This window comes from Rhizobium indicum, assembly GCF_005862305.2.
GTDB classification, from domain to species: Bacteria; Pseudomonadota; Alphaproteobacteria; order Rhizobiales; family Rhizobiaceae; genus Rhizobium; species Rhizobium indicum.
In genome coordinates, this window is sequence record NZ_CP054021.1 from 1,186,136 (window position 1) to 1,295,785 (window position 109,650).

Below are 109,650 nucleotides of genomic sequence, written 5' to 3' on the forward strand. Positions count from 1 at the left end.
GAAGACACCCGGCTGCACCGACGCGACGTTGCCGGCGAGAATATCGCCCGAGGGACCGGCAATGATGTAGAGGTTGGCGCCCGGCTGGCGGGCACGCCGCTCCATCGTGCGCAGGAGAAGGTTCATGCCGCCGGAGTCATAGGCGCGTTGCACCTGCTCCACCTCCTGCCTGACGGCGTCGCGGATCTGGCCCGTCAGCAGCCGCTCCGACATTGCCGTCACATAGAAGACGAGCGTCGCGGCGCAGATGGCGAAAAGCAGGATATAGAGTGCCGAAAGGCGGACTGCGGTGGACTTGAAGAGAACCTTGAAACGGCTCATCCCTCATCCTTGATCATATACCCCGCGCCGCGAATGGTCTTCAGGAGCGGCTGGCTGTAGTCCTTCTCGATCTTCGAGCGCAGGCGCGAGACATGGACGTCGATGACGTTGGTCTGCGGGTCGAAGTGATAGTCCCAGACGTTTTCGAGCAGCATGGTGCGGGTCACCACCTGCCCGGCATTCTTCATCAGATATTCGAGCAGGCGGAATTCGCGCGGCTGCAGCGGGATCTCCTTGCCGCCGCGGCGCACCTCATGGGAGAGCCGGTCGAGTTCGAGATCGCCGACGCGATAGACGACGTCCTGATCCGGCGTGCCCTTGCGGCGGCCGAGCACCTCGACGCGCGCCAGCAACTCGCTGAAGGCATAAGGCTTCGGCAGGTAATCATCGCCGCCGGCACGAAGACCGGTCACGCGGTCGTCGACCTGGCCGAGCGCGGAGAGGATGAGGACCGGCGTATGGATGGCCTTGCGGCGCAGCTCGCTGATGACGGAAAGCCCATCGCGTCGCGGCAGCATGCGGTCGATGACGATGACGTCGTAGGCATTTTCCGACCCCATGAACAGGCCGCTCTCGCCGTCGCTGGCGTGATCGGCGACGATGCCCGCCTCGCGAAAGGCTTTCGTGAGGTAGACCGCGGCTTCGAGATCATCTTCGATGATGAGAATCTTCATGCGGCCGACATTACCCGCCGGCTGCGTTTCGGCAAGGCTCAAAGCATCTTCCTGCGGGGTGGCGCTCATGGCGATCATCCTTCAAAGGTCAGAAGAATAGAGCCGTGCGGAGTTTCGTCCGCACGGCTCTCGTTTTCTTAAGGATCAGCCCTGGCCGTTGATCGGAAGCGCTACGAAACGGCTCCCCTCACTGGACTGGATCTGGAAGAGCGCGCGGGTGCGCCCGTCCTTCTTCGCCTGGTTCAGCACCTTGACGATATCGTCGGCGCTGGAGACTTCCTGGTTGTTGACCGAGGTGATCGTCTCGCCTTCCTTGATGCCCTTGTCGGCGGCATCGGAGTTCGGGTCGATGCCTGTTATCGCCAGACCCTTGCCGTCATCGGAGGGTCCGACCGTCAGGCCGAGATCGGCAAGCGCCTTCTCGGAAGCCGGTGCCTCAGGCTGCTGCGGCTGGTTGTTGTCATCGGCGGACGCATCCTTCTGGTCGATCGGCAGCGTGCCGAGTTCGACGGTGAGAGGCTGGGCCTTGCCGGCGCGCCAGACCGAAAGCTCGACCTTGCTGCCCGGCTGCATCGCGCCGATGCGGCGGCTGAGATCACGGGCATCCTTGATCGTCTCACCGTTCAGCGCGGTGACGACGTCGCCGGCCTTCATGCCGGCCTTGTCACCCGGCGATCCGGCCTGCGGGGCGACGACGAGGGCGCCGCTCGGCTCGGAAAGGCCGATGGATTCGGCGATGTCCTTGGTCACCGGCTGGATCTGGACACCCAGCCAGCCGCGCGAGACCTGGCCGTCCTTCATCAGATCGGCGACGACGTCCTTGGCAGTCGAGGCGGGAATGGCGAAGGCGATGCCGACGCTGCCGCCCGACGGCGAGAAGATCGCGGTATTGATGCCGACGACTTCGCCGCTGAGGTTGAAGGTCGGGCCGCCGGAGTTGCCGCGGTTCACGGCGGCATCCACCTGCAGGTAATCGTCATAGGGACCGGAGCCGATATCGCGGCCGCGAGCCGAGACGATGCCGGCCGTGACCGTGCCGCCGAGGCCGAAGGGATTGCCGACGGCAACGACCCAGTCGCCGACGCGGACGTTATTGTCGTCGGCCCAGTTGACGTAGGTGAACTTCTTGCCCTTGCCGTCGACCTTCAGCACGGCGAGGTCGGTGCGCGGATCCTTGCCGATCAGCTTGGCATCGAGCTCGGTGCCGTCATTCATGACCGCGACGAAGGCCTGGCCATCGGAAACGACGTGATTGTTGGTTACGATGTAACCATCCTCGGAGATGAAGAAGCCGGAGCCCTGAGCGACGGGGCGGAGGCGACCCTTGCCGCCCGGACCATTCGGGCCGCCATTCGGCCCGTTCTGGCCGAAGCGCCGGGAATGGCCCTGCTGATCGTTCGGATCCTGGCCGAACTGCTTGAAGAACCGCTTCAGCGGATGATCGTCGGGAAGGTCGTCGAAGCCGCGGCCGTTGAAATCGAAGGAGAAGCCGTCATTGTTGTTGTCGGAGACGGGATTGACGCGGTTTTCGACCCGGACGGAAACGACAGCCGGTGAAACGGCGTCGACGACGTTGGCGAAGCTCGGAACGGCAGGCGCCTGAACCTTGACAGCTTCGGCATAAGACCGGGTGATTTCGAGCGGAACGCCGGTTGCAAGCACAGCGGCTGCGATACCGGCGACGGTAGAAGCCTTGAGCACAGTGGCGAGGGACGGACGTCCGTTGAAATTCTTCAGCATTGGAGCACCTTCTCTTGTTCTTAAATCTTCATACCGGCGGCGCCGGATCAGTCGATGAGTAAAGATATAGGACGCCGCACCTTACTGCGAACTGTCCGGCCAATGAAAAGTTGGTAATGTTTGCAAGGTTTGCTTTCGGCCAAACGTGCCGACGGCTTCTCTGGCGGCCAGAAATGCCCGCTGCCGGCTGCCTGGGTCGATTATTTCTTCAGAAGCTCGCTCAGCTTCGCCTGCTCGTCTGCCGTCAGCTTGCTGCCGGTCGGCTTGCCGGCCCTCTTGCGCGCAAAGACCAGCAGTGACAGCCCGCCGGCCAGCACCAGCAGCACCGGCGCACCCCAGAGCAGCACCGTCTTCATGCTGACACGCGGCTTCAAGAGCACGAACTCGCCGTAGCGCGAGACGATATAGTTCAGCACCGCCTCGTCGCTGTCGCCATCGGTGATGCGCTCGCGCACCAGCAGGCGCAGGTCCTTGGCCAGATCGGCGTTGGAATCGTCGATCGACTGGTTCTGGCAGACCATGCAGCGCAGTTCCGCCGAAAGGGCGCGGGCGCGCGCCTCGAGCGCCGGATCGGCCAGCACCTCGTCCGGATTGACGGCGAAGGCGGGGGCCGCCATCAGCAGCAAAGCAAGAGCCAGGAGCAGACGCCGCATCATTCCGCCGGCTCCATTGCGGGAGCTGCCGGCCTTGCCGGCTTCGCCTTGCGGCGCGGGGCGCCGACACGCAGGCGCCGGTCGCTGAGCGAGACGAGGCCGCCGAAGGCCATGAATACCGCTCCGCCCCAGATGCAGAGAATAAACGGCTTCCACCAGATACGCACGACAATGCCACCGTCCTTGGTGGCGTCACCCAGGGAAACATAGAGCTGGCTGAGCCCGAAGGTCAGGATGCCCGCCTCCGTCGTCGGCATCTGCCGAGCGGTATAGAGGCGCTTGGCCGACCAGGTATCGGCAACCGCGACGCCGGCACGCCGGATGGTGAAGTGGCCGCGGTCCTCGGTATAATTCGGCCCGGTCGCCGGCTGCATGCCGTCGAAATGCAGGCTGTAACCGCCGGCCTCGGTCACCTCACCGGGCTTCATCTCGATGACATACTCGCTCTCGAACGTCGTCACCGCAACGATGCCGAGCACGGTGACGCCGAGCCCGGCATGGGCAAGAGCCGTGCCAAAGGCCGAACGCGGCAGGCCGGAAAGCCGGCGCCAGGCGAGACGGCCTGCGACCTTGCCGATGCCGGCGCGGTACCAGAGATCGGCTACCGCACCGAGGATCAGGAACAGCCCGGCAGCGAGGCCGAGCACCGAAAGCACCGGCCCGCCATGTTGGATGTAGAAGAAGACCACCGCGGCAAGGAAGGCCAGACCTGCGACGACATAGAGCCGCTGCAGGGCGCCGAGCAGATCGCCGCGCTTCCAGGCCAGCATCGGCCCGAAGGGCACGATGACGATCAGCGGCGCCATGAGCAGGCCGAAGGTCAGGTTGAAGAAGGGCGCTCCGACGGAAATCTTGTCGCCGGTCAGCGTTTCCAACAGCAGCGGATAGAGCGTGCCGGTCAGCACCGTTCCGCAGGCGACCGTCAGGATCAGATTGTTGACGACGAGTGCGCCCTCGCGCGAGATCGGCGCAAACAGCCCGCCTGCCGAAAGCTTCGGCGCGCGGAAGGCAAAGAGCGACAGCGCCCCGCCGATGAAGATCAGCAGGATGCAGAGAATGAAGACGCCGCGGGAGGGGTCGCTGGCAAAGGCATGCACCGAGGTCAGCACGCCGGAGCGCACCAGGAAGGTGCCCATCAGCGACAGCGAGAAGGTGAGGATGGCGAGCAGCACCGTCCAGATCTTCAGTGCCTCGCGCTTTTCCATGACAAGCGCCGAATGCAGCAGTGCGGTGCCGGCGAGCCAGGGCATGAAGGAGGCGTTTTCCACCGGGTCCCAGAACCACCAGCCGCCCCAGCCGAGTTCGTAATAGGCCCAGTAGGAGCCCATGGCGATGCCGAGTGTCAGAAAGGTCCAGGCGGCCAGCGTCCAGGGCCGCACCCAGCGCGCCCAGGCGGCGTCGATGCGCCCTTCCATGAGGGCAGCGACGGCAAAGGAGAAGCAGACGGAGAAGCCGACATAACCGAGATAGAGCAGCGGCGGATGGATCGCGAGGCCGACATCCTGAAGAACCGGGTTGAGATCGCGGCCCTCGGCCGGCGCCGGATCGAGTCGGAGGAAGGGATTGGAGGTCAAAAGGATGAACAGCGTGAAGGCGACCGAAATCCAGGCTTGCACGGCCAATACGTTGGCTTTCAGCGTCTCCGGCAGATTGCGGCCGAAGATGGCGACCAGCGCGCTGAACAGCGTCAGGATCAACAGCCAGAGCATCATCGATCCCTCGTGATTGCCCCAGACGCCGGAATATTTGTAGAGCAGCGGCACCAGCGAATGCGAATTCTCCCAGACGTTCTCGACCGAGAAATCCGAGACGACATGGGCATAGGTCAGCACACCGAAGGAGAAGGCCACGAGCGCAAACATCGCCAGCGAGCCGACCGTCGCCACATCCATCATCGCCCGGTCATGACGACGGGCTCCGATCACCGGCACGATGGAGAGGATGAGCGCCGTTGCCAGCGCCAGCACCAGCGCGTAATGGCCGATCTCGATGATCATGGCGTTGCCTTCACTTGCTGTCCCTTTACTTCCTGGCCCTGAGCTTCCTTCCCCGGGTTTTCCTGGCCTTGGCCTTCCTTCCACAGCCCCTGGGATTTCAGCCTGTCGGCCACATCCTTCGGCATATAGGTCTCATCATGCTTGGCAAGTACGGTGTCGGCGACGAAGACGTTCGTTCCAGCGGCGAACATGCCTTCGGTGACGACACCCTGCCCCTCGCGGAAGAGATCGGGAAGGATGCCGGTATATTTGACCTTCACGGCATTGGTGCTGCCGTCGGTGACGGCAAACTCCACCGTCGAGCCGGTGCCGCGCACGACACTGCCCTCACCGACCAGCCCGCCGAGGCGGATGCGGGTTTCCGGCGCCACCGGCGTCTTGGCGAGATCGGCCGGCATGTAGAAGTAGGCGACCGACTGGCTGAAGGCGAACATCACCAGCAGCACGGCGGCGAGGATGAAGCCCATGCCGCCCGCAATCACCGCGAGGCGCTTCTGCTTGCGCGTCATTGCGTCGCTCCCTCCGTGGCTATGCCGAGTTCCCTGGCAAGCGCCAGCAATTGCCTGCCCTGTTCGCCGGGCGGCGGAAAGGCCGCAAGCCCACGTTTCAAGGCGCCGGCGGCGCGATCCTTGTCGTTCAATACGGCGTAAGAGCGGACGAGCCGTATCCAGCCCTCGAAATTGTTCGGATCCTCGCTGAGCTTGGCGTCGAGGCTCTCGACCATGCCGCGGATCATCAGCTGCCGGTCGCCGGCGCTCATATTCTCCGCCGCCGCCACGTCTTGCTGCGTCGGATTGCCGGGGGTCGCCGGATTCGCGCCCGGGGCAGCAGGATTGGCGCCCGGGGCAGCCGGATCAGTGCCGGCCGGCGCGCCGCCGTTCATGGCGATATGCTGGTTAACCAGCGGCAGCCAGGGCGCATCTGATGGCGATTGTTTTGCCAGCGCCTCGAAGGCCTGGCGCGCCTCGTTCGGCAGTCCCGCCTGCTCCATGCTGAGGGCGATATAGAAGCGGGCGCGCGGATTGTCAGGTTCGAGCGTCAGCGATTGTTCCAGCACCTGCCGCGCCTCTTCCGTCACCACGCCGTCGGAGACCGCCATCAGCGTCTCGGCAAGGCCGTCGAGCCGGACGGGGCTCGGGCCGAGAAGCCGGATGGCATTGCGATAGGCCAGTTGCGCATCGTTGACGCGCATCGTGCGGAAATAGATCGGCGCCAGCACGTCCCAGCCCTTGCCGTCATCGGGCTTCTCAGCCAAGTGCCGTTCCGCCTTGGCGATCAGCACCGCCACGTCGTTGCCAGGATTTTCCAGCCGCGCTTCGAGCGGCTGCGAGGGCAGGTCCGGCCTGCCCGTCGTCAAATAAAGACAGAGCCCGAGAACCGGCAGGACCAGGAGAACGAAGGCTTCGGTGAAACGGTGATGCCGGGCGGGTTTCGGCGTTTGCTCCGGCTCGTCGGCAGAGACGGCGATCAGCCGCCGGCCGATTTCCGCCCTGGCGTAATCGGCCTCCTCCGGGGTGACCAGCCCGCCATTGAGATCGCGGTCGAGTTCGCGCAACTGGTCGCGATAGACCGCCGCCTCCCCCGCACGGATATTATCCGCCGCCTTCGCTCCGCGCAGAAGGGGGTAGAGCAGGATGACGGCGAGGGCTGCCGTCAAAGCGGCAACGAGAATCCAGAACAGCATGTCGCCCAAATACGTGAAGCGCGCCGTCATTCCAACTGCCAAAGCCGGAATGACGAAGATTTGAGGCTAGCGCATAACCCCGAGAATCGGAATCGATTTTCGGAAAGCATTATGCGCCATTTAAAGTGATAGAGCGTCCTTAGCGCGTCCTGTCGGACGCGCGGCGCTCTATTGGCCGCAATTCAGAGCGGCGACCAGCTGCCGTCGTCGTTGCGGCAGGCAGCGCCGCGCGCCACCGTGTCCTTGCCGTCGACGGTCAGCGTGTGGGTATATTGCCGGCAGTTCTGCGAACCGACCTGATAGGGTGCCGCCGCCACCACCTTGCCGGTCACGTCCTTGCCGGTCCAGAGCACCGGCTGGCCGACGGCGGCGCCTTCCAGCGCCCGATATTCCGCCTCGAGCGCCCGCTGCTTGTCGCTGTCGTTCAAGCTCACGCCGCTGCGGCCGACGATGCCGCCCTGCAGCGCGGTGATGAAGGCGGCCGATGCCGAGGGCTTGCTCGAAAAAACGCCGCGCGAAGCAGCACTCTTCGTCGTCGTGCAGCCGGATAGCGCGACGGCGACGAGAAGAGCGGAAGCGATCATGCCTTGCGAGCGTAAAATCATTGCGTCGAACCACGATCAGGGGTCAATTTCAGCCGATCGAAGTGCAGCGTCCCCGTGTCAGCATTAAGGCAAAGCATGCTATACATTTGCCAGTATCTTTGTGACATCAAGCAGTTGCTCATGCAACATCCTTTGTGACGCCAGGCAGGATAAGCTTCGCCTTCAGCCCGCCCCATTCACCACGGGAAAGCTCGAGCCGTCCCTGGTACTCATTGGAAATCTCGGTGACGATCGAAAGGCCGAGCCCGGTTCCGGGCTTGCTTTCGTCGAGCCTGCGGCCGCGCTTCAACGCCTCGCGGATCTGATCCGGCTCCAGGCCCGGCCCGTCATCCTCGACGGCGAGTTCCACCCAGTGGCGGCGCCCGCTCGCCTCCACCCCCTTCACATCCTCGCCGGCCTCGATGGCCGAAAGCCGCACCCGGCTTTTGGCAAAACGCGCCGCATTTTCCAGGAGATTGCCGACGGTCTCCTCGAGATCCTGCTGCTCCATGGCAACGGCCAGATGCGGCGGCGAGACGACGAGATCGAATTCGGTATCGACGTTCAGCCGGCGCATGACGCGCACCAGCCGTTCAAGCGCCGGCTCGGCATCGGTGCGGGCGAGCACGGATTCGCGCTGCGCGGCGATACGCGCCCGATTGAGATAGGACTGCACCTGCCCCTGCATCGCTTCCGCCTGGCTGCGCACCAGCTCACCATGGGATTTCTCCAGCACGCGCGCCTCGTTGAGAAGCACGGCGATCGGCGTCTTCAGCGAATGCGCGAGATTGCCGACCTGCATGCGGGCCCGCTCGACGATGCGCCGGTTGCTGTCGATCAGCGCGTTCACCTCGTTGGCGAGCGGCAGGATTTCACGCGGGAAGTCGCCTTTCAACTGTTCGCTTTCACCGGCGCGGATGCGCTCCAGCGCGGCGCGTGCCTTGTCGAGCGGCTTCAGGCCGTAGAGAATCGCCAGCGCGTTGACGATCAGGCTGCCGACGCCGAAACCGGCGAGCGCCAGATAGAGGCTGTGGGAAAAGGTGCGCACGTCGTCTTCGACGACATCGACATTGCCGGTGACGCGGACGCGCGCCGCGCGGCCGTCGGTATCGAGCACCACTTCGGTCTCGGCCACCTGCACGCGGTTTCCGGAAGCATCCGTCACCTGATAGTAGCGCTCGTAATTCTTGTCGAAGGGCGCCTCGACGACCGAGGGAACCGGAATGAGCGCCGAGCCGAGCGAAGGCGAGACCAGCGGTGCGGTCGTATAGGTGCCGAGCGGCTCCACCACCCAGTACCAGCCGGTCTTCGGCTGGGCAAAACGCAGGTCGCCGAGCTGCGGGCTGCCGCTCAGCGCGCCCTGATCGCCGATCGTCACCGAATTGATGACGTTATAGAGCTGCGCCCGCAACAGATCCTGGAAACCGCGTTCGGCGCTCTTGCGGTAGAGGGTGGAGATCAAGAGGCCGATCACCACCAGCGCCACCGTCGACCAGACCGTGGTCAACAGCAACACACGTGCGGTGAGCGACTTAATTCGCATGTTTCGGGGCTTGGATACGATAACCGAGACCGCGCACCGTTTCGATCAGATCGACCCCCATTTTCTTGCGCAGGCGGCCGACGAAGACCTCGATCGTGTTGGAATCACGGTCGAAATCCTGGTCGTACATATGCTCGACCAGTTCCGTGCGCGAAACGACCTCGCCCATGTGGTGCATGAGATAGGAAAGCAGGCGATATTCGTGCGAGGTCAGCTTCAGCGTCGCGCCGTTGACCGTCGCCTTCGAGGATTTGGTATCGAGCCGCACCGGTCCGCAGATGATCTCGGATGAGGAATGCCCGGCCGCACGCCGGATCAGCGCCCGAATGCGGGCCAGCACTTCCTCGACATGGAAGGGCTTGGTGACGTAGTCGTCGGCACCGGCGTCGATGCCGGCGACCTTGTCGCTCCAGCGGTCGCGGGCCGTCAGGATCAGCACCGGCACGCCGCGGCCGGCGCCACGCCATTTTTCTAGAACGGTGACCCCGTCCAACTCCGGCAGGCCGATATCGAGGATGATGGCGTCATAGGGTTCGGTGTCGCCGAGGAAATGGCCTTCCTCGCCATCGAACGCCTGGTCGACGACATAGCCCGCCTCCTTCAGCGTGTCGGCCAGCTGCCGGTTCAGATTAACGTCGTCTTCGACTACCAGGATGCGCATCGGTCCGCCTTCGTCCGCTTCAAATCAATCAATGTCCTGAATAAGCCGATTCCGCCTACATCGGAACCTTTACCGTGACTTTGCGTGGGCGCTGTCCATTGCCCTGCACAAGAACGGTGATGATGCAGGTATCGCCCACCGGTTGCACGGACAGCAGCTGGCCGCCGGTCTGCTCGACGACCTGGGCTGCGGCGGCGCTGCAATCGCCTCCGATACGCACGACAAAAGTGCTCGTGGCGTCCGGTGAGGGCGCCGATACCACCAGTCCGGCGGCCAATGCTGCGACGCTCAGAGGAAAGGCCATGTGTTATGCTTTCAAGGTAATGCCAACTTGCCCCGAATATGTACTCACGCGACCTGAATGGCAAATGAATGCGCTGTAATGCAGGGTGTTTAGAACTGTTCTCGACTGTTCGGGACAGCCTGTTTCAACGCCTGGAAACTGCCGCAGTAGCGCGCCAAAACGATACCCTCCAGCCTTGGAATCCACGCGTTCCTTATCACCTCCCGTAAAGGTGGGGAGCCGGCGGAACCGACACCACAGTCTTTGTCTGCGAATCGGCCGCGCGCTTCTGATTCCTGCCGCCCGCAGCTTTCACCGGCCGGTTGAACCTGTTATGTCCTTGCTGCCCCCATTTCAGACCGTTTCAGCACCAATGCCAGAATCCTCCCGCTTCCGCTCGGCGCAGACGGTCTCCGTCCTTGCCGTTACCCAGCTGATCGGCTGGGGCACGACGTTCGACATGCTCGGGGTCATGGGCCGCGTCGTGGCGCCGGATCTCGGCCTGGCGAACGAAGTGGTGTTTGCCGGCCTGACGATCATGATGGTGGTCAGCGCCATTGTCAGTCCGGCGACCGGCCGATGGCTCGGCCGCTATGGTGCTGCCCGGGTGCTTTCGGCCGCCTCGCTGACCTTTGCGCTTGGCCTGCTTCTGCTTGCCGCCGCAAACGGCATCGTGCTTTATGCCAGCGCCTGGATCATCATCGGCATCGGCGGCGCATTTGGCCTGTCGGCGCCGGCCTATACCGCCGTCGTCGAGCGCGAAGGAGCGAACGGCAAACGCGTCATCGCCATCCTGATGCTGTTCACCGGGCTTTCGAGCGCCATCTTCTGGCCGATCCTCAGCCTGCTCAACGAGGCGGTCGGCTGGCGCCTCACCTTCCTGGTCTGTGCGGCGCTACAATTCTTCATCTGCCTGCCGCTGCATCTTTTCGCCCTGCCGAAGCCGATTGCAACACATGTCGATGGCGGCACAGCCGAAATCGCTCCGGTGCCGCTGTCGAAGGCCAAGCAGCGCAAAGCCTTCCTGCTGATCGCCGCGGCAACGACGATCTCGACCTTCGTCACTTTCGGCATCTCGCCATCGCTGCTCGAAATCTTCCGCCAGTCCGGCGCTTCGCCGGTCTTTGCGCTACAGCTCGGCTCGGCACGCGGCATCCTCGGCATCTCGGCACGTTTCCTCGACATGCTGCTCGGCCGGCGCGGCAACCCCATGCTCAGCGCGGCGATGGGCATCAGCCTGATGATGATCAGCTTCGTTATTATGCTGGTTGCCAGCCCGTCGACGCCGCTGCTCGTCACCTTCGTCCTGTTCTACGGGTTCGGCACCGGCGTCATGACCGTCGCCCGCGCGCTGCTGCCGCTGGCGCTGTTCTCACCGCGCGAATTCGGACTGCAATCGGCCCGGCTGTCGCTGCCGCAGAATCTCGCCAACGCCATCGCCCCCGTCATCTTCACCGCCATCCTCGACCGCGCCGGCACCGGCCCGGCGCTCGCCGCCTGCGCCGTTCTGGCGGCATTGTCGCTCATCTTCGTGCTGATGCTGATGGCGCTGGTGCGCGGCGCCCACGCATCGGAATCAACCATTCTTAATGTCTCCTGATTATCATCCACGCATGGACGAGAGCGGCTTTTCGCCCGCGCGCCGCAACCGCTGCGGCAGCCAGACCATGAACCAGCAGCCCCTTTTGACGAATCTTTTGAATCGCTTGCCGCCGCTTTTTCGAAAGTTGAATCCGGTGGCTCAGAAGCCGAGTCAGCTTCGCAGCGATCCGAATCCGGAAAATCATTCATCCATTTGAAATTTTACTGGAATACGGCGTGGCCGAACGCTTGCGCCAGTCAGAGCGGCCGCGTCACTGCCGTGCGGTTATCGTAGTCGGCGGCGATGCGCTTTTCCCGGAGCGGCCGCACGCGATCGATCGAGAGCTGATAATCGGGATGCGCCTTGTAGGCGGCAAGGGCCGCCTCATCGTCGAATTCGCCATAGACCACGAGATCGATCTCGGTGCCCAGCTGATCGGTCTTCACATTGGTGCCGATTTCCAGCAGCCGCGCATGCGGAATGCCGGTCAGTATAGAAAGCCCGGCCCTCACCTCCTGCAGATGTTCCTCCTGCACGGTGAAGAAGACGATATGACGGATCACGCTGAAGCTCCTGTCAGATTTATCAAAATGATGGAGCGCCCCTGGCGCATCCTATCGGACGCGCCGTGCTCCAGCTATCAGCCGGGCGATAACATGCGCGCCCCAGGCCTTCAACCGCGCGAGCATGCTACGGGCCGCATCGGGACGTATCGCCGCATCGAAGACCATGGCATAGGCGGCGAGCTTTTCCGCCCGGTCGGTGCCGTTGACGATGCGGCGCGCATTCACCCAATCCGCGGTCGTCGCGTTCAGGTGATCGGCGAGCTTGTGGCCGGTAAAGCTGCCCTGCAGCATGCCCTCGATCAGGATCGTCACCGCCGCATCCATCTCCATCGCCCGGTCGGGATCGGCAACGAGGTCGATCCCCGTCAGCACACTCATCGCCTCGTAGTTCCGCTTATGGGTGAGCTGCACCAGGCCGCGTCCGAGCCAACTGCGACCATCCTCGTCCGGCCGCCAGTAGGGCGTCCTCACCCAGGAGAGCCGGCCTGCGGCAAAGGCCGTCTCGAGGATCTCGACCGCGCGCCCATCGCTTTCCGCCAGCGTCTCGCGCACCGGCTGCATCGTATAAGCGGTCTCGTGGTAAGCGGTTGCGAGGATATAGGCGAGCCACCGCCGGTCGGCATCGGCAAACCGTTCTTCCCAGGCGTCGAGAATCGCCGTGATACCCACTACCTGAGGATGAGTCAGCTTTCCTTTGAAGAGCCCGTCCCCCACAGCCTCGAAAAAGAACCTTCGGTCCAAGTGGACAACCATTCCGCGCTTCCCAAAAATATCATGGTTAAAACCGTGTTAATCGATTAAAATTCATTTAATCGTTTAAAGTGTTTAAACCACTGATTTACACGCCTTTTGTCTTGTGCAATGCATCTTCCTGCCCTGAAGCCTTGACCCCGAAAGAGGAGACTTCCGATGCAGACGCCCGCCAATACCCAAACCACCATTCCCCAGCATGTCGTCGACCAGATGGAAAACGAATGGCGCCAGATTCGCCCTGAACGGGAAAATACGCGTCCGGCCCAGCAGCCTCAACAACAACGCTGAAATAGACGCAAAGCAGTACCGATGTAAGCTCGAGCGCTGCCCAGCGCCCGATCAGTGCCCCGGCCAGTCACTCGTGGCCGGGTGAATTTTTCAAAGGTGCAATAAACGTCCCAGCGGTTGACCGCCCCTCATCGTAGTACAGCCCCCTCATCGCATCACAGCATCTAGCCGTTTCGCCAGCGTGTCCAATGATCGGGTGAAAACCATCCTGTCGTCGAGCGCACGCGACAGCACCAGCGCGCCCTGAATACCCGCGACGCCCTCCTCGGCGAGCGTTTGCGCCTCCCCCTCAGGGCAGCCTGCCCGCATCAGCGCCGAACGCAAGGCGTCGATCCAGCGGACGAAATAGTCGCCGATCGCTGCCGAAAACCGTTCCCGGGTCTCGTCAACCGCGAAGGCACCGACGAGGCAGATGCGGCCCCCGGAGCGGAAATAATCGTTCACATCAGTCCACATCGCCGCGATCGCCTGATGGGCGTCGCCCTCTCTCAACGGCTGATAGATCGCATGTTCGAACCAGGCATCGACGTCGGCGAGCACTGCGCCCGCCATCTCCTCCTTGCCGCCGGGGAAGAAGTGGTAAAGGCTGCCCTTGCCGATGCCGGTGCGTTCGGTGATGCGGCTGAGCGACGTGCCCTCATAACCGAGCTCGCGGAAGATTTCCGCGAGCAACGGAACGATGTCGGCGCGTTCGTAGATGGTCTTCACCCGCGGCTTCCTTGGCTTGTTTAGAGGCCGAGCTCGGTCAGACCGGGATGGTCGTCCGGCCGCCGGCCGAGCGGCCAATGGTACTTGCGCTCCGATTCCCGGATCGGCAGGTCGTTGATGCAGGCGAAGCGGCGCTGCATCAAGCCGGCGGCGTCGAATTCCCAGTTCTCGTTGCCATAGGAGCGGAACCAGTTGCCGCTGTCATCGTGCCATTCATAGGCGAAGCGCACGGCGATGCGATGATCGGTGAAGGCCCAGATCTCCTTGATCAGTCGGTAATCCAGCTCCTTTGCCCATTTGCGGGTGAGGAAGGCGACAATCTCGGCGCGGCCGGTGATGAATTCGGCGCGGTTCCGCCAGCGGCTGTCCGGCGTATAGACGAGCGAGACGCGCTCGGGATCACGGCTGTTCCAGCCGTCCTCGGCAAGACGGACTTTCTGGGTGGCGGTCTCAAAGGTGAAAGGCGGGACGAGGCTGGACATAGGTTCTCCTATACTGAATGGTTTTCATTGTACCTATCGGTACACTGATTGACAAGCCGCCTCGAAGCGACGTTTCGCCTCAGAGGTCGCGATGCTGGCTCCATCGAAGCGGCAGGGCATCCGGGCGAAGCACGATCGCTTCGGGCGTGAAACGCCACAGCCTTTCCGCCCGTTGAAAGGTGGCGACCTCAGGTGAATCCAGCAGCACCTCGACCCTTCCCGTCATCTGCAGCATGTCGCCGGTTTCGAAATCGATGAAGACCAGCCCCGCCTTCGGATTGACGAGGAAATTGCCCAGCGTGTTGAAGAACCGATTGCCGGGAAAATCGGGAATGGTCAGCACGCCGTCGGCGCCGACACGCACGAAGCCGGTATTGCCGCCGCGATGGGACACGTCCACCTGCCGCTCGCCATTCTCCCGGTCGACATAGGAGGCGACAAAGAAGGTATCCGCACCCTCGATCATCCCTAGCGCCCGATCGTCGAGCTGGGCGGAGTGAAGCGGCGGCATCGCTGTGGGCACATCAGGGTCGCGGACGAAGGCGGAAGAGCGAAGCTGGATATATTGCGGGCAATTGCCGAAGCTCTGGCCGACGCGTACCTGGAAAGCTCCAGCATCCGTCCTGTGGATCGCGCCGTTCAGCCGGTTGCGCCGCCGGGTCTCGAGCTGGATACCGAGCATTCCGATCGCGTCGCCATCCTCCATGCCGGCATCGGCAGGATCGGCTGCGTCACGCGGCAGGTGCACCTCGAGAATTTCCGGCTCCGGCGAGGCCATGAAACCCGGGCGCTCGGCCCTGACCGTTGCCCAGACATCGCCCTTCGCATCGACGGCGCCGAGCACAACGAAAGGCAGCATCGGAAAGAAGGCACGGTGCTGCTCCGGCATGGCCTTGCGGACGAAATTCCGGCCCGGCCCGTCCATGCGTTCGGCGACACCGACGCTGCGCTGCATGGCGAGTTCGCCCGCATGCCAGGGCGATGTGGCGTCCTGTCTTGTCTGTTCCAGCATCACGGCCTCCTTCAGGGCAACATTTGGGGGAACCGGGGCAGCGTCCCTGCCCTGGCGGTTTCTCACGCGGCAAGGCCGATCTTGGTCTTGCGAAAACCGACGAAACCCGGCAGCGCCTCGATGCGCGCAAGCCAGGCACGAACGCTTGGATAGGCCGAGATATCGACATTGCCTTCCGGCGCATTGGCGATGTAGCTGTAGAGCGCGATGTCGGCGATCACAGGATTGTCGCCGAGCAGGAAGCTGCGGCCGTGGAGCTCCGCCTCGATCAGCGCCAGAATGCGGTGCGCCCGGGCGATCACCTCGTCGGTGCGGAAATCGGCGCCGAAGACGGTGACCAGGCGCGCGGCACAGGGTCCGTAGGCGATCTCGCCTGATGCAACCGAGAGCCATTTCTGTATCCGCGCCGCGGCCACCGCCTCTTCCGGCAACCAGTCGGTGCGGCCGTATTTGCGGGCGAGATAGACGAGGATGGCAGAGGAATCGGCAATGACCGTGCCATTGTCGTCGAGCACCGGCACCTGGCCAAAGGGATTGAGCTTCAGAAAGTCCGGCGCCTTGTGAGCGCCAGCCGCCAGGTCGACCTCGACCAGTTCATAGGGCACGCCAAGCAGCGACAGGAACAGGTGAGCCCGGTGCGCATGGCCGGAAAGCGGGTGATGGTAGAGTTTCATGATGGTTCCTCTGGTCTTCTAATCGACGGGATGCGGTTGGCGATGGCCGCTTCGAACCATCTGCGGTGCAATTTACTGCCTTCCACCTGGCTGCAGTAGAATGCTAATCTGGAAGGCATCTTACCAATTCATGGAAGGATAACATGGACCGCCTCGACGCCATGACCGTGCTTCTTGCCGTTGTCGAACAGGGCAGCCTGTCGGCCGCCTCACGGCATCTTCGATCGCCGCTCGCAACCGTCAGCCGCAAGATTTCGGAACTGGAAACACATCTCAACGCCCAGCTGCTGCAGCGGAGCAACCGGAAGATCACGCTGACGGAAGCCGGCCGCTCCTATGTCGAGGCGGCGCGGGAAATTCTCGATCGGGTGGAAGAGGCGGAGCGGACGGCGGCCGGCGAATACAGCGCCCCGAAGGGCGAGTTGACGATGACCGCGCCGATAGTCTTCGGGCGGCTGCATGTCCTGCCTGTGGTGGTGGATTTCCTGAAAGCCTATCCCGATATCAATCTGCGGCTGATGCTTGGCGACCGGCTGTCGAACCTCGTCGAGGATCATATCGACGTGGCGCTGAGGATCGGCAACCTGCCGGACAGCAACCTGATCGCCACAAGGCTCGGCGCGATCCGCCGTACGGTCTATGCCAGCCCGGATTATCTGACGCGGCACGCCCACCCCCGGCATCCAGGCGATCTCGCTCGGCATGACTGCGTCAGCTTCGAGGGTATGGCCTCGATGCTGAGCTGGACATTCACCGAGGGGAAACATGATCTCGCCGTGCCGATCCGCTCACGGCTTGCGGTCAACACCGCCGAGGCCGCGGTCGATGCGGCTGTCGCCGGCCTCGGCATCACCCGCGTGCTCTCCTACCAGGCCGCAGGCGCCGAGATGGCCGGCCTGCTGGTGCCGCTGCTCCAAGATTTCGAACCGCCGCCGGCCCCGGTGCATCTCGTCTATCCCGCGCAGGGACTGGTGCCGCTGAAACTGCGGGCGCTGCTCGATTTCGCGACGCCGCGCCTGCGCGCGACGCTGAAATAGGCACTAAAGAGCGTCGCGATTGCGCGACATGCTTTAGGCAAGCTTACCCTCTTCCGCCTTGTAGAAATACTGGCTGGCGACCAGCCAGCCCTTCAGCGGCCGCAGCGGCGGAATGCAGGTGGCGAGCATGAAGGGACCGGTGACCAGAAGCTGTACCCAGATCGGCGCCGAAAAGGCCACCTCCAGCCAGACGCCGAGCAGTACGCTCGGGACGCAGGCGAAGCAGATGACGAAGAAGGCCGGACCGTCAGCCGGATCGGCGAAGGAATAATCGAGACCGCAGACCTCGCATTCCGGCTGCAGCGTCAGGAAGCCCTTGAACATATGGCCCTGGCCGCAACGCGGGCAGCGCCCCCTGATGCCGGTCTGTATCGGAGGAAGTGGGGGATATTCCGTGTCCATGACGATTTCGCTTTCCTGTACCGCGAACATTGATGCATTCAATGCCTTTAATGTATGCATGCAATATAATTACATTTCAAAGACATTACCAGTCAATTCGTCAGAATGCCGCAGATCTCCCAGCGCAGGCTGGCGGCAAGCTGACTGCAGATTTCTGAAAAAGCATTTGGGGCGCAGCCAGGCCTGGCAGCCTGGGCGGATCAAACGTGAGCGTGACGGATATGCTTCGCCATGCCCGAACAGCTTAGGGTGCGACCGATCTGATTCCCGACCGCTTCCGGATTTCGTCCGTGCCTGATCAGCTCGAGGCGGGGTTCTGCGTCAGAAGAACGACGCCGCCATTTCGGGCGGGCCTTCCAGCGCATGGGCCATGAATTCCAGTGCGCTCTGCAGTTTCTCCCGGGTGATCGGTCCGCCAAGGCAGACGCGCACGGCCTCGGGCGCCGTGCCCTCGACCGTGAAGGCATCGCTTGCGACGACGCCGATGCCGGAAGAACGGGTATGGCTGCCGAAGGTGGAGCGGGTCCAGCCGTTGGAGAGCGGCAGCCAGATGTTGAAGCTGATCGGATCGGCGCGGTAGCTGCCAGCCGGCAGGATGGCAGCTACCATTTGCTGGCGGGCGGCGGCCTCGGCGCGAATGAAACGCAGGATCGTATCGGCAGTGCCGTCCTCGACCCAGCGGGTGGCGAGCGCCACGGTCAGTGGCGAGGCCATGACATTGTTGGCGCGCATGGCGCTGACGAAAGGCCACACGGCCTTGCTGTCCGGCGCCACGACATAGGCAAGGCGCAGACCCGCGCCGATGCATTTCGCCAGTCCGCCGATATGCCAGGTGAGATCCGGCGCTGTTGCGGCGAGCGGCGCCGGGCCGTGCTGCGGAATGAAGCCATAGGCATCGTCCTCGACGATCGGCACATGATATTTGCGGGCAACGGCGCAGATCTCCTCGCGGCGCCTGGCCGGGATGGTCAGCGTCGTCGGGTTCTGCAGCGTCGGATTGAGATAGAGCGCCTTCGGCTTCAATCTTTCGCAGGCCTCGGCAAAGGCGTCCGGCAGGATACCGTCCTCGTCCATCGGCAGACCGGCCAGATTGAGCCGCAGCTGGGCGGCGATCGAGCGCATGCCGGGATAGGTGATGATTTCCGAAAGCACGGTTTCGCCCGGTTTTGCCAGCAAGCCGAAGATCGCCAGCAGGGCCGGATGGGCGCCGGGTGTGACGAAGATGCGCTCCTGCGAGGGCACCAGCCCGCGACGGCTGAGCCAGGAGGCGGCAGCCTCCTTGTCCATGCTGGAGCCGCCGAAACCCTGGTAGCGCAGGAGCGGAATGAGGTTCGCCGTCACCGCCGACATGCCCTCGCGCATGCGGGCGATCAGCTCGGGGTCGTCCGTTTCCGGCGGCATGTTCATCGAGAAATCGACGATCGAGGCGCGGCGGGGATCGGGCGCAGCGTCGGGCGCGAATCCCTGGCGCTCCTTGTCCGCGCCACCGGTAACGAAGGTGCCTCGGCCGACATGCGAATCCACAAGCCCGCGCTTCTGCGCCTCGACATAACCTCTCGCCACCGTCGTGAAATCGACGTTCAGCCGCTTGGCGAGTTCGCGTTGCGGCGGCAGCCGGTCCCCAACCACCAGATGCCCGCTGCGCAGATCCATTTCGATCACATCGGCGATCGCCATATAACGTGGGCTGCTGCTGCGGCTGAGATCGGGATGCCAGTCTTTCATGTCGTGATCCGTGTCGGTCTGATTCCTGATGAGATTGACCGTATATTGTTGCACAATGCCGCTGTCACGAAAAATGTCGCGCGCCAAGTCCGGCGAACGACGCAGGACGGAATGGCGTACGCCTTGATACGTTTTAATGACGGATTGTCGCCGGATTTGACTGCTATCTGCGCAAATACAATCTGGCACGGCGACCGCGCTGTCGCAGGCCGATTTCGACAGCGTGTGCGCCAATGACGTGCTGACGATCCGCTCGGCTTGCCGATCGGGCTTTCACCCGGGAAGGCCCGGGTGAGGCGCGAGGACGGCAAGACAATCGGCAGCGTCTTCAGCGCGCCTTGATGAGGGTTTGCCGCGCGCTATGGCTTCAGGCGTACGCCGCGAAAGCGTCAATGCCGGTCAGCCTTGCCGACAAGATCCACAGGCGTGCCGCCTCCTCGGGATCGGCTGCATGGTCGCTGACGCCGCCCGGTTCTCCAGCCGTTGCGCGGATGGCGATATCGCAGTCCTCACAATAGAGGCCTCCCATACCGTCGAGTTGCGGCGAGGTCGCCGCCCAAACCTGCGTGGCGGCCCCCTGGGATGGCGTCTTGAATGTCGGATCAATCGGATTGCCGTCCGCATCGATCCAGCCGGCACTGACCATTTCCTCCTTTGCGAGATGGCGCTGCAAGGGGGTAAGGATCTTGCCCGGGTGCAGCGAGAAGGCGCGGATGCCGGTGTCGCGCCCGAGCCTGTCCAGATGCACGGCGAAAAGTGCGTTGGCGGTCTTCGACTGACCGTAGGCCCGCCATTTGTCGTAACCGGTCTCGAATTGCACATCCTTCCATCGTATGGCCGAGTTGTGATGGCCACCGGAGGAAACCGAAACGATGCGAGCGCCGGGCGAGATCGTCGGCCAAAGGCGGTTGACCAAGGCGAAATGGCCGAGATGATTGGTCGCGAACTGTGCCTCCCATCCGTCGCCGACACGCGTTTCCGGGCACGCCATGATGCCGGCGCTGTTGATCAGGATGTCGATGCTGCGGCCAGACGCGACGAACCGCTCGGCAAAGGCGCGAACGCTTTCGAGGTCGGAAAGGTCGAGCCGATCAATTTCTACGCCATCGATACCGGCGACCGCGCTACGCGCCGCCTCGATGCTCCTTGCGCCGATGGTCACCTTCGCGCCGGCGCCCGCCAGAGCGCGCGTGGTCTCGAGCCCGAGGCCGGAATGGCCGCCGGTGACGATGGCGCGCTTGCCGGAAAAATCGAGACCGGCCAGAACCTCGCCGGCCGTCGTGTGGGCTCCAAATCCGGAGCCGATGGGGACTTGTTTGTCATTCATGATAATTACCTTTGTTCTGCGACGTTGCCGTCGCTCGGGATGACGTCGCGAGAATAAGGCGTGGTCTCTAGACGATCCATGCGCTAAAGTCCGACATCTCTTCGCCATCGTCCGGATTTTTACATGGACCCGTTATCCGATGTTCTCGCATTGCTCAAACCGCGCAGCTATGTTTCCGCGGGGCTTGACGCTGGCGGCGCTTGGGCGATCGATTTTCCGCCCCCGGATGGCATCAAGTTCAACGCGGTGATTTCAGGCGCGTGCTGGCTGAGCGTCGATGGCGTTGCCGAAGCTGTCCGCCTGGAGGAAAGCGACTGCTTTCTGCTGACGCGCCGCCGAGCCTTTCGTCTCGCCAGCGATCCGGCGCTCGAAGCGATCCCGTCCGATGCGATCTATTCGATCGCCCGCGACGGCATTGCGACTTGCAATGGCGGCGGCGATTTCTTCCTGATCGGCAGCCGTTTTTCCTTTTCGGGAGGAAATTCGGACATCCTTCTCGGAATCCTCCCACCGATCGTCCATGTGAAGAGGGATTCCGATCACGCCACCGTGCTGCGCTGGTGCCTCGATCGGATGACGCGCGAATTGCGCGACCAGCAGCCGGGCGGCTTTCTGATGGCGGAGCATTTTGCTCACGTCATGCTCATGCAGGTGCTGCGCCTCCATATCGCATCGCCGAATGCGCGCGGCGTCGGCTGGCTTTTCGCGCTTACCGACCGGCGGATCGGCGCGGCTATCGGTGCCCTGCATGCCGATCCAGCCCGCAAGTGGACCTTGCAGTCGCTGGCTGAACGGGCCTCGATGTCCCGGTCCAGTTTTGCTCTCCACTTCAAGGATAAGGTCGGGCTTGCGCCGATGGATTATCTGACGCGCTGGCGCATGCTTCTCGCAGGTGACCGATTGACAAACTCGGCCGAAGCAATTGCCGGTGTCGCCCTGTCGCTCGGTTATGAATCCGAAAGCGCATTCAGCACCGCTTTCAAGAGAGTGATGGGATGCTCGCCGCGGCAATATGGTCGCGCTCAGCCGCCCGCCGGTGCCATGCGAGATAGGCTCGGGGCTCAGTGAAACCTTGATTGGTGCAGGCATCGGAGGGCGGTCGCGCGTTGGCCTGCCGAAATTCCCTCCGATACGGTCTTGCACCCGCCGTCCATTCTCTTACCTATTCAAGGAAGAATGCGCCGGCTTTCGGCCTTTCGCGCCGGCACCCATCGGGATGAAAGCATGAATATCGATCCGATTTTGCGGTCAGTCGTGGCCGTCCGTTCCTCCATTCCGGAAGATGCCTTCACAGCGGAGACGCTGGGCACTGTCCGGGAAGGCAGCGGCGTGGTCATTCGCGACAACGGGCTGGTGCTGACCATCGGTTATCTCATCACCGAGGCCGAAGAGGTCTGGCTGACGACCCATGACGGGCGTGTGGTTCCCGCGCACGCGCTTGCCTATGATCAGGAAAGCGGCTTCGGCCTGGTCCAGGCGCTTGGGCCCCTGAATGCACCTGCGGTGGATCTCGGCGACGCGGCGACAGCCAAGGCGGGCGATCCCGTCGTGCTGGCCGATGGCATCGGAGAATTCGTCGAGGCAAATATCGTCGCCCGGCAGGAGTTTGCCGGCTATTGGGAATATCTGCTCGACGAGGCGATTTTTACGGCACCTGCCCATCCCTCATGGGGCGGTGCGGCGCTGATCGGTTCGGATGGCAAGCTTCTCGGCATCGGTTCGCTTCGCCTGCAGATGAGCGATGGCGACGAGGTTGCCGATATCAACATGGTGGTGCCGATCGACCTTTTGCCGCCGATCCTTGACGATCTCTTGAACCGCGGCCAGGTCAACAAGCCGCCGCGGCCCTGGCTCGGCGCGTTCTCCGCCGAGAGCAATGGCGGCGTGGTGGTCATGAGCGTGGCCGAAGGCGGTCCAGCCGCCCAGGCGGGCCTGCGTCAGGGCGACATCATTTCGGAGATCCGCGACGAAGAGGTCGATGGCCTGGCCGATTTCTACCGCAAGATCTGGAGCAGCGGCCCGGCCGGCGCCGAAATCCCCATGCGGATCCTCAGGAACGGCCGGGAAGCCTGGCTGCGCATCAAATCCGCCGACCGCAACAGCTTTCTTAAGAAACCGCAGCTGCAGTAAGGTCGCGCCGGCGTCGTGAAGGCGGCTGGCGCTCATTCGAGCGGATTGTCCAGGCATCCTTATCCCGCCTCACAGATTTTCCGGTGTGATCGTCAGGAAGCGCACCGGCTCGGCGCTGACCTCCACCTCGATGAGACCCAGCCTGTTCAGGGCAAGGTCTATCGATCGCCTCGCCTGCACCTCCGGCGCCTGGTCGAGCACAATCGACATGATGCCGCGGCGGAGATAGTCCTGCGTCTCTCCCGTCAATTCGTGGCCGACCCAGAGCGGCCGCCCAGCCTTATTTGCCTCGAGCACCCTGGCCACACCCTTGTTATCGCCGCCCGCACTATAGACGCCGATGATGCCGGGCTCGCGCCGGAGGGCCGCGTGCAGCAGTTCCATGGCATTGTGTTCGTCATCGAGGTCGAACATGACCTCGATGAAACGATGGTCGTTTGAACCCTTCTCCGAGAGATAGCTGGAGAAGCCGCGGATCCGCTCCTTATGGTTCTCATAGGCGCCGCTGTGGCAGAGAGCGACGAACGAACCGGGGCGCTGCGCCAGCATGCCCGACATGTAGTGAGCCGCGGTGCGTCCGGCAGCATAGTTGTCGATGCCGACATAGGGCAGTTCGGGGGCCGGACGGGTCATGATCTGAACGACGGGAATGCCGAGACCGGCCGCTTTCCGCACGCTGGTGACGACATCGGCATGGTCGGGCGCAACCACGATCAGCGCCGACCGGCGTGCCGTCGGATTGGTGATGTAACGGGCAAATTGCGCTGGCTCGTTCTCGCGGACGAAGGTGCGGTGAACGGTGATGCTGTCGCCGAGCGAAGCAGCGATGCGCTCGAACGCCCGGTTCAGACGCGAATAGAAGCTGGTCTCCGGGCGAACGAGGATCACCTCTATCCGGATCAGGCCGCGATGGGCGACCGGCAGGCTCTTCCGGTATTCAAGCCGTCTTGCCGCCAGGAGGACCTTCTCCACCGTCTCCGGCCGCACGCCGCCGCGGCCGTTAAGGACGCGCTCGACGGTCGCGGTGCCAACGCCGGCTTGGCTTGCGACATCCTTCAAAGTCACCTTCATCAGGGCTCACTCACTCTCAAAGCTGACACAGCAGAGCATCGGCACGCTGTGAGGTCAATGATCAAATTTGATCAAGGAAGCATTGGAGCGTGGGGGCGCCGCGGCAGTATCGTGCCAGCAATCCGGGAGGAGCACCGGACGGTCCAAAACAACCGAGATCAAGGATCATCCGCCGGCACGAAGCGGCCGGGGATGACGGAGGAGCCAGATGAAGATCGCACTCGACCCGCATATGCACCGTCACCTCAACCTGCGCGACCTCTGCCGCAAGGCAGCGGAGCTCGGTTATGAGCATATCGAGCTTTCACCGCGCGACGATTTTCTGCCCTGGTGGGTGCGCCCGCGGGCACACAAGGAACGCATCGCGGAATTCAAGGCGGCCCTGAAGGATCACGGCGTCCATCTCGCCTCGATCCTGCCGATGTATCGCTGGGCGAGCCCGCATGAGGACGAGCGGCAGGCCGCGGTGCGCTACTGGAAGGAAGCGATCGCGATCGCCGCCGAAATGGGCTGCGATACGATGAACTCGGAATTCGGCCGCGGGCCGTCGCCGGATCGCAGCCACCGCGCCAGCTGCTGCGGCGGCATACATACCCACGAACACAGCGAGGCTGCCTGGTGGCGCTCGATAGAAGAGCTCGTTCCGGTGTTCGAGCGCGAGGGCGTCACGCTCAACATGGAACCGCATCCGGAAGACTGGTGCGAAACGCTGCATCCGGCGATCGACATGCTGAAGACCATCGGCTCGAAGAACGTCAAATTCCTCTACTGCGCGCCGCATACCTTCTATTTCGGCGACGATATGGCGCGGATGATCCGCGATGCCGGCCCGCTGATCGCCCATGTGCATGTGGCCGATACCTATAATCACAAGGCCTCATCCGGGCTGCGCTACATCATCAATCCGCCGGGCGCGAAGGTCACCATCCATCAGCACATGGATATGTACCAGGGCGAGATCAATTGGGATGTCTTCTTCTCCTCGCTCGCCGCGGTCGGGTTCGACGGCATCATTACCGCCTGCGTCTTCGGCTGGGAGGAGCGCGCCGACGATTCAGGCCGCTTCATGCGCTCTGAAATCCAGAAATATGTCGACAAATACTGGCCCGGGAAACTTGGCTGATCGTCAACATCCGCCCCGGCACCCAATATCAGGAATAAAACCGTGACCATCACGATTACGACAGCCCCCTGCTGCTGGGGCGTGGACGACGTCAACAATCCAAACCTTCCCGCCTGGGAACGCGTCTTCGACGAGGCGGCAGCGGCCGGCTATGGCGGCCTCGAACTCGGGCCTTATGGTTACGTGCCGCTCGACGATGCGCTCGTTACAAAGGCGCTCACCGAGCGCAATCTCTTCATCGTCGCCGGCACGATCTTCGACGATCTCGTCTCTCCTGAAAATCGGGAGACGTTGCTGCGGCAGACGGAGGAAATCTGCGCCGTCATCACCAGGCTGCCGCAGCCGGAACAGGTGGCAGGCCAGCGGTTCAGGACCCCCTATCTCACGGTCATGGACTGGGGGCACGACGAACGGGACTATGCCGCCGGCCATTCCGATCGTGCGCCGCGTCTCGACGACAAGGCTTGGGCCGGGATGATCGCCAATATCACGGCGATCGCCGAACTCGCTCAGCGCAAATACGGCGTGCGCGCCGTCATCCACCCGCATGCGGGTGGCTATATCGAATTTGCTGATGAGATCGAGCGGGTGGCAGGTGACATTCCGCAGGAGGTCGCCGGCTTCTGCCTCGACACCGGCCATAGCTATTATGCCGGCATGGATCCCGTCGAGATGCTTCGCCGCTATGCTGACAGGCTCGACTACGTCCACTTCAAGGACATCGACCAGACAGTCTTCGACCGTGTGCTTGGCGAGAAGATCCGCTTCTTCGATGCCTGCGGACAGGGCGTGATGTGCCCGATCGGCCGCGGCGTCATCGATTATCCCGCCGTCAAGCGAACGCTCGAGGAGATCGGCTATCACGGCTTCATCACCGTCGAGCAGGAGCGTGATCCGAGGAATGTCGCCGGCAGCCTCGAAGATGTGAAGCAAAGCCGCGATTACCTCAGGTCGGTCGGTTTTTAGGGAAAAGATTATGACGAATAACAGGAAAAAGCCGATCCGCTGGGGCATGGTCGGCGGCGGCAGAGGCAGCCAGATCGGTTATATCCATCGCTCGGCAGCCCATCGCGACGACGTCTTTGCCCTTGCGGCGGGCGCCTTCGATATCGATCCCGAACGCGGCCGCGCCTTCGGCGTCGATCTTGGGCTCGACGAAGCCAGGAGCTACCCGGACTATGCGGCGATGTTTGCGACTGAGGCCGGGCGGGCCGACGGCATCGAGGCCGTGTCGATCGCAACACCCAACAACACCCATTTTGCGATCTGCAAGGCAGCACTCGAACATGATCTGCATGTGATCTGCGAAAAGCCGCTCTGCTTCACGATCGCCGAAGCCGAAGAGCTGAAGGCGCTTTCCGAGGCGCGCGGCCGGATCGTCGGCGTGACTTATGGTTACGCCGGCCATCAAATGATCGAGCAGGCGCGCGCCATGGTCAGGAATGGCGATCTCGGCGAGATCCGCATCGTCAACCTGCAATTCGCCCATGGCTTCCATAGTGCTGCGGTGGAGGAGCAGAACGCCTCGACGCGGTGGCGCGTCGATGCGAAATTCGCAGGTCCCAGCTATGTCCTTGGCGACGTCGGGACCCACCCGCTTTATATCGCCAAGGTCATCCTGCCGCACCTGAAGATCAGGCGTCTGCTCTGCACCCGCCAGAGCTTCGTCAAAAGCCGAGCGCCGCTCGAAGACAATGCGGTGACCCTGATGGAATATGATAATGGCGCGATCGCCACCATCTGGTCGAGCGCCGTCAATGCCGGCTCCATGCACGGCCAGAAGATCCGCATCGTCGGCTCGAAGGCCAGTATCGAATGGTGGGACGAGCGGCCGAACCAGCTCTCCTACGAGATCCAGGGCGAACCGGCCCGTATTCTCGAGCGTGGCATGGACTATCTCTATCCCGAGGCCAGGATCGACGACCGGATCGGCGGCGGCCACCCGGAAGGTCTCTTCGAAGCCTGGGCGAACCTCTATCGCCGCTTCGGCTTTGCCATCAACAGAGAGCGCGGCCTCGCCCCTGCGGGGATCGAAGAGCACGTCTTTCCCGATGTCGATGCCGGACTGGAAGGCGTGCGCTGGGTCGAAAACTGCGTACGGTCCGCCGACGCCGGCGGGATCTGGCTGGACTATCGCTAAAGCGCGTCGCGATCTTTTAGATTCGCTCCTCGCGCTTTAGGTCTTTGTTTTTACGCATGCCGTTGTCGCAAAACCGCTGCACACTTTTGCGCGACATGCTTTAGGTCGTGAACTGCGGTGCGGCGCTGTGCTCAGATAAGCGGGTCGTCATCTTCCGCCGCCTGCGACGCGCGGCGACGCGTGCTGTCGTTGGCGGCTTTCTTGGGCCCCTCGGCGGCTGCCTCGCGGATTTTCTTGACGCTTTCGCCGGCGTCTTCTGCGGCTGGCTGCGGGTCGTTCTTTTTCACGAAACGGATCATGGGTCATTTCCTACTTCAACAGTGGGCGCGCTCCGCACATACATCGGAGCGCTCTGGAAAAACGGTGTCAGACGGCAAGCGCAGTGGCGCAGCCTTGGACACTTCGGCTATCGGCTGAAGTCTGGCCGGGCATGGTCGCCCAACCGCCGGCTTCAACGAACTGACGCTGCTTGTAGCCTTCGGTTATCGCCTTGAACTCGATCAGTTTAGCGCTCGCATCCGGCGCCGCCTTGAATCGCTCGACGCAGATGGCCGACGCCAGTTCTCCGCGTGCGGTTTCGCTGGCGGCGGCTGCCGCTTTGCCTGATGTGCCGCCTGTGACCCAACCTCCCCAGCTGAAGCCGATGATCATCGTGGCGATCGCCGTGACGACGCAGGCCCAGGCGAGAAGCGTCTTGGACGGCTGGTAACTGTCGAAACGCTGGGTAATCGATGTCTTGCTGCTGCTCTGTACGGACATTGGAATTCTCCCTGTCTGTTATTCGGGTTGTGCCGTCCGGCGACGCCGGAACGGTCAAGCTGGCCTCAGTATCCCATAGCGCCCATGCCGCCATTTCCGGCAGCAGGCGCAGAATCTTTCGCGGGAATGTCGGCGATCATCACCTCGGCGGTGATCAGCAGCGCCGCGATCGAACCAGCGTCCTGCAGAGCGGTGCGCACGACCTTGGCAGGATCGACGATGCCGGCCTCGATCATATCGACATAGGTCTCCGTCTGTGCGTCGAAGCCCTGATTGTGATCATTGCTGTCGGCGAGTTTGCCGACGACGATGGAGCCTTCGAACCCGGCATTGTCGGCGATCTGCCGGATCGGGGCTTCGAGCGCCCTCAGCACGATCGAGATGCCCGCCGTCACGTCGGCGTTCTCCCCGGTCAGGCCCATGAGCGCCGACTTGGCGCGCAACAGTGCCACGCCGCCGCCGGGCACGATGCCCTCTTCGACCGCCGCACGGGTGGCATTCAGCGCATCGTCGATGCGGTCCTTCTTTTCCTTGACCTCCGTCTCGGTCGCGCCACCGACGCGGATGACCGCGACGCCGCCGGCGAGTTTCGCCAGGCGTTCCTGCAGTTTTTCCTTGTCGTAGTCGGAGGTGGTGTCCTCGATCTGCGCCTTGATCTGCTGGATGCGCGCCTGGATGGCCGCTTTGTCGCCGGAGCCGTCGATGATCGTGGTGCTTTCCTTGTCGATCAGCACGCGCTTGGCGTGGCCGAGCATATCGAGCGTGACGTTCTCGAGCTTGATGCCGAGATCCTCGGAAATCATCTGGCCGGCGGTCAGCACGGCAATGTCTTCGAGCATCGCCTTGCGGCGATCGCCGAAGCCCGGTGCCTTGACGGCGGCGACCTTCAGGCCGCCGCGCAGCTTGTTGACGACAAGCGTCGCCAGCGCCTCGCCTTCGACGTCCTCCGAGATGAGGAGCAGCGGTTTGCCGGTCTGTACGACGGCTTCCAGGATCGGCAGCATCGCCTGCAGGCTGCCGAGTTTCTTCTCGTGAACGAGGATATAGGGTTCCTCCAGTTCCACGCGCATCTTCTCGGCATTGGTGACGAAATAGGGCGAGAGATAGCCACGATCGAACTGCATGCCCTCGACGACATCGAGTTCGGTCTCGGCGGTTCGCGCCTCTTCGACTGTTATGACGCCCTCATTGCCGACCTTGTCCATCGCACTGGCGATCATCTCGCCGATGGCGGCGTCGCCATTGGCGGCAATGGTGCCGACCTGCGCGATCTCGCCTGATGACTTGACCTTCATCGCCCTCGCCTTGATTTCCTTGACGACGGCGATAACGGCGAGATCGATGCCGCGCCTCAGATCCATCGGGTTCATGCCGGCAGCGACGAGCTTTGCGCCTTCGCGGAAGATGGAGGCGGCGAGCACCGTTGCCGTCGTCGTGCCGTCGCCGGCAAGGTCATTGGTCTTCGAAGCCACCTCGCGCACCATTTGCGCGCCCATGTTTTCGAACTTGTCTTCGAGCTCGATCTCCTTGGCGACGCTGACGCCGTCCTTGGTAATGCGCGGTGCGCCATAGGCCTTGTCGATGACGACGTTGCGACCCTTCGGGCCAAGCGTCACCTTGACGGCATTGTTGAGCAATTCGACGCCGCGCAGCAGGCGGTCGCGCGCGTCGGTGGAGAACCTGATTTCCTTGGCAGACATGATATTTCTTCCCAGTTCGGTCTTGAGTTGCGGGTCACAAATTCGACCCTCAGGCGGCTTTGCCGGCGGCCGCTTCGGTCTTTTCGACGATGCCCATGATGTCGGTCTCCTTCATGATCAAAAGGGTTTCGCCATCGATCGTGACCTCGCTCCCCGACCATTTTCCAAACAGAATGAGATCGCCGACCTCGACATCGAGCGGGACGAGATTACCGCCTTTGTCGCGCAGGCCCGGGCCGACTGCGACCACTTCGCCTTGCTGCGGCTTCTCCTTGGCGGTGTCTGGAATGATGATCCCGCCCTTGGATTTGACATCGCCTTCCGCACGTCGAATGACGACGCGGTCGTGAAGTGAACGGAATTTCATAGAGGTCTTTCTGCTGCCGGCGCGTAGGGCGGCTGCAATTCATAAATAGCACTCGTGGCACTCGATTGATAGGAGTGCCAAGAAATATTGTTCACGCGGGGAATTTCTTTAAAAATTCAGGAAATCAATTTGAGCGGATATTTTGTAATAATCAGGAAATGAATAGAATTTTCACGCCATCGCGCTCAATTTTATTTAACGTGTCGTTGAGTTAATTTAGCGTTTTTCATAGATAAATCCGAATTATCTTGATTTAAACTCAATCGAGGCGCAATGATAGGTCTCGTCGATTTGGCCGACTTGGCTTCGCGGTGTCAGAGACCTACGACCCGCCATCACCACTGAATTTTCGATAGCAATCTATGACGTCGTTCCGGCGTTGATTTCGCCTATTCCGATCCGGAATGAGCTTGGCGCTGACCGCGGATGTACCGGCAGCATCGAGTTCGTCCGGTTCGGATCTCAACGATACAGGAAACGCATCGGTGTCTTCCTGCAGAGGCCTCAGCCGTGACCAGTCGCACCACACAAACCGTCGTCCGCTTTTCATCCCCGTTCCGCCTGCCCGGTTTCGACGGGGCGCAGCCAGCCGGAGAATACCGCGTCGATTATGACGAGGAATTGATCGATAGCGTTTCCAGGCTTGCCTGGCGACGGGTCGGCGCCTTCATCCACCTGCCGGCGATCGCCACGCAGAGTTCGACGCAGCAGATGATGCCTATCCCCCTGTCAGCTCTCGAAACCGCGCTCGAAAAGGACCACAAACCGTCATGACCGCTACGCGCATCCCGCAACGCAATGGACGCTCGATCCGGCGCGAGGCAGCAACGCATATCTTCAAAGTGGGGCAGACTGTCCGAGTGAAGGACGGGTTCCTGGTCGTTCCCTCGAAGCTCCCCGACACATACCGCATTACCGCCACGCTGCCTCCGAGAGGAAATGTGCTGCAATACCGCATCCGCAGCGACGATGAACGTCATGAGCGCGTCGCGACGGAAGACAGTCTGGAACTGGTAAACCTATCGCCCGCCGGCAGCGGCGCAACACTGATCGAGAGGACGTTTGGCCATGGCCACGGCCCGAATGACGAAAGGTTGACATCGTGAACAGCCATGAAGACGAAGCCGAACGAAGACGGAATGCCTTTGCCGTCGGCACATGGGAAAACAAATGTGGCGCTTCCGGCCGCTACTCCATGGAGATCGAACACGACCGCCGGATCGAATCCGCCCGTTCGTCGACCGTCTATCGTGTCTCAGCAAACGTTCCAGTGCATGCCGACCATGCCGTGCCCGGCAAGAGCCGTTCGCAGGCCGGGAAAGACATGATGTCCTTCAATCTTCTCAACATAGGATACCGGAAGGAATGGCTGAGGCTGTCGGACGCCGCCCGGAGTGAGACCCCGCCGGTTCAACCATGGCGCTAGCCTTTCTGAACCAAAGCCGCAGCTTCGATGCGGCGAGAAATGCTGTGCGCTTCGTCGGCCATGACGGCATGTTCCAGGTGTTGTTCTTCATCGAGGTTGGCGCGCTGGCGAAATCCGACATGACATTGCAAAGAACCGAACCCTCGGAAACGAGGTGGCTTTCGGCGTTCGACGCCCTGCGCAACTCCATTCAGGACGTGGCACACAAAGCCTATTCCTACCACCGCCGCGCCTTCTATACTCTAACTGCGGCGGATTTCCGCTAAGCGGATCCGGACGCGCGGGAACGCTCCATGTTGATCCGTTACGGCTATGAAATCACGCTGACCTGCCCGCAGCCGACCGCATTGGTATGCCTGTTGTCGGTTCATGATGATCGTGCGGCCGACATCAGAATTCCGGAAACGGTCTTCACCACCCCTGATGTTCCAACTTCGACTTATCGCGACCTCTTCGGTAACCGGTGTCTTCGGCTGGTTGCCCCGGCGGGCGACCTGACCATATGGGGCGATGCGACGATCGAAGACGACGGCGAACCGGACAGGTCGCTGCCAGGCGCCAGGGAACTCCCGGTTTCGGAGTTGCCGGATGATTGCCTCGTCTACCTGATGGGCAGCCGCTATTGCGAGACGGATCGTCTCAGTCAAATTGCTTGGGATATGTTCGGCACCGTCTCACCCGGCTGGGGCCGCGTTCAGGCGATCTGCGACTTCGTTCACGGCCATATCCAATTCGACTATCTGCAGGCGCGATCGACGCGGACAGCCTTCGAGGCGTTTCACGAACGTGTCGGCGTTTGTCGCGACTTTGCGCATCTCGCGGTGGCGTTGTGCCGGTGCCTCAACATTCCTGCCCGATATATCAATGGCCATCTCGGCGACATCGGTATTCCCGTCGTCGATCCGATGGACTTCAGCGCCTGGATCGAGGTCTTCCTCGACGGTGCATGGCATGCATTCGATCCGCGCAACAACACGCCGCGGATCGGTCGTATCATCGTCGCACGCGGGCGCGACGCCGCCGACATACCGCTCATCAATTCCTTCGGACCGCATGTGCTGAAGGCGTTTCGAGTCTGGACCTATGAGGTGACGAACCTGGAGCAGATGCAAAGCGTCGCCGAAGGCGCTGTTTAGAACGAGACCTGGACGGATGCGGCAATGTCGGCCTCAGGCTTTGCCGCAGGCGCCAGCTGTCGCAGGATTGCCTCTCCCACACACTTTGGCGCGACGTGCTTTAGAACGGCGGTTGAAAGATGTCGGCGTCGTGCCATCTTGGGTGTGAGCAGTCATTAGCGGAAGATAAGGAGTTTCGCAGTCCATGTTCGATCATATTTCCATCGGCGTAAAAGACCTGGAAAGAGCCCGCCGTTTCTACGATGCGGCGCTGGCGCCGCTCGGATATGAGCGCCTGTCCAATTCCGACACCACGATCGGCTACGGCCCGGACACGGTCGGGCTCTGGGTGATGCAGGTCGAACAGCCTGTTGTTGCCGACATGCGATCGGGGCTGCATTTCTGCTTCGTCGCGCCTGATGAGGCGGCGGTCGATGCCTTTCACGCGGCGGCCGTCGCATCCGGCGGCACAGATAATGGTGAACCGGGTGTGCGGCCGGATTATGGGCGCTTCTATTACGCCGCCTTCATCATCGACCCAGACGGCTACCGCCTCGAAGCGTATTTTCACAAAGGCGAGCTATAACGGACCGTCAGGCAGCGGCTCTCGGAATGGATACGCAGCAGCCGGAGGCTTCGAGCGCTCTATTGGCTACATCGATGAACAGGCGACGGAACCAGCGCGCCCGGCCGTCCGTCTGGTCGACTCGGCGATAAAGCATCGTCACGGGATCGGCCGGCAGCGAAAGCGGCGGCTCGCAAAGCATCAGCCCATGTAACTGCGCCATGCAGCGACCGATCGATTCCGGCACGGTGGCAATGGCGGGCATCGCCTTCAGCACCATCGGCAGAGCGGAAAAGCGCGGGACGGTCGCCACCACCTGTCTCACATCGCCGGTGCGGTTCAGCGCCATATCGATACCGGTCGAGGTGTTGCCTTCGAACGAGACGGTGACATGCGCGACATTGGCGAAATCCTTGAGGCTCAACGGCGCCTTCAGCCCGAGCTGAGCTTCATCGTAGATGCAGATCGAGACTTGGTCGAACAGCGGCGCGCGAATGTGCCAGGAGGCGGGCTCGTCGTGCATCGCAACGCTGAAATCGAAGACGCCTTCATCCAGCCGGCGTGCGGCATCGCGCTTTTCGGAAGCGATACCGATCAGCCGGGCGCCGGGTGAAAGCTGGAGAAGACGGGCGGCAAGCGGGCCGAAGAAGGCCGATTCCAGATTGTCGCACATGCCGATGCGGAACTCGCCCTGCCAGCTTGCCGGATCGAACTCGGCCTGCGGGCGGATGGCGCGCTCGATGCCCGACAGCGCATCCTCGATCGCCGGGGCGATGGACAGGGCGCGCGGCGTCGGCTGCAGGCCGCGGCCGACACGTACGAATAGTTCATCGTCCAGCGCCTCGCGCAGGCGCCGCAAGGCAGCCGACAGACCCGGTTGGCCGAGCAGCAGCCGCTCGGCGGCGCGACTGACATTGCGCTCCTGCATCAGCACCGAAAAGGCCAGCAGGAGATTGAGGTCGATCTTGCGAAGGGTGACATCATTCATCATCGTCAGTAATACCTGGCATGGCTACTATCAATTTGCAATAGGAATGGAAGCTGTACATTTTCTCGTTCCCTGCCGCCCGGCAACCTCCCCCGATGAGGCGGCAGCAAAAAAGGAACGATTTCGATGACTCTTTCCAAATCGCCAAGCGGAGCGGGGCTGGCATTGCTGCTGCTCTGCGCCGCCAATTTCCTCGACGCCATGGACGTCTCCACCATCGGCGTTGCCTTACCTGCCATCCAGGCCGAACTCGGCATGGAGGCGACATCGCTGCAATGGGCCGTCAGCGCCTATGTGCTCGGTTATGGCGGCTTCCTGCTGCTCGGCGGCCGGGTCGCCGATGTCTTCGGCCATCGCCGCGTCTTCCTCTGGTCGCTGGCGATCTTTGCCGCCGCCAGCATCGCCGGCGGCTTCGTCAACAGCGGCCCGACGCTGATCGCCGCCCGATTGGTCAAGGGCATTGCCGCCGCCTTCACCGCGCCTGCGGCGCTTGCGCTGCTGCTCTCCGTCTTCGGCGAGGGAACGGCACGGGCAAGGGCGCTCGGGGTCTTCTCCTCCACCGGCGCCGCCGGCTTTGTGCTCGGCATGGTGCTCGGTGGTGCTGCGACGATTATCAGCTGGAGGGCGACACTGGTCATGGGCGCGCCCGTCGCCATCCTGACGCTTTTTGTTGCGCCACTGGTGCTGCCCGCCGACCCGAAAAGGACAGGACCGCGGCCGGCCTTCGACTGGGCCGGCGCGCTAACAATAACCCCCGGGCTGCTGCTCTTCGTCTTCGGCATCACCAATGCCGCGGCCGCCGGCTGGCAGGCTTTTGCGACCTGGGGTTCGCTCGTCGCGTCGCTGGCGCTGATCCTGCTCTTCCTCGTGGTCGAAGCGCGCCATGCCGATCCAATGGTGCCGCTCGGCATGTTCCGCCGGGCCAAGCTCCGGCATGCCAATGCCATTGCCGCCCTCTTCCAGGGCGCCTATGTCGGCTTCCAGTTCCTGGCGACGCTCTATTATCAGAACGTCCTCGGCTGGTCGGCCTTCACCACCGGCTTCTGCTTTGCGCTTGGCGGCGTCTTCGTGATGTTCCTGGCGCCACGTTTTGCGACGCTCGCGCAAAATCGCGGCGCCACCGGGCTGATGGCGGCGGGTGTCGGCCTGCAGGCGTTCAGCTATATCTTCTGGGTGACCGCACTCGGACATGTCGACCCGATCCTGCTCGTGCTGTTCTCGCAGATCCCGCTCGGCCTCGGCTACGCCATGACCTACCCCTCGGTACAGGTCGCGGCCCTTTCCGACGTGGAGGACGGCAAGTCGGGGCTCGCCTCCGGACTGCTCTTCGCCTCCTTCCAGATCGGCGGCGGCATCGTGCTTGCGGCGGCCTCGGCAGTCTTCGGCGCCGCACCGCATTTCGGCTGGAACCCCTATGTCGCCGGCATCGCTTTCGTGGCGCTGCTTGCGGTGGCGATTACCCTGCTTGCAGCCGCCGGTCCACGGACGTCGGCCGCCCGGAGACCCAGCTATCAGGCGGCGGAATGACCGTTATCGGCCCGCACCCTGACAGGTGCGGGCTGCTCATGAACCGGAGCGACAGCTGCAAAGAATCCCGTTGCGTTGCCTGGGTGAAAGGCGCATGGTCGCAACTTCGGCAGCCAGTGTAAGGGCGCTGCCGACTGAGGGTTTTTATACCCTTGCCCCGATGAAAGGAGGACCGATGTCTTCCACTTTCGAAAAGTCGCATCTGACTTCGTCCGATCTCGACATGCTGCAAGGCGTGCTCGACGATGCCGGCTACGACGCCAAAATCCTGATCGGCAACGAACGTGTCTTCAACGTCGCCGCCATACTATTGATCAGACTGTTCGAAGAGGGCGTCACCTCGCCGGCCATGCTCTCACAAGCGCTGGAACACCATTTCGGCAAGCTGAAGACGCCGCCGAAACCGGTAACCCCCGTCTTTAACCGATATGCAATACAGGGATTGCCCCGCGAAAGACGCGCCGCCGGCTAGAGCATGATGCCGAAAAGTGTGAGCGGTTTTCGGACGACATCATGCTCTCACTGATGTTCTAAAGCGCGTCGCGATCTTTCAGATTCACTCCTCGCGCTTTAGGTCTTTGTTTTACGCATGCCGTTAGCGCAAAACCGCTTCACACTTTTGCGCGACATGCTTTAGCGGCAAGCGAGCCGCCCGGCTCCGAAGGAATATCGTGCGAAAAACCCTCTTGCTTTGTATCTGCGTCGCAGCGGCCGGTTATTTCGGATGGGTGCAATTCGGGGCTTACCAACAACGCGAGCAGGCTAGAGATCTTGCCGACATCGACAGGGAGCGCCGGGTGGCGCTCCTGGAAATCGATGGCTGCCGGGCAAAAGTGGATCTGCTTCTGTCGATGACAGACCGACTGCTCAAGGCCGGCGGCATGCTGGTGCCGCTCGATATCGGAAGGGACATCGAACTCTGTTTGGCCCGCGGCATCATGTCTGCATCAGGCCGCGCGGAGATGGAAAGAACGAAGCTGATCCGCCTGTTTCCCGTGAATGACTAAGCGCGTCGCAAGATTCATCCCTCGCGCTTTAGCCCTGTTGTTTCGCACGCCGTTATCGCTAAACCGCTGCCCAGTTTTGCGCGGCTCACTTTATCCCCTGTGGAAATATGGCTTTCCTGCGGCGGTGGCCTTAATGGCACCTCAATTTTACTCTATAAGGAGGGCTCGCTGATTTGGCCGATGCGGCATTTGCGGTGACCGGGTTTCCGGCCCCGCCATTTTCCCGATCGCGAAAGCATGGTGACGTCCCGTCTCAACGTCGGGTTTGGCTTTCGGTGACCTCTCCGGTCATCCGCCTCCAGACAGCGATGCGGTTTCAGCAGGCATCATTTTCATTCCATCCCTGCGGCCCGGTGTTGTCGGGTTGCCCCTCATGACGATCCCGCGATCTCCGATCGCGACCGACAAGCGGGGCGAATACCACGCAGGCTGCGGCTTTCAATTTCGATCTAAAGGGAGATTTTATCGATGGCAAAAGGACAGGTAAGAAGCAATCGCGAGGTCCGGAAGCCGAAGAAGGACAAGCAGGCAGCGAAGGTGGAAAGCACATTCGCCAATCAGATGAAGACGGCGACCAAAACCGCTCCGCAGGGCAGTGCTCCAAAGAAATAGAACCTCTTATCGAGCCCCCGCTCCGCCCCCGTGCGCATAACAGCGCAAGTGATAGCGCGTCTTGTCGGACGCGCCGCGCTCCGGCGTGACACCATCACCCATTGACATGTTTTCAGAAAAACAGGAATTGCTGTAACCATGACCACTCTTCATACGATGTACCACTTCGACTATCCGCTCTTCCTCATTCGTTCGGCCGTGGTGATTGCACTCGGCTTTTCGGCGATCGCCGCCTTTCACGGCGTCACTCTGTGATCGAATCTGCGCGCCGCAGCGAGTGCGAGGAAATCCAAGTGGCCCCTATGAGTGAGCCCGACGACAACCCAGAGCGATCCGAAAACCCGGATCGATCCGCGGAGCAAGCGGCGCTTTTCGCTGAAAAGCGCTGGCTGAAGATCCTTGCCGGATATCGCCAGCCGCGGGCCGGACGCAGCGCCTTCGAGCTTGCCGTCACCGCCGTCCCCTTCGCGCTGTTCTGGGCTGCCGCATGGGCAGCGGTTCATTACAGCTTCTGGCCCGGCCTGATCCTCGTCCTTCCCGCCGCCGCTTTCCTGCTCCGGCTGTTCATGATCCAGCATGATTGCGGCCACGGCTCGTTTTTCGCCCGTCGCCGCGTCGACGACTGGGTTGGACGCACGATCGGCATCCTGACGCTGACACCTTACGACTATTGGCGCCGCGCGCATGCGGAACACCACGCCTCGGCCGGGAACCTGGACGAGCGCGGCGTTGGCGACATCGAAACGCTGACGATCGCCGAATATAACGCGCTGTCGCGCTGGGGCCGGCTCGGCTATCGGCTCTACCGGCACCCGATCGTGATGTTCGGGATCGGACCGGCATGGCTGTTCCTCTTCAAGCAGCGCCTGCCTTTCGGCATGATGCGCTCCGGCGCCCTGCCCTGGATCTCGACCATGGCGACCAATCTTGCCATCGCAGTGGTCGCCGCGCTGCTGATCTGGGCGGTCGGGATCGTCCCCTTTTTACTGGTGCATCTTCCGACCGTGCTTCTGGCAGGTGCTGCCGGCGTCTGGTTGTTCTACGTCCAGCATCAATTCGAGGAAACACATTGGTCGAAGGAGCCGGACTGGCAGTTCCAGCATGCGGCCCTGCACGGTGCCTCGCATTACGACCTGCCGCCGGTGCTGCGCTGGATCACCGGCAATATCGGCATCCACCACGTGCATCATCTGTCGAGCCGGGTGCCGTATTACCGGCTGCCGGAGGTGCTACGAGATCATCCTGAGCTTGCCGATCTGGGCCGCATCACGCTCATGGAAAGCCTGCGTTGCGTCAAGCTGGTGCTGTGGGACGAACAGACGAAACGACTGGTCTCGTTTCGTGAGGCGGCGCGGCTTGCCGCAGCATGATGACGGGGCGTTAGAGCGGTTTAGCTTTCACGGAAGCGCAGAGCCGCTCTGACCTTTTGCCTGCATCCAATTCCAGGGAAAGCCGCCTCCTTCCCTGGAATTGTTTAGCGGTAGCCTGTCACATCCGCCGGCCTGCCCGGATCCTGCACTTCCACCATGTAGCGCCAGCAATCCGGCCGCGAACCGTCGATATCGTCGAAGCCATAGGTCTTGGCCACTCCGCCGCTCGACAGCGACTGGCCGTTCCAGCGGGCGCGGTCGGGGTCGGCGGCTATGGCCGCAACGGCCCGGCCGACGAAGCGCGGGGTTTCGGAAATGGCGAAATGCGGCTGCACCTTCGTCGCCTCGCGCCAGTTCTCCTCGCGAACACCATAAGCATCCAGCATCATTTCAGAACGCAGCCAGCCGGGCGTGATCGAAACGGCGGTGGCGCCGTGTTTTTCCAAATCTTGCGCATGTGCCCAGGCCATGCGGGTGACGCCTGTCTTGACCAGGTCGTAAAAGGGCGAGAGCCGGTAATGGGTGGCATTGTATTCGGCAGTGCCGTCGGTCATCTCCACCAGCAGCCCGCCGGGCTGCTCGATCATCAGCGGCAGGGCGTAATGGGCGGTGATCAGATGCGTCTCGATGCCGAGCTGCAGCATGCGCAGGCCCTTGTCCAGCGAATGCTCCCAGACGGCCTTGTCCCATTCGAACAGCTTCTCACAGCCCCAGATGTCGTTGACCAGAATATCGAGCCGGCCAGCTTCGCCGCGGATGCGGGCGACCAACGCCTCGACCTGTTGCTGGACGAGATGGTCCACCTGCACGGCAATGCCCTTGCCGCCGGCTGATGTCACCAGCTCGGCCGTCTCCTCGATCGTCTCCGGCCTGGCATACTCGGATTGCTGGGCGCGCGTCGTGCGCCCGGTCACGTAGACGGTGGCGCCGGCGGCACCAAGTTCCACCGCGATGCCTCGGCCGGCGCCGCGCGTAGCACCCGCCACCAAGGCCACTTTCTCCCGCAAGTTCGCTGTCACTTCTCCATCCTCCACGCTAGAACGGCCTTCATGCCGTAAGCACCCGGGTTTAGCTCTTGTTTTTACGCAATTCCGGGCGGAAAACCGCTTCACACTTTTCCTGGAATTGCTCCAGCTGGCACTGCTTGTATATAAACGAATGATCGTTTACATTCGAAGCGAATGCAAGAGGAATTTCATGCCGCGTCGCCGCACAGTTTCCGATGAACAGCTTCTCGCCATGGTGCTGGCGCTGATCCACGCCGAGGGGCCGGATGCGGCGACCTTTGCGGCGGTGGCGAAAGCCAGCGGTCTTTCCGGCTCGACGCTGGTGCAGCGTTTCGCGACGAAAGCGGCGATGCTGCGCGCTGCGCTGCTTCACGCCTGGGACCGGCTGGATGCGGAAACGGCGCGGCTTGCCGGGAGCGTGGCGAAAACCCCGGAAGGCGCCGTCGCGCTGCTCGTCGGCCTGTCGCAGGATTACGGCGACAATGCCGCCGCCTATGGCGAGGGACTGCTGGTGCTTCGCGAGGACTTCCGCGATCCGGTGCTGCAGGCCCGGGGTGCAGCCTGGGGAACGGCGCTGACGAAAGCGATCGCACGCTGCTTCAGCTCGGCGAGCGATCCGGAGACGATCGCCCGGCTGATGCTGGCGCAATGGCAGGGTTCGCTCACCTGGTGGGGATTTGGCGCAGACGGCCCGGTGGCTGCCTATGTGGAGACGGAATTGAAGCGCTTCCTGACAGCAGTGAAGCCCTGATCCCCGCTTAGACTAGCATTACAGCTGCATATAGTTGGAATATCTGAATCCATGGGTTTCCGTGATCCGTAGGTCATGGATGACAGGCGTATCGATTGAGGCGACGCTGGAGCTTTGGGCGTCTTCGTTGCGTGATGTGAAAGCGCGAATGCACCTCTGGCGCCTTGCAGCGGTTCAGGGCATCCTATGATGGCTGAAAGTTGTGTTTATGGCAGTTGGAGGAATGCCGATGCGCTGCTTTACCGTGCTTGGACCTTCGCAGACCGGAAAATCAACAGTCGTGGAAAAGCTCGGCTCCCTGGAAGGGGCGGCGAGAAAATCCAGCTCCCCTTATGGATTGAACCTCACAGAATTCACCTTTGGAAATGAGTCGTGGTGTGCGCTGGATGCGCCAGGACCCAATGAAGCGTTGGCGCATGCACAGCACGCGCTTCTCGCCAGCGACGCCTGCATCCTGTGCGTTTCATCGGCACCCGAGGAGGCTGTGCTCGCCGCGCCCTATCTGCGCGTAATCGAGGCCTCGGAGACGCCGTGCATCCTCTTCGTCAACCGGATGGACGAACCGAGAGGGCGGCTGAGGGACGTGATCGCCGCGCTTCAAGACTACGCCAACCACACGCTTTTGCTTCGCCAGATCCCGATCCGCGAGGGGGACAGGATCATAGGCAGTTGCGATCTGATTTCCGAACGGGCGTGGCGCTACCGGGAAGGCCAGACTTCGGCGCTGATCGCAATCCCCGAAAGCGCCGCCGAGCGCGAGCACGAAGCGCGCAGCGAGCTCCTGGAACACCTGTCCGAATTCGATGACTGGCTTCTCGAGGAACTGATCGAAGATCGCGAGCCGCCCAGCGACGCGCTCTATGCCATTTCATCGCGGGTTCTCAGGGAAAACAGGATTATTCCAGTCCTGATCGGTGCCGCAAGTCACGGCAACGGCATGATGAGGCTGATGAAGGCGCTGCGCCACGAGGCGCCGCCGGTGGGGGTTCTTCGACAGCGCCTGGCTCGTGCGGGCAATGTCGATGAAAACAAGCTGACCGCCGTGAGCTTCCATGCCTATCATCGCCAGAATGTCGGTAAGACAGTGCTCGTGCGCGCGCTTGGCGTGGGACTGCGGCAGGGCGCATCACTGGGCGGCTCAAGCCTCGGCGCCGTACAGCATCTCGCAAACGGGCGGTCCAATTCGGCGGTTGTGCCTGCGTCGGGGGATGTGTTTGCGACGGTCAAGTCCGACCACTTGCCCGTCCCTTCGCTGTTGACATCAGACGCGGTGGTCGCCCCGCCTGAATGGACGGAGCCACCCACGCCGATGCTTGAAAGGATCCTAATCCCAGGCAGCGAGCGCGATGAAAACAAGCTCTCCGAAACGCTGGCAAAACTTTCCGCGACGGATCGCGGCCTAACGGTCTTGCAGGAGGAAAGCACCGGCGCCCAGCTCGTCTGCGCCCAGGGGCCGGTGCATCTGCGCGATCTCTGCCGAACCCTGTCCGACGTGTTTCACATCGCCGTAACCGATCGAACGCCCAGCCCGATCTACCGCGAGACAATTGCGAAACCATCTGAGGTTCATTACCGTCACCGCAAACAGACCGGCGGTGCCGGACAGTTCGCGGATGTGAAGCTGAGCATTCGCCCCAATGAGCGCGGCCGGGGCTTCACCTTTAGCGAAACCGTCAAGGGTGGCGTCGTTCCGCGCAACTACATCCCTGCTGTCGAAGCAGGCGCGCGCGAAGCGATGGAGAAAGGGCCGCTAGGCTTCCAGGTCATCGATGTCGGCGTAACGCTGTACGATGGTCAGCACCATGCCGTCGACAGTTCGGAACACGCCTTCCGGACTGCGTCGAAAATGGGAGTGCGACAGGCGCTTTCCGAAGGGTCGGCCGTTTTAATGCAACCGGTCTTCCGCAGCGAAATTCACATTCCGTCGATCTATTCCGGCAGCCTCGTCCAGATCGTCTCCGCTCTCAAGGGTCAGGTTCTCGGCTTCGACCGGGATGAAACCGCCAAGGGATGGGACATCTTCCGGGCACTCATTCCGGGCGGCGCACTTGACGATCTGGCGCGGGCGCTGCGCTCGGCGACGCAGGGCATTGGTTACTTTTCCAAGACCTTCGATCACTTCGAGGAGTTATACGGCAAGGAAGCGGACGCCATCGTGAGGGCACACGAGGGACCAGGCGTCGCACACTGAAAGGTTCGCGCCACTTCATGCTCGTTCGCAGAATGGGCTCATGTCGTTTGGCAGTTAACCGTGAGAATGCGCCGTTTCACGCTACCTATGGCATTTAATCTGAGATTCGCGGGAGCGATTATCGGCCACTAACCGCTTCTAATGCATCATGGCCTCTAATGCAGATCTCGATGCGGCCTTGGCGGTCATCAAAAGAAGACATCCGTACGGCAAATCCGAAATCCGAACCCAATCAAGGAGGATTGAACATGCCTACGATCATCTACAAGAAACCCGGCTTACGTCCGAAGACCTGGCAACGGTCGTCGTATTCGCGGATAACGTCGCAAGGAACTGCTTCGACGAATTCCCCACCGGTGAATCGAAATCGGTCTCCGAATGCCTGTCGTCTAACATTACAGCTGCATTTTTGATTTGCGGTGGACTTGCCTTGCTGCGGCTTGATGCGCCCGTCGCCAAAGCGACCATGCGATGACGGATGAAGGTTCAATTCGCCGTCGTGCAAGGTGGGCAACTGTAATGTTAGGCGTCCTCATCGTCCTTCTCCTCGCCCACGGTCAGCGGCCAGTCGACGACGTAATCCTCGAGATCGTCGAGATCGATCTCATTTTCGTTGATCGCGCGGCCTCGCGCGGAAATGCCGGCGGCATGGACGGTCTCCGGGTCGCCGGAGACGAGCGGGTGCCACCAGTAGAGGTCGCGGCCTTCATTGACCAGCCGGTAGCCGCAGGTGGGCGGCAACCAGGCGATATCAGGCACATTTTCCTTGGTCAGCTGCACGCAGTCCGGCACGAAATCCCAGCGGTTCTCATAGCTGGAGCAGCGACAGCTTTCGCCGTCGAGCAGCTTGCAGCTGACCGAGGTGAAATAGATATCGCCACTATCCCATTCCTCGATCTTGTTGAGACAACAGAGGCCGCAGCCGTCGCAGAGGCTTTCCCACTCGGCGACGCTCATTTCGGTAAGCGTCTTGCTCTTCCAGAAGGGCAGATCGTTCATCGTTCGTTTCTTGCAACAGCGACCCGCAAATTCGCGTGACCCTGATGCATCTCTCTTGTTATCAGCCGCAAAATCAATCAATCCTTCAGTATACTCCTGGTACTCGGAGAATTCTCTCCTCGTATCGGAGAGCTTTGCGGCCATATGCGGGCCTCGCGCTTTTGTCGGATATGATCGAAGCGCAATCAGGCGGGAATACAGGACGTGCAGGATCCGGACAACCCAGGAAATGGGCCAGGAAATGGGCCAGAAAAAAGGCCCGGAAAAGCGGCGAACGAGGCGGCGGAAAAGCGGCCGGCGAAGAGCCGTCACATTCTGCTGCGTATCGATTCCTGGATCGATTCGACCGTCTGGAACGCCGGCTTCCGCGCCGCCGAGATCTGGGAAGACATTACCATCTTTTTCCGCCGCTTCCGCGTGCGCGGCTGGAAGCGCATGGTCTTCGAACTTGCCGGCGAGGGACTGACGCTCGGAGCGGCCGGCTCGGTGCTGATGCTGCTGCTTGCCCAGCCTGCCTTCGAGGCGACCAAGGAAGACTGGCGCAACCGCGGCGATTTCGCCGTCACCTTCACCGACCGCTACGGCAATGTCATCGGCCATCGCGGCGTCATCCACCAGAATTCCGTACCGATCGACGAGCTGCCGGATTCGCTGATCAAATCGGTGATCGCCACCGAGGACCGGCGCTTCTTCGACCATTTCGGCATCGATTTCATCGGCCTCTTCCGCGCCATGAGCGAGAATGCGCGCGCCGGCGAAGTCGTGCAGGGCGGCTCGACACTGACGCAGCAGCTCGCCAAGAACCTGTTCCTGTCGAACGAACGCTCGATCGACCGCAAGGTCACCGAGGCGTTCCTGGCGCTTTGGCTCGAGGCGAACCTTTCCAAGAAGGAAATCCTCTCCACCTATCTCGACCGCGCCTATATGGGCGGCGGCACTTTTGGCGCAGCGGCGGCGGCGCAGTTCTATTTCGGCAAGAACATCACCGATGTGAACCTTGCCGAATCCGCCATGCTTGCCGGCCTGTTCAAGGCGCCGGCGAAATACGCGCCGCATGTCAACCTGCCGGCGGCGCGTGCCCGCGCCAACGAAGTGCTGACCAATCTGGTGCAGAGCGGGCTGATGACCGAGGGCCAGGTGATCGCCGCCAGGCGCAATCCAGCTACCGTCGTCGACCGCAACGAGGTGGAATCGCCCGATTTCTTCCTCGATTGGGCTTTCGACGAGGTCCAGCGGCTTTCGTCGCGCTTCCACCAGCATTCGCTGATCGTGCGCACGACGATCGACATGGGCATCCAGAAGGCGGCCGAGGATTCGGTCGAGACGTCGCTGCGCGAATATGGCGAGGCCTATCACGCCAAGCAGGGCGCGATGGTGATGATCGAAAACGGCGGGGCCGTGCGCGCCATGGTCGGCGGCCGGGATTACGGCGAGAGCCAGTTCAACCGCGCCAGCAGGGCGCTGCGCCAGCCAGGCTCGTCCTTCAAGGTCTACACTTATGCGGTGGCGATGGAGAGCGGCATGACGCCGCAGACGACGATCGTCGATGCGCCGATCTACTGGGGCAACTGGAGCCCTCACAATTACGCAAACCGCTATGCCGGCCGCATCACGCTTGAGACCGCGATCGCCCAGTCGATCAACACCGTGCCGGTGCGGCTCGCCAAGGAAAAACTCGGCATTCAGCCGATCCGGGCGATGGCGAAGAACCTCGGCGTCGAAACGCCGATCCGCGACGACGTCACCATCCCGATCGGCACCTCCGAGGTGACGGTCCTCGACCAGGCGACGGCCTATGCCACCTTCCCGGCCGGCGGCTACCAGTCGCGCCGCCACGGCATCACCCAGATCCTCGATTACGACGGTGACGTGCTCTACGATTTCGACCGTGACGAACCGGCGCCGAAACGTGTGCTCTCCGAACAGGCCGACGCCTATATGAACCAGATGCTGTCGCGCGTCCCCTATGTCGGCACGGCGCGCAAGGCGGCCCTCGACAACGGCATCCTGACGGCCGGCAAGACCGGCACGACCCAGGCCTATCGCGACGCCTGGTTCGTTGGGTTCACCGGCAATTACACCTGCGCCGTCTGGTTCGGCAATGACGACTACACCTCGACCAACGAGATGACCGGCGGTTCGCTGCCGGCGATGACTTTCAAGCGCGCCATGGATTACGCCCATCAGGGTGTGACGCTGCGCGCCATCCCCGGCGTCGAAAATCCCCTGCCCTCGGAAAAGGACCTCGCCAAGACCGCCGCCGCCAAGCCGCAGGACGGATTGCCGCAGCTCATCCGGCCGCGCATGCTCTCGGTTCAATCGACTGGCATCCTCAAGAAGCTCGGCGAAAAGCTGAAGGATGCCGCCCCACTCGCGCCGGCGAAGGTGGCGAGCGCGGAGTAGCCGGCCCAGGAGATTGCCGGTAGCTGCCCCCCATCCGCCTGCCGGCATCTCTGGGTGAAAGGCCGTATTGCCGCAGTTGGCAGACTGCTTTGCCGCTTGGACATAACCGGGGATCAATCGCCCATGTCACTGCCCGGCATTCCACCCTGCCAGAATCAGTGGTAACCCTTTCATCCGATATGGTTTCCAAGGTCATGACGTGTTTCGATTCCCCCTCTTTATCGCGATCACGCTGATCGTCGCCTTCGGCGGCGGGATCATGATTTCGCTTTATGCGCTGGATGCGACACAGGGTTTCGGGGCGATCAAGCTCGGCGCCTGGGAGGCCTTTCCAGCGTTGCAGACGGTCGAGGCCGATCCTTATGCCAAGTCGCACCGGGCGCGCGCCGGCAAGCTGCTCTATGGCAGCGCCGAGGGTCTGACCTTCACGGCGAGTGTCGACGACGAAGGCGCGCGGCTGAATGCCGGCTGCCGCTACCGCATCAGCGGGCAGACGCCGCCTGCCCGGCTCTGGACCCTCTTTACCGCCGACAATGGCGGCAATCCGGCAGCGGTGAAGACCGGGCATCCCTCAGCGCTCAATTCCTGGACCGTGCTGCGCAATCAAGACAGCAGTTTCTCGGTTGAGATCTCCGCCGTCGCGCAGCCGGGCAACTGGCTGGCCTTGCCAGAGGCCGGCACCTTCCGGCTGGTGCTGACGCTGTTCGACACACCGACAGCCGGCAGTTCCGGCGTGATCGACCTCGCCATGCCGAAGCTCACCAAGACCGGATGCGGCAATGCTTAGGATATTCTTCGCGGTCCTGACCGGTCTTTTCGGCGCAGCCCTGCTGCATCTCGTCATCATCCTGTCGCTGCCGCATTTCACCGGCAGGGATGCGGCGACCCGCGTGGAGGCAGAGGGCGACCTCAATAATTTCTACCTGCTCGGCGACCAATATGACGAGGCCGGCCTTGCCAATGGCGACCCCTTCCTGCGCACCGCCGTCTGCTCCTTCGACGTCGAGGATGCGCCGGTACATTTCACCGCCAAGGGCAATGTGCCCTTCTGGTCGATCGCGATCTATGACAGCGCCTCCAACGAGGTCTTCAGCATGAATGACAGGACATCGGTCGGCGGCGCGCTCGATGTGCTGGCCGGCAGTCCGATCCAGCTGACCGACCTGCGCAAGAACTTGCCGCAGGAATTGCAGCAGGCGATCCTGGTGGAAATGGCACGGCCGGACGGCTATGCCGTGCTGCGGACGCTGGCGCCGCAGGCGAGCTTCGATGAGGCTGCGCGCAACTTCCTGACGGAAGCCGGCTGCGAGCAATTCGCCGCTCGCTGAGGTTGAAGAGCGGTTACTTCTTGTTGACGCGCGGCGCGGGCGCCGGACGATGTTTCGGGCTCTCGGTCAACCGCTCGTAGCGGACGCCGGTGAACCAAAGGATCTTGGCTTCGCGGGGCTCTTTGTCCGGGCGACGCGGCGCCCGCGGCCGCCGATCCGCCAATGCGACTACTATTGCCATTCTCGTCTCCATGCACTGCCCGAGACGGATGAAGTTGCGATGGATTTCACCCTGCCCGCCAATGTGCGGGCCGGCGCGTCCTGCAGTACCGGGATGACCGGCCCGAGGGCATTCGCGCCTTTCCCACGGCACCTGATTGAAATACCGTGATGCGGAGTTTCAACGATCCAAATACTCAAATCGCGTCGTTCCTATCCGAATTGAGACAGATGACAGTTAACAGTTTACTAATGTTCAGCCGAGGCCAAACACAGTTCACGTTACTTCCCCTTTAACGCGCGAAGAGTTGATTTGGTTTCACGCCGCCTACACAAACGGCCGGCTGGAGATCAACGGATAAAATTAGAACCAATTCATATAGTTGACATCGGCGCTGCAATCCGCCGGCCGGGAAAAAGGCGATGTTGCAAAAATACATCATGAAAATATTTAATTGCGAGGCGCTGAGATGCGCGTATGTTCGCTCATGTCGGTCACACGTTTCCGGGCTCCGATCGATCGGGATTTTCCACGTTCTTGCCGGAATGCGGAGGGCAAGCGGTGTCTTTGCTGGTCAATTCATCTTTCTCGCCTGAAGATCTCGACGTGCTGCGCAGTGCGCTTGATGCCTGGTGCTCAGAACGGCGGATCGACATCAAAAGCGTCGACGCGCAATTCGCGGCATCCACAGCACTCGACCTTTATCAGGCCGGTTACGACAGCCGCGAAAAACTGCTGCACGCGCTGCGCGATCACAGGGCCGCCTGAGTTTTTCCACCACCGCGGCAGCTATGCTGCAATCGTCGCAGCACGCCTTCCAAACCATGCATTTTTATATTGCCGGCCAACCATGTCGCAACACGTTCCGCGTGTATATTTCTGTTGCATTTTAATAAAATCTTCAGCATGCATTAACCGTACCGGTGTAGGATTTGTTCATAACCGTATGGCCTGACATGCGTTCCGCCAGCGCATATCGGCCTTGGTCCCCTTGTTCTGCGTTTTCGGGGTGTTTTTGTGCGTGACCGGTTTCGAGACCTAGAAGGCCCCTTGGCCGTCAGGAAAAAGGACGTGGTACTAATGGCGACTGTCAGCAGTTTCGAGAACCTGTCTCATCCGACACGGTCCGAACTGCGCCAATTCGCCGAACTTTTCATGCCGCTGTTCCAGGCCTCCTCCGACGAGGCCAAGCGCCAGGCGGTCGCGGCGCTGTCCCAATGCGAGAACATGCCGGCCGCCGTGGCGCTGTTCATCGGCAACCAGCCGATCGATATCGCAGCCCCCTTTCTTGCCGCCTCGAAGGCAATCGCCGACGATACGCTGATCACCATCGCGCGCATGCAGGGTGCAACGCATGTCAAGGCGATCGTCAGCCGCGATTCACTCTCGCCGAAGGTCATCGATGCTTTGGTGGCGCTGCGCCAGAGCCAGCCGCGGTCGGCGGCCACATCGGCGCCGGTCATGGAATCGCCGGCGGTGCCGCTTTCGCCAGCGCCGACCGAGACCAACGAGGCAGATGCGCTGGCGGAACAGCGGATTGCCAATGAAGAGGCGTTGCGCGAGCGTATCCTCGGCCTTGCCGGCCATCTCGGCCGTGCCGACGAGGACAGGCTCGGTCTGCGCACGCTCACCGACATTCAAGAGGCGCTGCTGGTGCGCTTTGCCCGCTCGCGTGAAGCGACGCATTTCGCAACCGCGCTTGCCGATGCGCTTTCCGCCAGCCGCTGGCTTGCCGAGCGCATCATGCTCGATCTTTCCGGCCAGCAGCTCGCCACGACGCTGACCAGCCTCGGCATGGGCTTTCTCGATGCCGTCTTCGTGCTCGAAAGGCTCTATCCGCACCTTGCCGAACAGCAGCATAACGTTACGCGCGGCTGGATGGTGCTCGATGCGCTCGACCCGGAAGAATGCCACGAACGCGTCGAAGCCTGGCGGCGCGCCGATCGCTACACCTATAAGCCGGAAGCGACCGATGCACCCGCGCCGGCAGCAACGCCCGACTATCGCTTCATCCGCCAGGCGCCGCCGCAGCGCGACATGCGCGTCATGGGGCGGCGGTCTCGCTGAACTGCGGTTGATGACCTTACCACCTACAGCGGTTCAAAATGACGCTGAGCTGACGAGCGCCTTGGCTCAGCCGCCCTTCGCAAGCGGGATCATGTCCCCCAGTTCCTCCGCCTCCAGCTCGACGATCCAGAGATCGGGGTCGAATTTGCGTTCACGCTCCAGCATCGCGCGGACCGCCTCCGGATCGCCGCGCGACAGGCGGACCTCGAACAGCCGGTCACCGGCCTGACCTTCGCCGAAGGCTGTCTGCGGTGCCGGCGCGTAGAGCGTTTCCAGGCCGTCGCGGAAGTGCTGGCGGATGAAGATCGCACCCGCCTCCTCCGCACCCTTCTTCTCGACGGCGGCGAAATCGCCGCTGGCGAAGACGCGGCGCAGGAGGGCTGAAATGAAGATGTCGGCGCGTAATCTCATCGGTGCGGTATAGACCGGCGCGTCGGTGGCGGCAATGCGGGGCCAGAGTTTGACCCCAGGGGTCAGACCTTGACTGCCAGCCGTAATCCTCCCCAATGCCGTCCACGGACTGTGATCGGAGCGGAGATATCTTTCATCATCACGAAATTGCCGCCGCCCATGTCGCGCCTGTAGGTCTGGACGAGGAAGGGCGCGGTGCTGCGACCGGCTGCAAGGCCAACGCGATCGGCAAAGATGCGGCGGTTGCGGCAATTGGCAGTGTTCCAGACGCTGTCGCCAGGCCGCTGGGCTTGCGAGAATTTTCGGTTGTGGGTCGGCAGATAGCCATTCTCGTCGATCGCCGCGCAGAAGGCGATGCGCTCGTCCAAGGTTGTGACGGGTTCCTGGATCGGCGGCAGCAGGCGGTCGGTGAGTTCGGTGAAGGCCGCCATCATCTGTGCAGGATCAGAGCCCGGTATCGGCCGATACCGTCGCTCGAAAAGAGCATCGAGCCCGATCTGACCTTCCGCGACGGCGCGTTCGAAGGCGCCGGAAATCTGTCTTGCCACCGACTGCGCTTCCTCGATCCAACGGCTGTCGGCGGTCTTGACGCCGGCACTCGCCGTCAGCTGGATCAGGGTTTCCGAGAGGCCGACGACGCTGTCGACGCGTTTTGCCGCCTGCTGCAGCCGGACATTCGAGCCGGCGACCTCGGCCGACATCTCGCCGAGCTTCTCGACGAAGCCGGCGCATTGCTGGTCGACCGCCTCGGTGGTGTTGGCCATGACAGTCGAACTGTCGAGGATGCGGGTGATGACATGTTCCATGCTTTCGAAGGCGCCGCGCATCGCCTCCGACTTGTCACGCACGCCGGCGGCGCTCTCTCGCGCATCGCTGCCGACGGCCGACAGCCGGTCGATCTTCACGCGCAGTTCGTCCAGCGTCTGCTGGATGGAGCCGGTCGCCTTCGAGGTCTGCAGCGACAGCGCCCGAACCTCGGCGGCGACGACCGCAAAACCCTTGCCCGCATCGCCGGCGCGCGCCGCCTCGATCGCGGCGTTCAGCGCCAGCAGGTTGGTCTGGCGGGCGATGGTGCTGATTTCCTCGGCGATATTGTCGACATCGGCAAGCGACTTGGAGAAGCCGGCGATCTCGGTGCCGATCTCGTTGGAGGACTGAACCATGTGGCCGATCTCGGCGACGGAGCCCGTCAGGCGGTCAGCCGATTCTTTCAGCATGTGACGTGCCTCGGCCGCCGTGCGATCGGTCTCGCGCAGCGACACGGCGACCGAGCGGTTGGTCTCGGCAATCGACAGCGCGGTGCGGGTGACATGATCGAAGGCGGAGGCATGCCGGGCCGACATTCCCGCCATGTCCTGGATGGCGCCGGCGATATCGACGAGATCGATGCCAAGGGTGGAGGCTTCTTCGGCAAGACGCAGCAGGATGTGGCGCAGCGCCTCGCGATCAGGCCCTTCCGCTTCGACCGCCGGTTCTCCGGCCGTATCGTCTATCGCCTTCAGCGCATGCATGACCGACGCTCCCCCGCCCTAATCAGAAAAGCTTCAGGCAACATGGTTAATAAGTTGCAAACAGCGGCAGAACCTTAGACTTAGGTTGTAGGGAAAGCGGACTCCCTGACTGTAGGCCGGCCATGTAGCGCCCCATCAGCTGGCGATGAAGCCCGTCAGCCGCTCGCTCAGCTGCCAGAGGCGTTCGGCAAATTCCGGATCGGTTGCCCAAGGACGGACACCGAGCATCTCGGTCGAATCGCCGGAGACGGCGGTGGCGATATCGCAGTTCTCGCAATAGACGCCGCCGAGACCCTCGAGCTTCTCGCTGACGGCGCACCAGACGGTGGTCGACGCCCCTTGCTCAATCGTCTTCTTGTTGTTTTCCGGATCGATGACCGGCTTGCCGTCCTCGTCGACATAGCCGCTCGCCTTGAGGAAGTCGCTCGACTGATGGCGGACCAGATTGGTGGTTACGATCCCGCCGGGATGCAGTGAGAAGGCTCTGACACCGTGCTTCGCACCCAAAGCGTCCAGTGAGATCGCAAAGAGAGCATTTGCCGTCTTCGACTGGCCATAGGCGAGATAGGGCGCGTATTCGCGGTTCTCGAAATTCGGATCGTTGAAATCGACGCCGGAGAAGACGTGCCCGCGCGAGGAGACGGCGACAACGCGCGCCCCCTCGGCCTTTACCAGCGCCGGCCAGAGACGGGCAGTGACCTGGAAATGGCCGAGATGATTGGTGGAGAACTGCGATTCGTAACCGCGGGCGTCACGCGTCAACGGGTTCGCCATGACGGCAGCATTGTTGATGAGCAGATGCAGGGGCTCGCCGCTTTCGAGGAAGCGGTCGGCGAAGTCGTCGATCGACCCGGGGTCCATCAGGTCGAGCTTTTCCACCGCAAGGCCGGGTATGTTTTCCACGGCCGCCTTGGCTTTTCCGAGATTGCGGGCGGGGACGACAACCCTGGCGCCGGCTTCGGCGAGCACACGAGCCGTCTCGAGGCCAAGACCGGAATAACCGCCGGTGACGACCGCGACCTTGCCAGAAAGATCGTGCCCGGCAATGACGTCGGCGGCGGTTGAGGCCGCACCGAAGCCGGAACCGATGGGAGCTTGTGGGGTGGACATGACGTGCCCTCCGTTGTTGCATGATGGCCTTATGTACGCCCGGGAAACGGGATTCTGAATGCTTGCAAATCCCGATTTCCTGCTGCATCGTTCAAAAATGATCAGTGACCCGCTCTCCGAAATGCTCAATCTGCTCGATGCGCGCTGCCTTGTGTCGGGTGGGCTGATCGCCGGCGGCGCCTGGGCGCTTCGCTTCCCCCGGCCGAACCGGATCAAGATCAGCGCGGTCGCCAAAGGGCGCTGCTGGCTTTGCCTCGACAATGGCAGTGAACCCATTCTTCTGGAGGCAGGCGACGTTGCACTTTTGAACGGCCGGCACTCCTTCATCCTGGCGAGCGACCTTGCCGTTGCGCCCGTCGATGCGGTCGGCGCCTTCAAGGAGAAGGTCGATGGCATGGCACGCCACGGCGCTGGCGAGGATTTCCATTATCTCGGCGGCCACATCGCGCTCGGGCCGCAGGGCATGGAGCTGCTGTCCGACGTACTGCCGCCGATCATTCATGTGCGCGCCGCCCTTGCCGAAGCCGGCGTGCTGCGCTGGCTACTCGACCAGTTGGTCCGGGAGATGGCGGCAAAGCGGCCAGGCGCCCTGCTCGCCTCGACCCAGCTTGCGCAGTTGATGTTCGTGCAGGTGCTGAGGGCGCACATCATGAGCTCGGCGCCATTGACGGTCGGGTGGCTCCGAGCCTTCGGCGACGATCGCATTGCGCCGGCGCTGCGGCTGATGCATGGCGATCCCGGCCGGTCCTGGCAGCTTGGCGAACTGGCAAAGGCGGCCGGCATGTCGCGCACGAGCTTTGCCCTGCGGTTCAAGACCGTGGCGGGGGTTGCGCCGCTCACCTATCTGATCGGCTGGCGCATGCGCCTTGCTGAACGCGAGCTGCGGGAGGGCAGCATGCCGGTTTCAGCACTGGCGCTTTCGCTCGGCTACACATCCGAAAGCGCCTTCAGCAACGCCTTCAAACGAATGACGGGTATGGCGCCCAGGCGCTACCGCGTGGCGATGGCCCGCAAGGCCGGGCCGATCGAAGAGGTGGTGGATGTCGAGGGGCAGGCGATGACGACGCATTACAGGCATTTGAAGGCGGCATCGTAGCGGCGCGAGATCCGCATGATTTTAGGCCCGATCGGCCCAGCAGCATCATGCTCTCAATGCTGTCGCCCGCATTCCGTGATGAAGTGGATTAAAGATGGCCGTCGCCTGTGTAGCATTTGTCCGGACGTATTTTTGAAGACATGCGGCCCATTGGCTGGAATGTTGGCCAGCGAAGATGCGCTCAGGGTCGACGCCTGTCCGCGGAAGATGAATTGCAGCTCCCCCTCCATGACATTGTCTCATTCCGTACCATTCCACCGGTCGAGTCACGACCCTGATAAGTTGAATCAACTGATTTGGTATAGAAGGAGAAAATGATGACTGTCACCGTGATCAAACCCGCACAGGATCGGAAAAAAGTGTCCGATGCTTATGAACTTGACTATTTTGTGCAGAAACACGCCATCGCCAGAATGGACGCGATCCGGATTCTCAATCTGCACCGATCTGATCGAGATGCCTCCGATCGCGCCGCGCATCGTCTCAAAAGGTGATCTACCAACCGGGACGAGACGGACGGGATTTTCCCTTTCATTTGCCAATGAGATTTAACGCGAGGCCGACCAGCGCATCCTTGGTCGTCGTCCCCTTTTGAAAGGCATACAAAAGAACGGTTAAGAGATCCGAGCCGTCTTCGCTATCGGGCGAGATGTCATGCCGGGCGCAGGCCTCTTGGAAGGCGATCAGGAGCACTGTCGAAGCGGTCTCGTCTACATGGTGATTGTAAAATGAAGTCACGCATCATCCTTAAGGGTTGCCGACGTCAAATGCGTTCAGTTGTCGATCAGGCAGGCCGTATCAATGGCGCGGCATCATTCGGAACCGGCTTCGATTTACCAAGAGGAATGCCGGTCAGCCGTTCGTATTCTATCTCAGCCGGGCCATAGGTGCCTTGGCAGAGGTGCATCAGCCCGGTGCGGTCCTGCACGAGAACTGCCCCACGTTGCGATTTGATGAAGTGCTTCGCTTCTAGAATTTGCAGGGCCACTGTTACACCCGGCCTACGCACGCCAAGCATCATCGCAAGAAATTCATGGGTCACATAGAAGCTGTCGCCACTGACGCGGTCGTGAACCATGAGGATCCATCGCGCCAGCCGCTCTTCCAGTTTGATCTGACCGTTTGCAAGAGCGGTGTAGGTGGTCTGGATACCGAGCGTACGGGCATAATGCATCAAGAGTTCTGTTAACGCGGCGCTCTGAGACATCGCGTCTTGAAGATTGCCGGCAGAAATACGAAGCGCCGAGCCGCCCATCTGGACGAAGCAGTCGAACGGGCTTTCTGTATCGCCCTGGACCAGCGACGTTCCAGTCATGCCATCCCTGCCGAAAAGGCCGACCTCGACGGTTGAACCGCCCTCTTTGCTTGCCACCACCGAACCAAGACCCGTCTCGAAAAAATAGACGAAGTTGATCGGCTGATGCGCCTTTTCGAGCGACTGACGAAGGTTGAGCTGCATTCTCTCCAGACTGGGGGCAAGCAGGCGCCGATCTTCAGGGGCAAGGGCACACAACAAATGGTTCTGGAACGTGCTCATATTTTGGTTGGTCATCGTGCTCTCTGGGGCGAAAGCACGACGATCTTCCAAACGTCAGCGCCCTTACGTGGCTGACGTCATATATAAGGTTGCGCTTAAAAACTGCATTGCGCAACAACTTTTGTACGAAATCGTACGGAGTTGCACCTAGGCGTTGTTTTGGAAGGAGGATTTGGCCCACACTGGTTACGCTTGTGATGCGGCGACTGGTCGTCGTTTGCCGATGCCGTTTCGGAGCGATGTCTCCTGAAGTTTGAGTCGGCGAACTTCATCTTCCCCGCGCGCAGCGAGAATGAAAACACGTTCTTTCCCATCGGGAGCTCGAACCTCGGCGACAACGTCTCGCGCTATCAGCTCTTCCATGGTGATATCCGATACCCCCGGGATCACCGAAGTCGGCTGCGGTTCTGGATAATATTGGTCGAGAAATCTGATAGCCTTGTTTTGTCTGTTGCCGAGGCCAAGCCGCGGCCCGTCGTCAAATTCCTCCCTGCGTTCACATTGCACTTGGCTTGACGAAGCCGGTCGACGTTTCATCGCTATTTCCTCTCGCGTTTTTGATATGATCGGGAAGTCGGTGAGTTGCAGACCGGATGGGTAAAAAGCTCGTCTGCCTTTTCGTTGGCCATAGGAAGAAAACGGGAAAATCCCTCTATTCTTCACGACATCGCGCCAGATTGGCACAGCTTGCACATACTGACGGGCACAACGAGCCGTTGCAACAATAGTTCCGTGTGTATCGACTCTCAGCGCGCTGGAGCGGCCGGCGTCAGCTGTCGGGTCCGCAATCGGGATAGGCGGCCCTACTCATCTTCAGTAGTCCGGTTGGAGCTCCGAGGCTAGTAGAACTAACGGTTCGACCGCTTGCAAGCTTAGCTCGACAGAAAAATATCTAAGGGCCCCTTCGCGTCTGACATTGCTTCAGGATCGAGACGCTGGGATTGGCCCGAGGGACGCTTGTCACGTGCGGCAGTTTCGATTCATCCGGCAATGCGGTGCAGGAAGGCCTTGCCATACTGACCTGGCGCCGTTTTGCGAGGCGCGGAAGCTAGATCGCCCCGATGTCCTTAAGTTTCTTCAGCACAGCCTGGTTCGGCTCGCCGTCTTCGGGCAGGTTGTAGTGCTTCTGAAAATGGCGGATGGCCGCGCGGGTCTGTTCGCCGGCAACGCCGTCGACGCCGACATTGGCATAGGCCATGTTGGAAAGACCCTTCTGGATCTTCAACACCAGGTCGACATTGGTGATTTGGCTGGATGGAACCTGCTTTGCCGCAGATGGAACCGTTTTGACGGTCTTCTCGGCGCTGCGGATCGCCGCGGCCACCGGGTCTTCCGCCGCCGCCTTCGAGCTCACATCCTCGGGCGGCCTTTCGGCGGGTACGGTCGAGGGGCCGGCAGCATCGGTCTTCAGCGCCACTAGCACCTCTGGTGTCGGATCGCCGGTCTGGGTCATGCCGACGGTTTCCTCGAAGAACAGAATGGCCGCACTGGTGCGGGGCCGATAATGCCGTCGGGTATGCCGTTATAGAGGCCGCGACGCACCAGCTGCTGCTGGATGTCCATGACGAGCTGGCTCGGCTGCTGGCCGGGTGCGGCAGGCGCCGGTGTCGCGTTGGTGGTGGCGGTATCCTGCGGCCGTTCGATCCGGAAGGTGGTGACGTCGCCCTGTTGCTCCTCGGCCGGGCGGCGGGCGCCGATCACGGTCGGAGACTGCGGATCGCGGGTGCGGAAGATCGGATGCGGATGCAGGCCCGGCTGATACCAGAGCGCATTGGCGGCGACGAAGGAGAAGATGACGGCGAAGGTGATCGCGCCGCCGGCGACCGACGGATTGCGGCCGATGACGCCGCCGAGCACCGAGGCGCCCTGCAGGCCGACCCCGCCGAGCACGGATGCGCCCTGCAGGCCGAGCCCGCCGAGGGCGGCAGCGCCTGACATCAGAAGGCCCGGCTGCTGCCGTTTTCCCTTAGGCGATTTTCGCTTGCGCGCGGCCATCGAAACGCCCCTCTTCCAATCCTGCACCACTATTGACCGCGCCCTTCAGCCGCGGCGGAAACTCGACAGTCGCGCCATGACCGGCGTCTTCGGCGTGCTGTGCACCCGAGCCGTCCGTCGCAATCTCGATGGTGATAATCGTGCCTTCGCCCGGCTGGCTGGCGATGGCGAAATACCCGCCATGCAGCGCTACCAGCCCCTTGACCAGGGAGAGACCGAGGCCGGAGCCTTCGAAGCGGCGGGTATAATCGTTCTGGATCTGGACGAAGGGCTGGCCGAGCAATGCCAGCTTGTCGGCCGGGATGCCGATGCCGGTGTCGCTGACCGTCAGCTTGAGGATGCCGTCGCGCGCTGCCGCATCGACCGAGACGACGCCGCCGGCCTCGGTGAACTTTATGGCATTGCCGACGAGATTGATGAGGATCTGCTGGATGGCGCGCTGATCGGCGACGACCTCGCCGAGGCCGCGCTGGATACGGCTGGTCAGCGTGAGGCCCTTGGTCTTGGCCTGCAATGCCAGCATCGATTCGCAGGATTTGACGGAGCTCGATATGTCGAAGGCTTCGAGGATCAGCTCGTAGCGGCCGGCCTCGATCTTGCTCATGTCGAGCATAGTGTTGACGACAGACAGCAGATGCGCCCCGGATTCGCGGACCAGGCCGACATATTCGCGCTGGCGGTCGTTTTCGAACTTGCCGAAATATTCGCCGATCAGGATGTCGGAAAAACCGAGAATGGCGTTCAGCGGCGTGCGCAGCTCATGGCTGACGGCCGCGAGGAAGCGCGATTTGGCGTCATTTGCTGATTCGGCATCGGCCGCGCGGTTCTGGGCTTCGTCACGCAGCTGCTGCTCGACGGAGACATCGCGCAGCTGGGCAATGATGGCGGCAAGCTCGCCGTCGGCATCGCGTCGGGCCGTCATGTCCATTCTCAGATAGGCGAACTGGCGCTGATCACGCGAGACCGAAGGCCGGTCGAGGCGCAGGTCGACGCTCTGAGCATCCTCGCCCCGGCGCAGGCCATCGAGCGCCTGCAGGAAAAGAATGCGGTCGGAGACATGCACTTGTTCGAGGAAGCCCCTGCCCTTGGGATCGCGCATCCAGGCGAGGAAATCGCGCCGGTCGCGACCGCCGACGGTCGCCACACTGCCGTGCGGGTCGAGGAAGAAGACGAGGCCCGGGGTGGCGGCAAGGAAGAAATCCTCGGCCGACTGCGTGGCGATACCGGCGGACGAACCCTGACGGGCGAGCGCGATGCTGCCGACGGCAGAAAAGAGAAAGGCGGCGCAGACCATGGCGACACCTGCCGGCAGCGCCACGGCCGGACTGGTGACCGCCGAAAGGCCGATAGGAGCGGCAACGAGAGCAGCCGACGAGAGCAGCACGAGGCGGCGCAGGATCGCGAGCTCGCGTTGGCGCACGGCTTCACCGCCGCCCGTCCGGGAGAGCCAGCTTGTCGCTGCCCGGTCTACGAGGGCCGTCATCCAGCCGCCAATGTTACTCAATACACGCACGCAATACCCGCCCGAAAGGCTGTCTATCGATCCGGACAATAGGCCTTGGCGACTTAAAGAAAGGATAAGGCAAAAGCGCTGTTCACAGCCTGAAACGGCTGAAATTCTCGTTTTGAAGCATCTGGAAGGCTCTTTGCCTTTTGTGGTTAATAGGGGGTAAGCGACGGATTTTCCTCATATTTCAGCATTGCGTTAACTCCTGTGGCAAGGCGAGCCGGCAAAAGTCCTGCAATTGCAAGCAGGTGCTGCCCTGATGCTTAACGGCGATCGCTCGCATTCGACTAAAATGTCCCTCAAATGCCGTTCGCTAAAATTTGAACTAAATTTGCCGCAAATGCGCGTGAGTTTCGAAAAGCGGCATTCGCAACTTGGCGGTAGGGTGAAAACACACCGGACAACCGGCCTGATTCGGCAACAAGAACCGGACGGGGAAACAGGATGGGCAACGACAATGTGGTTTCTGATCAAAGGATCCTTCTGGTTTGGCCTCGTGCTCGTGCTTCTTTCCGTCTTCAGCACGGAGAGTTCCGACAAGCTCGCCAACGGCCCGCAATTGCAGCTGTCCGACGCGTTCACGGCGGCAAGCGGCGCCTATGACTATTTGACCGGCATGTGCTCGGAGAAGCCCGAAGTCTGCGCCAAGGGTACGGAGACCCTCACCGCACTCGGCTACCGGGCCCGCGAAGGCGCCCGCGTTGCCTATGAACTTCTCGACAGCCAGTTCAAGGACGAGGCGCCGGCGACCGCAAAGCTTGCCGAACCGCAGATGCCGGTGGCGCTCAACATGCCTTCCCTCACCACGCCTGCCATCCAGGAAAAGGTGCGCGAGGCAAAAGCCGCGCTCAACCAGCCGATGCCTTACCGTCCGCCGGTCGAAGATGACGCCTCCTCTGAGACGGTGGTGACCGGCGCGATCCCGCTGCCGACGCCGAAGCCGGCGACCTGACGAAATTCCTGCGGGTAATCGCCCGCAACGCATTTGTTCTTACGCAATTCCAGTCGGAAAACCACTTCGCACTTTTCCTGGAATTGCTTTGAGCTTGCATCGGTGGTCCGCATGACGCGGAGATGCCCCATGCCTGACGTGCCTGCCCTGTTTAATTCAGCATGTTGCTGCGCCGTGAGGATGCCCATCCCTCACGGCGTTTCTTTTTAACGGTTCAAATCTGCCGGTCTTTCACCTATATGCAGTCTTAGAGCACTTCCTGACGCATTCCGGACGCAAAACCGCTGCGCACTTTTGCTGGAACTGCTTTAATAGTGAAAGGCTTCTCCATGGCATCCCTCGACCAGATCATCGACGACTTCGCTTTCCTGGACGATTGGGAAGATCGCTACCGTTATGTCATCGAGCTCGGCAAGGCGCTGCCCGACCTGGCCGAGGAGAAGCGTACCTCGGAGAACAAGGTGATGGGCTGCGCCAGCCAGGTGTGGCTGGTGAGCCATACAGCAGGCGATCCCGACAATCCGGTCATGAGCTTCGAGGGTGATTCCGACGCCCATATCGTGCGCGGCCTCGTCGCCATCGTGCTTGCCACCTATTCCGGCAAGACCGCATCCGAGATCGCCGGGCTCGATGCCTTCGAGATATTCTCGAAGATCGGCCTGGTGGAGAACCTGTCATCGCAGCGCTCGAACGGATTGCGCTCGATGGTGAACAGGATCCGCGAAGAGGCAAGAGTCCGCGCTGCGGCTTGACCGCGATCGTGGCTGGCCGGCTTTGAGAGCCGCAATCCAGTATATTAACACTTGCTCATAGTATAGGAATACATTCTAAGCCTGTCGGCAAAGCATAAGACGGGATCTCTTACGCTGCCGTGGGCGTCCGGCCGAATCAGTTGCGACGCTCGAAATACCCGAAAGGTATTTCTTCGTCTTGCGAAGGCACAAAAAAGCCGGGCACAAGACCCGGCTTTTGTCGTCGATGCTTTCGAAAAAGCTCAGCCGCGGCCGCGCTTGCGGCGCTGCCCGAGGCCCATCTCCTTTGCCAAGCGCGAACGCGCTTCGGCATAAGCGGGCGCTACCATCGGGTAATCGGTCGGCAGGTCCCACTTCTCGCGGTATTCTTCCGGCGAGAGGCTGTGATGCGTCATCAGGTGACGCTTGAGGGACTTGAAGTTGCCGCCGCATTCCAAACACGTGATCTGCTCGTCCTGTACGGACTTGCGGACAGAAACTGCAGGCTTCTGTTTTTCGACGATCGCCGCAGCAGGCTGCGGTACGGACGTGTTGCTCAGTGCCGAATGCACGTCGGAAATCAGATTGGCCAGGTCGCTGACCGGTACAACATGGTTGCTGACATAGGCCGCGACGATGTCGGCTGTCAGTTCCACAAGCAGCTCCGGCGCACTGCCGGTCGCTATATCCGTCATATTCTTTCTCCTGTTAGCATGCTCAAACGGTCTTTGACTGACACGCCAAAGACCCGCCTCGTAGAAGCGAACAGCAAAAGCACAGGAAGCGACCTTCTGTTTCGAAAAACGCGAAATCCACCCCTAGATTCCGAAGAGCGTGACCTGTTCTTATACTGCCTGACTGGAAACCACTACGTCATGCCCCAGGCGATGGCCTCAGTTTAGACATTAAAAATCAAAACTGACGGACTTGGAAGCAGTACGATTGCAATTCACAATCAGAACTCTACTTGCATTTTCAAATACCATCGTTTGGTCGAAAGGCCAATTATTATTTGTCGTTTTTCTTGAGAAAAAATGACAGATGAAGAATTGAGGGGCTCTTCGGCAAGCTTTACTCACAGCTTCCTGTGCATAAGTTTTGCATAAATCTGGTAAAGCCGCCGAACAGCATAGGCTCAACGATCCCTGATATCGTCACGGACCGAGAGTGCACCGAGATCATATCCCGAACGATGGGCAGCTCTGGCAAGCAGATGGGCCGCCACCGGTGCCGTCAGCAGAAAGAAGACGAAACCGGCAATGGCGCGGGCGAGAATCGCCGGGTCCTGCGAATAAAGGCCGGCGGCAAGGAGCAACAGGCCGGAGCCGACAGTCCCCGCCTTCGAGGCCGAATGCATGCGCGTATAGAGATCAGGCAGCCGGACCAGGCCGATCGCTGCCGCAAGCGCAAAGAGCGAACCAACGATCAAAAGCAAGGCGGTGACGGCAGCCACGATATAATCGATCATCGCTTCTTCCCCCCTGCCCGGCGTTTTTGCGTGTTGCCATTTGCCGCAGATGCGGACGGCTTCGATTTGATGTTGCCGCGCGACAGCACGAATCGGGCGAAGGCGACAGTCGCCAGGAAACCGACGAGGCCGAGCGAGATGGCAATATCGATATAGAGCGAAAAGCCTGTCTTGACCGCGATGACGGCGATGAAACCGATAGCGATGCCGGTCAGCATGTCGAGGGCGAGGATCCGGTCCGGCAATGTCGGGCCGGCAACGACGCGCCACACAGTCAGAATCAGCGCCAGGCCGAGGATGACGAGTGCGGCCGAGGACGCGACCGCGACGATGGCGGCAGGTGTGATCACCGGAAGGCCTCCATGATCTTGCGTTCGAAACCGTAGGCAATATCACGCTTGGTCGCCTCCGGATCGGAACAATCAAGCGCGTGCACATAGAGCGTGCGGCGATCTGTGGAGACGTCGACCGAAAGCGTGCCTGGAGTCAGCGTGATGAGGTTTGCAAGCAGGGTGATCTCGAAATCGCTCGTCACCGTCAGCGGGAAGGCGAAGATGCCGGGCTTCAGCTTCATATCGGGCGAGAGCACGGTGACCGTGACCTTCCAGGCCGAGAGCGACAATTCCTTGAGGAACAGAGCGGCGAGCGAGAGTACCGGGAGGACGCGGGGGATACGTCCCTTGCCGCCGAAGGATTCGCGGATGATGACCAGCGCCAGGGCCCCGAGCAGGACGCCGAGGACGAGATTGTGCAGCGAGGCGCTGCCGGTAACAGTGACCCAGGCAGTGGCAAGCAGCAGGTTGAAGAGGAAGAAGATCACGGCGCGCGCCCTTCCGGGAAGACCGAATGAAGATAGGCCTGGGGATCGGCCAGGCCGGCGGCGGCCGATTGCGACAGCGCCAGCAACTGTTCCGGCAAGATGCCGAAGCCGATGACCAGCGCGGTCAGCGCGGCGAGCGGCAGGCCCGTGCGCCACCTCGGTCCGGACGGCGTCAGTGCTATCGCCGCCGGGCGCCAATAGGCGAGCAGGAAGAGACGACCGAAGGCGATCGTCGTCAGAAAACCGCCGACGAGGATCGAGGTTGCCAGCCACCAGGCGCCGAGATCGAGCGAGGCCTTGACGAGAATGACTTTCGGCCAGAAGCCGGAAAAGGGCGGCAGGCCACAGGCGGCCAGGAAGAGCACGAGGGAGAGCGCGGTGAAGCCGCCGCTTTGCCTGTAGAGCCCGCCGAGCGACGACAGCGAAAAGCCGCCGCCGCGCCGGGCGATCTCGCCGGCGGCAAGATAGAGCGCCGTCATCAGCACCATCGAATGGAGCGCATAGAAGACAGCGCCGCTGATGCCGCCAAGGCCGCCGAGGGCGACGCCGGCGAGCATGTTGCCGATGCCCGATATGACGACATAGCCGAACAGCCTGCGGATATCGTTTTCGGCAAGCGCGCCGAGAGCGCCGACGACAATGGTCGCGGCGGCGGCGAGTGCGATCACCGGGCTCAATTCCTGGCGCTCCACCGGCAGCAGCATGACCATCACCCGGATCAGCGCGTAGATGCCGACCTTGGTCAGCAGGCCGGCAAACAGCGCCGAGACCACGATGCGCGGCGTATGGTAGGCGGCGGGCAGCCAGAAATTGACCGGGAAGGCTGCCGCCTTCATGCCGAAAGCGAGCAGGAAGAGGCTTGCCAGCGTCATCAGCGGCGCCGTGCCGCGCAAATCCCCAGCTTTTGCAGCGATATCGGCCATATTGAGCGTGCCGAAGGCGGCATAGAGAATGCCGACGCCGACCAGGAACAGGGTCGTGGCAATCAGATTGAGCACCGCATATTTCAGCGCGCCGTCGATCTGCTCACGTTCGGAACCAAGGATGATCAGCCCGAAGGAGGAGATCAGCAGCACCTCGAACCAGACATAGAGATTGAAGATATCGCCGGTGAGAAAGGCGCCAGTGACGCCGGCCATCAGCAGCATGAGCAGTGGGAAGAAGCCGTATCGCCGGCCGCTTTCGCCGATATCGGCCAGCGCATAGATGCCGCCGGCGAGCGCGGCTAGGGCCGCGGTGAAGGCCATCAACGCACCGAAGAGATCGACGGTGAAGGCGATGCCGAAGGGCGGCAGCCAGCGGCCCATGACCATGGTCAGCGGCCCCTCGGCCGCGACCTTGGCAAGCAGCGCCGCATCGATCAGCGCCAGCGCCGCAAGGCCGGGGATGGCAAGCCAGGCCTGCAGACGGGGATAGCCGCGCAGCATCAGCAGGACGGCACCCAGCGTAATGCAATGGGCGACCGGCAGGATGGCGAGCCAATGCCCGATCGGCACCGGGGCGGCGATCAGGGCGGCAGAGAGATCGACGGTGGTGGGGGCGGCCATCAGATGGCGCCTCCGCTGTCGCGAGAGAGGGCCCGCCGTGGGGCACCCCCCTCTGCCCTGCCGGGCATCTCCCCCACAAGGGGGGAGATCGATAGGTGGCCAAGGCTTCCCCCAACATCGGCGTCGACGCCCGTAGCTCTATGGCTGCTGTCATTACCCCGCAAACTGATCAACGCCGATCGGCCTAGACGAGGCTTCGCCACTTGCCGATCTCCCCCCTTGTGGGGGAGATGCCCGGCAGGGCAGAGGGGGGTGAGCATCCGCACCGCGGTGGCGATCCGGGCAGTGGAAAGATCGATGATAGAGGTGGGGGCGGCCATCAAGTGGTGCCTCTGCTACCGCGAGAGAGGGCCTGCCGTGGGGTGAGCATCCGCACTAACATCCGCCTCAATACCCCAATGGCGGCAGCGGCCGGTCGTCGGGCTCGGCGGCGCGCATGTCGTTGGTGTCGTCGGTGCCGAGGTCCTGATAGGCGCGGTAGGTCAGCACCAGCAGGAAGGCGAGGAAGGAGAAGGAGATGACGATCGCCGTCAGGATAAGCGCCTGTGGCAGCGGGTTGGCCGTGCCTGCGGGCAGACTGTCGAGACCCGCCGGGATGATCGGCGGCACCTCGCGCGTCAGCCGGCCGCCGGTAAAGAGCAGCAGATTGACGGCGTTGCCGAGGATGGCGATGCCGAGCATGATGCGGATCGAGAATTTCGACAGCATCAGATAAATGGCGGCGGCGAAGAACAGGCCGACGAGGATCGCCATAAGCGGCTCCATCATTCCACCTCCTTTTCTTCCAGTGCCAGAGCGATCGAGGTGATGGCGCCGAGCACGACGAGATAGACGCCGACATCGAAGAGCATGACGCTCGACAGCGGCACCTCGGCGCCGAAAAGCGTCGGATAGATCCAGAGGCCAGTCATGAAGGGAACGGCAAACAGGATGGAGAAAAGACCGGCCGCGGTCGACAGGAGCAAGCCCAAGCCGGCAATCGACAGCGGATGGAAAAACAGCGCCCGGCGAACGGCGCCAACGCCGCGGGCAATGCCGTAGATCGCCAGTCCCGAGGCAGCGATCAGCCCGCCGATGAAGCCGCCGCCCGGCTCGTTATGACCACGCAGCAGCACGAAGACGGAAAAGAGCAGCATCAGCGCGGTGAGGAACGGGGCGACGGTGCGGAAGATGAGGGTGTTCATGCGATCAGCCCTCCGCCGCGGGATCATTGGCGGCAAGCTTGCGCTCGCTGCCGGCGCGAATGCGGATCAGCGCCAGGATGGCAAGGCCGGTAACCGCGACGACGGCGATTTCGCCGAGCGTGTCGGTGCCGCGGAAATCGACGATGATGACGTTGACGACATTGGCGCCATGGGCGATCGATTTGGAATAGGCGTTGAAGAAGGCCGTCAGCGCTTCGTTGAACGGCGCCTGCGTCGCCCGCATCAGCAGAAGCGTGAAGCCGAGGCCACAGGCAAGCGCCAACGCGCCGTCGAAGAGCTTGCGGCCGAGCGGCCGCCGATCGGCGGGAGAAAGACGAAGCCTGGTCATGACGAGGGCGAGGATCACCACCGAAAGGGTTTCGACCATGAACTGGGTGAAGGACAGATCCGGCGCGCCGAACAGCAGGAAGATGATGGCGACGGCGAAGCCCTGGATGCCGAGCGAAACGATCGCCGTCAACCGGTCGCGGGCAACCAGCACGGCGGCAAGGCCGAAGGCGGCGATCAGGAGGACTGCCCATTCATAGAGCCTGACATCGGCCGGCCAGGCCGGAAGGCGCGGCAGTTCACCATAGACGACGAGCGGGACGATGAGGATGGCGGCAACGCAGAGGAAGGTGCAGGTGACATAGATCTCCAGCCTCCCCGGCTGGAGCACACGCATGAGGCGGCCGGAAAAGCGGACAAGGCCGGATATAGCAACATCAAAACCATGGTCCGGCCCAGGTCCGGCCGCGCGCAGGAAAACGGCCATCAGGAAACGGGCGCGGGCGAGCTGCCAGTAGACGCCGATGCCGAGCAGCACGGTCAGGGCAGAGAGCGCCAAGGGCAGGCCGATATGCGGCGTCAGCGAAATGTCGATTTCGACGGGTGTCTGGCGGATGGCGGATGCGATCGGCGAGGATAGGACGATATGGGTGAAGGTCGAAAAGATCGCCGCGAGCAGGCCGAGGACGGCGAGAACGGCCGGGCCGAGCCAAAGCAGGACGGGCGCTTCGTGCGGCGGTTTCGGCGTCTCCACCGGTTGGCCGATGAAGGGTTTCAGCGCCACGGCGAAGGCGACGGCAAACATCAGCGCATTGCCGAAGACGGTTATGGCGGTAAAGGTGAGTGCGCGGACATCGCCACTGACGAGCGCCGTATAGATCTCCTCCTTGGCGAGGAAGCCGAAGAAGGGCGGCAGGCCGGCCATCGAGAAGGCCGCCGCAAGGGCGATCATCCAGGTGACCGGCATCGCCCGCATCAGGCCACTGAGCCTGGTAATATCGCGCGTGCCGGTCTCGTGATCGATGATGCCGGCGACCATGAAGAGCGCGCCTTTGAAGAGGGAATGCGCCACCAGATAGAGCGCCGCCGCCTCCACCGCATGGTCCGAGCCGAAGCCGATCAGCATGACGAGCAGGCCGAGCGAGGAGACGGTGGTATAGGCGAGCTGGAGCTTCAGGTCGGTCTGGCGGATGGCAAGCGCTGTGCCGACCACCAGCGTCAGCCCGCCGAAGAAGGGCAGTAGGATCTCCCAGGCAGGGGTCGCCCCCATGACGGGATTGAGCCGCATCAGCAGATAGACGCCTGCCTTCACCATGGTGGCTGAATGCAGATAGGCGGAAACCGGCGTCGGCGCCTCCATGGCATTCGGCAGCCAGAAATGGAAGGGAAATTGCGCCGACTTGGTGAAGGCGCCGCCCAGGACCAGAAGGAGGGCAGCCAGATAGAACGGGCTTTCGCGCACGATATCGCCTGCGCCGATGAGCTGTGACATCTCCGTGACGCCTGAGATGTTCCAGAGCAGCAGCAGACCGGCCAACAGGCAGAGCCCTCCCCCGCCGGTCACAACAAGCGCCTGCAGGGCGGCGCGGCGAGCCGCCTCACGCTCGTGATCGAAACCGATCAGCAGGAAGGAGGTGATCGACGTCAGTTCCCAGAAGACGAAGAGCATCAGGAAACTGTCGGAAACGACGACGCCGAGCATCGCGCCCATGAAGAGGAAGATGAAAGAGAAGAAGCGGCCCTGATCCTTGTGTCCTTTGAGATAGCCGCCGGCATAAAGCACGATCAAGGTGCCGATGCCGGTGATCAGCAGCGCGAAAGCCAGCGACAGGCCATCGAGGAACCAGGAGAAAGAGAGATGATAGCTCGGCACCCAGGAATAGCCGCCGGTAACGACCTCGCCGCGCGCGATCTTGGGAATGAAACGCAGGAAATGCAGGAAGGCGAGCAAGGGAGCGATCGCCAGGAGCCAGGCACCGTTTGCGCCGAAGATGCGGATGACGAAGGGGGCGGCAAGAGCGCCGACGAGCGGCAGACACAGGGCCAGAAATGTCAGAGCCGTGACATCGGCCATGTCCCCTCCTCTACTGCATAATTCAAAATGTTACAGTCCTTTGCACGTCCGACAAGGCGCGCGGCGCTGTAAAGGCAACAGACGAAAACCCGGAGAAAACCGGCCTGTCCTCTGGCTTAGGCGAAACGGGGGAGCGTCTCAAGTGATTTCGGCCGCGAGCCGCACTGCATGGTGATGTTCAAAGCCGATCAGGCCGTCGATCTCGAAAGACGCGTCAGCAGCCGAGCGATGCAGCCGTGGAGGATGAAGACCACAAGCGTCAGCGGCCAGAGCAGACAGGCGACGAGCCCGGCGAGACGATGAAGCGTCACGCCGTCATGGTTGGCCCAGCCTTCCAACAGTGTGACCGCCATGGCTGCCACGGCCACGAGGCCGTAGAGCAGGACGATTGCTGTTTCAAACACCAGTGATTCTCCAATGCACGCAACATTAACCCTAACAGAAAACCCCTAACGGATGTAAAAGCAAGCCTCTTCCCCTAATTGGGTATGCGGCCAATCTCATGGCGCGCCAGCGGGAGACTTGATGAACTGAACGCGGCGCACCACATTTCTCGCGAAACGGAACCCGCCCCTCGGCGAAAGGAGCACCTCATGTCCGAAACTGCGACCACCGCCAAGATCCACAAGACCGACGCCGAATGGAAAGAGCAGCTCACTCCCGAGCAGTACCGCATCACGCGCCAGCACGGCACCGAACGCGCCTTCACCGGCCCCTACTGGGATTCCTTCGAGACAGGGCTTTACCGCTGCGTCGGCTGCAACGCGCCGCTTTTCCGCTCCGATACGAAATTCGATGCCGGCTGCGGCTGGCCGAGCTATTTCGAGGCGGTGTCACCCGAAGCGGTGATCGAGCATCGCGACACGACCCACGGCATGGTGCGCACCGAAATCCGCTGCGGCAGCTGCGACGCCCATCTCGGCCACGTCTTTCCCGACGGCCCGCCGCCGACCGGCCTGCGCTACTGCATCAACGGCCACTCCATGGTGTTCGAGCCCGGGATGTAATCGCCCGGCCCCGTAATCGATGCGGCTCATCCGGTGCGATGGGTCGCTGAGTTTCCCTGTCGTTCACACTATCGATGGATCGATGATCCCGAGAGAAGGCCGATGGCGCGCGATATCCTGACGACGGACCGGCTGACGCTGCGGGAGATCACCCCTGCCGACCTGCCGTTTCTTCACCGCATTTTCGGCGATGCCGAGTCCATGCGTTATTACCCCAGGATAAAGAGCTTCGACGAAACCGCGCGCTGGTTTCAAAGGCTCGCCTTCGACAGTTATGCCAGTCACGGCTTCGGCCTCTGGGCGGTGACGGACCGGCAGAGCGGCGCTTTGCTCGGCGATTGCGGCATCACGCTGCAGGAAACGTCCGCCGGGCTGGAACCAGAGATCGGCTACCATCTTTGGCGCGACCATTGGGGCAAGGGCTATGCGGCCGAGGCGGCGGCCGCCTGCCGGGATCACGCGCTTCACACCCTTGGCCTGGCGCGCATCGTCTCCATCGTCAGGCCAGACAACATTCCTTCGCAGCGCGTTGCGGAGCGGGTGCATCGGCGGCGGGAAACATTCGCCAAGGCCGGCAACCCTGATGGCGGCATGATCGAATTCTACCTCTACATCACGGACCGGACATAGAGCGGCTCAGACCCGCCTGATCACTCGTGCTCGGCGGGACAGGGCCAGGTTGTCGGTGCGGAGAGGCCGGCCGGCAGCTTGGTCGAGGCATCGCCGCAGGCAAGGTCGATCTGCGCCTGTTCGAGCCCGGTTGCGGCCGAGAGGTCAAGGCCTTCGATGCGGGTCAGGAACATGAAGGCGCGGTCGAACATCGGCGTTGTTTCGAAAGTGGCGCCGGAGAGGTCGGCACGGGAGAGATTGGCGAAAGAGAATTTCGCCGCCGTCAGCACCGCCTTGTCGAAATCGGCGCGGCCGAGCTCGGCCTTTTCGAAGCTTGCGCCGGCAAGTCGGGCACCGGCAAAATTGGCGCGCTGCAGCTCGGCGCCGGCAAAGGATGCACCATCGGCGGCGATACTGGCGAAGCTGGAGCGATAGGCCTCGATCTTGGCGAAGTTGGCGCCTTCAGCGTGTGCGCCCTCCAATGAGGCACGCACCAGTGTCGCCTTCTCCAGATTGGCGGATTTGACGTTGGCACCGGCAAGGTCGGTCAACGAGAAATCGGTGCCGACGAGATTGGCGCCTTCGAGATCACTGCCTTGCAACATCAGGTTCTTCTTGGTGCAATCCTGCCAGTCGAGCTTCGGCGAGGCCAGGCTGCCGCAATCGGCGGCTCGTGCGGCAACCGGCGGAAATGCCAAAAGGACGAGGGCAAGGAGACCGAGCGACGATCCGTGCATTGCCATTGAACTATTCACCCCCATGACGCTTACATGACGCTTTCAGGCCGCCTTTCGCGAAGCAGCCTTCCATTTTCTTACACAGCTCAGACTACAATAAAAAGATGGCGCGCGCCGTTCACAATGGATTGCGGTCCGGCTTTTCCTGGAAGGCGGTATCTACCTTGCCGGGCAGGCGGATAGTCCGCCTTGCCGGGCACGTGGATCAATCCGCCTTGCCTGGCAGGCGAAGCTCCATGCAGGTGAGGTCCAGCCAGCGGCCAAACTTGGTGCCGACTTCGGAAAATCTGCCGGCGATGCGGAAGCCGAGCTTTTCGTGCAGCCTGATCGAGGCGGTGTTCTCCGCCTCGATGCCAGCAATCATCACATGGATATTGCCGGCCGCAGCACGCGCGATCAGTTCCCGCATCAGCCGCTCGCCGATGCCGCCACCGCGGCAATCCTTGTCGACATAGACGGAATGCTCGACCGTGTGGCGGTAGCCGTCGAAAGGCCGCCAGTCGCCATAGGAGGCGTAGCCTGCGACCTTGCCCGACATTTCGGCGACGATGACGGGAAAGCCCCGCGCCCTGCGCGCCCTGAACCATTCCAGCCGGTTTTCGAGATCGACCAGCGTGTCGTTCCAGATCGCCGTCGTATGCTCGACAGCGTGATTGTAGATATCGCGAATGGCGGAAAGATCGGCTTCGGTGGCGTCGCGGAGGAGGACAGTGTCTGTCATGGTGCTCGGGTTCATATTGTTTGCGAAGGCGGGCATACGCCCCGCCTGCAAAGATGTAAACGGCGGATGCGCACTAGGAACGGCTTCGGGCACATCAGTCGTTCAGAGGCCCGGCGCCGACAGGCTGAAACAGGTGAAGACGGCCGAATAATGCACGGCCGCGGCGGTGACGACGAAGCCGTGCCAGATGGCGTTCTGGAAGCGCAGCTTCTCCCAGACATGGAAGATGACGCCGAGCGAATAGATGACACCGCCGATGACGATCAGCAGCATCGAGGCGGCGGGAATGCGCGAGGCGACGGGCTCGGCCACGAGCACGCCGCTCCAGCCCATGGCGAGATAAAGCAGGATGGCAAGACGGTCGAAACGCCCGGGAAAGGCGCATTTCAGGACAATGCCGACGGCGGCAAACAGCCAGATCGCGACCAGCATGAACAAGAGCAGCGGATCGTCGGCGCCACGTTCGAGGAAGGGCGTATAAGTGGCGGCGATCAAGAGGAAGATCGCCGAATGATCGAAGCGGCGCAGATACCACTTCGTGCGCGAGACCGGCCAGGCGTTGTAGGAAAAGGAAATGGCAAGCGTCAGCACCAGCCCGACGCCATAGATCCAGGCGGCGGCGAGCGCGCCATAGGAACTCCAGACCGTGGCGTAGAAGATCAGCACGGTGGCCCCGATCAGCGCCAGCACGAGACCGACGCCATGGACGATACCGTCGGCGATCAATTCGTATCTATCATAAGCCCAGCGAATGCCGTTGAACTCGCCCATGCACGCCAATCCGTTTCATACCCGATTGCAATCGTCGCATCGAACGGACGGGCGCGCAACTGCGGCAAAGCGCACGGGCGGTAAATCTTCGTGACAGGCAGCAGGGTGAAAAGTCAAACCTTCTGACGGTCAACCAGCACCGAGCATTTGGCATGGCGCACGACCCGATCGGCGGTGGCGCCGATGAAGTAGTTGGAAAAGTCGGGAACGTGCGAGGCGACGATAATCAGGTCGGCGCCGTGGCTTTCGGCGGCCGAGATGATCGCTTTGGCAGGCGGGCCGTTGCCGATCTCGACAGTTGCCGCAACACCGGCTGCGGCAAGCAGTGCTTGCAGCTGCTCGCGGCTGTCCTTCATGACGTCCTCGACCATATTGGCCGGCAACTCGATCGCGACATAACTCGGCACATCTTCGATGACGTTGAGCGCGATGATCTCACCGCCGTCATCGAGCAAGGACGCGGCCTTGCGGAGGATCTTTTCTCCCTTTTCGATGCCGCCGAGCGCGATCGCTACGATGATCTTTCTGTACATGGCTTCCCTCCATGACTGCGATGCATAAGCTTCCTCTAAAGAAGATATGAACGCATCGATCGCAATCAAGTGGGCGCAAGTCATCGTCAACATCTGCTCAACGCTTCATCCTCAAAAACGGGTCTTCTGTGAACAATCGGAATGCGCCATATAGGGATCAAGTACGGCAACCGAGGGGAGATCAGAGGCTAATGAACCGGCGAAACTTCCTCGGGCTTGCCACGGGCGGCATGTTTGCCGCCACCGCCGGTACGCCTTCTATCCTACGGGCCAATTCAGAGGCAGGAGAACAAGCCATGACGACCGAAACTTCCTATGCGCTGACGCGGCCCGCCTATATCGACCAATCGCACCTGGTCGTGACCGACCTCGGTCTGGTTTCCGGCTTCTACCAATCGATGCTCGGCCTGAAGGTGATCGAGAAAACGGCGAGCGGCGAAGTGCTGGGTGTCGGCGACCTGCCTTTGCTGACGCTGACGACCGCAAAGAATGCGACCATCGCGCCGCGCAATGCCGCCGGCCTTTTCCACACCGCCTTCCTGATGCCGGACCGGACGGAGCTCGCGCGCTGGCTGCGCCATGCGGCACAGAATAACGTCGCGCTCGACGGCGCCTCGGACCATCTCGTCAGCGAGGCGATCTATCTTTCCGACCCCGAAGGCAACGGCATCGAGATCTATGCCGACCGGCCGCACGAACAATGGAAATTCCATGAGGACGGCATGGTGGAGATGGCGACGCTGCGCCTCGACCTGCAGGCGCTTTACAACAGCGCGCCTGATGAGCGCTGGGACGGCATGGCTGCGGGGACGGCGATCGGCCACCTGCATCTGCAGGTCGGCGACATCCCGCAGGCAGACGCCTTTTACCGCGACGTCCTCGGCCTCAAGCTGATGGCGCGTTATCCGGGCGCGAGCTTCTTTGCGAGCGGCGGCTACCACCACCATCTCGGCGCCAATATCTGGAACAGCCGTGGCGCCATGGCACGCGCCGGCAATATGACCGGGCTTTCGGACTACAAGGTCCGTTTCAATGACAAGGCGACGCTGGATGCGGCGGTCGCCAAGCTCGACGCGCTGGAGATCAACAGCGAGAAGCGCGACGGCGGCGTGTTCCTGAAAGATCCCTGGGGTATCGGCCTGACGCTTTCGGCGTAACTCCTGCAACAACGGATCAGCCCTATCGGTTGAAGGAATAAGGGCGGAACGGCCTGCTTCGGTTGCACGCCAGACGGCAACGGGCGCCAATGCCGTCCGCCTTCACATGCACCGCGCCACATTGTCACACCCTTGAGGAACCGGAACCGCATCGGCGCGTTTCCGTGAGGAAGCAATGGGGCTTCGGGGACCTCACCGCATGGGCATCGCCAATGGCATCCGCAAACAAGCAAAGAAGATCGCGATCGGCGAACGTCACACCAGCGCCTGGGCACAGTCGCTGAAGGAGGCGGCCGAAGAGTTGCCGCCGCCACCGCTGCACCGGCTGGAAAAGGACGGGCTCGATGTCACCATGGCCTGGGCGATCATCGGCATCTTCGGCATTCTCTTCCTTGCCGCCGTCTATTTCATGTCGCTCATCCTCATCCCGATCACGCTGGCCGTCGTCGTCGGCATGATCCTCGGCATGGCGGCAGAAAAGCTGAGCAAGATGGGCGTGCCGCGGCTTGCCAACGCCTTCATCCTGTCGAGCAGCGTGGCGCTGGTGATCTTCTTGGTGATCAACTCGCTCGCCGACCCGCTAATGACGCTTGCCAATGAGGGCCCGGCCTTCGCCGAGCGAACCATAGACCGCATCATGCCTTATCTGGAGCGCATCAGATGGCTGCATATCACGCCGGCGACATTCGAAAGCGGGTCGATGTCGATTGGTGCGCTGCTCGAAAACACCGGCAACGTGCTGCACGTGGTGACGACTAGCCTGACACCGGCGCTGGTGCAGGGGATGATCTTCTTCGCGGCGCTGCTGTTCTTCCTCGCTGGTCGGGTCAACCTGCGCAAGACGATCATCATGACCTTCCGCACGCGCACGCAGCGCCTGGCGGCAATCCGTGTCATCAATGCCGTCGAGCAGGTGCTCGGCTTCTATTTTGCCACGGCATCGCTGATCTATGTCGGGCTTGGCGTGGTCATGACTGTCATCGCCTATGCCGGCGGGCTGTCGGCCCCGGTGCTCTGGGGCTTTTTCGCCTTCCTGTCGAGCTTCATCCCCTATCTCGGCATCACGCTGATGACGCTTGCCGTCGCGATTGCCGGCATCCTGACCCATGATGGTCTTCTCATCGGCCTGATGCCGGCCGCAGCCTTCTTCACAGTGCATCTCCTCATGGAGAACCTGATCTTCCCGGCGGTGATGGGACGGCGGCTTGAGATCAACCCCTTCGTCGTCTTCCTCGCCATCCTGTTCTGGACATGGATGTGGGGCGCCGTCGGCGCCATGCTGGCGCTGCCGCTTTCGCTGATCGTCATGACTATTATCGACGAACTGCTGATCGAGGAAAAGCAGCAGCCGCAGTTGCCGAAATGATCAACCGGGGAGACGTCAGTGGCATCTGATCTCGATCTTGCCGAATCCGATCACGACCAGATGGTCAGCGGCCGTTCTCTCTGGGGTAAGAGCGGCATACGGCCGGAATGGCGGCCGACCGAGCAGAGCTTTTCCACCGACGTCGCCGTGATCGGCGGCGGCATCACCGGCGCCTTGGTTGCCGAACATCTGACGGCGCGCGGTTTTTCCGTGGCGCTCATCGACCGGGAGGAGCCCGGTTTCGGCAGTACCGCGGCGAGCACGGCGATGCTGCAATGGGAAATCGACAGCACGCTCACCGAACTCGAGGACTATTACGGCTTCGAGCGCGCGGCCGGCATCTACCGCCGCAGCGGTGCCGCGGTCGCCGGCCTTTCCAAGCTGATCGCCGCCAACGGCATCGCCTGCAGCTTCCGGCCGCGCAACACGCTCTATCTGGCCGACGGCCGCGAAGGCGCGCGCGACCTCTTGGAGGAGCGCCAGCTTCGCCGCCGGGCCGGCCTGCCCGGCGTCTATCTCGAACATCCCGATCTCTTCACACAATTCGAGCTCGACCGGGATGGCGCGATCTATTCGCCGGGTTCGGCGGAGTGCGATCCGCTACTTCTGACCTGGGCCCTGATCGAGATGGCAGTGCGGCGCGGCGCACGGCTGGTCAACGCTTCCGTGACCGTGCTTCACAGCGAAGGGGATCACGTCACGGCAGAGACCGATGGAGGCCATGTCATCGAGGCGCGGCATGTCGTGCTTGCGACTGGCTATTCGATGCCGGGTCTCGACATGCCGAAGCTGCACCGCTCGAGTTCAAGCTGGGCGCTCGCCACCGTGCCGCAGGACCCGGCAAATTTCTGGCGCGACAGGGCGCTGATCTGGGAAGACAGCCACCCCTATCTCTACATGCGGACGACGGCGGACAATCGCATCGTCGCCGGCGGCGAGGATGACGAGACGATCGATGCGGAGGCGCGCGACCGCAAGCTGCCGGCAAAGATCATAGCGATCCAGGAGAAGATGAAGCGGCTGTGGCCGAAAGCCGATACGCGGGTGGAACACGCCTGGTGCGGCACTTTCGGCGAGACGGTCGACGGTCTACCGCTGATCGGCCCGGTGCCTGAGACGCCGCACGTGTTCGCAGCTTATGGCTACGGCGGCAACGGCATCACCTTTTCCTATCTCGCTGCGCAGATGATCGGCGCCATGCTGGCCGGCATGCAACGGGATTGGTTCGATGATTTTGCGCTCGACAGGGATGGGCCGGGTTTGCGCCGTTTTGGAGACGATGTGGGGCAGGCCCGGAAGGAGCTGAGGTAAACCTTAGATTGACTGTCGTGGCGTGCCCCCTCACGGCACGCCTTCAATCACTCGGTCGTCTTGTCGTCGCCGGTATCCTCGACATCCTGGAGACGGACGAATTGCGTGCCCTTGGCCTTGAGATCGACCAGTGCCTTCGCCACCCCCTCGCCGGCGGCATGGGTCGGCTGGTTGACGTGGGAAATGACAACATCGCCGTCCTTGGCCGAGGCGATGCGCTTTTCGGTGATAACAGCACCCAGCAGCGAACCGCCGTCGCCGTTCACCGAATAACCGGCAATGCGATAGCCCATGGCGCGAATCTCACCGATGGCGGAAAGATCATATTTGGCGGTCGAGCCGCGGAACCAGTGCGGCGCCGGGATGCCGGCAGCGACCATCGCAGCAGCGCCGCCTTCGACTTCCTGCCGCACCGCCTGCGGCGAGCCGGCAGACGCGATGCCATAGATCAGCGTCGGTGTGTCGACGGCCGGAATATGGTTCTGGCCGTGGTTTTCGAGTTCGAAGAGATCGGGGTTTTGCAGGAACACGGCGAGTGCTGCCGGATTGCGCTTCAGCCAGCGGGCGGTGACGAAGATCGTTGCCGGGATGCGTTCACGCACCAGCGTCGAAAGGATGCGCTCGTCCGCCTGGCCCATGCAGGCATCGAAGGTGAGCGCAATGCGAGCGTGGTCGGCGACGTTGGAACGGGCGATATGCAGATGCGGCTCGACGAGTTTTGGCGCCGGCGCCTTCGGGGCCGGACTGACTGCCGGAGCGGGCAGCGTTGACGGAATTCCGTCCGCGAATGCAGCGGAGATGCTGACCAGAAGAAACGCCGAAGCGAGTAGGATGCGGTTCATACGATGGATTTCTATGATTCGAGCTGCCGATTTTAGCGGCGGCTCTCCCCCGGCGCCATGCGGCCGGATGTCACCGCAGCCGCTTGGACGAACAGGGCAGCATCAATCATAGAGATAATACTTGTTCCACTTCTCGCGCGGCACCTTCTCTCCGATTTCGTAGTTGAGTTCGCGCACGTTGATATGCTGCGGACCGGTGATGCAATTGTAGGAGAGATGGTACCAGTCGCCCTTGCTGCGGAAGACAGCACCCGGCGCGTCCAGCGAATTGTCGCCGGGGATCGGGTCCTTGAAGGTGTAAGCAATCACCTTGTCGGGCTTGAAGCCGGTGCTGTCCTTGTTGATGCGGCTCATCGCCTCGGTGTCGCAGCTCTGTTCCAGGCGGGTCGAGGGGTCGAGTTTTTCCAGCTGCTTCTTGATGGCGGGATCGACGGCAAAGGCGGGGGCAGCAAGGCTTGCGAGGGATACAAACAGGAGCAGACGTTTCGGCATCGTGGAGAAAATCCCTTACTGTTGTCCATTCTTCACCCTGCCACAGGCGGCTTGCCGGCGGCTTGGCGCGTGCAAATTTCGCGCGACGAGAGCGGACTTTCTTAAATATTGTGGTGACATCAAGGCAGTGCCTGGAAAGCGTCCTCCTTGTCTGTGGAAGGGCACCTCTACCCTTGGCGCAGCCTTGCCGCTTGATCCGGGACCAGTGCGCCTCTATCTCTTGCCAACCCGACATTCCCACCGGAGCCATTCCTTGTCCGTTTTCAAAAGCCTGCCGACACCGCCTGCCGCACCGAAGAAGCCGATCTCCGATACGCGCCACGGCATCACCCGCACGGACGACTATGCCTGGCTGCGCGCCGATAACTGGCAGGCGATGTTCAAGGATCCGTCGATCCTCGACCCTGAGATCCGCCGCCATCTCGAAGCCGAAAACGCCTATATGAACGCGGCGATGGAGGACACCAAGCCGCTGCAGAAGGCGCTGTTTGCCGAAATGCGCGGCCGCATCAAGGAAGACGACAGCTCGGTGCCGATGAAGGATGGCGCCTATGCCTACGGCACCTTCTATGTGACAGGCGGCGAACAGCCGCGTTATTTCCGCATCGCCCGCGATGGCAATGTCGCCGACGAAACGATCCGCGCGGTGCTGCTCGACGGCGACAAGGAGGCTGCCGGCAAGGCCTATTTCCGCCTCGCCGGCCTCGACCATACGAGCGACCACAGCCGCGGCATCTGGGGCTATGACGACAAGGGCTCGGAATTCTTCACGCTGCAGGTGCGCGACCTCCAGACCGGGCAAGACCTTGCCGACCGGATCGAAAATACCGGCGGCGGCGGCGTCTGGGCGCCTGACGGCAAGAGCTTCTTCTATTCGGCGCTCGACGAAAACCACCGGCCGTCGAAGGTGTTCCACCACATTCTCGGCCAGCCGCAGTCTGAAGACCGGCTGGTCTATGAGGAGCCGGATGCCGGCTTCTTCATGGGCGTCGGCGGCTCGCTGCTCGACGACTTCATCTATATCGACATTCACGACCACGAGACCAGCGAATACCGGCTGCTGTCGACCAAGGACCTCACAGCCGAGCCGAAGCTGGTGGCGGCGCGCGAGGAAGGCATCGAATATTCGCTGACCGAGGGCGGCGACGTCTTCTACATTCTCACCAATGACGGCGACGCCAAGGATTTCAAGATCATGGAAGCGCCGGTCGATAATCCGGTGAAGGAAAACTGGCGCGAAGTGGTCGCCCACAAACCCGGCACGCTTATAATCAGCCACATGGCCTATGCCCGCCATCTTCTGTGGCTGGAGCGCAAGGACGGGCTGCCGCAGATCATGATCCGCGACCGGGCGACCGGCGAGGAACATGCGATCGCCTTTGCCGAGGAAGCCTATTCGCTGGGACTACAGGGTGCGGCGGAATACGACACGGATATCATCCGCTTCTCCTATTCCTCGATGACGACGCCGTCGCAGCTCTACGATTACAACATGGTGACGCGCGAGCGCACGCTGTTGAAGACGCAGGAAGTGCCGTCCGGCCACAATCCTGACGACTACGTCACGCGCCGCGTCTTTGCCCCGGCATGGGATGGCGAGAAGGTGCCGGTTACCCTGCTCTATCGCAAGGATACCCCGCTCGACGGCAGCGCGCCCTGCCTGCTCTACGGCTATGGCGCTTACGGCATCACCATTCCGGCCGGCTTCAACACCAACTGCCTGTCGCTCGCCGATCGCGGCTTCGTCTATGCGATTGCCCATATCCGCGGCGGCAAGGACAAGGGATTTTCCTGGTACGAAGACGGCAAGATGGACAAGAAGACCAACACTTTCAAGGACTTCGTCGCAGCCGCCGACTATCTGAATCAACAGAAGTTCACGTCTTACGCGAAGATCATCGCCGAGGGCGGATCGGCCGGCGGCATGCTGATGGGTGCGGTTGCCAACATGGCGCCGGAGAAGTTCGCCGGCCTCATCGCCGCCGTTCCTTTCGTCGACGTGCTCAACACCATGCTCGACGACACTTTGCCGCTCACCCCGCCGGAATGGCCGGAATGGGGTAACCCGATCGACAGCCAGGAAGAATACGAGCAGATCGCATCCTACTCGCCCTATGACAATGTCGGCGCAAAAGCCTACCCGCCGATCCTGGCGCTCGGCGGCCTGACGGACCCGCGCGTTACCTATTGGGAACCGGCCAAATGGGTGGCAAAGCTGCGCGACAAGACGACCGGCAACGCGCCGATCCTGCTCAAGACCAACATGGACGCCGGCCACGGCGGCGCCTCCGGCCGCTTCCAGCGGCTGGAAGAGATCGCGTTCGAGTATGCGTTTGCGATCAAGGTGGCAGAGAAGATGTGAAGGGTTGGGGCGTGCCTAGTGGCACCCCCCTCTGCCCTGCCGGGCATCTCCCCCACAAGGGGGGGAGATCAGCAGGAGGATATGCCTCGCCCTGATTTACGATTGATGTGACGGGCTGTTGTTTGGGGAAGCCATCGCCCCCAGCCAATCTCCCCACCTGTGGGGGAGATGCCCGGCAGGGCAGAGGGGGGGCTGGCACGGCACAACAGGCCAAGGGAGACAACGAAATGCCCGTGTATATCGCCCTCCTCCGCGCCGTCAATGTCGGCGGCACCAGCTCTTTGCCGATGGCCGAGCTGAAGGCGATCTGCGAAGGCCTGGGCTTTTCCGGCGTGAAGACCTACATCCAGAGCGGCAACGTGCTTTTCCGTTCGGATGAAGCGGAAAAAAGAGTGGAGGAGCGGCTCGACGAGGCGCTCGGCAAAACGATGGGCAAGCGGCCCGGCGTGATGGTGCGCAGCCGCAAGGAACTCGACGGAATCGTTGCCAACGCACCCTTTCCCGATGCCAAGCCGAACTTCATGCTCGTCTACTTCCTGCCCGAAAAGGCGCCCGGCGATGCGCTGGCGACGATGATTGCACCCGACGGCGAGGAGGCGAAGCTCGCCGGCCGGGAAATCTATGTGCACTATCCCAATGGTTCCGGCCGCTCGAAACTGAAGCTGCCGGCGCTGAAACCGGGGACGTCGCGCAACCTCAACACCGTGCGCAAGCTCGCGGACATGGCTGCGGCGTTGGAGGACGAGGACTGAGGGGTTGGCGCAATTCCGGACGCAGAGCCGCTTCACCCTTTTGCTGGAATTGCTTTAGGCCCTCGGCATCTCTGCCACCGGCAGGAAGAGCATCTTTACGAAGGTGCGGAGCATCAGCACCTGTTCGGCCAGCGTGTTCGGCTCCTTCAGCGTCTTAGACAAAACAATGCCGCCTTCCAGGACAGAGGACACCATGTCGGCGAGCTGGTCGACGTCGACGGGTTCGCGCGGCGGATAGACTTCCATGATCTCGCGGAGCATGCGGCCGAAACGGCGGCGCCAGGCAAGCACTGCGTTCCGGTTGGTCTCCTGTATCTCCCGGTCGAACAGCCGCTCGTAATAGCAGACGGTCGCCACCAAGCAGCCGGGATGGCCGTTCGGCAGGTCGGAGAGCAGTTCGGACAGCAGCTTCAGGCCGAGCAGGAAGGATTGCAGCGGATCGCCGGTCAGCTCGCGCGCGCGGCTGAAGATCTCGTCGTAGATGCGCTCGTCATTTTCGATGTAGCGGTTGAGCAGCGCCTTGGCGAGCTCGTTCTTGTCCCTGAAATGATAGAAGAAGCCGCTCTTGGTGATACCGGTCTCGGTGATCAGTTCCTCGATGGAGGTGCCGCCAAAACCCTTCTGCAAGACTGCCGCTTCGGCCACATCAAGGATGCGGGTCCGCGTTCCTCGCCCTTTCGCATGTCCCCTCCTGTACCGGCGGTACAGTTTTCAGTGTTGCACGGTCGGACCTGCCGTCGCCCCGGGCAGGATCGGTTGAAGCAAGCGATTGATATCAATCCGCAAAAACCAAAACCGCCTGGAGTATACCGCAAGTCGCCTAGTTTGGCAGCCGATTAAGCGCCAGAACATCATTCATCGACGGCAGCCAATCGGGTGCCGCGACGGAGAGGCTTCAACAATGGCAAAGTACAGAAGCGGTTTGCCGCAGCTCAAAGGCGGCACCTTCATTAGCGATGGCGGCATGGAAACGACGATGATCTTCCAGGAAGGGATCGAGCTTCCGCATTTCGCCGCCTTCATATTGCTGTCTTCCGAAGAGGGGCGGCAGCGCATACGGAATTACTATCGCCGTTATCTCGATATTGCACGGCGGCACGGCACGGGCTTTTTGCTCGACACCGCCACCTGGCGGGCCAATCCGGACTGGGGGCAGAAGCTCGGTTATACCAGCGAAGCCCTGAAGGCGGTCAACGAGGAAGCCGTCGACCTGCTCGTCGGCTTGCGCAGCGCTTATGAGCGGCCGGAGCAGCCGATCGTCATCAGCGGCGCGATCGGCCCGCGCGGCGACGGCTACAAGGCAGGCTTCATGGATGCGGCCGAGGCGGAAGACTACCACGCCATTCAGATCGGGACTTTTGCCGGCACGGAAGCCGACATGGTGAGCGCCTTCACGCTGACCAATATCGACGAGGCGATCGGCGTGGCGCGGGCGGCACAGTCGCTCGGCATGCCCTCGGCCATCTCCTTCACGCTGGAGACGGATGGCCGGCTGGTGACGGGCCGGAGCATTCAGGACGCCATCGAGACGACGGATGCGGCGACCGGCGGAGCGCCGGCCTATTACATGATCAACTGTGCCCATCCCACGCATTTCGAAACAGCGCTCGATCCTGGAAGCGCCTGGGTGAAGCGCATTTCCGGCATCCGCGCCAATGCCTCGACCATGAGCCATGAGCAGTTGGACAATAGCGAAACGCTGGATGCGGGCGATCCCGAAGATCTCGGCCGCCGCTACCGCAAGCTCATCGACCGCATGCCTGCGGTGCGTGTGCTTGGCGGCTGCTGCGGCACCGACCACCGCCATGTCGCGGCGATATGCGAGGCATGCCTGCCGCAGGCGGCATGACGACCTCAGAGGGAGGAAAAGACATTGTCGATGATGGGGACGATGATGCGTGAGCACCGCTGGCACGATCTGTGGCTTGCGATCACAGGACGGCAGAGGCGCACTGAGCCTGAGGCGGCCGTGGAGGTGGCGCTACGGGATAGCGATCTCGCCTTCGGGGGCTTGCCCGGCCCGATGACCTACGGGCTCGATGCGGACCGGCGCGAGGGCCGGCCCTTCCGACGCAGGCGGCTGCGGGAGCCGGTCGGCTTCTGACGAAGGGGAAGGCGGCGTCAGCCTTTGGCGGCGCCTTTCGTCCGTTTCGCCTTGTAGCCGGTGATCTCCTCGCCGGCGGTCGGCGAGAAGCGCAGGTTCCAGAAGGTGGCGGTGATCGAGATGATCGTGACGACGATGAAGGCGGCCGAGAAATCGCCAAGGGCCGGCGTTTCGGCACCTGACAAGGCCATGGAGCCGTGCAGAGCCAAAGCGCCGATGCAGATGCCGAGCGACAGCATCAGCTGCTGGAAGGTGGTGTAGAAGCTGGTGGCCGAGCTCATCTGCTCCTTGCTGATCTCGTCATAGGCAATGGTGTTATAGGCGGTGAACTGGAACGACAGGAAGAAGGCGCTGAGCACCAGGACGACGAAGATCAGCGGCATCGGCCAGTCCGGCCGGAAGGCGGCACAGAGGCCATAGCCGATCGTACCGAGGATGCCGTTGAGGATGAGGCTTCTGCGGAAGCCCAGCCGGCGGAAGACAAACTTTGCCATCGGCTTCATGGCGAGAGCGCCAAGCGCGGTCGCGATGATGATCTGGCCGGCCGCGGCGGCAGACAGGCCGAAGCCGATCTGGAAGAGCAGCGGCAGGAGGAAGGGCTGCGCCCCTTGCGTGATGCGGGTCAGCGAACCGGCGATGACCGACGTGCCGAAGCTCGGCACCTTCATCAGCGAGAAATCCATGATCGGCGACGGATGCTTGCGGGCATGCTTGAGATAGGCGATGCCGAAAAGCAGGCCGAGCGCGATCAGGAAGATCGAGAAGGCGCCCTCCCCCTCATGGCTCGACATTTCGAAACCGAAGAGCAGCGAGCCGAGCGAGATGCCCGAGAGGATGAAACCGATCGTATCGAACGGACCGCTTGCCTTGCCCTTCACCTCGTCGATGTAGATCGAGACGAAGATCATGCCGATGATGCCGATCGGCACGTTGATATAAAAAATCCAGCGCCAGTCGAGATAGGTGACGATGAAGCCGCCGAGCGGCGGGCCGACGATCGGGCCGATCAGCGCCGGCACGAGCAGCCAGGACATGGCGCTGACCATATCCTTGCGGTCGACGCTGCGCATCAGTACCAAGCGCCCGACCGGCATCATCATCGCGCCGCCGATGCCCTGCAGCAGCCGCGCCAGCACCAGGAAGGACAGCGTCGGCGCGAGCGCACAGAGGATGGAGCCGACGACGAAGACTGCGATGGCCGAGCGGAAAACCGTGCGGGAGCCGAAACTGTCGGCCATCCGGCCGCTCGCGGGAATGAAGATCGCAAGGCTCAGGAGATAGGAGGTCAGTGCGATCGACATGGCCGGGGCGCTGACGCCGAAATCGCGCGCCATGGTGGGCAGCGCGGTCGCAAGCACGGTCGCATCGATGTTTTCCATCAGCATCGCACTCGCGACAATCATCGCGATCACCCGGAAATTGGGCGTGGCGCGCCGAACCATCGGCGCCTGGTAAATCTGATCCGACATCGTCCGGGATCACTCGCGGTGGCGCGGCGGAGCACACAAGGCAGCAAGGCCGCGGGGGATGACATGGCGCAAAGCCAAGGGGAGACGATTTGCTATACGCCCGCGATCATGGCGGCGCTATGTCCTTTATGGCAAAGCTGCTTTGACGAGAGGTAAAGGCAGGTCACGATTCCTTGCATCGGCTCGATCTTCGTGAAGGTCCGGCTTGCGCCTGGGGCACCCCGGCCCTACCTATGAACCATGACCTCCGCCCTGCAGAAAAACCGGCCCGGTGCGGCCTTTCCGTTCGACAACAGCTATGTCGGTTTGCCGCCGCACTTCTTTGCGGCGCAAGCGCCGACCGCGGTGGCGGAGCCCTGGCTGATCAAGCTCAACGAGCCGCTCGCCGCCGAACTCGGGCTCGACGTCGAGGCTTTGCGCCGCGATGGCGCGGCGATCTTTTCCGGCAATCTCGTTCCCGAAGGGGCCGAGCCGCTGGCGATGGCCTATGCCGGTCACCAGTTCGGCGGCTTCTCGCCGCAGCTCGGTGACGGGCGGGCGATCCTGCTCGGCGAGGTGGTCGACCGCAGCGGCAAGCGCTACGACATCCAGCTGAAGGGCGCCGGACCAACGCCTTTTTCGCGCCGCGGCGATGGGCGGGCGGCAATCGGGCCGGTCTTGCGCGAATATATCATCAGCGAGGCGATGTTTGCGCTCGGCATTCCGGCCACGCGGGCGCTGGCGGCGGTGACGACAGGCGAGCCGGTCTACCGCGAAGAGGTGCTGCCGGGTGCGGTCTTCACCCGCGTCGCGGCCAGCCATATCCGCGTCGGCACCTTCCAGTATTTCGCGGCCAGGGGCGACACCGACGGCGTGCGGGCACTGGCCGATTATGTGATCGACCGGCATTATCCCGCGCTGAAAGAGGCCGAGAACCCGTATCTCGCACTGTTCGAAGCGGTCTGCGAACCCCAGGCGGCGCTGATTGCCCGCTGGCTGCATGTCGGCTTCATCCATGGCGTGATGAACACGGACAATATGACCGTCTCCGGCGAGACGATCGACTTCGGCCCCTGCGCCTTCATGGATACCTATGATCCGGCGACCGTCTTTTCGTCGATCGACCAGCACGGCCGTTACGCCTATGCCAACCAGCCCGGCATCGGCCAATGGAACCTCGCAAGGCTCGGCGAAACGCTGCTGCCGCTGATCGACGCCGAACCCGACAGCGCGGTCGACAAGGCCAATGTCGTTATAAAGAGTTACGGCGAACGGTTTCAGGCGCATTGGCTGGCCGGCATGCTCGAAAAGATCGGCCTTGCCGGCGAAGAGGACGGCGATCTCGATCTGGTGCAGGCGCTGCTGTCGCTGATGCAGGCGCAGGGTGCCGATTTCACCCTGACCTTCCGGCGGCTGTCGGATCTTGCCGGCGATGGCGCCGCAGAGCCTGAATTTGCGGCGAGTTTCCGCGAGCCGGAAGCCTGCGGCGCGTGGCTTACGCAGTGGCGCGAGCGGCTCTCACGCGATCCGCAGACGGCCAGTGAGCGCGCCATTGCCATGCGCCGCGTCAATCCGGCCTTCATTCCGCGCAATCACCGCGTCGAACAGGCGATCGAGGCCGCCGTCGAGAATGGCGATTTCTCGCTGTTCGAGGCGCTGCTGAGCGTGCTTTCGAAACCCTATGACGACCAGCCGGGCTTTGCCGCCTATAGGGAACCGCCGAAGCCCAGCGAACGGGTGCTTGCGACCTTCTGCGGAACGTGACAGGCGCTTTGAGCGTTTTCGCTGCGGCAGTTGCGCCACAGCGATCCGCTTCCATCCGCCCTGCGGCGAATAGGGCTGTCCTTGCAGGATCGCCGCCGCTACAGCGTTCTTGACGAGGAGCGGCGCCTCCTTCTGCATTTCCCGTGGGGCCGTCCATGCTGCTCAGATTCTTTCGCTACTACACTCCCTACAAGCAATTGTTCTTTCTCGATTTCGGCTGCGCGGTCGTTGCCGGGCTGCTCGAGCTCGGCTTTCCCATCGCCGTCAAGCTCTTCGTCGACACCCTGCTGCCGCAGAGGGACTGGTGGCTGATTGCGGCGACGGCCGGGCTGCTGCTGGTCATCTACCTGTTCAACACGGCGCTGATGGCGGTGGTCAATTATTGGGGCCATGCGCTCGGAATCGGCATCGAGACCGATATGCGCCGGCAAGCATTCGACCATATCCAGAAGCTGTCCTTCCGCTATTTCGACAACAACAAGACCGGCCACCTGATCACCCATGTGACCAAGGATCTCGAAGAAGTCGGCGAAGTCGCCCATCACGGTCCCGAAGACCTTTTCATCGCGATCATGACCTTCATCGGCGCCTTCATCCTGATGTTTACCGTGCACTGGAAGCTGGCGCTGCTGACAACGGCCATCGTGCCGTTCATGACCTGGCTGGTCAGCCGCTATGGCGCCAAGATGACGCTCAACTGGCGAGACCTGTTCCGGCAGGTCGGCGAGTTCAATACACGCGTGCATGAGAGCGTCGGCGGCATCCGCGTCGTCAAGGCTTTCGCCAACGAGGATCACGAACGCGATCTGTTTGCCCGCAACAACGAGGGCTACAGGGCGACCAAACTCAACGCCTATGCCTATATGACCGCCAGCATCACGCTCAGCTATTTCAGCACGCGCTTCGTGCAGCTGGTGGTCATGATATCAGGAACCTGGTTCGTGATATCGGGCGAACTCAGCTATGGCGGCTTCGTCGGCTTCCTGCTGCTCGTCAACGTGTTCTTCCGGCCGATCGACAAGATCACCTCGGTGCTGGAGAGTTATCCGAAGGGCATCGCCGGCTTCAAGCGCTTCACGCAGCTGATCGACACCGCTCCCGATATCGCCGACCGGCCGAATGCGATCAGCGTCGACCACCTTGCCGGCAACATCGTCTATAGCAATGTGAGCTTCGGCTATACCGGTGATGGCAAGGTGCTCGATGGGCTCGATCTTTCGATCGCGGCCGGCGAGACGATCGCCTTCGTCGGCCCGTCCGGCGCCGGCAAGACGACGATCTGCTCGCTGCTGCCGCGCTTTTACGAGGTGGATTCCGGCTCGATCCTGATCGACGGCATCGACATCCGCGACATGACGCAGAAGTCGCTGCGTTCGCAGATCGGCATCGTCGCTCAGGACGTATTCCTGTTCGGCGGCACCATCCGCGACAATATCGCCTATGGCCGGCTCGGCGCCGACGACGAGGCGATTATCGACGCATTGCGGCGCGCCGCCCTCGATGAATACGTGCTGTCCCTGCCGAACGGGCTCGACACCGTCGTCGGCGAACGCGGCGTCAAGCTTTCCGGCGGGCAGAAGCAGCGCCTGGCGATCGCCCGCATCTTCCTGAAAAATCCACCGATCCTCATCCTCGACGAAGCCACGTCGGCGCTTGATTCGGCGACCGAATATGCCATCCAGCAGTCGCTGTCGGCACTGTCCAAGGGACGCACCACGCTGGTCGTCGCCCATCGGCTCGCCACCATCCGCAATGCCGACCGCATCGTCGTGGTGGGAACATCGGGCATCGTCGAACAGGGCACGCACAGCCAACTGCTGGCGCGCGAAGGCGGCTATGCCAGGCTACATCAAGCCCAGTTCGGTGCATCCTGACCGACTGCATAATTCCCTAAATCGGAATCGATTTAAGGATGAAATTATGCAGCATTCAAAGTGTTACAGCGTCCTTTGCGCGTCTTAAACGACGCGCGGCGCTGTAACCCCTGCGGCAATTGTGGCCGTTGAAAGGCATCTCCTTCGCGCTATCTGGCTGATCGGCGGGGCTTTTCCGCCGATCCTTCACCCCGGCTAACCTCAGCGGGAGACAGCCTTATGGCGATCATCGTCACCTCCATCTTCTTCATCATCATCGGGCTCACTCTCGGCGGCGGCGGGCTCTGGCTCGTTACGCTCGGCGGCAGCGTCTTCTATCTGTTCGCCGGGCTGATGTTCCTGATTACCGCCGGGCTGCTGCTGATGCGCAAGGCGGTGGCGCTCTGGGTCTATGCGGTGCTGGTCGTCGCAGCACTTGCCTGGGCGATCTGGGAGGTCGGCTTCGACTGGTGGCAGCTCGGCCCGCGCGGCGGCATGATCATCCTGCTCGGGCTCTGGCTGCTGACGCCATGGATCCGCCGGCCGCTCGGCCTGCGCAGCCCGACGGGCATCACCTACGCCGCGAACCCCTGGCCGCTCGCCGTGCCTGTCATCCTCGCCATCCTCGTCGCCCTTTATTCGATGACGACTGACCCGCATGATCTTGCCGGCGAGCTGCCTAAGGATGCGGTCGCCGCCAATCCCGCCTTTGGCGGCAGCGTGCCGAATGGCGAATGGCATCAGTATGGCCGCACACCCTTCGGCCAGCGCTATTCGCCACTCGACCAGATCACCGCCGAGAACGTCTCCACCCTCAAGGAAGCGTGGCGATACCAGACCGGCGACGTCAAGCGGCCGGACGATGTCGGCGAGACGACCTATCAGGTGACGCCGCTCAAGGTGAAGGACACGCTCTATCTCTGCACGCCGCATAACTGGGCGATCGCGCTCGACGCCAAGACCGGCAAGGAGAAATGGAAATACGACGCCAACTCCGGCATGAACCCCGACCGGCAGCATCAGACCTGCCGCGGCGTCACCTATTATGCCGATCCTGCCGTTGCCGCCGGCCAGCCCTGCGCCGAGCGCGTCTACCTGCCGACCTCCGACGCCCGGCTGATCGCGCTCGATGCTGCGGACGGGAAGGTCTGCACCAGCTTTGCCGACCAGGGCGTGCTGCATCTCGAAGCCGGCATGCGCTATAATCCGGCCGGCTATTATTATTCCACTTCGCCGCCGGTCGCGGTGGCGGGCAAGATCATCGTCGGCGGGGCGGTGAACGACAATTATTCGACTGAGGAACAATCCGGCGTCATCCGCGCCTTCGACATCAACACCGGCGCCCTGGTCTGGAACTGGGATTCCGGCAATCCCGACGTGACGACGCCGATCTCCGAGGGCCAGACCTATACGACCAACTCGCCGAACAGCTGGTCGGTCTTCAGCGTCGACGAGGCGCTCGGCATGGTCTACATCCCGCTCGGCAATCAGGTGCCCGACCAGCTCGGCATCGGCCGCAGCGACAATGTCGAGAAATTCTCCTCTTCGATCGTCGCGCTCGATATCGCCACCGGCCAGCTGCGCTGGGTGCGCCAGACGGTGCATCACGATCTCTGGGACATGGACGTGCCGGCCCAGCCGGCGCTGATCGACCTGACGAAGCAGGACGGCACCGTGGTTCCGGCCCTGGTCGGCCCGACCAAGCAGGGCGATATCTATGTGCTCGACCGGCGCAGCGGCGAGCCGATCATACCGGTCAAGGAAATCCCGGCGCCAGGCGGCGCGGTCTCGGGCGATCATACCTCGCCGACACAGCCGATCTCGGACCTCACCTTCTCGCCGGAGCCTCTCCAAGAAAAGGACATGTGGGGCGTGTCGCTATTCGATCAGATGGCCTGCCGCATCGACTTCCACCGCTACCACTATGAGGGCCGCTATACGCCGCCTTCGCTTAAAGGCACGATCGTCTATCCCGGCAATTTCGGCACCTTCAACTGGGGCTCGGTGGCGGTCGATCCGGAGCGGCAGATTATGTTCGGCATGCCGACCTATCTCGCCTTCACCTCGCGTCTGGTGCCGTCCGCCGATATTCCGCCGAGAGGCCAGGACGAGAAGGGCAGCGAACAGGGGCTGAACCGCAATGACGGCGCGCCCTACGGCGTCTTCATGGGTCCCTTCCTCGGGCTGCTCAAAATCCCCTGCCAGGCGCCGCCCTGGGGCTATGTCGCCGGCGTCGACCTGCGTACCGGCAAGATCGCCTATATGCACAAGAACGGCACCGTGCGCGACATGACGCCATTGCCCCTGTCCTTCAAGGTCGGCGTGCCCGGCATCGGCGGGCCGATGCTGACCAAGGGCGGCGTCGCCTTCCTCGGCGCCGCGGTCGACAACTACCTGCGCGCCTATGACGTGACGAATGGCCAAGAGCTCTGGCAGGCGCGGCTTCCCGCCGGCGGCCAGGCGACGCCGATGACCTATACGACCGATGATAACAAGCAATATGTTGTCATGGTCGCCGGCGGCCACGGCTCGGTCGGCACCAAGCCCGGCGATTATGTGATCGCCTATACGTTGCCGTGACGCAAAGCTTCCCGCAAGCTCTGCGCAGGTTTACCGCTTCATTTTCTCCCCGGTTTTCGGGGAGAGTTTTTATGGAAATCTCTAGCAATATTCGCAACTATTACGGCATCGGCGGCCTTTTCGATCAGCCGGCCAAATCCAAGAATCAGCAGACGGCGGACTTCACCAAAACGGCGCCCAGTGCCGCGCCCGGTCTCGAACCCAGCAGCACGCCGCCTTCGATCGCCAATACGATCTGGGCTCTTCAAAGCAGTGAAGGCCCTTTTATCAACCCGCCTTCCGACGAAGAAGTGGCGGCGAGTGCTGCGCATGATTCCCTGGTCGACGAATTCTCCAAATGGGGCAACATGACGCCGGCGGAATATATCCGGGCGCGTTATCTCGAGCAGCACGATCTGACCGAGGCCGACCTGGCCGCCATGCCGGCCGACCAGCGCGCCGCAATCGAGAAGGAAGTCGCCGACCAGATCAAGCGCGAGATGGCCGGCATCGAGGATGACGGCACCGAGACAGCGGACGACGTTCCGGCTGCTTGAGCGCTGGAAAATCTGCGCGTTTTCGAACTGCAGTGCTTTTCGGGCTCCGTCCACGGCTGTCGGTTGGCGCCGATGGCTGCCCGTCACCCTAACCCTCTCCCCGTTCTGACGGGGAGAGGGGACGTGCCCTGCGAGAGGTTGGTGGACCGAGAGGGTGCGGCATATCACCTTCTCCCGGCAAGCGGGGAGAAGGTGGCGGCAGCCGGATGAGGGGCTGGTCTCGCCGAACTCCACGGCGGGTATCGCGTGACAGTGAACTCCTGCTCGTGCATCAAACAGATGCTCTATCTCTTTGTTTTTACGTAACTCCTGGGAACCATGCTTCTGTATCTTTCATGATTCACACCATCTCGACGATCATGCGGCCGACTTCGGCAAAGACCGGGTTGAGTTCCTTTACCGGCACGGTCGCCTCGCTGATATAGACGGCGGCGACGATTGGGCCGCGATCCGGCGGCCAGATCACCGCGATATCCCCGAGTGATCCATTCGGGCCGGTGCCGGTCTTGTCGCCGACCTTCCAATGCGCGGGCAGGCCGGCCCTGAGCCGCTCCTTGCCCGTCGTGCTCGCCACCAGCCAGGCGATCAGCCTGTCTGAGGAGGCCTCGGCCAGGACCGAGCCGAGCGTCAGGTTGCCGAGCGTGTCGAGCATCGCGTCCGGTGTCGTCGTGTCGCGCGGATCGCCCTTCCTGCCCTCGTTCAACGTCGGCTCGGTGCGGTCGAGACGCGTCGTGCCGTCACCGATCGAGCGCAGCCAATCGGTCAGCCCGGCCGGACCGCCGAAACTTTCGAGCAGCAGATTGCCGGCAGTGTTGTCGCTGACGGTCACCGCCGCCTCGCAGAGTTCGGCGAGGGTCATGCCACCGGTTCCGGCGTGTTTTTCGCTGATCGGCGAATAGTCGACGAGCTTGTCCTTGCCGTAGCTCACCCGCCTGTCGAGGTTCTCCTCACCCTTGTCGGCGCGGGCAAGCACGAAAGCGGCGGCCAGCGCCTTGAAGGTACTGCACATCGGAAAGGCCTCGCTGCCGCGATAGCCGAAAGAGATGCTCGTCTGGGTGTCGAGCACCGAGACGCCGAGGCGGCCGCCGGTGCGTTTTTCCAGCGCAGCAAGGCGGCGGTCGATGTTGTCGTCGCCCTCCTCGGCACTCTCCTTGGCGCCCTCCTCGGCATTAGCGGGAATCGCCAGCGCGGGTAAGCCCATCGCAGGCAGGCACAACGCCGAGCCTATCAGCATGCGGCGAGTCAGACTGAGATCCATGAAATCCTCCGGCGAATCAGGAGGACAGAGCTAAGCAGCGATTGCGGCGACTTGTCGTCCCCACGGCGATGTTAATCGTCCGTCGAGCGATCTTGTCGTCCGTCGAGCGTCCCCGCCCGCCCCGATCATGCGGCGCGTGTGACCTCGACCGTCACATGCGACAGTTCCTCCAGCGCCGAGAGCCTGCCCTTGTAGAAAGCCGGATCGCGCGGCTGCGAGGTGAGGACGGCGACGATTGCGGCATGATGGCCGGGGCCGACCTGCCAAACATGCAGATCGGTGATCCGGTCGTCCTCTGTCTCGATGGCGCCGCGGATTTCCGCCGGCAGCGTCTCGCCTTCGGGAACGACGTCGAGAAGGACGCCGCCCGAAGATTTCATCAGGCTCCAGGACCAATTGGCGATCACCAGCCCGCCGACGATGCCCATCAGGGGATCGAGCCAGAGCCAGCCGTAAAGACTGCCGAGCGTCAGCGCCGCGATGGCGAGCACGGACGTCAGGGCATCGGCGATGACATGCAGATAAGCGGCGCGGATATTGTTGTCGCCGGTCTTTGCGTGATGGGCATGGTTGCCATGTCCATGATGCGCATGACCGTGATGGGCATGGGCATGATTGCCATGCCCGTGATGATGGCCATGGTGATGGTGCGCATGATCGCCATGCGCGACATGGCCGCCGCCGGCAAGCAGCCAGGCGCTTATCAGATTGACGGCAAGACCGATGACCGCCACGGCGATTGCCTGGGCAAAGCCGATCGGCACCGGATTTGCAAGACGCAGCAGGCTTTCCCAGGCCATCAGCAAGGCGATCAGCGCGAGGACGATGGCGCTGGCGAAACCGGCGAGATCGCCGAGCTTGCCGGTGCCGAAGGTGAAACGCGGATTGCGCGCCTGCCGCCGGGCAAAGAGATAGGCGAGCGCTGAAATCAGCAGCGCGCTGGCATGGGTCGACATGTGCCAGCCATCGGCGACGAGCGCCATCGAGCCGTAGACGGTGCCGGCGGCGATTTCCGCCACCATCATCACCGCCGTCAGCGCGATGACCAGCCAGATGCGCCGCTCGTTGCGCGCATGGTCAGTGCCGAGGAAGACGTGATCGTGTTCCAGCGCATCAATTCCAGCTTTGTCGATTCCGGCACGCATTACAGGCTCCTTCGTCACCGCTATAAGCTTTTGTTTTTACGCAATTCTCGGCAAAATCGCTTCGCGCTTTGCCGGGGAAAACCGCTTCACACTTTTCCTGAATTGCTCTAGCGCATATAGGTTCTCAAGACTTCCGATATTTCCTCGACCGCCTCGGCCCTCGCCACATCGTCGGCGGCATTCAGCACATGCTCGCGCAGGTGATCGTCGAGCACCTCGCCGGTCAGCCCGGTCAGGGCGCCGCGGATCGAGGCGAGTAGCTGCAGGATCTCGCCGCAGGGGCGCTCGGCCTCGAGCGCGCGCTCGACCGCCTCCATCTGCCCCTTCAAGCGGCTGATGCGGGCGACGAGCTTCTTTTTCTGCAGGGTGGTGTGGGACACGATGGGCTCTCATATAGCATAGGGGGGTATACTATCAAGGGTGAGGCCAGAGCTCAATGCCTCTGATGGGCTCCGATCCGCCATTGACAAAGCCCGCGTTTCCGACGATCTATGATCCATGATCAAGAACGCGCACCAGAGCCGCTCGTATTTTTGGCTGTACCTGTAAAGGGCGGCCGGACAAGATCATATTGTCAACAAGCCGCCGTCAGGCGGCTTTGTTGTATCGGCAGCGTCCTGACGGCAGACTATCAAAGGACGCGAAGACCATGACCGAAATCGAAGACAGCGAAATTTCACTGATGCGCCCATCGGTGGTGACGATCCGCGCCGCCAAGCCGCGCGACCTGCCCGAACTCGGCGAGATGATCGCCCTGCTTGCCGCCCATCACGGCGATGCGGCTGCCACTACGCCGGAGCAGCTGGAGCGCGACCTCTTCGGGCCCCTGCCCTGGATCAATGCGCTCGTCGCCGAGACCAGCGAAGGGCTGATCGGCTACGCCATTCTCGTGCCGCTCTACAGGGCGCAGGAAGGCAAGCGCGGCATGGACCTGCACCATCTCTTCGTGCGCGACGGCCATCGCGGCCACGGCACCGGCCAGCTGCTCGTCGACCGGGCGCGCGAGACCGCCCGCAATGCCGGCTGTGGTTACCTCTCCGTCAGCGCCGCCACCGGAAACGTGCTGGCGCACCGCTTCTACGAACAGCTGGATTTCACCCCGCGTCCGGTGACCGGCATGCGCTACATGCAGTCGATCGCTTGAGAAGGGCGTTCGATAAGTGCATTCCCGGTATGACTCTTGTATGATCCATTGAGTGTCGGTTTGTTTCGGCAACCGACACGATGGATGCCATCGGGTCACTGGGAATCGCAAGGAAGGTCGTTTCAACCGTTTGCAGGTTAGCCCATGAATCAGCAAATCCGGCTTTTTGGTGCTATTGCGGTCCGGCCCGCCATTCTTCCTCTCCTATCCCAGTTCGAAACGGCCACGGGATTCACGGTTGCGGCCCAGTGGGCGCTTAATCCCGCTGTAAAGAAGCAGATCGAAGCGGGGGAAGCTTTTGACCTCGTCATCACCAATCCGAACCTGGTTCAGGATCTGACCGCCTTGGGAAAAATCAAGGCGGGAAGCCAGGTCGCATTCGGCCGGATAGCGATGGGGGTGGCGGCCAAGGCAGGCAGCCGATCACTCGACATCGGGTCCGTGGAAGCATTTGCGCATGCGTTGAAGAGCGCCAGATCCATCGCCTACGCCAGTGAAGGAACCAGCGGCGGCTACTTCTCCGGTTTGCTGGAACGCTTGGGAATAGCCGATGAGGTCAAGCCCAAGCTGGTGGCCATATCAGGAGGGCAGACGGCACCGGCCGTCGGCCGTGGGGAAGCCGAGCTCGGGGTCGTTCCCGTGACGTCGATTCTCGCCGCCGCTCCCGAGGTCATGCTTGTCGGTCGGTTTCCGGCAGAACTTCAAAGTTACATCGACTTCGCCATCGGCATCAGCGCCGATTCAACGAATGCAGAAGCTGCCAAGCAGCTGTCGGAATTTCTGACGTCGACAGCCGTTGACGACATTCTGGCGGCAAAGGGCGTCGAGCGCCACTAGAGCGCGCTTTGATAAACGATCGGCTCCCGCCATCGCTAACGACCCGGCACGGCCTTCAGATAGGCGGCGATCGCCTCACGGTCGGAGGCCGGCAGATGGGCGATGTTCTGCTGCACATCGACCATCGAGCCGCCGACGGAATCGAAATCGGGGGTGAAGCCGGTTTCGAGGTAGCTGGCGATATCGGCCTCGCTCCAGCCGCCGATGCTCTCGGAGGCCGGGGTGATATTGGGTATGCGGCCCTTGCCTTCCGGATTGGGCGCGCCGGCAAGCCACATATCGGCCTTGAAGCCGCCGAGCGCATCACGCGGCGTATGGCATTCGCCGCAATGGCCGGGGCCTTCGACGAGATATTGCCCGCGCTTGATCTTGTCGTCGCTCTTTGCCAGGGCGACGCGCGGCTGGTCGTTCAGATAGAGGAATTTCCAGCCGCCGAGCGCCAGCCGGATGTTGAAGGGGAACGGCAGTTCGTGCGGCGGCGCGACGTTTGCGCTCTTCGGCAGGGTTTTCAGGAAGCCATAGAGATCGTTGACGTCCTTGTCGCTCATGCGGGAATAAGAGCCATAGGGAAAAGACGGATAGAGATGCTGCCCGCCCGGGCCGACGCCGCGCTTCATCGCGTTGCCGAACTCAGCAAGTGTCCAGCCGCCGATGCCGGCCTTTTCATCGGGTGAGATGTTCGGCACGTGAAAGGTCCCGAAAGGGCTCTTCAACGCCAGGCCGCCTGCAAGCGTCAGCTTTGCATCGCCTTCGGAACCGGGTGCGGCATGACAACTGACGCAGCCGCCCGCCCAGAAAACCATCTGACCATTTGCCGGATCCGGCGCGCCGAGGCCCGCCCAATGGCTCTCCGGCAGCGGATCGGGTGCGGTGACGAGATAGAAGGCGCCCCCGCCGAGGACGGCGATGCCGATCAGACAGAGCAGTAACCGGATGAACCTGCGGACCATGCGCCGCCTCCCCTGTTGTCAACATTTCCTTGCGATGGACCCCGCGACCGGTCCGCGCAGGCGGAGAATAAGGCGATCCGCGCAGGCGGCAAGGCCGGCGCGGATCCAGTACTCTCTTTTGCTTTACGCAATTCCGGACGCAAAACCGCTGCACACTTTTGCTGGAATTGCTCCAGACGAAATGGCCTATCGCTCACTTGCTGAGGCGATAGGCCTTGTGACAGCCGGCGCAATTGGCGCCGAGCGTGTTCATCGTGGCACCGACGGCCGCAGGATCGGCCGGAAGTTGGGCCAGCGCGGTTTCGGCGTCAGTGGAGAGCTTGGCGGCGCGGGCTTTGAAGTCGTCCATGTTTTCCCAGATCTTCGGGCTCGCGCCCTCGTCGCCCGTCTCCGTGCCCGGCTTGAACTGGTCGGGGAAAACCTTGGCCGTTGCGGCGATCGTCGTCAGCGCCGCCTTCACCGCTTCGGCGTCATAGGGCTTGGTGCCCTTGGCGATGGCTGCCAAGGCCCCGGCCGAACCGCCGACCTGCTTCATCAACGCAACGCGCGAATCATGGGTGCCGTCTGCTGCGGTCACCGAACCGAAGGCTATGCCGGCCATGGCAACGGCCGCAGCTGCTGCTTTCCAATTCATATTGCTCTCCCTTTTTCCTCGGCCAAGATGGCCGATGGCCAATCTGCACCGGCAGCATGACAAAATCCATGCATCCGGTCAGTCACGTTTTGCCGGATCATCATAAAAACAATGTGATAGGCAGTTCTCTGCTTTTATGCGTGTCGTTATCCCGGAACCGCCGCGCACTTCCGGGCGACATGCAGTGGCGCTCAAGCGCTTTTCCACCCCTGCCAGAGGCTGAAAGCCGAGACCGCGACCAGCAGCAGTCCGGCGAAGCGGCCGACAAAGGCCGTGACATCAGGGTTGGCGACGAGCAGGTCGCGGCTGCGGCCGGCCGTCATCGCCAGCGTGCCGTAGATGGCGAACTGGGTGATGACGGTCATGGCGCCCATGATCAGCCCCTGCATCCAGATCGGGCCATATTCCGGCCTGAGGAACTGCGGATAGACGGCAAACATGAAGATATAGGCCTTCGGATTGACCAGACAGGTGACGGCGCCCTGGCGGAAGGCGCGCCAGCCGGAGCGTGCCGTTCCCGGGCCGACCGCCTCGACGGTGATCGAACTGCGGATCAGCGAAATTCCGATCCAGATCATGTAGCCGACGCCGGCAAAGAGCAGCACGTTGAAAAGCTGCGGCAGCATGGTGACGAGCACGCCGACGCCGGCTGCGCCATAGGCCGAATGCACGGCGCCGCCGGCCATGATGCCGCCGGTCGCCGCCAGCCCGCGCTTGACGCCGCCGGTCAGCGAATTGGCGAGCACGAAGAGCATGTCCATGCCCGGTACGATGATGATGCCGAAGAGAAGGGTGAAGAAGAGCCAGAGGTTTTCATGGTAGTTCATGTCAGTTACCGCCTTCAGTCTGCGGGCCGTTTTGAAAGACCCTGATTGATTTCAATCCGATAGGCGGCTCTATACGGGAACCCAACTGACAGTGTATTGTCAGGAGCGTGGCGGATGGGAGAGGTAAATGCGCAAGGCCTCGCGGCTTTTCGAGATCATTCAGATCCTCAGGCTGGCAAGAAAACCGATGACGGCGGCGACGATGGCGGAGACGCTTGAGGTAACCGTGCGCTCGATCTATCGCGACATCGCCGCCCTTCAGGCGATGCGGGTGCCGATCGAGGGCGGGCGCGGCATCGGCTACATCATGCGGCCGGGCTTCGACCTGCCGCCGCTGATGTTCTCGATCGAGGAGATGGAGGCGATCGTGCTGTCGCTGGCGCTGCTTGAACGGACGGCGGACGAGGAGCTGAAGCAGGCTGCGCGCCGGGTCAACCGGAAGATATCAGGCGCCGTGCCGGCGCCGCTGCGCCAGGCGATGGACAACAAGGCGCTTTACGCCTGGGGCTCGATCGCGCAGCCGGCAGGCTTCGACCTTGCGATCGTGCGCCGCGCGATCCGCGACGAACGCAAGCTGATGCTCGGGTACCGCGACGAGTTCGGCCGCGCCAGCGAGCGAACAATCCGGCCGGTCGCGCTGATCTATTATTCACAGACCGCCAATATCGTCGCCTGGTGCGAGCTGCGCCAGGCGATCCGCAATTTCCGCAGCGACCGGGTGGAGCGCTGCGCGACGAGCGAAGATTTCTTCAAGGGCGACGGCGATAGGCTGCGGGAATTGTGGACGAGTGGGTGGACGGAGAAGGCTGTGCCTGCCTGATGCGTGGCGTTTGAGGTACGAGCAGGGCGTCAATGTCACCTTTGACACCAGAAGGCCTCTTTCCCGAGATTCAACGCCACGATCTTGGACACCTGCCGAGAGGACTTCCGACATTTGCCCCACCCTCCGTCATCCTCGGGCCTGACCCGAGGATCCACGCCGACCTCCATCAGCAGCGGGCATGGATCCTCGGCTCAAGGCCGAGGATGACGGAGGGTGGGGGTGCGTTCCGCTAAACTCGCCGCCGGCGCGTTGGGTGCTTTATCGGGGGAAGCGCCCCGCATTACCTCGGTCAATTCCTGTTATGGATACGTGGCACAAGCCCGAGCACGACGAGGTAGGCAGACCTTGTCAGCAATCTTTCGCCGCTAATAAGCCAGCGTACGGCTCTCTTCCCGGCCGAAGCCGCGGATTTCGATGCGGTCGGGATGGACCTCGACGATGGCGAAAGCGTTTTCCGTCTCGGTGTCGACCACGCCCTTGAAATTGACGAAGTGGCAGCCGCCGGCCATGCCGTAATTGCCGACGTGGTCGTGGCCGTTGAGATAGGCGACGACATTGCGCTCAGAGGCGAGCAGGGCGACGATGCGGTCGCTGTCCCACATGTCGTGCTCACCGGGCGGATGCACCGGATAGTGATTCATGACGATCACCTTCTCGCCAGCCACGGCCGCTTTTGCGATTTCATCGCCAAGCCAGGCGAATTGTTCGTCGCTCAGCGCGGCATTCCAGCGATGGGCATTCCTCGCACCTTTTGCCTGCAACTCCGCCAGCATCTCAGCGGCAAGGGCGCGATGAGGATGGCCTTCGGGCGGCGCGAAGATGCTGACCTCGTTGCCGTCGAGCACGATAAAGCGCCAGCCGTGGCGCAAGAAGCTGTAATAGGGCGATGGCATGCCGAGGCGCGCGGCAACTTCGGACAAGTGTCCTGCAGAGACGGAGAAATCGTGGTTGCCGAGCAGGAAGACCGCCTCGTGCCTCAGCGTCTCATAGACCGGCAGGATATCGTCGAAGCTTGAAAAGCTGCGGTCGATGACATCGCCGAGCGTCATGACGAAGCTCAGCTCCTCACCGTTGAAGACCTCGATCGCCGCGGCAACCTTGGCGAGGCTGTTGGCGTAATAACGATCCATGGCCACATGCGGCGCGATCGCCGCATATTGTGGGTCGGCGATGATGCCGAAGCGGAACAGGGGAGAAGACGAAGAAGACATGGGGTGTGATTAGGAGCGGCCGGTGACAGGCATGTGACGGCCTCGTGTGAAAACGAAACACCCGGCACTTGAGGCGCCGGGTGTCAAATTCGAAGAGGCTGACGACATCGCCGCCATGGCGGCGAGTCTCGTAACGCTTACTTCGTGGCTGCTTCGTAGCGTTCCAGGACGTAGTCCCAGTTGATCAGGCTGTCGACGAAGGCTTCGAGGTACTTCGGGCGGGCATTGCGATAGTCGATGTAGTAGGAGTGTTCCCAGACGTCGACGCCGAGGATCGGGGTGGCGCCGTGAACCAGCGGGTTTTCGCCGTTCGGGGTCTTGGAGATTTCGAGCTTGCCGTTCTTGACGGAAACCCAGGCCCAGCCGGAGCCGAACTGGGTGGCGCCGGCATTGGCGAAATCGGCCTTGAACTTGTCGTAGCCGCCGAGATCGGAGGCAAAGGCCGCTTCGAGCTTGCCCGGCAGCTTGTTGCCGCCGCCGCCCTTCTTCATCCACTTCCAGAAGTGGATGTGGTTGTAGTGCTGGGCCGCGTTGTTGAAGAGGCCGGCATTGGTGCCGAAGGACTTCTTGACGACGTCTTCGAGCGAGAGGTCCGAAAGACCGGCTTCGGCGGCGAGCTTGTTGCCGTTGTCGACATAGGCCTTGTGGTGCTTGTCGTGGTGGAACTCCAGCGTTTCCTTCGACATGAAGGGAGCAAGCGCTTCGTAATCATAGGGAAGTTCAGGCAATTCGAAAGCCATGTCAGATCTCCTCTTGGCAATAGATTGCGTCTCGGCAGGTGAGGCGGAACATAGGAGGGGAAAGGGGGAGAGGCAACCGGCGAATTATCAAAAAACGACCGGCCGGAGGAAAATTTGCCTCAGTTGCAGGGTTGGAGTCGCGCGTAGAAATCGCTTGGGCAAATCAATGGGAATACCCACGCCGAAAACCACTTTTGCCTTTATGAAGATCAACGGAGACCCGATATGAACAGGAATATAATCCAGCCTCTCGCTGCCGCCGCGCTGCTTTCACTTTCAGGTGCGGCGCATGCCTCCTCCGATGAGGCCTGGAAGCAGCTCGCCGCAGACGTCGAGGCCAAATGCAAGAAGGCAGCGGTCAGCATCGAAAAACCCAGCGCCACCGTCGATCCCTTCGGCAGCTCGCATTATGGCCTTGCCCTGGTGACAGGCAAGCCGAAGGGCGCCAAGGGACTGATCGCCCAGATCTGCGTCTACGACAAACAAAAGAAAACCGTCGAGATCGGCAGCGAACTGGACGCCAAACAGCTCGGTCTCGCGCCGGCAAAATAGGCTGCCGCGGGATTGCCCCCAGGTTCCCTCAAAGTGATCGCAAGTGAGAATCTGTGCCCTGCGTCACATTTCGTGGGGAACCGGAGCCTATCCTTAGGAGTTGAAAGGCTGGGCTTTAGGGTGGTTCGGTTTTTTCATGGAAGCGCAGAACCGCTCAAATCTTTTGTTTTATGCAATTCCTGGAAAACCCCTTTTCCTGGAATTATGCAGCAATTCAAAGTGTTCGCGTCCTTTGGGCGTCTGAAAGGCGCGTGGCGCTGTGGGAGGTGCCGGCATGTCAGAGCTTCGCAGCAGGGCGGAAGATCAGCAAAAAATCTATCAGCACTGGGCACCGGTCTATGACCGGGTCTATCGCGGCATCCTGCGCGATGGCCACCGCAAACTCGCTGCCCTCGCCGCCGCGGCCGGCACCGACATTCTGGAGATCGGCGTCGGCACCGGCCTGACGCTCGGGCATTACCCGCGCCACTGCCGGGTGACCGGCATCGACATCTCCAAACACATGATTGAGCGGGCGCGTGAAAAGGCGAAACGCGAAAACCTTGAGCATGTGCAGGCGCTGGAGGTGATGGATGCGCATGCGCTCACCTTTGCCGACCGGTCTTTCGATGCGGTCTGCCTGCCCTTCGTCATCACGCTCATCCCCGAACCCGAACGGGCGCTGGACGAATGCGCCAGGGTGCTGAGGCCGGGCGGCGAGATCATCCTCGCCAGCAAGCTTGGCGACGGCGCCGGTCTGCAGGGCGCGATCGAGACGGCGGTGGCGCCGCTGGTGCGTCACATCGGCTGGTCCTCCGCCTTCCGCATTCACCGCATCGTCGCCTGGGCCGAGCGCCGCGGCGATTTTGCCGCTGCCGATATCCTGCCGGTCTTTCCGAACGGCTTCTTCAAGATCATCCGGCTGAAGCAGCGTGGACTTGCCGGTTAAGAGCGGAAATTTTTTCCCGCGTCGCTTATTCTGATGCTACCGTTCGTCTGAGGGGACTGCATGACATCGGATTTCTTCTTTTTCATCGTCGTGGGTTTCTGCGCGCAGATCGTCGACGGTGCGCTCGGCATGGCCTTCGGCGTGCTGTCGACGACGAGCCTTCTCGCCTTCGGGGTGCCGGTCGCCAATGCCAGCGCCATGACGCATGTGGCGGAAATGTTCACCACCGCCGCGTCGGGCCTCTCGCATGCCTATCATCGCAACGTCGACTGGCGCCTGGTGGCGCGGCTCGCACCGGCCGGCATGATCGGTGGCGCGATCGGCGCCTATCTGCTGGCCAATATCGACGGCAAGGTGATCGCGCCCTTCGTGTCGGCCTATCTGATCGCGATCGGACTGGTGATCCTCTACAAGGCCTTTCGGCCACCGCCAAAGCGGGATGTCCGCGACTGGATCGTGCCGCCGGTCGGGTTTTGCGGCGGCGTGCTCGATGCCATCGGCGGCGGCGGATGGGGGCCGATCGTCACCAGTTCGCTGGTCAGCCGCGGCCATGACCTGAAACGGGTGATCGGCTCGACCAATTTCACCGAATTCGCCGTGACGCTGACGATTTCCCTGACCTTCATGCTGACGCTCGGCTGGTCGGAACTCAATTCGGCGATCGGCCTGATCATCGGCGGCGTCATCGCTGCCCCCTTCGGCGCGATCCTCGTCAAACGGCTGCCGGTGCGGCCGCTGATGGTGGCGGTGTCGATGATCATCATCGGCACGTCGGCGATACGGCTCCTGTAAAGACCGCCTCGCTAGCGCATAGTGCTGCAGCGTCCTTTGCGCGTCTGAAAAGACGCGCGGCGCTGTAGGGTTACAGATTCCGGCCGAAATAAACATCCACGGAGGCGATCTTGTCGCCGCGGAAGCGAAAGCTCTCTATGTTGCGGAAGCTGCCGCCGTCCCTTTTTTCGGCACGGTAACGAATGACCGCCTCGTCACCGTCGATCGCCAGGAATTCGATGTCAAAGGCGCGGAAGACCGGTTCCTTCGGCCAGCAGCGATCGAAATAAGTCGCTCGGTCGATGTGGTCGTCGCGCGGACTGGAAAAGGTGAAATCCTCCGTCAACATGGCGCCGACGATATCCTTGCGGTCGTCGAGATAGGCGGCATAGAGATGACGGATGGTCTCCTCTCGGGATGTGCGCATGTCGCTCATGGCAATGTCCTTGGCTTAACTGATTGCATGATGCAATCAGTCATGTTTCTAGCACTTTTGCCCGAGAGGGTCCAGATTTGCGGCTCTCATTTCCAAAGATAGGTCACCGATGCGAAAGCGCCGTCTTGAAGGATGGGCCATAGCGCGGTTATATCCGTGCGTGCCCGCCCTGGAACGGCGAGTGCATGCACCGCTACGGCCTATGCGCTCGACCTCGAAAAGCTCGATCTTCAGGACACATTCACCCGCGCCGATCTGATCGCCGCGGCAAAGGACACATCGTTTTATCAGGCGCGCGGAACTTCGCCCGCGCGATCCATGCCGAGGCCGAGAGAATGACCGATACGCAATTGGACGCCGCCAGCGCCAGGCCGGGCTCGATCCACTGGAGGCGCAATCTCACCATCTCGCTGATCGGCTCCTTCACCACGATCGTGGCGATGACGCTGCTGCTTCCCTTCCTGCCGCTTTATGTCGAGGAACTCGGCGTCACCGACCATGCTGACATCGTGCAATGGTCGGGCATTGCTTATGGCGCCACCTTCTTTGCCGCGGCTCTCGTCGCGCCGCTCTGGGGCCGGCTTGGCGATATTTACGGCCGCAAGCTGATGCTGGTGCGTGCCAGCCTCGGCATGACGCTGGCGATCTCGCTGATGGGCATGGCCGGCAATGTCTGGCAGCTGGTGGCGCTGCGCCTCTTCGTCGGGCTTGCCGGCGGTTATGCCTCCGGCTCGATGGTGCTGGTGGCGACGCAGACGCCGAAGGATCGTTCGGCCTGGGCGCTCGGCGTTCTCTCTTCCGGCATCATGGCCGGCAACCTCGTCGGGCCGCTGATCGGTGGGGCACTGCCGCCCATCATCGGCATCCGCGGCACGTTCCTCGCCGCCGGCGGCATGATCTTCCTCGCCTTCCTCGCCACGGCCTTGCTGATCAAGGAAGAGAAATCGCCGGCCCGCAAGCAGGCGGCCAAGGCCAGCGGCGGCTGGAAGTCCATTGCCGACAAGCGGCCCGTCATCGCCATGCTGGCGACCGGCATGCTCTTGATGTTTGCCAATATGTCGATCGAGCCGATCATCACCGTCTATGTCGCGCAACTCGTGCCCGTCGAATCCCAGATAACGATGGTATCGGGCGTCGTCATGTCGGCGGCGGCCCTCGGCAGCATTCTGTCAGCCTCATGGCTCGGCAAGCTCGCCGACAGGATCGGCCACTGGCCGGTGATTGCAGGCGCGCTCGCCGTCGCCGGGCTGCTGCTGATCCCGCAGGCCTTCGTCACCAGCTCCTGGCAGTTGATCATCCTGCGTTTCTTAATGGGCGCAGCACTCGGCGGGCTGCTGCCCTGCATCGCCGCGGTCATCCGCCACAGCGTGCCTGATAGTGCGGCCGGCAGCATTCTCGGGCTTTCCATCTCCTCGCAATATGTCGGCCAGGTGGCCGGCCCCATCCTTGGCGGTTTTGTCGGCGGGCATATCGGCATGCGGGCAGTGTTCCTCGGCACCTCCGTGCTGCTTCTCGCCGGTGCGGCCTATGCCTGGATAGTGCGGCCGAAGGATGGGGAGACATCGAGCTAAGGGGCGCTCCCGCAGATCAGCTCGACGCCCGACCGGGCGATCGCTTCCAGCGTCTCGCGGCTGTCGCCGGCGCGGGCGCGGACGGCGAGCGAATGCATGACAGCGGAGGCGAGCCTGGCAAGCATCTGCGGATCGGCGCTTTGGGGAAGCTCGCCTCTTTCCACGCCAAGGCGCATGCGCTTTTCGATCTCATCGTCGAAATCGTTGAGGCTGCGGCCGAGCACCTCGCGGACCCGCTCATGCTGGACCGCCTCGGCCGATGCCGTGCCGATCAGCAGACAGCCGCGGGCGGCGGTATCGCCATGCAGGTAGATCGCCAGCGCACCGGCATAGACGCGGGCGATATTGTCGCGAAGCGGCAGTGACGGGTCGAGCGCCTCAGTCAGCACGTCCATGCCGTCCTGCCGATACCCCTCCAGCGTATCGAGATAGAGATCCTCCTTGTCGCCGAAGGCGCCGTAGAGGCTCGGGCGGTTGAGGTTGGTCGCAGCACTCAGATTGTCGAGCGAGGCGGCGGCAAACCCCCTGTCCCAGAAGACATCCCGCGCCTTGCCGAGCGCCGCCTTGGCGTCGAAGGCCCTCGGGCGGCCGCGCTTCTTTTCGTCTTTCATATTTTGTACCGTTTCGCATTAAATTCTTGACGAGAATTATTTTATGCGAAACAGTACAAATGTTCAACGCTATCGGCGGGCGGCATCGACCGCCTCCACAAGGAGAGGAAACGCAATGAAACTCTACATGCACGCCGCGGCTTGTTCGCTTTCGCCGCACATCATCTGCCGGGAGCTGGGGCTCGATATCGAGCTCGTCCAGGTCGACCGGCAGACGCACAGGACGAGCAACGGCGAGGATTATCTGGCGATCAACGGCAACGGCTATGTGCCAGCGCTGATGCTCGACGATGGCAAGGTGCTGACCGAGGGGCCGGCGATCGTGCAGTTCCTCGCCGACAGCGTGCCGGAAGGGGCAGCCCTCTTGCCTGAGGTCGGCAACATCAGCCGCAACGAGGTGCAGTCCTATCTGAATTTCATCACCGCCGAGCTGCACAAGCCGATGGTGCTGCTCTTCAATCCGATTTATTCCAGCGTTCATGGCGAGGTTCGCGCGCTGATATCGAAGCGGCTCACATGGCTGAACGGCCGTCTTGCCGGACCCTATCTCACCGGCGATGTCTTTACGGTGGCGGATGCCTATCTCTTCGTCTGCCTGAACTGGTCGCCCTGGACCGACATCGATCTCAAGCAATGGCCGGCACTGCACGGCTTCATGGCCCGCGTGGCGGCACGGCCGAAGGTGCGCGAGGCGCTGCAAGCCGAAGACCTCGAGGCCTTCGATGCCGACGGCGTCTATTTCGCGCCGCACGCCTATCTCGCCTCATCAGGACGGACCGGCTCGCCGGTCAGGCCGTAAACGCGAGGTCCGCCACACCGCGACAAGGATGGCATCAGAGGGCGTTGACGGCGACCGGCAAAGCACGCTTGTGGCCGGTCGCCCGATAGGCGGCGAGGATGCGGCGGCGGGCGATCTCGCCGACCGGCTTGCCTTCGAGGAAATCGTCGATCTCATCATAGCTGACGCCATAGGCTTCTTCGTCGGGGCGCAACGGGCGCTGGTCCTCGAGATCGGCTGTGGGCACCTTGAACACCAGCTCGTCCGGGGCGCCGAGCCGCTTTGCCAGCAGGCGGACCCGGCGCTTGTTGAGGCCGGCCAGCGGCAGGATATCAGCGGCGCCATCGCCGAATTTGGTGAAGAAGCCCATGACCGCCTCGGCCGCATGGTCGGTGCCGATGACAAGGCCGCCAAGGGCCCCGGCCAGGGCGAACTGGGCGATCATCCGCTGACGGGCCTTGATGTTACCGAGGATGAAATCCTGCCGGCCGGCATCGGCAAAGGCGAGGCCGCCGTTTAGCGCGGCGGCAAGCATCGCATCCGCCGGCGCCTTGATGTTGACCACCATCGAGCGGTCGGCGCCGATCGTTTCCAGCGCCCTCACTGCATCGGCCTCATCCGCCTGGACACCATAGGGAAGGCGCACGGCAATGAATTCGGCCGCATGGCCGCTGTCACGCAGCTCGCGCACTGCCTTCTGAGCCAGCAGCGCCGCCGTCAGCGAATCGACGCCGCCGCTGATGCCGAGGACGTAGCCGCGCATGCCCGAGGCGACGAGATAATCCTTGAGGAAAGCGGTTCGCCGTTCGATCTCCCGCTCAGGGTCGATGTCGGCGGCGACACCCAGTTCGCGGATGATCTCGCCTTGTTCGTCGAACAGCACAGTCATAAGCCTCTTCCTCCCCGCTTACGGAATTTCGGCGCCACTATGGCGAAAAGATGGGGGAAGACGAAACCGTTTCGGGCAGACCTGCCATGCATTTTATGCAAGTGGGCGGTTTGGTATCTTGGCGGGTGCAGCACCCCCCTCTGCCCTGCCGGGCATCTCCCCCACAGGTGGGGAGATCGGCAGGAAGCCATGCCTCGCCCTGAATTTGCGATTCATGTGACGGCAGTTGTTTGGGGAAGCCATCGCGCCCATCCAATCTCCCTCCTTGTGGGGGAGATGCCCGGCAGGGCAGAGGGGGGTGGACTCCCGCCTACCGCACGATCGTGAACAGCTCCACGAGATCAGCAAAACCCTTCAGCCTGTGCGCCCCGACCGACACCACATCCCCTGCCCCGGCCTCGTCGCGAAACGGCGCCGACATCAGGAGGGCCTCTCCGAGTTCGCTGCAGGCGGTCTGGATGCGGCTGACCAGATTGACGTCGCCGCCGATCAGGGTGAAATCGAGGCGGCGGCCGGAGCCGACATTGCCGTAGCTGACCTCGCCGTAATGCAGGGCGATGCCGGCCTTCACGCCGATGCCCTCATACTGGAAATGGTCGATCTCCTCGAGGATGGTGCGGGCCGATGCCAGGGCGGCGCCGCAGGAATGGGCGGCATCATAACCCGGGAAGAAGGCAAGCACGGCGTCGCCCATGAACTTCAGCACTTCGCCGCCCTCGCGGGTAATGGCCGGCACGATCCTGTCGAAATAGGCATTGAGCAGGCCGAGCACGGTGCTGCCGGGCAGCCGGTTCGATAGTTCGGTAAAGCCGCGCAGATCGCAAAGCAGCAGCGCTGCCTCCATCGATTCGATCTCGTCGCGGCGGATGCGGCCGGCAAGGATGCGGCTTGCCGTCAGCGGGCCGATATAAGTATCGAGGAGGCTGAGCTCAACCTGGCGAAGGATGCGCAGTTCGCTGGTGTTGCGCAGCGCCGGCAGTATGCGCTCGATCACCTCACGCTCGGAGGCGGTGAAGCCGCCCGGCCGCCGCGTGCCGAAGACGGCGGCGCTGACCGGGCCGTCAACATTGCAGAGCGGCGCGATGACGAGCTGCATCAAGCCGCGATCGGCAAAGACATCGATATGCTGCCAGCGGCCATGCACGCTTTCTCTGGTATCGACCACCAGCGGTTCGCGGGTTTCCATGACCTTGCGCAGTGGCGTATTGGCGATCGCGACCCGGGCGCCGTGTTCGCGGTCGTGGATCTCGACCGGCTCGCCCGGCGCCCAGGCGATGGTGCGGCCGATGAACTCGGGATGCAGCGTCATCAGATGCAGGGTCAGCCGGTCGACCGGCAGGCCGAGCGCCTGAAGCCTGCGGCCGAGGCCGGAGACCAGGCCCGCTTCATCGAGCGCGTGGCATTCATCGCCGGAGAGCCACTCGATGATCGAGAGTAGTGCGCCGACGCTGACGGCATGGCCGGCGGCCCTGGGCTGGAGCCTGTCGGCATCGGGAGCATAGATCGCTGACGTCATGGCTTTCTCCTCCTTGAGGGCCGCACGGCGCTAGTGGGCGCCGCCGCCGGAGAGTTGACCGGGTTTTTTCAGAAGCAGGGTTGCAACCAGGGCGACGACCAGAGCGACGCCGAGCAGGAAGAAAGTATCGCTGAAGGCCATGATATTGGCCTGCTTGCGTATTTTGAGCGCGATGGCGACGACGGCCTTGTGGCCGGCAAGCGCCTGATCGCTGACGCCATGGCGCATGAAATAACCGGTGAGCCTGGCGATGCGATCGCGGGTGGCTTCCTCGAAGATCGAGACCGAGTGGGTCAGGATGTTCGAGTGGAACTGCTCGCGTTTCGACAGGAAAGTCTGCAGCGAGGCGATGCCGACGGCGCCGCCGAGATTGCGCATCATGTTGAAGAGTGCGGACGCCGAACCGGCATTCTCCCGCTCGATGCCTGCGGTGGCGATCGCCGAGAGAGGCGTGAAGACGAGCGCCTGGCCGATGGCACGGACGATGTTCGGCCAGAACAGCTGGTCGCTGGCATAATCGCCGGTCATGTGCACGTTCATGAAGTTCGAAGCGGCGAAGAGGGCAAAGCCGACGACGATCAGCAGGCGGACATCGAAACGCTTCATCAGCTGCGGCACCAGCGGGATCAGCAGCAACTGCGGGATGCCGGTCCAGGCGAGAACCATGCCGATCTGCTCGGAATTATAACCCTGGATGCGGGTGAGATAGATCGGCAGCACGAAGACGGAGCCGTAAAGCGCAATGCCGAGCAGGAAATTGGCGACGATGCCGAAACCGAAGTTACGGCGCACCAGCAGGCGAAGGTTCAGCAGCGGATTGGCCGTTTTCAGCTCGATGATCAGGAACAACGTCAGCGAGACGGCGGCGATGACAGACAGGCGGAGGATGAAGTCGGAGCCGAACCAGTCTTCCTTGTTGCCCTCTTCCAGCACGGTCTGCAGGGCTGCCAGGCCGATCGCCATGGTGATGATACCAGGCCAGTCGCCCTTGGCGAGCAGCTTTAGGTTCATCGGCGCCCGGTCGAGCGAGGCCCAGAGCAGGCCGACCATCAGCGCACCGGGCACCAGGTTGACATAGAAGATATGTTCCCAGCCCCAGTTCTCGGTGAGATAACCGCCGATCGTCGGGCCGATCGCGGGTGCGAAGGTGGCCGAAAGGGCAAAGAGGGCCAGGCCGATCGGCTGCTTGGCCTTGGGCAGCAGCGTGATGATGATGGTGAAAGCCATCGGGATCAGCACGCCGCCGGAAAAGCCTTGAATGGCACGCAGGATGATCATCTGCTGCAGATTGGCAGCGAAGGCGCAGGCAACAGAAAAGATCAGGAAGAGGATGGCGTTGGTGAGCAGGTAG

119 protein-coding genes and 1 pseudogene (2 of these 120 only partly in view) are annotated in these 109,650 nt (G+C 62.2%); 53 read left to right on the forward strand and 67 right to left on the reverse strand.

Annotation, left to right across the window (positions count from 1 at the left end; all coding sequences use genetic code 11):
- From FFM53_RS05830 to FFM53_RS05880, 11 genes are all read right to left on the reverse strand, one after another.
- Positions 1 to 321: the 5' end (the start) of a sensor histidine kinase gene (locus tag FFM53_RS05830; protein WP_138328464.1), read on the reverse strand. Its footprint begins 1,089 nt before the window's first position; 321 of the gene's 1,410 nt are visible here — the first part of the coding sequence; it begins with the start codon at positions 319 to 321; its stop codon lies beyond the left edge, outside the window.
- The gene (locus tag FFM53_RS05835; protein ID WP_407073939.1) at positions 318 to 1,073 is read right to left on the reverse strand and encodes a response regulator transcription factor; all 756 of its coding nucleotides are present in this window, start codon (positions 1,071 to 1,073) and stop codon (positions 318 to 320) included. Before FFM53_RS05835 ends, FFM53_RS05830 begins: the two co-directional genes overlap by 4 nt.
- 66 nt (positions 1,074 to 1,139) lie before the next feature.
- Entirely contained in the window at positions 1,140 to 2,735 is a 1,596-nt protein-coding gene (locus FFM53_RS05840) for a Do family serine endopeptidase (RefSeq protein WP_138387699.1), read from the reverse strand.
- 200 nt (positions 2,736 to 2,935) lie between these two features.
- Positions 2,936 to 3,391 carry a cytochrome c-type biogenesis protein gene (locus FFM53_RS05845; protein ID WP_138328467.1) on the reverse strand — a complete coding sequence of 152 codons (456 nt, stop codon included), beginning with the start codon at positions 3,389 to 3,391 and terminating at the stop codon, positions 2,936 to 2,938.
- Positions 3,388 to 5,385: a heme lyase CcmF/NrfE family subunit gene (locus FFM53_RS05850; RefSeq protein ID WP_138387700.1), complete on the reverse strand. Its 1,998-nt coding sequence runs from the start codon at positions 5,383 to 5,385 to the stop codon at positions 3,388 to 3,390. Before FFM53_RS05850 ends, FFM53_RS05845 begins: the two co-directional genes overlap by 4 nt.
- The gene (ccmE, locus tag FFM53_RS05855; protein ID WP_138387701.1) at positions 5,382 to 5,894 is read right to left on the reverse strand and encodes a cytochrome c maturation protein CcmE; all 513 of its coding nucleotides are present in this window, start codon (positions 5,892 to 5,894) and stop codon (positions 5,382 to 5,384) included. The genes FFM53_RS05850 and ccmE overlap by 4 nt, the downstream gene beginning before the upstream one ends.
- Positions 5,891 to 7,069, reverse strand: coding sequence for a c-type cytochrome biogenesis protein CcmI (gene ccmI, locus FFM53_RS05860; RefSeq protein ID WP_425504955.1), 1,179 nt, complete (start codon positions 7,067 to 7,069; stop codon positions 5,891 to 5,893). The genes ccmE and ccmI overlap by 4 nt, the downstream gene beginning before the upstream one ends.
- A 182-nt stretch (positions 7,070 to 7,251) precedes the next feature.
- Positions 7,252 to 7,674 carry a hypothetical protein gene (locus tag FFM53_RS05865; RefSeq protein ID WP_138387703.1) on the reverse strand — a complete coding sequence of 141 codons (423 nt, stop codon included), beginning with the start codon at positions 7,672 to 7,674 and terminating at the stop codon, positions 7,252 to 7,254.
- 118 nt (positions 7,675 to 7,792) lie between these two features.
- A complete protein-coding gene (locus FFM53_RS05870) occupies positions 7,793 to 9,196 on the reverse strand; it encodes a sensor histidine kinase (protein WP_138328472.1) in 1,404 nt (467 codons plus the stop codon).
- Positions 9,186 to 9,857: a response regulator transcription factor gene (locus FFM53_RS05875; RefSeq protein WP_011651134.1), complete on the reverse strand. Its 672-nt coding sequence runs from the start codon at positions 9,855 to 9,857 to the stop codon at positions 9,186 to 9,188. Before FFM53_RS05875 ends, FFM53_RS05870 begins: the two co-directional genes overlap by 11 nt.
- A 55-nt stretch (positions 9,858 to 9,912) precedes the next feature.
- Complete coding sequence (locus FFM53_RS05880; RefSeq protein WP_003557930.1) at positions 9,913 to 10,161, reverse strand: hypothetical protein; 249 nt, start codon at positions 10,159 to 10,161, stop codon at positions 9,913 to 9,915.
- Between the two features lie 352 nt (positions 10,162 to 10,513).
- Here FFM53_RS05880 and FFM53_RS05885 point away from each other — a divergent pair, with 352 nt between their 5' ends.
- Positions 10,514 to 11,740 (forward strand): MFS transporter, encoded by a 1,227-nt coding sequence (locus tag FFM53_RS05885; RefSeq protein ID WP_138387704.1) that lies wholly within the window; start codon positions 10,514 to 10,516, stop codon positions 11,738 to 11,740.
- The gene (locus FFM53_RS05890; RefSeq protein WP_246413098.1) at positions 11,730 to 11,939 is read left to right on the forward strand and encodes a hypothetical protein; all 210 of its coding nucleotides are present in this window, start codon (positions 11,730 to 11,732) and stop codon (positions 11,937 to 11,939) included. Before FFM53_RS05885 ends, FFM53_RS05890 begins: the two co-directional genes overlap by 11 nt.
- Positions 11,940 to 11,979: 40 nt before the next feature.
- Here FFM53_RS05890 and FFM53_RS05895 read toward each other — a convergent pair whose 3' ends face one another.
- Together FFM53_RS05895 and FFM53_RS05900 are read right to left on the reverse strand one after the other, a co-directional pair.
- Positions 11,980 to 12,285: a Dabb family protein gene (locus FFM53_RS05895; protein WP_012756708.1), complete on the reverse strand. Its 306-nt coding sequence runs from the start codon at positions 12,283 to 12,285 to the stop codon at positions 11,980 to 11,982.
- A gap of 51 nt (positions 12,286 to 12,336) precedes the next feature.
- A complete protein-coding gene (locus FFM53_RS05900; protein WP_138328474.1) occupies positions 12,337 to 13,041 on the reverse strand; it encodes a hypothetical protein in 705 nt (234 codons plus the stop codon).
- A gap of 156 nt (positions 13,042 to 13,197) precedes the next feature.
- Between FFM53_RS05900 and FFM53_RS36825 the strand changes: the two genes are divergently transcribed.
- Positions 13,198 to 13,329, forward strand: a complete 132-nt coding sequence (locus FFM53_RS36825; RefSeq protein ID WP_018241303.1) for a hypothetical protein — start codon at positions 13,198 to 13,200, stop codon at positions 13,327 to 13,329.
- A gap of 147 nt (positions 13,330 to 13,476) precedes the next feature.
- On the opposite strand, the gene FFM53_RS05905 is transcribed toward FFM53_RS36825, so the two are convergent.
- From FFM53_RS05905 to FFM53_RS05920, 4 genes are all read right to left on the reverse strand, one after another.
- Positions 13,477 to 14,037: a TetR/AcrR family transcriptional regulator gene (locus FFM53_RS05905; RefSeq protein WP_138328475.1), complete on the reverse strand. Its 561-nt coding sequence runs from the start codon at positions 14,035 to 14,037 to the stop codon at positions 13,477 to 13,479.
- A 20-nt stretch (positions 14,038 to 14,057) separates the two neighbouring features.
- Positions 14,058 to 14,519 (reverse strand): nuclear transport factor 2 family protein, encoded by a 462-nt coding sequence (locus FFM53_RS05910; protein WP_138387705.1) that lies wholly within the window; start codon positions 14,517 to 14,519, stop codon positions 14,058 to 14,060.
- A 79-nt stretch (positions 14,520 to 14,598) separates the two neighbouring features.
- On the reverse strand, positions 14,599 to 15,531 hold the full coding sequence (locus FFM53_RS05915; protein ID WP_138387706.1) for a pyridoxamine 5'-phosphate oxidase family protein: 933 nt from the start codon (positions 15,529 to 15,531) through the stop codon (positions 14,599 to 14,601).
- Between the two features lie 62 nt (positions 15,532 to 15,593).
- Positions 15,594 to 16,205: a glutathione S-transferase family protein gene (locus FFM53_RS05920; protein WP_138387707.1), complete on the reverse strand. Its 612-nt coding sequence runs from the start codon at positions 16,203 to 16,205 to the stop codon at positions 15,594 to 15,596.
- Positions 16,206 to 16,348: 143 nt separating this feature from the next.
- On the opposite strand from FFM53_RS05920, the gene FFM53_RS05925 reads away from it, so the two are divergent.
- Complete coding sequence (locus FFM53_RS05925) at positions 16,349 to 17,242, forward strand: LysR family transcriptional regulator (RefSeq protein WP_138387708.1); 894 nt, start codon at positions 16,349 to 16,351, stop codon at positions 17,240 to 17,242.
- A gap of 33 nt (positions 17,243 to 17,275) precedes the next feature.
- Here the strand turns inward: FFM53_RS05925 and FFM53_RS05930 are convergent, their stop codons facing one another.
- From FFM53_RS05930 to FFM53_RS05940, 3 genes are all read right to left on the reverse strand, one after another.
- Positions 17,276 to 17,644: a DUF983 domain-containing protein gene (locus FFM53_RS05930; protein WP_033180699.1), complete on the reverse strand. Its 369-nt coding sequence runs from the start codon at positions 17,642 to 17,644 to the stop codon at positions 17,276 to 17,278.
- A gap of 321 nt (positions 17,645 to 17,965) precedes the next feature.
- Positions 17,966 to 19,369 (reverse strand): aminotransferase-like domain-containing protein, encoded by a 1,404-nt coding sequence (locus tag FFM53_RS05935; RefSeq protein ID WP_138328480.1) that lies wholly within the window; start codon positions 19,367 to 19,369, stop codon positions 17,966 to 17,968.
- Between the two features lie 367 nt (positions 19,370 to 19,736).
- Positions 19,737 to 20,696: an SDR family NAD(P)-dependent oxidoreductase gene (locus tag FFM53_RS05940; protein ID WP_138328481.1), complete on the reverse strand. Its 960-nt coding sequence runs from the start codon at positions 20,694 to 20,696 to the stop codon at positions 19,737 to 19,739.
- A 123-nt stretch (positions 20,697 to 20,819) separates the two neighbouring features.
- Here FFM53_RS05940 and FFM53_RS05945 point away from each other — a divergent pair, with 123 nt between their 5' ends.
- Both FFM53_RS05945 and FFM53_RS05950 read left to right on the forward strand, forming a co-directional pair.
- On the forward strand, positions 20,820 to 21,764 hold the full coding sequence (locus tag FFM53_RS05945; protein ID WP_138387709.1) for an AraC family transcriptional regulator: 945 nt from the start codon (positions 20,820 to 20,822) through the stop codon (positions 21,762 to 21,764).
- A gap of 156 nt (positions 21,765 to 21,920) precedes the next feature.
- Positions 21,921 to 22,826, forward strand: a complete 906-nt coding sequence (locus FFM53_RS05950; protein WP_138387710.1) for a S1C family serine protease — start codon at positions 21,921 to 21,923, stop codon at positions 22,824 to 22,826.
- 69 nt (positions 22,827 to 22,895) lie between these two features.
- On the opposite strand, the gene FFM53_RS05955 is transcribed toward FFM53_RS05950, so the two are convergent.
- A complete protein-coding gene (locus FFM53_RS05955; RefSeq protein WP_138387711.1) occupies positions 22,896 to 23,897 on the reverse strand; it encodes a LacI family DNA-binding transcriptional regulator in 1,002 nt (333 codons plus the stop codon).
- Between the two features lie 208 nt (positions 23,898 to 24,105).
- Here FFM53_RS05955 and FFM53_RS05960 point away from each other — a divergent pair, with 208 nt between their 5' ends.
- From FFM53_RS05960 to FFM53_RS05970, 3 genes are read left to right on the forward strand one after another with little or no spacing between them, the layout of a single operon-like run.
- Positions 24,106 to 25,020, forward strand: coding sequence for a sugar phosphate isomerase/epimerase family protein (locus FFM53_RS05960; protein ID WP_138387712.1), 915 nt, complete (start codon positions 24,106 to 24,108; stop codon positions 25,018 to 25,020).
- Between the two features lie 42 nt (positions 25,021 to 25,062).
- Positions 25,063 to 25,986: a TIM barrel protein gene (locus FFM53_RS05965; protein WP_138387713.1), complete on the forward strand. Its 924-nt coding sequence runs from the start codon at positions 25,063 to 25,065 to the stop codon at positions 25,984 to 25,986.
- Between the two features lie 10 nt (positions 25,987 to 25,996).
- Positions 25,997 to 27,160 carry a Gfo/Idh/MocA family protein gene (locus FFM53_RS05970; protein WP_138387714.1) on the forward strand — a complete coding sequence of 388 codons (1,164 nt, stop codon included), beginning with the start codon at positions 25,997 to 25,999 and terminating at the stop codon, positions 27,158 to 27,160.
- Positions 27,161 to 27,291: 131 nt separating this feature from the next.
- Here FFM53_RS05970 and FFM53_RS05975 read toward each other — a convergent pair whose 3' ends face one another.
- The 4 genes from FFM53_RS05975 to FFM53_RS05990 form a co-directional block, all read right to left on the reverse strand.
- The gene (locus tag FFM53_RS05975) at positions 27,292 to 27,459 is read right to left on the reverse strand and encodes a hypothetical protein (protein WP_173883547.1); all 168 of its coding nucleotides are present in this window, start codon (positions 27,457 to 27,459) and stop codon (positions 27,292 to 27,294) included.
- Between the two features lie 67 nt (positions 27,460 to 27,526).
- A complete protein-coding gene (locus FFM53_RS05980; RefSeq protein ID WP_138387715.1) occupies positions 27,527 to 27,919 on the reverse strand; it encodes a hypothetical protein in 393 nt (130 codons plus the stop codon).
- 65 nt (positions 27,920 to 27,984) lie between these two features.
- On the reverse strand, positions 27,985 to 29,619 hold the full coding sequence (gene groL, locus FFM53_RS05985; RefSeq protein ID WP_138328488.1) for a chaperonin GroEL: 1,635 nt from the start codon (positions 29,617 to 29,619) through the stop codon (positions 27,985 to 27,987).
- 49 nt (positions 29,620 to 29,668) lie between these two features.
- Positions 29,669 to 29,986 carry a co-chaperone GroES gene (locus tag FFM53_RS05990; RefSeq protein ID WP_138387716.1) on the reverse strand — a complete coding sequence of 106 codons (318 nt, stop codon included), beginning with the start codon at positions 29,984 to 29,986 and terminating at the stop codon, positions 29,669 to 29,671.
- Positions 29,987 to 30,496: 510 nt separating this feature from the next.
- On the opposite strand from FFM53_RS05990, the gene FFM53_RS05995 reads away from it, so the two are divergent.
- From FFM53_RS05995 to FFM53_RS06020, 6 genes are all read left to right on the forward strand, one after another.
- Positions 30,497 to 30,760 (forward strand): hypothetical protein, encoded by a 264-nt coding sequence (locus FFM53_RS05995; protein WP_138328490.1) that lies wholly within the window; start codon positions 30,497 to 30,499, stop codon positions 30,758 to 30,760.
- Positions 30,757 to 31,092, forward strand: a complete 336-nt coding sequence (locus FFM53_RS06000; RefSeq protein WP_138328491.1) for a hypothetical protein — start codon at positions 30,757 to 30,759, stop codon at positions 31,090 to 31,092. Before FFM53_RS05995 ends, FFM53_RS06000 begins: the two co-directional genes overlap by 4 nt.
- Positions 31,089 to 31,412, forward strand: coding sequence for a hypothetical protein (locus tag FFM53_RS06005; protein ID WP_138328492.1), 324 nt, complete (start codon positions 31,089 to 31,091; stop codon positions 31,410 to 31,412). Before FFM53_RS06000 ends, FFM53_RS06005 begins: the two co-directional genes overlap by 4 nt.
- Entirely contained in the window at positions 31,403 to 31,678 is a 276-nt protein-coding gene (locus FFM53_RS06010; protein WP_138328493.1) for a DUF1488 family protein, read from the forward strand. Before FFM53_RS06005 ends, FFM53_RS06010 begins: the two co-directional genes overlap by 10 nt.
- 27 nt (positions 31,679 to 31,705) lie before the next feature.
- Positions 31,706 to 32,548 carry a transglutaminase-like domain-containing protein gene (locus FFM53_RS06015; RefSeq protein WP_138328494.1) on the forward strand — a complete coding sequence of 281 codons (843 nt, stop codon included), beginning with the start codon at positions 31,706 to 31,708 and terminating at the stop codon, positions 32,546 to 32,548.
- A 184-nt stretch (positions 32,549 to 32,732) separates the two neighbouring features.
- Entirely contained in the window at positions 32,733 to 33,113 is a 381-nt protein-coding gene (locus FFM53_RS06020; RefSeq protein ID WP_029875279.1) for a VOC family protein, read from the forward strand.
- Between the two features lie 7 nt (positions 33,114 to 33,120).
- On the opposite strand, the gene FFM53_RS06025 is transcribed toward FFM53_RS06020, so the two are convergent.
- On the reverse strand, positions 33,121 to 34,083 hold the full coding sequence (locus tag FFM53_RS06025) for a LysR family transcriptional regulator (protein WP_138328495.1): 963 nt from the start codon (positions 34,081 to 34,083) through the stop codon (positions 33,121 to 33,123).
- 123 nt (positions 34,084 to 34,206) lie between these two features.
- Between FFM53_RS06025 and FFM53_RS06030 the strand changes: the two genes are divergently transcribed.
- The 5 genes from FFM53_RS06030 (at position 34,207) to FFM53_RS06050 (ending at position 38,596) form a co-directional block, all read left to right on the forward strand.
- Positions 34,207 to 35,607 carry an MFS transporter gene (locus FFM53_RS06030; RefSeq protein ID WP_138328496.1) on the forward strand — a complete coding sequence of 467 codons (1,401 nt, stop codon included), beginning with the start codon at positions 34,207 to 34,209 and terminating at the stop codon, positions 35,605 to 35,607.
- A gap of 94 nt (positions 35,608 to 35,701) precedes the next feature.
- Complete coding sequence (locus FFM53_RS06035) at positions 35,702 to 36,079, forward strand: hypothetical protein (RefSeq protein ID WP_017993428.1); 378 nt, start codon at positions 35,702 to 35,704, stop codon at positions 36,077 to 36,079.
- Between the two features lie 199 nt (positions 36,080 to 36,278).
- Positions 36,279 to 36,614: a hypothetical protein gene (locus FFM53_RS06040; RefSeq protein ID WP_138328497.1), complete on the forward strand. Its 336-nt coding sequence runs from the start codon at positions 36,279 to 36,281 to the stop codon at positions 36,612 to 36,614.
- 468 nt (positions 36,615 to 37,082) lie between these two features.
- Complete coding sequence (locus tag FFM53_RS06045) at positions 37,083 to 37,226, forward strand: hypothetical protein (RefSeq protein WP_003546677.1); 144 nt, start codon at positions 37,083 to 37,085, stop codon at positions 37,224 to 37,226.
- A gap of 302 nt (positions 37,227 to 37,528) precedes the next feature.
- Complete coding sequence (locus FFM53_RS06050) at positions 37,529 to 38,596, forward strand: fatty acid desaturase (protein ID WP_138388017.1); 1,068 nt, start codon at positions 37,529 to 37,531, stop codon at positions 38,594 to 38,596.
- A gap of 104 nt (positions 38,597 to 38,700) precedes the next feature.
- On the opposite strand, the gene FFM53_RS06055 is transcribed toward FFM53_RS06050, so the two are convergent.
- Entirely contained in the window at positions 38,701 to 39,615 is a 915-nt protein-coding gene (locus FFM53_RS06055; protein WP_138387717.1) for an SDR family oxidoreductase, read from the reverse strand.
- Between the two features lie 178 nt (positions 39,616 to 39,793).
- Between FFM53_RS06055 and FFM53_RS06060 the strand changes: the two genes are divergently transcribed.
- The 3 genes from FFM53_RS06060 to FFM53_RS06070 all read left to right on the forward strand — a co-directional run bounded on the left by FFM53_RS06060 (position 39,794) and on the right by FFM53_RS06070 (position 43,020).
- Positions 39,794 to 40,354: a TetR family transcriptional regulator gene (locus tag FFM53_RS06060; protein WP_138387718.1), complete on the forward strand. Its 561-nt coding sequence runs from the start codon at positions 39,794 to 39,796 to the stop codon at positions 40,352 to 40,354.
- A 229-nt stretch (positions 40,355 to 40,583) separates the two neighbouring features.
- Complete coding sequence (locus FFM53_RS06065) at positions 40,584 to 42,545, forward strand: elongation factor G (protein ID WP_138328499.1); 1,962 nt, start codon at positions 40,584 to 40,586, stop codon at positions 42,543 to 42,545.
- A gap of 148 nt (positions 42,546 to 42,693) precedes the next feature.
- Complete coding sequence (locus FFM53_RS06070; protein ID WP_173883548.1) at positions 42,694 to 43,020, forward strand: hypothetical protein; 327 nt, start codon at positions 42,694 to 42,696, stop codon at positions 43,018 to 43,020.
- Between the two features lie 47 nt (positions 43,021 to 43,067).
- Here FFM53_RS06070 and FFM53_RS06075 read toward each other — a convergent pair whose 3' ends face one another.
- Positions 43,068 to 43,544, reverse strand: coding sequence for a YcgN family cysteine cluster protein (locus FFM53_RS06075; RefSeq protein ID WP_138387719.1), 477 nt, complete (start codon positions 43,542 to 43,544; stop codon positions 43,068 to 43,070).
- 204 nt (positions 43,545 to 43,748) lie between these two features.
- Between FFM53_RS06075 and FFM53_RS06080 the strand changes: the two genes are divergently transcribed.
- The 3 genes from FFM53_RS06080 (at position 43,749) to FFM53_RS06090 (ending at position 47,275) form a co-directional block, all read left to right on the forward strand.
- On the forward strand, positions 43,749 to 45,947 hold the full coding sequence (locus FFM53_RS06080; protein ID WP_138387720.1) for a transglycosylase domain-containing protein: 2,199 nt from the start codon (positions 43,749 to 43,751) through the stop codon (positions 45,945 to 45,947).
- A gap of 199 nt (positions 45,948 to 46,146) precedes the next feature.
- A complete protein-coding gene (locus FFM53_RS06085) occupies positions 46,147 to 46,734 on the forward strand; it encodes a DUF1214 domain-containing protein (protein WP_029875289.1) in 588 nt (195 codons plus the stop codon).
- Positions 46,727 to 47,275: a DUF1254 domain-containing protein gene (locus FFM53_RS06090; protein ID WP_017963550.1), complete on the forward strand. Its 549-nt coding sequence runs from the start codon at positions 46,727 to 46,729 to the stop codon at positions 47,273 to 47,275. Before FFM53_RS06085 ends, FFM53_RS06090 begins: the two co-directional genes overlap by 8 nt.
- A gap of 13 nt (positions 47,276 to 47,288) precedes the next feature.
- Here the strand turns inward: FFM53_RS06090 and FFM53_RS06095 are convergent, their stop codons facing one another.
- Complete coding sequence (locus FFM53_RS06095; RefSeq protein ID WP_167334090.1) at positions 47,289 to 47,456, reverse strand: hypothetical protein; 168 nt, start codon at positions 47,454 to 47,456, stop codon at positions 47,289 to 47,291.
- Positions 47,457 to 47,996: 540 nt separating this feature from the next.
- Here FFM53_RS06095 and FFM53_RS06100 point away from each other — a divergent pair.
- Positions 47,997 to 48,203, forward strand: a complete 207-nt coding sequence (locus tag FFM53_RS06100) for a hypothetical protein (protein ID WP_138387721.1) — start codon at positions 47,997 to 47,999, stop codon at positions 48,201 to 48,203.
- 249 nt (positions 48,204 to 48,452) lie between these two features.
- Positions 48,453 to 49,502 (forward strand): DUF2336 domain-containing protein, encoded by a 1,050-nt coding sequence (locus tag FFM53_RS06105; protein WP_138387722.1) that lies wholly within the window; start codon positions 48,453 to 48,455, stop codon positions 49,500 to 49,502.
- A gap of 66 nt (positions 49,503 to 49,568) precedes the next feature.
- Here the strand turns inward: FFM53_RS06105 and FFM53_RS06110 are convergent, their stop codons facing one another.
- From FFM53_RS06110 to FFM53_RS06120, 3 genes are all read right to left on the reverse strand, one after another.
- Positions 49,569 to 49,913 carry a DUF1491 family protein gene (locus tag FFM53_RS06110; protein ID WP_138388018.1) on the reverse strand — a complete coding sequence of 115 codons (345 nt, stop codon included), beginning with the start codon at positions 49,911 to 49,913 and terminating at the stop codon, positions 49,569 to 49,571.
- Between the two features lie 62 nt (positions 49,914 to 49,975).
- Positions 49,976 to 51,424: a methyl-accepting chemotaxis protein gene (locus tag FFM53_RS06115; protein ID WP_138328502.1), complete on the reverse strand. Its 1,449-nt coding sequence runs from the start codon at positions 51,422 to 51,424 to the stop codon at positions 49,976 to 49,978.
- Between the two features lie 135 nt (positions 51,425 to 51,559).
- Complete coding sequence (locus FFM53_RS06120) at positions 51,560 to 52,534, reverse strand: oxidoreductase (protein ID WP_138328503.1); 975 nt, start codon at positions 52,532 to 52,534, stop codon at positions 51,560 to 51,562.
- A gap of 58 nt (positions 52,535 to 52,592) precedes the next feature.
- Here FFM53_RS06120 and FFM53_RS06125 point away from each other — a divergent pair, with 58 nt between their 5' ends.
- Positions 52,593 to 53,630: an AraC family transcriptional regulator gene (locus FFM53_RS06125; RefSeq protein WP_138387723.1), complete on the forward strand. Its 1,038-nt coding sequence runs from the start codon at positions 52,593 to 52,595 to the stop codon at positions 53,628 to 53,630.
- A gap of 317 nt (positions 53,631 to 53,947) precedes the next feature.
- The gene (locus tag FFM53_RS06130) at positions 53,948 to 54,124 is read left to right on the forward strand and encodes a hypothetical protein (RefSeq protein WP_166471192.1); all 177 of its coding nucleotides are present in this window, start codon (positions 53,948 to 53,950) and stop codon (positions 54,122 to 54,124) included.
- Positions 54,125 to 54,161: 37 nt separating this feature from the next.
- Here FFM53_RS06130 and FFM53_RS06135 read toward each other — a convergent pair whose 3' ends face one another.
- The 5 genes and pseudogenes from FFM53_RS06135 to FFM53_RS06155 all read right to left on the reverse strand — a co-directional run bounded on the left by FFM53_RS06135 (position 54,162) and on the right by FFM53_RS06155 (position 58,714).
- Positions 54,162 to 54,368, reverse strand: coding sequence for a hypothetical protein (locus FFM53_RS06135; protein ID WP_029875294.1), 207 nt, complete (start codon positions 54,366 to 54,368; stop codon positions 54,162 to 54,164).
- 46 nt (positions 54,369 to 54,414) lie between these two features.
- Positions 54,415 to 55,182: a Crp/Fnr family transcriptional regulator gene (locus FFM53_RS06140; RefSeq protein WP_138387724.1), complete on the reverse strand. Its 768-nt coding sequence runs from the start codon at positions 55,180 to 55,182 to the stop codon at positions 54,415 to 54,417.
- Between the two features lie 171 nt (positions 55,183 to 55,353).
- Positions 55,354 to 55,704 carry a hypothetical protein gene (locus FFM53_RS06145; protein ID WP_138328506.1) on the reverse strand — a complete coding sequence of 117 codons (351 nt, stop codon included), beginning with the start codon at positions 55,702 to 55,704 and terminating at the stop codon, positions 55,354 to 55,356.
- A gap of 511 nt (positions 55,705 to 56,215) precedes the next feature.
- Positions 56,216 to 57,162 (reverse strand): annotated as a pseudogene (locus tag FFM53_RS06150) (peptidoglycan-binding domain-containing protein).
- Positions 57,134 to 58,714 carry a sensor histidine kinase gene (locus FFM53_RS06155; RefSeq protein WP_204327197.1) on the reverse strand — a complete coding sequence of 527 codons (1,581 nt, stop codon included), beginning with the start codon at positions 58,712 to 58,714 and terminating at the stop codon, positions 57,134 to 57,136. Before FFM53_RS06155 ends, FFM53_RS06150 begins: the two are co-directional and overlap by 29 nt.
- 412 nt (positions 58,715 to 59,126) lie before the next feature.
- On the opposite strand from FFM53_RS06155, the gene FFM53_RS06160 reads away from it, so the two are divergent.
- Entirely contained in the window at positions 59,127 to 59,621 is a 495-nt protein-coding gene (locus tag FFM53_RS06160; protein ID WP_029875299.1) for a DUF5330 domain-containing protein, read from the forward strand.
- A 329-nt stretch (positions 59,622 to 59,950) separates the two neighbouring features.
- On the forward strand, positions 59,951 to 60,373 hold the full coding sequence (locus FFM53_RS06165; protein WP_017959631.1) for a SufE family protein: 423 nt from the start codon (positions 59,951 to 59,953) through the stop codon (positions 60,371 to 60,373).
- 242 nt (positions 60,374 to 60,615) lie between these two features.
- On the opposite strand, the gene FFM53_RS06170 is transcribed toward FFM53_RS06165, so the two are convergent.
- The 9 genes from FFM53_RS06170 to FFM53_RS06210 form a co-directional block, all read right to left on the reverse strand.
- Positions 60,616 to 61,047 carry a Ros/MucR family transcriptional regulator gene (locus tag FFM53_RS06170; protein WP_003546634.1) on the reverse strand — a complete coding sequence of 144 codons (432 nt, stop codon included), beginning with the start codon at positions 61,045 to 61,047 and terminating at the stop codon, positions 60,616 to 60,618.
- Between the two features lie 440 nt (positions 61,048 to 61,487).
- Entirely contained in the window at positions 61,488 to 61,820 is a 333-nt protein-coding gene (gene mnhG / locus FFM53_RS06175) for a monovalent cation/H(+) antiporter subunit G (RefSeq protein WP_138328509.1), read from the reverse strand.
- Positions 61,817 to 62,170, reverse strand: a complete 354-nt coding sequence (locus FFM53_RS06180) for a cation:proton antiporter (RefSeq protein WP_138328510.1) — start codon at positions 62,168 to 62,170, stop codon at positions 61,817 to 61,819. The genes mnhG and FFM53_RS06180 overlap by 4 nt, the downstream gene beginning before the upstream one ends.
- Positions 62,167 to 62,640, reverse strand: coding sequence for a Na+/H+ antiporter subunit E (locus FFM53_RS06185; protein WP_138328511.1), 474 nt, complete (start codon positions 62,638 to 62,640; stop codon positions 62,167 to 62,169). Before FFM53_RS06185 ends, FFM53_RS06180 begins: the two co-directional genes overlap by 4 nt.
- Positions 62,637 to 64,187: a Na+/H+ antiporter subunit D gene (locus tag FFM53_RS06190; protein ID WP_138387725.1), complete on the reverse strand. Its 1,551-nt coding sequence runs from the start codon at positions 64,185 to 64,187 to the stop codon at positions 62,637 to 62,639. Before FFM53_RS06190 ends, FFM53_RS06185 begins: the two co-directional genes overlap by 4 nt.
- A 387-nt stretch (positions 64,188 to 64,574) precedes the next feature.
- Entirely contained in the window at positions 64,575 to 64,952 is a 378-nt protein-coding gene (locus tag FFM53_RS06195) for a Na+/H+ antiporter subunit C (protein WP_138388020.1), read from the reverse strand.
- Positions 64,952 to 65,371 carry a Na(+)/H(+) antiporter subunit B gene (locus tag FFM53_RS06200; RefSeq protein ID WP_138387726.1) on the reverse strand — a complete coding sequence of 140 codons (420 nt, stop codon included), beginning with the start codon at positions 65,369 to 65,371 and terminating at the stop codon, positions 64,952 to 64,954. Before FFM53_RS06200 ends, FFM53_RS06195 begins: the two co-directional genes overlap by 1 nt.
- 4 nt (positions 65,372 to 65,375) lie before the next feature.
- Positions 65,376 to 67,733, reverse strand: coding sequence for a putative monovalent cation/H+ antiporter subunit A (locus FFM53_RS06205; protein ID WP_138387727.1), 2,358 nt, complete (start codon positions 67,731 to 67,733; stop codon positions 65,376 to 65,378).
- Between the two features lie 188 nt (positions 67,734 to 67,921).
- Positions 67,922 to 68,137: a hypothetical protein gene (locus tag FFM53_RS06210; protein ID WP_130667720.1), complete on the reverse strand. Its 216-nt coding sequence runs from the start codon at positions 68,135 to 68,137 to the stop codon at positions 67,922 to 67,924.
- 189 nt (positions 68,138 to 68,326) lie between these two features.
- On the opposite strand from FFM53_RS06210, the gene msrB reads away from it, so the two are divergent.
- Positions 68,327 to 68,740: a peptide-methionine (R)-S-oxide reductase MsrB gene (gene msrB, locus FFM53_RS06215; RefSeq protein WP_138387728.1), complete on the forward strand. Its 414-nt coding sequence runs from the start codon at positions 68,327 to 68,329 to the stop codon at positions 68,738 to 68,740.
- A 102-nt stretch (positions 68,741 to 68,842) separates the two neighbouring features.
- On the forward strand, positions 68,843 to 69,370 hold the full coding sequence (locus FFM53_RS06220) for a GNAT family N-acetyltransferase (protein ID WP_138387729.1): 528 nt from the start codon (positions 68,843 to 68,845) through the stop codon (positions 69,368 to 69,370).
- A 20-nt stretch (positions 69,371 to 69,390) separates the two neighbouring features.
- On the opposite strand, the gene FFM53_RS06225 is transcribed toward FFM53_RS06220, so the two are convergent.
- From FFM53_RS06225 to FFM53_RS06240, 4 genes are all read right to left on the reverse strand, one after another.
- Positions 69,391 to 70,092 (reverse strand): pentapeptide repeat-containing protein, encoded by a 702-nt coding sequence (locus tag FFM53_RS06225; protein ID WP_138387730.1) that lies wholly within the window; start codon positions 70,090 to 70,092, stop codon positions 69,391 to 69,393.
- 199 nt (positions 70,093 to 70,291) lie between these two features.
- The gene (locus FFM53_RS06230; protein WP_138387731.1) at positions 70,292 to 70,843 is read right to left on the reverse strand and encodes a GNAT family N-acetyltransferase; all 552 of its coding nucleotides are present in this window, start codon (positions 70,841 to 70,843) and stop codon (positions 70,292 to 70,294) included.
- A gap of 66 nt (positions 70,844 to 70,909) precedes the next feature.
- Positions 70,910 to 71,578, reverse strand: coding sequence for a PAQR family membrane homeostasis protein TrhA (gene trhA / locus FFM53_RS06235; RefSeq protein ID WP_029875311.1), 669 nt, complete (start codon positions 71,576 to 71,578; stop codon positions 70,910 to 70,912).
- A gap of 113 nt (positions 71,579 to 71,691) precedes the next feature.
- Entirely contained in the window at positions 71,692 to 72,111 is a 420-nt protein-coding gene (locus FFM53_RS06240) for a universal stress protein (protein ID WP_003546608.1), read from the reverse strand.
- Between the two features lie 191 nt (positions 72,112 to 72,302).
- Here FFM53_RS06240 and FFM53_RS06245 point away from each other — a divergent pair, with 191 nt between their 5' ends.
- The 3 genes from FFM53_RS06245 (at position 72,303) to FFM53_RS06255 (ending at position 75,945) form a co-directional block, all read left to right on the forward strand.
- On the forward strand, positions 72,303 to 73,268 hold the full coding sequence (locus tag FFM53_RS06245) for a VOC family protein (protein WP_171599346.1): 966 nt from the start codon (positions 72,303 to 72,305) through the stop codon (positions 73,266 to 73,268).
- A 199-nt stretch (positions 73,269 to 73,467) separates the two neighbouring features.
- Positions 73,468 to 74,634 carry an AI-2E family transporter gene (locus FFM53_RS06250; protein ID WP_138328519.1) on the forward strand — a complete coding sequence of 389 codons (1,167 nt, stop codon included), beginning with the start codon at positions 73,468 to 73,470 and terminating at the stop codon, positions 74,632 to 74,634.
- An 18-nt stretch (positions 74,635 to 74,652) separates the two neighbouring features.
- Complete coding sequence (locus FFM53_RS06255; protein WP_138387732.1) at positions 74,653 to 75,945, forward strand: NAD(P)/FAD-dependent oxidoreductase; 1,293 nt, start codon at positions 74,653 to 74,655, stop codon at positions 75,943 to 75,945.
- Positions 75,946 to 75,992: 47 nt separating this feature from the next.
- On the opposite strand, the gene FFM53_RS06260 is transcribed toward FFM53_RS06255, so the two are convergent.
- Positions 75,993 to 76,787 carry a polysaccharide deacetylase family protein gene (locus FFM53_RS06260; protein WP_138328521.1) on the reverse strand — a complete coding sequence of 265 codons (795 nt, stop codon included), beginning with the start codon at positions 76,785 to 76,787 and terminating at the stop codon, positions 75,993 to 75,995.
- Positions 76,788 to 76,889: 102 nt separating this feature from the next.
- Positions 76,890 to 77,279, reverse strand: coding sequence for a DUF930 domain-containing protein (locus tag FFM53_RS06265; protein ID WP_138328522.1), 390 nt, complete (start codon positions 77,277 to 77,279; stop codon positions 76,890 to 76,892).
- A 253-nt stretch (positions 77,280 to 77,532) separates the two neighbouring features.
- Here FFM53_RS06265 and FFM53_RS06270 point away from each other — a divergent pair, with 253 nt between their 5' ends.
- Both FFM53_RS06270 and FFM53_RS06275 read left to right on the forward strand, forming a co-directional pair.
- Positions 77,533 to 79,641, forward strand: coding sequence for a S9 family peptidase (locus tag FFM53_RS06270; RefSeq protein WP_138387733.1), 2,109 nt, complete (start codon positions 77,533 to 77,535; stop codon positions 79,639 to 79,641).
- A 227-nt stretch (positions 79,642 to 79,868) separates the two neighbouring features.
- Entirely contained in the window at positions 79,869 to 80,393 is a 525-nt protein-coding gene (locus FFM53_RS06275; protein WP_138387734.1) for a DUF1697 domain-containing protein, read from the forward strand.
- A 54-nt stretch (positions 80,394 to 80,447) separates the two neighbouring features.
- Here FFM53_RS06275 and FFM53_RS06280 read toward each other — a convergent pair whose 3' ends face one another.
- Positions 80,448 to 81,101, reverse strand: coding sequence for a TetR/AcrR family transcriptional regulator (locus tag FFM53_RS06280; RefSeq protein ID WP_138387735.1), 654 nt, complete (start codon positions 81,099 to 81,101; stop codon positions 80,448 to 80,450).
- 193 nt (positions 81,102 to 81,294) lie between these two features.
- On the opposite strand from FFM53_RS06280, the gene FFM53_RS06285 reads away from it, so the two are divergent.
- On the forward strand, positions 81,295 to 82,242 hold the full coding sequence (locus FFM53_RS06285) for a homocysteine S-methyltransferase family protein (RefSeq protein WP_138387736.1): 948 nt from the start codon (positions 81,295 to 81,297) through the stop codon (positions 82,240 to 82,242).
- 30 nt (positions 82,243 to 82,272) lie between these two features.
- Positions 82,273 to 82,497, forward strand: a complete 225-nt coding sequence (locus FFM53_RS06290; RefSeq protein WP_246413146.1) for a hypothetical protein — start codon at positions 82,273 to 82,275, stop codon at positions 82,495 to 82,497.
- A gap of 17 nt (positions 82,498 to 82,514) precedes the next feature.
- On the opposite strand, the gene FFM53_RS06295 is transcribed toward FFM53_RS06290, so the two are convergent.
- Positions 82,515 to 83,966 (reverse strand): DHA2 family efflux MFS transporter permease subunit, encoded by a 1,452-nt coding sequence (locus FFM53_RS06295; protein ID WP_138387738.1) that lies wholly within the window; start codon positions 83,964 to 83,966, stop codon positions 82,515 to 82,517.
- 240 nt (positions 83,967 to 84,206) lie between these two features.
- Between FFM53_RS06295 and FFM53_RS06300 the strand changes: the two genes are divergently transcribed.
- From FFM53_RS06300 to FFM53_RS06315, 4 genes are all read left to right on the forward strand, one after another.
- Positions 84,207 to 85,709, forward strand: a complete 1,503-nt coding sequence (locus FFM53_RS06300) for a protein adenylyltransferase SelO (protein ID WP_138387739.1) — start codon at positions 84,207 to 84,209, stop codon at positions 85,707 to 85,709.
- Positions 85,710 to 85,864: 155 nt separating this feature from the next.
- Positions 85,865 to 87,583, forward strand: coding sequence for an ABC transporter ATP-binding protein (locus FFM53_RS06305; RefSeq protein WP_138387740.1), 1,719 nt, complete (start codon positions 85,865 to 85,867; stop codon positions 87,581 to 87,583).
- Between the two features lie 219 nt (positions 87,584 to 87,802).
- Positions 87,803 to 90,142, forward strand: coding sequence for a glucose/quinate/shikimate family membrane-bound PQQ-dependent dehydrogenase (locus FFM53_RS06310; RefSeq protein ID WP_138387741.1), 2,340 nt, complete (start codon positions 87,803 to 87,805; stop codon positions 90,140 to 90,142).
- A 71-nt stretch (positions 90,143 to 90,213) separates the two neighbouring features.
- On the forward strand, positions 90,214 to 90,678 hold the full coding sequence (locus FFM53_RS06315; protein ID WP_138387742.1) for a hypothetical protein: 465 nt from the start codon (positions 90,214 to 90,216) through the stop codon (positions 90,676 to 90,678).
- Between the two features lie 340 nt (positions 90,679 to 91,018).
- Here FFM53_RS06315 and bla read toward each other — a convergent pair whose 3' ends face one another.
- From bla to dmeR, 3 genes are all read right to left on the reverse strand, one after another.
- Positions 91,019 to 91,936, reverse strand: a complete 918-nt coding sequence (gene bla, locus FFM53_RS06320; protein ID WP_138387743.1) for a class A beta-lactamase — start codon at positions 91,934 to 91,936, stop codon at positions 91,019 to 91,021.
- 125 nt (positions 91,937 to 92,061) lie between these two features.
- Positions 92,062 to 93,081, reverse strand: a complete 1,020-nt coding sequence (dmeF, locus tag FFM53_RS06325) for a CDF family Co(II)/Ni(II) efflux transporter DmeF (protein WP_138387744.1) — start codon at positions 93,079 to 93,081, stop codon at positions 92,062 to 92,064.
- 107 nt (positions 93,082 to 93,188) lie between these two features.
- Positions 93,189 to 93,461: a Ni(II)/Co(II)-sensing transcriptional repressor DmeR gene (dmeR, locus tag FFM53_RS06330; protein WP_138387745.1), complete on the reverse strand. Its 273-nt coding sequence runs from the start codon at positions 93,459 to 93,461 to the stop codon at positions 93,189 to 93,191.
- A 269-nt stretch (positions 93,462 to 93,730) separates the two neighbouring features.
- Between dmeR and FFM53_RS06335 the strand changes: the two genes are divergently transcribed.
- Together FFM53_RS06335 and modA are read left to right on the forward strand one after the other, a co-directional pair.
- Complete coding sequence (locus tag FFM53_RS06335; RefSeq protein ID WP_012756624.1) at positions 93,731 to 94,225, forward strand: GNAT family N-acetyltransferase; 495 nt, start codon at positions 93,731 to 93,733, stop codon at positions 94,223 to 94,225.
- Positions 94,226 to 94,369: 144 nt separating this feature from the next.
- Positions 94,370 to 95,062 carry a molybdate ABC transporter substrate-binding protein gene (gene modA / locus FFM53_RS06340; protein WP_138387746.1) on the forward strand — a complete coding sequence of 231 codons (693 nt, stop codon included), beginning with the start codon at positions 94,370 to 94,372 and terminating at the stop codon, positions 95,060 to 95,062.
- A 35-nt stretch (positions 95,063 to 95,097) separates the two neighbouring features.
- On the opposite strand, the gene FFM53_RS06345 is transcribed toward modA, so the two are convergent.
- The 3 genes from FFM53_RS06345 to FFM53_RS06355 all read right to left on the reverse strand — a co-directional run bounded on the left by FFM53_RS06345 (position 95,098) and on the right by FFM53_RS06355 (position 97,473).
- Entirely contained in the window at positions 95,098 to 96,012 is a 915-nt protein-coding gene (locus FFM53_RS06345) for a c-type cytochrome (protein WP_138387747.1), read from the reverse strand.
- A gap of 193 nt (positions 96,013 to 96,205) precedes the next feature.
- Complete coding sequence (locus tag FFM53_RS06350) at positions 96,206 to 96,646, reverse strand: c-type cytochrome (RefSeq protein WP_138387748.1); 441 nt, start codon at positions 96,644 to 96,646, stop codon at positions 96,206 to 96,208.
- Positions 96,647 to 96,837: 191 nt separating this feature from the next.
- Positions 96,838 to 97,473: a LysE family translocator gene (locus FFM53_RS06355; protein WP_138387749.1), complete on the reverse strand. Its 636-nt coding sequence runs from the start codon at positions 97,471 to 97,473 to the stop codon at positions 96,838 to 96,840.
- Positions 97,474 to 97,600: 127 nt separating this feature from the next.
- On the opposite strand from FFM53_RS06355, the gene FFM53_RS06360 reads away from it, so the two are divergent.
- Positions 97,601 to 98,293: a helix-turn-helix transcriptional regulator gene (locus FFM53_RS06360; RefSeq protein ID WP_138387750.1), complete on the forward strand. Its 693-nt coding sequence runs from the start codon at positions 97,601 to 97,603 to the stop codon at positions 98,291 to 98,293.
- A gap of 368 nt (positions 98,294 to 98,661) precedes the next feature.
- Here the strand turns inward: FFM53_RS06360 and FFM53_RS06365 are convergent, their stop codons facing one another.
- Both FFM53_RS06365 and FFM53_RS06370 read right to left on the reverse strand, forming a co-directional pair.
- Entirely contained in the window at positions 98,662 to 99,507 is an 846-nt protein-coding gene (locus tag FFM53_RS06365; protein ID WP_138387751.1) for a metallophosphoesterase, read from the reverse strand.
- A gap of 137 nt (positions 99,508 to 99,644) precedes the next feature.
- Positions 99,645 to 100,247 carry a superoxide dismutase gene (locus tag FFM53_RS06370; protein WP_138387752.1) on the reverse strand — a complete coding sequence of 201 codons (603 nt, stop codon included), beginning with the start codon at positions 100,245 to 100,247 and terminating at the stop codon, positions 99,645 to 99,647.
- A 225-nt stretch (positions 100,248 to 100,472) separates the two neighbouring features.
- Between FFM53_RS06370 and FFM53_RS06375 the strand changes: the two genes are divergently transcribed.
- The 3 genes from FFM53_RS06375 to FFM53_RS06385 all read left to right on the forward strand — a co-directional run bounded on the left by FFM53_RS06375 (position 100,473) and on the right by FFM53_RS06385 (position 102,519).
- Complete coding sequence (locus FFM53_RS06375) at positions 100,473 to 100,799, forward strand: hypothetical protein (RefSeq protein WP_138328542.1); 327 nt, start codon at positions 100,473 to 100,475, stop codon at positions 100,797 to 100,799.
- Between the two features lie 274 nt (positions 100,800 to 101,073).
- On the forward strand, positions 101,074 to 101,727 hold the full coding sequence (locus FFM53_RS06380; RefSeq protein ID WP_138387753.1) for a class I SAM-dependent methyltransferase: 654 nt from the start codon (positions 101,074 to 101,076) through the stop codon (positions 101,725 to 101,727).
- 60 nt (positions 101,728 to 101,787) lie between these two features.
- Entirely contained in the window at positions 101,788 to 102,519 is a 732-nt protein-coding gene (locus FFM53_RS06385; RefSeq protein ID WP_138328544.1) for a sulfite exporter TauE/SafE family protein, read from the forward strand.
- 70 nt (positions 102,520 to 102,589) lie between these two features.
- Here the strand turns inward: FFM53_RS06385 and FFM53_RS06390 are convergent, their stop codons facing one another.
- The gene (locus FFM53_RS06390; protein ID WP_138387754.1) at positions 102,590 to 102,934 is read right to left on the reverse strand and encodes a nuclear transport factor 2 family protein; all 345 of its coding nucleotides are present in this window, start codon (positions 102,932 to 102,934) and stop codon (positions 102,590 to 102,592) included.
- Positions 102,935 to 103,269: 335 nt separating this feature from the next.
- Between FFM53_RS06390 and FFM53_RS06395 the strand changes: the two genes are divergently transcribed.
- Positions 103,270 to 104,505 carry a multidrug efflux MFS transporter gene (locus FFM53_RS06395; protein ID WP_138387755.1) on the forward strand — a complete coding sequence of 412 codons (1,236 nt, stop codon included), beginning with the start codon at positions 103,270 to 103,272 and terminating at the stop codon, positions 104,503 to 104,505.
- Here the strand turns inward: FFM53_RS06395 and FFM53_RS06400 are convergent.
- A complete protein-coding gene (locus FFM53_RS06400; RefSeq protein WP_138387756.1) occupies positions 104,502 to 105,116 on the reverse strand; it encodes a TetR/AcrR family transcriptional regulator in 615 nt (204 codons plus the stop codon). The two genes, FFM53_RS06395 and FFM53_RS06400, sit on opposite strands and share 4 nt — an antisense overlap.
- Before the next feature lie 115 nt (positions 105,117 to 105,231).
- Here FFM53_RS06400 and gstA point away from each other — a divergent pair, with 115 nt between their 5' ends.
- Complete coding sequence (gstA, locus tag FFM53_RS06405; protein WP_138387757.1) at positions 105,232 to 105,915, forward strand: glutathione transferase GstA; 684 nt, start codon at positions 105,232 to 105,234, stop codon at positions 105,913 to 105,915.
- Between the two features lie 34 nt (positions 105,916 to 105,949).
- Here gstA and nadE read toward each other — a convergent pair whose 3' ends face one another.
- From nadE to FFM53_RS06420, 3 genes are all read right to left on the reverse strand, one after another.
- Positions 105,950 to 106,783: an ammonia-dependent NAD(+) synthetase gene (gene nadE, locus FFM53_RS06410; RefSeq protein WP_138387758.1), complete on the reverse strand. Its 834-nt coding sequence runs from the start codon at positions 106,781 to 106,783 to the stop codon at positions 105,950 to 105,952.
- Positions 106,784 to 107,093: 310 nt separating this feature from the next.
- Positions 107,094 to 108,299, reverse strand: a complete 1,206-nt coding sequence (locus FFM53_RS06415) for an adenylate/guanylate cyclase domain-containing protein (RefSeq protein ID WP_138387759.1) — start codon at positions 108,297 to 108,299, stop codon at positions 107,094 to 107,096.
- A gap of 30 nt (positions 108,300 to 108,329) precedes the next feature.
- Positions 108,330 to 109,650, reverse strand: partial view of an MDR family MFS transporter gene (locus tag FFM53_RS06420; protein WP_138387760.1) — the 3' portion only. The gene runs 299 nt beyond the window's last position; 1,321 of the gene's 1,620 nt are visible here — the last part of the coding sequence; its start codon lies beyond the right edge, outside the window; it ends in the stop codon at positions 108,330 to 108,332.

Excerpts from the sequence above, each read along its gene's own strand:
- FFM53_RS06000 (WP_138328491.1), top strand. The coding sequence starts at position 30,757 with ATGACCGCTACGCGCATCCCGCAACGCAATGGACGCTCGATCCGGCGC.
- FFM53_RS06160 (WP_029875299.1), top strand. The coding sequence starts at position 59,127 with ATGTGGTTTCTGATCAAAGGATCCTTCTGGTTTGGCCTCGTGCTCGTG.
- FFM53_RS06020 (WP_029875279.1), top strand. The coding sequence starts at position 32,733 with ATGTTCGATCATATTTCCATCGGCGTAAAAGACCTGGAAAGAGCCCGC.
- ccmI (WP_425504955.1), bottom strand. The coding sequence starts at position 7,069 with ATGCTGTTCTGGATTCTCGTTGCCGCTTTGACGGCAGCCCTCGCCGTC.
- FFM53_RS06285 (WP_138387736.1), top strand. The coding sequence starts at position 81,295 with ATGGCAAAGTACAGAAGCGGTTTGCCGCAGCTCAAAGGCGGCACCTTC.
- FFM53_RS06265 (WP_138328522.1), bottom strand. The coding sequence starts at position 77,279 with ATGCCGAAACGTCTGCTCCTGTTTGTATCCCTCGCAAGCCTTGCTGCC.
- FFM53_RS06360 (WP_138387750.1), top strand. The coding sequence starts at position 97,601 with ATGCGCAAGGCCTCGCGGCTTTTCGAGATCATTCAGATCCTCAGGCTG.
- FFM53_RS06170 (WP_003546634.1), bottom strand. The coding sequence starts at position 61,047 with ATGACGGATATAGCGACCGGCAGTGCGCCGGAGCTGCTTGTGGAACTG.
- FFM53_RS06060 (WP_138387718.1), top strand. The coding sequence starts at position 39,794 with ATGCCGCGTCGCCGCACAGTTTCCGATGAACAGCTTCTCGCCATGGTG.
- FFM53_RS05840 (WP_138387699.1), bottom strand. The coding sequence starts at position 2,735 with ATGCTGAAGAATTTCAACGGACGTCCGTCCCTCGCCACTGTGCTCAAG.
- FFM53_RS06250 (WP_138328519.1), top strand. The coding sequence starts at position 73,468 with ATGGGCATCGCCAATGGCATCCGCAAACAAGCAAAGAAGATCGCGATC.
- FFM53_RS06310 (WP_138387741.1), top strand. The coding sequence starts at position 87,803 with ATGGCGATCATCGTCACCTCCATCTTCTTCATCATCATCGGGCTCACT.
- FFM53_RS06010 (WP_138328493.1), top strand. The coding sequence starts at position 31,403 with ATGGCGCTAGCCTTTCTGAACCAAAGCCGCAGCTTCGATGCGGCGAGA.
- FFM53_RS06375 (WP_138328542.1), top strand. The coding sequence starts at position 100,473 with ATGAACAGGAATATAATCCAGCCTCTCGCTGCCGCCGCGCTGCTTTCA.
- FFM53_RS06350 (WP_138387748.1), bottom strand. The coding sequence starts at position 96,646 with ATGAATTGGAAAGCAGCAGCTGCGGCCGTTGCCATGGCCGGCATAGCC.
- FFM53_RS06385 (WP_138328544.1), top strand. The coding sequence starts at position 101,788 with ATGACATCGGATTTCTTCTTTTTCATCGTCGTGGGTTTCTGCGCGCAG.
- FFM53_RS06090 (WP_017963550.1), top strand. The coding sequence starts at position 46,727 with ATGCTTAGGATATTCTTCGCGGTCCTGACCGGTCTTTTCGGCGCAGCC.
- FFM53_RS05990 (WP_138387716.1), bottom strand. The coding sequence starts at position 29,986 with ATGAAATTCCGTTCACTTCACGACCGCGTCGTCATTCGACGTGCGGAA.
- FFM53_RS05910 (WP_138387705.1), bottom strand. The coding sequence starts at position 14,519 with ATGTCCAGCCTCGTCCCGCCTTTCACCTTTGAGACCGCCACCCAGAAA.
- FFM53_RS06295 (WP_138387738.1), bottom strand. The coding sequence starts at position 83,966 with ATGTCGGATCAGATTTACCAGGCGCCGATGGTTCGGCGCGCCACGCCC.
- FFM53_RS05955 (WP_138387711.1), bottom strand. The coding sequence starts at position 23,897 with ATGAAGGTGACTTTGAAGGATGTCGCAAGCCAAGCCGGCGTTGGCACC.
- modA (WP_138387746.1), top strand. The coding sequence starts at position 94,370 with ATGAATCAGCAAATCCGGCTTTTTGGTGCTATTGCGGTCCGGCCCGCC.
- FFM53_RS06110 (WP_138388018.1), bottom strand. The coding sequence starts at position 49,913 with ATGAGATTACGCGCCGACATCTTCATTTCAGCCCTCCTGCGCCGCGTC.
- FFM53_RS06220 (WP_138387729.1), top strand. The coding sequence starts at position 68,843 with ATGGCGCGCGATATCCTGACGACGGACCGGCTGACGCTGCGGGAGATC.
- FFM53_RS06365 (WP_138387751.1), bottom strand. The coding sequence starts at position 99,507 with ATGTCTTCTTCGTCTTCTCCCCTGTTCCGCTTCGGCATCATCGCCGAC.
- FFM53_RS05930 (WP_033180699.1), bottom strand. The coding sequence starts at position 17,644 with ATGGACACGGAATATCCCCCACTTCCTCCGATACAGACCGGCATCAGG.
- msrB (WP_138387728.1), top strand. The coding sequence starts at position 68,327 with ATGTCCGAAACTGCGACCACCGCCAAGATCCACAAGACCGACGCCGAA.
- FFM53_RS05850 (WP_138387700.1), bottom strand. The coding sequence starts at position 5,385 with ATGATCATCGAGATCGGCCATTACGCGCTGGTGCTGGCGCTGGCAACG.
- FFM53_RS06345 (WP_138387747.1), bottom strand. The coding sequence starts at position 96,012 with ATGGTCCGCAGGTTCATCCGGTTACTGCTCTGTCTGATCGGCATCGCC.
- FFM53_RS06065 (WP_138328499.1), top strand. The coding sequence starts at position 40,584 with ATGCGCTGCTTTACCGTGCTTGGACCTTCGCAGACCGGAAAATCAACA.
- FFM53_RS06140 (WP_138387724.1), bottom strand. The coding sequence starts at position 55,182 with ATGACCAACCAAAATATGAGCACGTTCCAGAACCATTTGTTGTGTGCC.
- FFM53_RS06300 (WP_138387739.1), top strand. The coding sequence starts at position 84,207 with ATGACCTCCGCCCTGCAGAAAAACCGGCCCGGTGCGGCCTTTCCGTTC.
- FFM53_RS05915 (WP_138387706.1), bottom strand. The coding sequence starts at position 15,531 with ATGCTGGAACAGACAAGACAGGACGCCACATCGCCCTGGCATGCGGGC.
- FFM53_RS06075 (WP_138387719.1), bottom strand. The coding sequence starts at position 43,544 with ATGAACGATCTGCCCTTCTGGAAGAGCAAGACGCTTACCGAAATGAGC.
- FFM53_RS05880 (WP_003557930.1), bottom strand. The coding sequence starts at position 10,161 with ATGGCCTTTCCTCTGAGCGTCGCAGCATTGGCCGCCGGACTGGTGGTA.
- FFM53_RS06395 (WP_138387755.1), top strand. The coding sequence starts at position 103,270 with ATGACCGATACGCAATTGGACGCCGCCAGCGCCAGGCCGGGCTCGATC.
- FFM53_RS06050 (WP_138388017.1), top strand. The coding sequence starts at position 37,529 with ATGAGTGAGCCCGACGACAACCCAGAGCGATCCGAAAACCCGGATCGA.
- FFM53_RS06305 (WP_138387740.1), top strand. The coding sequence starts at position 85,865 with ATGCTGCTCAGATTCTTTCGCTACTACACTCCCTACAAGCAATTGTTC.
- FFM53_RS05885 (WP_138387704.1), top strand. The coding sequence starts at position 10,514 with ATGCCAGAATCCTCCCGCTTCCGCTCGGCGCAGACGGTCTCCGTCCTT.
- FFM53_RS06260 (WP_138328521.1), bottom strand. The coding sequence starts at position 76,787 with ATGAACCGCATCCTACTCGCTTCGGCGTTTCTTCTGGTCAGCATCTCC.
- FFM53_RS05975 (WP_173883547.1), bottom strand. The coding sequence starts at position 27,459 with ATGATCCGTTTCGTGAAAAAGAACGACCCGCAGCCAGCCGCAGAAGAC.
- FFM53_RS05845 (WP_138328467.1), bottom strand. The coding sequence starts at position 3,391 with ATGATGCGGCGTCTGCTCCTGGCTCTTGCTTTGCTGCTGATGGCGGCC.
- gstA (WP_138387757.1), top strand. The coding sequence starts at position 105,232 with ATGAAACTCTACATGCACGCCGCGGCTTGTTCGCTTTCGCCGCACATC.
- FFM53_RS05925 (WP_138387708.1), top strand. The coding sequence starts at position 16,349 with ATGGACCGCCTCGACGCCATGACCGTGCTTCTTGCCGTTGTCGAACAG.
- FFM53_RS06045 (WP_003546677.1), top strand. The coding sequence starts at position 37,083 with ATGGCAAAAGGACAGGTAAGAAGCAATCGCGAGGTCCGGAAGCCGAAG.
- FFM53_RS05935 (WP_138328480.1), bottom strand. The coding sequence starts at position 19,369 with ATGAAAGACTGGCATCCCGATCTCAGCCGCAGCAGCAGCCCACGTTAT.
- FFM53_RS06230 (WP_138387731.1), bottom strand. The coding sequence starts at position 70,843 with ATGCCCGCCTTCGCAAACAATATGAACCCGAGCACCATGACAGACACT.
- FFM53_RS06380 (WP_138387753.1), top strand. The coding sequence starts at position 101,074 with ATGTCAGAGCTTCGCAGCAGGGCGGAAGATCAGCAAAAAATCTATCAG.
- FFM53_RS05950 (WP_138387710.1), top strand. The coding sequence starts at position 21,921 with ATGAATATCGATCCGATTTTGCGGTCAGTCGTGGCCGTCCGTTCCTCC.
- FFM53_RS06225 (WP_138387730.1), bottom strand. The coding sequence starts at position 70,092 with ATGGCAATGCACGGATCGTCGCTCGGTCTCCTTGCCCTCGTCCTTTTG.
- nadE (WP_138387758.1), bottom strand. The coding sequence starts at position 106,783 with ATGACTGTGCTGTTCGACGAACAAGGCGAGATCATCCGCGAACTGGGT.
- FFM53_RS06030 (WP_138328496.1), top strand. The coding sequence starts at position 34,207 with ATGACTCTTTCCAAATCGCCAAGCGGAGCGGGGCTGGCATTGCTGCTG.
- FFM53_RS06355 (WP_138387749.1), bottom strand. The coding sequence starts at position 97,473 with ATGAACTACCATGAAAACCTCTGGCTCTTCTTCACCCTTCTCTTCGGC.
- FFM53_RS06165 (WP_017959631.1), top strand. The coding sequence starts at position 59,951 with ATGGCATCCCTCGACCAGATCATCGACGACTTCGCTTTCCTGGACGAT.
- FFM53_RS06125 (WP_138387723.1), top strand. The coding sequence starts at position 52,593 with ATGCTTGCAAATCCCGATTTCCTGCTGCATCGTTCAAAAATGATCAGT.
- FFM53_RS05920 (WP_138387707.1), bottom strand. The coding sequence starts at position 16,205 with ATGAAACTCTACCATCACCCGCTTTCCGGCCATGCGCACCGGGCTCAC.
- ccmE (WP_138387701.1), bottom strand. The coding sequence starts at position 5,894 with ATGACGCGCAAGCAGAAGCGCCTCGCGGTGATTGCGGGCGGCATGGGC.
- trhA (WP_029875311.1), bottom strand. The coding sequence starts at position 71,578 with ATGGGCGAGTTCAACGGCATTCGCTGGGCTTATGATAGATACGAATTG.
- FFM53_RS06335 (WP_012756624.1), top strand. The coding sequence starts at position 93,731 with ATGACCGAAATCGAAGACAGCGAAATTTCACTGATGCGCCCATCGGTG.
- groL (WP_138328488.1), bottom strand. The coding sequence starts at position 29,619 with ATGTCTGCCAAGGAAATCAGGTTCTCCACCGACGCGCGCGACCGCCTG.
- FFM53_RS06370 (WP_138387752.1), bottom strand. The coding sequence starts at position 100,247 with ATGGCTTTCGAATTGCCTGAACTTCCCTATGATTACGAAGCGCTTGCT.
- FFM53_RS06200 (WP_138387726.1), bottom strand. The coding sequence starts at position 65,371 with ATGAACACCCTCATCTTCCGCACCGTCGCCCCGTTCCTCACCGCGCTG.
- FFM53_RS06145 (WP_138328506.1), bottom strand. The coding sequence starts at position 55,704 with ATGAAACGTCGACCGGCTTCGTCAAGCCAAGTGCAATGTGAACGCAGG.
- FFM53_RS06070 (WP_173883548.1), top strand. The coding sequence starts at position 42,694 with ATGGCCTCTAATGCAGATCTCGATGCGGCCTTGGCGGTCATCAAAAGA.
- FFM53_RS06290 (WP_246413146.1), top strand. The coding sequence starts at position 82,273 with ATGATGGGGACGATGATGCGTGAGCACCGCTGGCACGATCTGTGGCTT.
- FFM53_RS06195 (WP_138388020.1), bottom strand. The coding sequence starts at position 64,952 with ATGGAGCCGCTTATGGCGATCCTCGTCGGCCTGTTCTTCGCCGCCGCC.
- FFM53_RS06025 (WP_138328495.1), bottom strand. The coding sequence starts at position 34,083 with ATGATGAATGATGTCACCCTTCGCAAGATCGACCTCAATCTCCTGCTG.
- FFM53_RS06015 (WP_138328494.1), top strand. The coding sequence starts at position 31,706 with ATGTTGATCCGTTACGGCTATGAAATCACGCTGACCTGCCCGCAGCCG.
- FFM53_RS05870 (WP_138328472.1), bottom strand. The coding sequence starts at position 9,196 with ATGCGAATTAAGTCGCTCACCGCACGTGTGTTGCTGTTGACCACGGTC.
- FFM53_RS06115 (WP_138328502.1), bottom strand. The coding sequence starts at position 51,424 with ATGCATGCGCTGAAGGCGATAGACGATACGGCCGGAGAACCGGCGGTC.
- FFM53_RS06130 (WP_166471192.1), top strand. The coding sequence starts at position 53,948 with ATGACTGTCACCGTGATCAAACCCGCACAGGATCGGAAAAAAGTGTCC.
- FFM53_RS05900 (WP_138328474.1), bottom strand. The coding sequence starts at position 13,041 with ATGGTTGTCCACTTGGACCGAAGGTTCTTTTTCGAGGCTGTGGGGGAC.
- FFM53_RS06095 (WP_167334090.1), bottom strand. The coding sequence starts at position 47,456 with ATGGCAATAGTAGTCGCATTGGCGGATCGGCGGCCGCGGGCGCCGCGT.
- FFM53_RS05940 (WP_138328481.1), bottom strand. The coding sequence starts at position 20,696 with ATGAATGACAAACAAGTCCCCATCGGCTCCGGATTTGGAGCCCACACG.
- FFM53_RS05865 (WP_138387703.1), bottom strand. The coding sequence starts at position 7,674 with ATGATTTTACGCTCGCAAGGCATGATCGCTTCCGCTCTTCTCGTCGCC.
- FFM53_RS06190 (WP_138387725.1), bottom strand. The coding sequence starts at position 64,187 with ATGGCCGCCCCCACCACCGTCGATCTCTCTGCCGCCCTGATCGCCGCC.
- FFM53_RS06315 (WP_138387742.1), top strand. The coding sequence starts at position 90,214 with ATGGAAATCTCTAGCAATATTCGCAACTATTACGGCATCGGCGGCCTT.
- FFM53_RS06120 (WP_138328503.1), bottom strand. The coding sequence starts at position 52,534 with ATGTCCACCCCACAAGCTCCCATCGGTTCCGGCTTCGGTGCGGCCTCA.
- FFM53_RS36825 (WP_018241303.1), top strand. The coding sequence starts at position 13,198 with ATGCAGACGCCCGCCAATACCCAAACCACCATTCCCCAGCATGTCGTC.
- FFM53_RS06035 (WP_017993428.1), top strand. The coding sequence starts at position 35,702 with ATGGTCGCAACTTCGGCAGCCAGTGTAAGGGCGCTGCCGACTGAGGGT.
- FFM53_RS06415 (WP_138387759.1), bottom strand. The coding sequence starts at position 108,299 with ATGACGTCAGCGATCTATGCTCCCGATGCCGACAGGCTCCAGCCCAGG.
- FFM53_RS05875 (WP_011651134.1), bottom strand. The coding sequence starts at position 9,857 with ATGCGCATCCTGGTAGTCGAAGACGACGTTAATCTGAACCGGCAGCTG.
- FFM53_RS05835 (WP_407073939.1), bottom strand. The coding sequence starts at position 1,073 with ATGATCGCCATGAGCGCCACCCCGCAGGAAGATGCTTTGAGCCTTGCC.
- FFM53_RS05960 (WP_138387712.1), top strand. The coding sequence starts at position 24,106 with ATGAAGATCGCACTCGACCCGCATATGCACCGTCACCTCAACCTGCGC.
- FFM53_RS06245 (WP_171599346.1), top strand. The coding sequence starts at position 72,303 with ATGAACCGGCGAAACTTCCTCGGGCTTGCCACGGGCGGCATGTTTGCC.
- FFM53_RS05945 (WP_138387709.1), top strand. The coding sequence starts at position 20,820 with ATGGACCCGTTATCCGATGTTCTCGCATTGCTCAAACCGCGCAGCTAT.
- FFM53_RS06400 (WP_138387756.1), bottom strand. The coding sequence starts at position 105,116 with ATGAAAGACGAAAAGAAGCGCGGCCGCCCGAGGGCCTTCGACGCCAAG.
- FFM53_RS06390 (WP_138387754.1), bottom strand. The coding sequence starts at position 102,934 with ATGAGCGACATGCGCACATCCCGAGAGGAGACCATCCGTCATCTCTAT.
- FFM53_RS05890 (WP_246413098.1), top strand. The coding sequence starts at position 11,730 with ATGTCTCCTGATTATCATCCACGCATGGACGAGAGCGGCTTTTCGCCC.
- dmeF (WP_138387744.1), bottom strand. The coding sequence starts at position 93,081 with ATGCGTGCCGGAATCGACAAAGCTGGAATTGATGCGCTGGAACACGAT.
- FFM53_RS06275 (WP_138387734.1), top strand. The coding sequence starts at position 79,869 with ATGCCCGTGTATATCGCCCTCCTCCGCGCCGTCAATGTCGGCGGCACC.
- FFM53_RS05980 (WP_138387715.1), bottom strand. The coding sequence starts at position 27,919 with ATGTCCGTACAGAGCAGCAGCAAGACATCGATTACCCAGCGTTTCGAC.
- bla (WP_138387743.1), bottom strand. The coding sequence starts at position 91,936 with ATGGATCTCAGTCTGACTCGCCGCATGCTGATAGGCTCGGCGTTGTGC.
- FFM53_RS06205 (WP_138387727.1), bottom strand. The coding sequence starts at position 67,733 with ATGGCCGATGTCACGGCTCTGACATTTCTGGCCCTGTGTCTGCCGCTC.
- mnhG (WP_138328509.1), bottom strand. The coding sequence starts at position 61,820 with ATGATCGATTATATCGTGGCTGCCGTCACCGCCTTGCTTTTGATCGTT.
- FFM53_RS06240 (WP_003546608.1), bottom strand. The coding sequence starts at position 72,111 with ATGTACAGAAAGATCATCGTAGCGATCGCGCTCGGCGGCATCGAAAAG.
- FFM53_RS05970 (WP_138387714.1), top strand. The coding sequence starts at position 25,997 with ATGACGAATAACAGGAAAAAGCCGATCCGCTGGGGCATGGTCGGCGGC.